At 48.8% G+C, this 115,343-nt stretch carries 100 protein-coding genes, 4 tRNA genes, 1 rRNA gene and 2 pseudogenes (1 of these 107 running past the window's edge); 59 read left to right on the forward strand and 48 right to left on the reverse strand.

What is annotated here, in order from left to right; all coding sequences use genetic code 11:
- Positions 1–145 precede the first annotated feature (145 nt).
- Together rrf and G5S52_RS17020 are read left to right on the forward strand one after the other, a co-directional pair.
- Positions 146–261 (forward strand): 5S ribosomal RNA (rrf, locus tag G5S52_RS17015).
- A gap of 15 nt (positions 262–276) precedes the next feature.
- Positions 277–353: transfer RNA gene (locus G5S52_RS17020), tRNA-Asp, on the forward strand.
- A gap of 254 nt (positions 354–607) precedes the next feature.
- Here the strand turns inward: G5S52_RS17020 and G5S52_RS17025 are convergent.
- Both G5S52_RS17025 and ilvY read right to left on the reverse strand, forming a co-directional pair.
- On the reverse strand, positions 608–901 hold the full coding sequence (locus G5S52_RS17025; protein WP_165016409.1) for a SemiSWEET transporter: 294 nt from the start codon (positions 899–901) through the stop codon (positions 608–610).
- Between the two features lie 94 nt (positions 902–995).
- On the reverse strand, positions 996–1,880 hold the full coding sequence (ilvY, locus tag G5S52_RS17030; protein ID WP_165016412.1) for an HTH-type transcriptional activator IlvY: 885 nt from the start codon (positions 1,878–1,880) through the stop codon (positions 996–998).
- A gap of 154 nt (positions 1,881–2,034) precedes the next feature.
- Between ilvY and ilvC the strand changes: the two genes are divergently transcribed.
- On the forward strand, positions 2,035–3,519 hold the full coding sequence (gene ilvC, locus G5S52_RS17035; protein ID WP_165016415.1) for a ketol-acid reductoisomerase: 1,485 nt from the start codon (positions 2,035–2,037) through the stop codon (positions 3,517–3,519).
- A gap of 67 nt (positions 3,520–3,586) precedes the next feature.
- Here the strand turns inward: ilvC and ubiK are convergent, their stop codons facing one another.
- The 4 genes from ubiK to G5S52_RS17055 all read right to left on the reverse strand — a co-directional run bounded on the left by ubiK (position 3,587) and on the right by G5S52_RS17055 (position 8,775).
- Positions 3,587–3,847, reverse strand: coding sequence for a ubiquinone biosynthesis accessory factor UbiK (gene ubiK, locus G5S52_RS17040; protein WP_165016436.1), 261 nt, complete (start codon positions 3,845–3,847; stop codon positions 3,587–3,589).
- Between the two features lie 141 nt (positions 3,848–3,988).
- Positions 3,989–7,075, reverse strand: coding sequence for a multidrug efflux RND transporter permease subunit (locus G5S52_RS17045; RefSeq protein WP_165016439.1), 3,087 nt, complete (start codon positions 7,073–7,075; stop codon positions 3,989–3,991).
- A gap of 9 nt (positions 7,076–7,084) precedes the next feature.
- A complete protein-coding gene (locus G5S52_RS17050; protein WP_165016442.1) occupies positions 7,085–8,191 on the reverse strand; it encodes an efflux RND transporter periplasmic adaptor subunit in 1,107 nt (368 codons plus the stop codon).
- Between the two features lie 14 nt (positions 8,192–8,205).
- Positions 8,206–8,775: a TetR/AcrR family transcriptional regulator gene (locus G5S52_RS17055; RefSeq protein ID WP_165016446.1), complete on the reverse strand. Its 570-nt coding sequence runs from the start codon at positions 8,773–8,775 to the stop codon at positions 8,206–8,208.
- A gap of 417 nt (positions 8,776–9,192) precedes the next feature.
- Here G5S52_RS17055 and rep point away from each other — a divergent pair, with 417 nt between their 5' ends.
- Entirely contained in the window at positions 9,193–11,211 is a 2,019-nt protein-coding gene (rep, locus tag G5S52_RS17060; protein WP_046307215.1) for a DNA helicase Rep, read from the forward strand.
- Positions 11,212–11,240: 29 nt separating this feature from the next.
- Here rep and G5S52_RS17065 read toward each other — a convergent pair whose 3' ends face one another.
- Positions 11,241–11,819, reverse strand: a complete 579-nt coding sequence (locus tag G5S52_RS17065) for a sugar O-acetyltransferase (RefSeq protein WP_165016449.1) — start codon at positions 11,817–11,819, stop codon at positions 11,241–11,243.
- 138 nt (positions 11,820–11,957) lie between these two features.
- The gene (locus tag G5S52_RS17070) at positions 11,958–12,377 is read right to left on the reverse strand and encodes a c-type cytochrome (protein WP_002535491.1); all 420 of its coding nucleotides are present in this window, start codon (positions 12,375–12,377) and stop codon (positions 11,958–11,960) included.
- Between the two features lie 340 nt (positions 12,378–12,717).
- Between G5S52_RS17070 and G5S52_RS17075 the strand changes: the two genes are divergently transcribed.
- The 9 genes from G5S52_RS17075 to G5S52_RS17115 all read left to right on the forward strand — a co-directional run bounded on the left by G5S52_RS17075 (position 12,718) and on the right by G5S52_RS17115 (position 20,856).
- Positions 12,718–12,794 (forward strand) — tRNA-Arg (locus G5S52_RS17075).
- A gap of 35 nt (positions 12,795–12,829) precedes the next feature.
- A tRNA-His gene (locus G5S52_RS17080) sits at positions 12,830–12,905 on the forward strand.
- Positions 12,906–12,907: 2 nt separating this feature from the next.
- Positions 12,908–12,984, forward strand: a tRNA-Pro gene (locus tag G5S52_RS17085).
- Between the two features lie 584 nt (positions 12,985–13,568).
- The gene (locus G5S52_RS17090; RefSeq protein ID WP_165016452.1) at positions 13,569–15,275 is read left to right on the forward strand and encodes a dipeptide ABC transporter ATP-binding protein; all 1,707 of its coding nucleotides are present in this window, start codon (positions 13,569–13,571) and stop codon (positions 15,273–15,275) included.
- Between the two features lie 108 nt (positions 15,276–15,383).
- Positions 15,384–16,937 carry an ABC transporter substrate-binding protein gene (locus G5S52_RS17095; RefSeq protein WP_165016455.1) on the forward strand — a complete coding sequence of 518 codons (1,554 nt, stop codon included), beginning with the start codon at positions 15,384–15,386 and terminating at the stop codon, positions 16,935–16,937.
- A 172-nt stretch (positions 16,938–17,109) separates the two neighbouring features.
- Positions 17,110–18,087, forward strand: a complete 978-nt coding sequence (locus G5S52_RS17100; protein WP_046303420.1) for an ABC transporter permease — start codon at positions 17,110–17,112, stop codon at positions 18,085–18,087.
- A gap of 2 nt (positions 18,088–18,089) precedes the next feature.
- Entirely contained in the window at positions 18,090–19,031 is a 942-nt protein-coding gene (locus tag G5S52_RS17105) for an ABC transporter permease (RefSeq protein WP_165016458.1), read from the forward strand.
- Positions 19,032–19,146: 115 nt separating this feature from the next.
- Entirely contained in the window at positions 19,147–19,944 is a 798-nt protein-coding gene (locus tag G5S52_RS17110) for an SPOR domain-containing protein (RefSeq protein ID WP_165016461.1), read from the forward strand.
- Positions 19,945–20,088: 144 nt separating this feature from the next.
- Positions 20,089–20,856, forward strand: coding sequence for an SPOR domain-containing protein (locus G5S52_RS17115; RefSeq protein ID WP_165016464.1), 768 nt, complete (start codon positions 20,089–20,091; stop codon positions 20,854–20,856).
- 48 nt (positions 20,857–20,904) lie between these two features.
- Here the strand turns inward: G5S52_RS17115 and G5S52_RS17120 are convergent, their stop codons facing one another.
- The 3 genes from G5S52_RS17120 to G5S52_RS17130 form a co-directional block, all read right to left on the reverse strand.
- Positions 20,905–22,686: a hypothetical protein gene (locus G5S52_RS17120; protein WP_165016467.1), complete on the reverse strand. Its 1,782-nt coding sequence runs from the start codon at positions 22,684–22,686 to the stop codon at positions 20,905–20,907.
- 326 nt (positions 22,687–23,012) lie between these two features.
- Positions 23,013–24,368, reverse strand: a complete 1,356-nt coding sequence (gene gorA, locus G5S52_RS17125) for a glutathione-disulfide reductase (protein WP_165016470.1) — start codon at positions 24,366–24,368, stop codon at positions 23,013–23,015.
- Positions 24,369–24,457: 89 nt separating this feature from the next.
- Positions 24,458–25,297 carry a 23S rRNA (adenine(2030)-N(6))-methyltransferase RlmJ gene (locus G5S52_RS17130; protein WP_165016473.1) on the reverse strand — a complete coding sequence of 280 codons (840 nt, stop codon included), beginning with the start codon at positions 25,295–25,297 and terminating at the stop codon, positions 24,458–24,460.
- A 131-nt stretch (positions 25,298–25,428) separates the two neighbouring features.
- Here G5S52_RS17130 and prlC point away from each other — a divergent pair, with 131 nt between their 5' ends.
- Positions 25,429–27,471: an oligopeptidase A gene (gene prlC / locus G5S52_RS17135; protein WP_165016477.1), complete on the forward strand. Its 2,043-nt coding sequence runs from the start codon at positions 25,429–25,431 to the stop codon at positions 27,469–27,471.
- Positions 27,472–27,538: 67 nt separating this feature from the next.
- Here prlC and gppA read toward each other — a convergent pair whose 3' ends face one another.
- The gene (gene gppA, locus G5S52_RS17140) at positions 27,539–29,020 is read right to left on the reverse strand and encodes a guanosine-5'-triphosphate,3'-diphosphate diphosphatase (protein ID WP_165016480.1); all 1,482 of its coding nucleotides are present in this window, start codon (positions 29,018–29,020) and stop codon (positions 27,539–27,541) included.
- Positions 29,021–29,044: 24 nt separating this feature from the next.
- A complete protein-coding gene (gene rhlB / locus G5S52_RS17145; RefSeq protein ID WP_156168172.1) occupies positions 29,045–30,343 on the reverse strand; it encodes an ATP-dependent RNA helicase RhlB in 1,299 nt (432 codons plus the stop codon).
- A gap of 113 nt (positions 30,344–30,456) precedes the next feature.
- Between rhlB and trxA the strand changes: the two genes are divergently transcribed.
- The 7 genes and pseudogenes from trxA (at position 30,457) to fre (ending at position 36,368) form a co-directional block, all read left to right on the forward strand.
- Positions 30,457–30,783 (forward strand): thioredoxin TrxA, encoded by a 327-nt coding sequence (gene trxA, locus G5S52_RS17150; protein ID WP_002535469.1) that lies wholly within the window; start codon positions 30,457–30,459, stop codon positions 30,781–30,783.
- Positions 30,784–30,971: 188 nt separating this feature from the next.
- Positions 30,972–32,237, forward strand: coding sequence for a transcription termination factor Rho (gene rho, locus G5S52_RS17155; protein WP_002535468.1), 1,266 nt, complete (start codon positions 30,972–30,974; stop codon positions 32,235–32,237).
- A gap of 175 nt (positions 32,238–32,412) precedes the next feature.
- Complete coding sequence (locus G5S52_RS17160) at positions 32,413–33,411, forward strand: hypothetical protein (protein WP_165016483.1); 999 nt, start codon at positions 32,413–32,415, stop codon at positions 33,409–33,411.
- Positions 33,412–33,496: 85 nt separating this feature from the next.
- Positions 33,497–34,880, forward strand: a pseudogene (ubiD, locus tag G5S52_RS17165) (4-hydroxy-3-polyprenylbenzoate decarboxylase); the annotation flags it as partial.
- Between the two features lie 41 nt (positions 34,881–34,921).
- Positions 34,922–35,377 (forward strand): UbiD family decarboxylase, encoded by a 456-nt coding sequence (locus G5S52_RS24470; RefSeq protein ID WP_438590727.1) that lies wholly within the window; start codon positions 34,922–34,924, stop codon positions 35,375–35,377.
- Positions 35,378–35,380: 3 nt separating this feature from the next.
- Positions 35,381–35,659, forward strand: coding sequence for a 2Fe-2S iron-sulfur cluster-binding protein (locus tag G5S52_RS17170; protein ID WP_165016489.1), 279 nt, complete (start codon positions 35,381–35,383; stop codon positions 35,657–35,659).
- Entirely contained in the window at positions 35,649–36,368 is a 720-nt protein-coding gene (fre, locus tag G5S52_RS17175; RefSeq protein ID WP_165016492.1) for an NAD(P)H-flavin reductase, read from the forward strand. The genes G5S52_RS17170 and fre overlap by 11 nt, the downstream gene beginning before the upstream one ends.
- Positions 36,369–36,445: 77 nt before the next feature.
- Here fre and G5S52_RS17180 read toward each other — a convergent pair whose 3' ends face one another.
- Positions 36,446–37,315, reverse strand: coding sequence for a carboxylate/amino acid/amine transporter (locus G5S52_RS17180; RefSeq protein WP_165016495.1), 870 nt, complete (start codon positions 37,313–37,315; stop codon positions 36,446–36,448).
- A 93-nt stretch (positions 37,316–37,408) separates the two neighbouring features.
- Entirely contained in the window at positions 37,409–37,834 is a 426-nt protein-coding gene (locus tag G5S52_RS17185; protein ID WP_002535461.1) for a universal stress protein, read from the reverse strand.
- 375 nt (positions 37,835–38,209) lie between these two features.
- On the opposite strand from G5S52_RS17185, the gene G5S52_RS17190 reads away from it, so the two are divergent.
- From G5S52_RS17190 to G5S52_RS17245, 12 genes are all read left to right on the forward strand, one after another.
- Entirely contained in the window at positions 38,210–38,419 is a 210-nt protein-coding gene (locus G5S52_RS17190) for a hypothetical protein (protein ID WP_156168171.1), read from the forward strand.
- A 3-nt stretch (positions 38,420–38,422) separates the two neighbouring features.
- Positions 38,423–38,761 carry a universal stress protein UspB gene (gene uspB, locus G5S52_RS17195; RefSeq protein ID WP_002535458.1) on the forward strand — a complete coding sequence of 113 codons (339 nt, stop codon included), beginning with the start codon at positions 38,423–38,425 and terminating at the stop codon, positions 38,759–38,761.
- 108 nt (positions 38,762–38,869) lie between these two features.
- Positions 38,870–39,994 (forward strand): mechanosensitive ion channel family protein, encoded by a 1,125-nt coding sequence (locus tag G5S52_RS17200; protein WP_165016498.1) that lies wholly within the window; start codon positions 38,870–38,872, stop codon positions 39,992–39,994.
- A gap of 62 nt (positions 39,995–40,056) precedes the next feature.
- Complete coding sequence (locus G5S52_RS17205; RefSeq protein WP_165016501.1) at positions 40,057–41,241, forward strand: BaiN/RdsA family NAD(P)/FAD-dependent oxidoreductase; 1,185 nt, start codon at positions 40,057–40,059, stop codon at positions 41,239–41,241.
- A gap of 248 nt (positions 41,242–41,489) precedes the next feature.
- The gene (locus G5S52_RS17210; RefSeq protein WP_235956354.1) at positions 41,490–42,146 is read left to right on the forward strand and encodes a TnsA endonuclease N-terminal domain-containing protein; all 657 of its coding nucleotides are present in this window, start codon (positions 41,490–41,492) and stop codon (positions 42,144–42,146) included.
- Positions 42,147–42,288: 142 nt separating this feature from the next.
- Positions 42,289–44,268, forward strand: a complete 1,980-nt coding sequence (locus tag G5S52_RS17215) for a TnsB C-terminal domain-containing protein (protein ID WP_235956356.1) — start codon at positions 42,289–42,291, stop codon at positions 44,266–44,268.
- Entirely contained in the window at positions 44,268–45,686 is a 1,419-nt protein-coding gene (locus tag G5S52_RS17220; RefSeq protein ID WP_165016507.1) for an ATP-binding protein, read from the forward strand. Before G5S52_RS17215 ends, G5S52_RS17220 begins: the two co-directional genes overlap by 1 nt.
- 39 nt (positions 45,687–45,725) lie before the next feature.
- Complete coding sequence (locus G5S52_RS24365) at positions 45,726–46,268, forward strand: TniQ family protein (protein ID WP_368737482.1); 543 nt, start codon at positions 45,726–45,728, stop codon at positions 46,266–46,268.
- Positions 46,265–47,272, forward strand: coding sequence for a TnsD family Tn7-like transposition protein (locus G5S52_RS17230; RefSeq protein ID WP_165016512.1), 1,008 nt, complete (start codon positions 46,265–46,267; stop codon positions 47,270–47,272). Before G5S52_RS24365 ends, G5S52_RS17230 begins: the two co-directional genes overlap by 4 nt.
- Positions 47,273–47,458: 186 nt before the next feature.
- Entirely contained in the window at positions 47,459–49,069 is a 1,611-nt protein-coding gene (locus tag G5S52_RS17235; protein ID WP_165016515.1) for a type I restriction-modification system subunit M, read from the forward strand.
- Positions 49,066–50,223, forward strand: coding sequence for a restriction endonuclease subunit S (locus G5S52_RS17240; protein ID WP_165016518.1), 1,158 nt, complete (start codon positions 49,066–49,068; stop codon positions 50,221–50,223). Before G5S52_RS17235 ends, G5S52_RS17240 begins: the two co-directional genes overlap by 4 nt.
- Positions 50,224–50,262: 39 nt before the next feature.
- Positions 50,263–53,895, forward strand: a complete 3,633-nt coding sequence (locus G5S52_RS17245) for a DEAD/DEAH box helicase family protein (protein WP_165016521.1) — start codon at positions 50,263–50,265, stop codon at positions 53,893–53,895.
- Between the two features lie 1,189 nt (positions 53,896–55,084).
- On the opposite strand, the gene G5S52_RS17250 is transcribed toward G5S52_RS17245, so the two are convergent.
- On the reverse strand, positions 55,085–55,498 hold the full coding sequence (locus tag G5S52_RS17250; protein ID WP_165016524.1) for an antitoxin Xre/MbcA/ParS toxin-binding domain-containing protein: 414 nt from the start codon (positions 55,496–55,498) through the stop codon (positions 55,085–55,087).
- Between the two features lie 38 nt (positions 55,499–55,536).
- On the opposite strand from G5S52_RS17250, the gene G5S52_RS17255 reads away from it, so the two are divergent.
- Complete coding sequence (locus G5S52_RS17255) at positions 55,537–57,606, forward strand: SEL1-like repeat protein (RefSeq protein WP_165016527.1); 2,070 nt, start codon at positions 55,537–55,539, stop codon at positions 57,604–57,606.
- 323 nt (positions 57,607–57,929) lie between these two features.
- Positions 57,930–58,706: an SDR family NAD(P)-dependent oxidoreductase gene (locus tag G5S52_RS17260; RefSeq protein ID WP_165016530.1), complete on the forward strand. Its 777-nt coding sequence runs from the start codon at positions 57,930–57,932 to the stop codon at positions 58,704–58,706.
- Between the two features lie 2 nt (positions 58,707–58,708).
- Here G5S52_RS17260 and G5S52_RS17265 read toward each other — a convergent pair whose 3' ends face one another.
- From G5S52_RS17265 to G5S52_RS17285, 5 genes are all read right to left on the reverse strand, one after another.
- Positions 58,709–59,092: a MerR family transcriptional regulator gene (locus G5S52_RS17265; RefSeq protein WP_165016572.1), complete on the reverse strand. Its 384-nt coding sequence runs from the start codon at positions 59,090–59,092 to the stop codon at positions 58,709–58,711.
- A 204-nt stretch (positions 59,093–59,296) separates the two neighbouring features.
- A complete protein-coding gene (locus G5S52_RS17270) occupies positions 59,297–60,376 on the reverse strand; it encodes a serine hydrolase domain-containing protein (RefSeq protein ID WP_165016575.1) in 1,080 nt (359 codons plus the stop codon).
- A 117-nt stretch (positions 60,377–60,493) separates the two neighbouring features.
- Positions 60,494–61,936: a coniferyl aldehyde dehydrogenase gene (locus G5S52_RS17275; RefSeq protein WP_165016578.1), complete on the reverse strand. Its 1,443-nt coding sequence runs from the start codon at positions 61,934–61,936 to the stop codon at positions 60,494–60,496.
- A gap of 70 nt (positions 61,937–62,006) precedes the next feature.
- Positions 62,007–62,639, reverse strand: coding sequence for a tRNA-uridine aminocarboxypropyltransferase (locus G5S52_RS17280; protein ID WP_235956358.1), 633 nt, complete (start codon positions 62,637–62,639; stop codon positions 62,007–62,009).
- Positions 62,640–64,181 (reverse strand): COG3650 family protein, encoded by a 1,542-nt coding sequence (locus tag G5S52_RS17285; protein WP_165016581.1) that lies wholly within the window; start codon positions 64,179–64,181, stop codon positions 62,640–62,642.
- Between the two features lie 74 nt (positions 64,182–64,255).
- Here G5S52_RS17285 and G5S52_RS17290 point away from each other — a divergent pair, with 74 nt between their 5' ends.
- Positions 64,256–64,723, forward strand: coding sequence for an EVE domain-containing protein (locus G5S52_RS17290; protein WP_165016584.1), 468 nt, complete (start codon positions 64,256–64,258; stop codon positions 64,721–64,723).
- A 58-nt stretch (positions 64,724–64,781) separates the two neighbouring features.
- On the opposite strand, the gene G5S52_RS17295 is transcribed toward G5S52_RS17290, so the two are convergent.
- The 3 genes from G5S52_RS17295 to G5S52_RS17305 all read right to left on the reverse strand — a co-directional run bounded on the left by G5S52_RS17295 (position 64,782) and on the right by G5S52_RS17305 (position 68,502).
- Complete coding sequence (locus tag G5S52_RS17295; RefSeq protein WP_165016587.1) at positions 64,782–65,582, reverse strand: Cof-type HAD-IIB family hydrolase; 801 nt, start codon at positions 65,580–65,582, stop codon at positions 64,782–64,784.
- A 133-nt stretch (positions 65,583–65,715) separates the two neighbouring features.
- On the reverse strand, positions 65,716–66,726 hold the full coding sequence (locus G5S52_RS17300; RefSeq protein ID WP_165016589.1) for an alpha/beta fold hydrolase: 1,011 nt from the start codon (positions 66,724–66,726) through the stop codon (positions 65,716–65,718).
- Positions 66,727–66,900: 174 nt separating this feature from the next.
- Complete coding sequence (locus tag G5S52_RS17305; RefSeq protein WP_046303400.1) at positions 66,901–68,502, reverse strand: AbgT family transporter; 1,602 nt, start codon at positions 68,500–68,502, stop codon at positions 66,901–66,903.
- 224 nt (positions 68,503–68,726) lie between these two features.
- On the opposite strand from G5S52_RS17305, the gene G5S52_RS17310 reads away from it, so the two are divergent.
- Positions 68,727–69,740 (forward strand): acyltransferase, encoded by a 1,014-nt coding sequence (locus G5S52_RS17310; protein WP_165016702.1) that lies wholly within the window; start codon positions 68,727–68,729, stop codon positions 69,738–69,740.
- Between the two features lie 10 nt (positions 69,741–69,750).
- On the opposite strand, the gene G5S52_RS17315 is transcribed toward G5S52_RS17310, so the two are convergent.
- On the reverse strand, positions 69,751–70,086 hold the full coding sequence (locus G5S52_RS17315; protein ID WP_002535433.1) for a DUF2500 domain-containing protein: 336 nt from the start codon (positions 70,084–70,086) through the stop codon (positions 69,751–69,753).
- Between the two features lie 213 nt (positions 70,087–70,299).
- Here G5S52_RS17315 and G5S52_RS17320 point away from each other — a divergent pair, with 213 nt between their 5' ends.
- The 4 genes from G5S52_RS17320 (at position 70,300) to G5S52_RS17335 (ending at position 72,147) form a co-directional block, all read left to right on the forward strand.
- A complete protein-coding gene (locus G5S52_RS17320; RefSeq protein WP_062666829.1) occupies positions 70,300–70,662 on the forward strand; it encodes a hypothetical protein in 363 nt (120 codons plus the stop codon).
- Positions 70,663–70,859: 197 nt separating this feature from the next.
- Positions 70,860–71,483 (forward strand): lysoplasmalogenase, encoded by a 624-nt coding sequence (locus G5S52_RS17325; RefSeq protein WP_165016705.1) that lies wholly within the window; start codon positions 70,860–70,862, stop codon positions 71,481–71,483.
- Positions 71,484–71,492: 9 nt separating this feature from the next.
- Positions 71,493–71,804, forward strand: a complete 312-nt coding sequence (locus G5S52_RS17330; protein ID WP_165016707.1) for a putative signal transducing protein — start codon at positions 71,493–71,495, stop codon at positions 71,802–71,804.
- 166 nt (positions 71,805–71,970) lie between these two features.
- Positions 71,971–72,147: a DUF2492 family protein gene (locus G5S52_RS17335; protein WP_235956372.1), complete on the forward strand. Its 177-nt coding sequence runs from the start codon at positions 71,971–71,973 to the stop codon at positions 72,145–72,147.
- Between the two features lie 39 nt (positions 72,148–72,186).
- Here the strand turns inward: G5S52_RS17335 and G5S52_RS17340 are convergent, their stop codons facing one another.
- Both G5S52_RS17340 and rsmD read right to left on the reverse strand, forming a co-directional pair.
- Positions 72,187–72,471: a DUF1145 domain-containing protein gene (locus tag G5S52_RS17340; RefSeq protein WP_002535427.1), complete on the reverse strand. Its 285-nt coding sequence runs from the start codon at positions 72,469–72,471 to the stop codon at positions 72,187–72,189.
- A complete protein-coding gene (gene rsmD, locus G5S52_RS17345) occupies positions 72,468–73,103 on the reverse strand; it encodes a 16S rRNA (guanine(966)-N(2))-methyltransferase RsmD (RefSeq protein WP_165016710.1) in 636 nt (211 codons plus the stop codon). The genes G5S52_RS17340 and rsmD overlap by 4 nt, the downstream gene beginning before the upstream one ends.
- A 245-nt stretch (positions 73,104–73,348) precedes the next feature.
- Here rsmD and G5S52_RS17350 point away from each other — a divergent pair, with 245 nt between their 5' ends.
- Together G5S52_RS17350 and G5S52_RS24370 are read left to right on the forward strand one after the other, a co-directional pair.
- Complete coding sequence (locus G5S52_RS17350; protein ID WP_235956360.1) at positions 73,349–73,576, forward strand: hypothetical protein; 228 nt, start codon at positions 73,349–73,351, stop codon at positions 73,574–73,576.
- Positions 73,573–75,954, forward strand: a complete 2,382-nt coding sequence (locus G5S52_RS24370; RefSeq protein ID WP_165016712.1) for a type I secretion C-terminal target domain-containing protein — start codon at positions 73,573–73,575, stop codon at positions 75,952–75,954. Before G5S52_RS17350 ends, G5S52_RS24370 begins: the two co-directional genes overlap by 4 nt.
- Positions 75,955–75,971: 17 nt before the next feature.
- Here the strand turns inward: G5S52_RS24370 and G5S52_RS17360 are convergent, their stop codons facing one another.
- Complete coding sequence (locus tag G5S52_RS17360; protein ID WP_165016715.1) at positions 75,972–77,342, reverse strand: permease; 1,371 nt, start codon at positions 77,340–77,342, stop codon at positions 75,972–75,974.
- Between the two features lie 208 nt (positions 77,343–77,550).
- Between G5S52_RS17360 and G5S52_RS17365 the strand changes: the two genes are divergently transcribed.
- Positions 77,551–77,844 carry a winged helix-turn-helix domain-containing protein gene (locus G5S52_RS17365; protein ID WP_165016718.1) on the forward strand — a complete coding sequence of 98 codons (294 nt, stop codon included), beginning with the start codon at positions 77,551–77,553 and terminating at the stop codon, positions 77,842–77,844.
- A gap of 63 nt (positions 77,845–77,907) precedes the next feature.
- Here the strand turns inward: G5S52_RS17365 and fabV are convergent, their stop codons facing one another.
- The 3 genes from fabV to mobB all read right to left on the reverse strand — a co-directional run bounded on the left by fabV (position 77,908) and on the right by mobB (position 80,374).
- Entirely contained in the window at positions 77,908–79,104 is a 1,197-nt protein-coding gene (gene fabV, locus G5S52_RS17370) for an enoyl-ACP reductase FabV (protein WP_165016721.1), read from the reverse strand.
- 10 nt (positions 79,105–79,114) lie between these two features.
- Positions 79,115–79,570 (reverse strand): methylglyoxal synthase, encoded by a 456-nt coding sequence (locus G5S52_RS17375; RefSeq protein ID WP_165016724.1) that lies wholly within the window; start codon positions 79,568–79,570, stop codon positions 79,115–79,117.
- Between the two features lie 222 nt (positions 79,571–79,792).
- Positions 79,793–80,374 (reverse strand): molybdopterin-guanine dinucleotide biosynthesis protein B, encoded by a 582-nt coding sequence (mobB, locus tag G5S52_RS17380; protein WP_165016727.1) that lies wholly within the window; start codon positions 80,372–80,374, stop codon positions 79,793–79,795.
- 377 nt (positions 80,375–80,751) lie between these two features.
- Here mobB and G5S52_RS17385 point away from each other — a divergent pair, with 377 nt between their 5' ends.
- The 6 genes from G5S52_RS17385 (at position 80,752) to G5S52_RS17410 (ending at position 87,400) form a co-directional block, all read left to right on the forward strand.
- Complete coding sequence (locus G5S52_RS17385; protein ID WP_002539075.1) at positions 80,752–81,255, forward strand: hypothetical protein; 504 nt, start codon at positions 80,752–80,754, stop codon at positions 81,253–81,255.
- Positions 81,256–81,301: 46 nt separating this feature from the next.
- Positions 81,302–82,432, forward strand: a complete 1,131-nt coding sequence (locus G5S52_RS17390; protein ID WP_165016730.1) for an endonuclease/exonuclease/phosphatase family protein — start codon at positions 81,302–81,304, stop codon at positions 82,430–82,432.
- 190 nt (positions 82,433–82,622) lie between these two features.
- Positions 82,623–83,621 (forward strand): BMP family lipoprotein, encoded by a 999-nt coding sequence (locus G5S52_RS17395; RefSeq protein WP_002539073.1) that lies wholly within the window; start codon positions 82,623–82,625, stop codon positions 83,619–83,621.
- Positions 83,622–83,764: 143 nt separating this feature from the next.
- Positions 83,765–85,309 carry an ABC transporter ATP-binding protein gene (locus G5S52_RS17400; RefSeq protein WP_165016733.1) on the forward strand — a complete coding sequence of 515 codons (1,545 nt, stop codon included), beginning with the start codon at positions 83,765–83,767 and terminating at the stop codon, positions 85,307–85,309.
- Entirely contained in the window at positions 85,306–86,424 is a 1,119-nt protein-coding gene (locus tag G5S52_RS17405) for an ABC transporter permease (protein WP_002539070.1), read from the forward strand. The genes G5S52_RS17400 and G5S52_RS17405 overlap by 4 nt, the downstream gene beginning before the upstream one ends.
- Before the next feature lies 1 nt (position 86,425).
- Positions 86,426–87,400, forward strand: coding sequence for an ABC transporter permease (locus tag G5S52_RS17410; RefSeq protein WP_165016736.1), 975 nt, complete (start codon positions 86,426–86,428; stop codon positions 87,398–87,400).
- Positions 87,401–87,468: 68 nt separating this feature from the next.
- Here the strand turns inward: G5S52_RS17410 and speG are convergent, their stop codons facing one another.
- Positions 87,469–87,993 (reverse strand): spermidine N1-acetyltransferase, encoded by a 525-nt coding sequence (gene speG, locus G5S52_RS17415; protein WP_165016739.1) that lies wholly within the window; start codon positions 87,991–87,993, stop codon positions 87,469–87,471.
- Positions 87,994–88,152: 159 nt separating this feature from the next.
- Positions 88,153–89,355 carry a sugar transporter gene (locus G5S52_RS17420; protein WP_165016742.1) on the reverse strand — a complete coding sequence of 401 codons (1,203 nt, stop codon included), beginning with the start codon at positions 89,353–89,355 and terminating at the stop codon, positions 88,153–88,155.
- 264 nt (positions 89,356–89,619) lie between these two features.
- Here G5S52_RS17420 and G5S52_RS17425 point away from each other — a divergent pair, with 264 nt between their 5' ends.
- From G5S52_RS17425 to G5S52_RS17470, 8 genes are all read left to right on the forward strand, one after another.
- Positions 89,620–90,744 carry a M14 family metallopeptidase gene (locus tag G5S52_RS17425; RefSeq protein WP_165016745.1) on the forward strand — a complete coding sequence of 375 codons (1,125 nt, stop codon included), beginning with the start codon at positions 89,620–89,622 and terminating at the stop codon, positions 90,742–90,744.
- 394 nt (positions 90,745–91,138) lie between these two features.
- A complete protein-coding gene (locus G5S52_RS17430; RefSeq protein ID WP_165016747.1) occupies positions 91,139–91,309 on the forward strand; it encodes a hypothetical protein in 171 nt (56 codons plus the stop codon).
- A gap of 189 nt (positions 91,310–91,498) precedes the next feature.
- On the forward strand, positions 91,499–91,864 hold the full coding sequence (locus G5S52_RS17435) for a hypothetical protein (RefSeq protein WP_165016750.1): 366 nt from the start codon (positions 91,499–91,501) through the stop codon (positions 91,862–91,864).
- 437 nt (positions 91,865–92,301) lie between these two features.
- The gene (locus G5S52_RS17440) at positions 92,302–92,661 is read left to right on the forward strand and encodes a hypothetical protein (RefSeq protein WP_165016753.1); all 360 of its coding nucleotides are present in this window, start codon (positions 92,302–92,304) and stop codon (positions 92,659–92,661) included.
- Positions 92,662–92,796: 135 nt separating this feature from the next.
- Complete coding sequence (locus G5S52_RS17445; protein ID WP_165016406.1) at positions 92,797–93,201, forward strand: hypothetical protein; 405 nt, start codon at positions 92,797–92,799, stop codon at positions 93,199–93,201.
- A 146-nt stretch (positions 93,202–93,347) separates the two neighbouring features.
- Entirely contained in the window at positions 93,348–94,160 is an 813-nt protein-coding gene (locus tag G5S52_RS17455; protein WP_165016756.1) for a DUF2971 domain-containing protein, read from the forward strand.
- Between the two features lie 303 nt (positions 94,161–94,463).
- Entirely contained in the window at positions 94,464–95,102 is a 639-nt protein-coding gene (locus tag G5S52_RS17465; RefSeq protein ID WP_165016759.1) for an HNH endonuclease, read from the forward strand.
- A gap of 473 nt (positions 95,103–95,575) precedes the next feature.
- A complete protein-coding gene (locus G5S52_RS17470; protein WP_165016762.1) occupies positions 95,576–97,180 on the forward strand; it encodes an ABC-F family ATPase in 1,605 nt (534 codons plus the stop codon).
- 85 nt (positions 97,181–97,265) lie between these two features.
- Here the strand turns inward: G5S52_RS17470 and G5S52_RS17475 are convergent, their stop codons facing one another.
- The 9 genes and pseudogenes from G5S52_RS17475 to G5S52_RS17515 all read right to left on the reverse strand — a co-directional run bounded on the left by G5S52_RS17475 (position 97,266) and on the right by G5S52_RS17515 (position 110,133).
- Positions 97,266–98,282, reverse strand: coding sequence for a CNNM domain-containing protein (locus G5S52_RS17475; RefSeq protein ID WP_165016918.1), 1,017 nt, complete (start codon positions 98,280–98,282; stop codon positions 97,266–97,268).
- Entirely contained in the window at positions 98,282–99,658 is a 1,377-nt protein-coding gene (locus G5S52_RS17480; RefSeq protein WP_165016767.1) for a hemolysin family protein, read from the reverse strand. Before G5S52_RS17480 ends, G5S52_RS17475 begins: the two co-directional genes overlap by 1 nt.
- A gap of 307 nt (positions 99,659–99,965) precedes the next feature.
- Positions 99,966–100,223 carry a hypothetical protein gene (locus tag G5S52_RS17485; protein ID WP_165016770.1) on the reverse strand — a complete coding sequence of 86 codons (258 nt, stop codon included), beginning with the start codon at positions 100,221–100,223 and terminating at the stop codon, positions 99,966–99,968.
- A 49-nt stretch (positions 100,224–100,272) separates the two neighbouring features.
- Complete coding sequence (locus G5S52_RS17490; RefSeq protein WP_165016773.1) at positions 100,273–100,524, reverse strand: hypothetical protein; 252 nt, start codon at positions 100,522–100,524, stop codon at positions 100,273–100,275.
- Positions 100,525–100,647: 123 nt separating this feature from the next.
- A complete protein-coding gene (locus G5S52_RS17495; RefSeq protein ID WP_165016776.1) occupies positions 100,648–102,477 on the reverse strand; it encodes an ABC transporter ATP-binding protein in 1,830 nt (609 codons plus the stop codon).
- Between the two features lie 538 nt (positions 102,478–103,015).
- Positions 103,016–106,183, reverse strand: a complete 3,168-nt coding sequence (locus G5S52_RS17500; RefSeq protein ID WP_165016779.1) for a chitinase C-terminal domain-containing protein — start codon at positions 106,181–106,183, stop codon at positions 103,016–103,018.
- A gap of 512 nt (positions 106,184–106,695) precedes the next feature.
- Entirely contained in the window at positions 106,696–107,358 is a 663-nt protein-coding gene (locus tag G5S52_RS17505) for a YccT family protein (RefSeq protein ID WP_165016782.1), read from the reverse strand.
- 63 nt (positions 107,359–107,421) lie between these two features.
- Positions 107,422–108,608: pseudogene (locus G5S52_RS17510) on the reverse strand (class I SAM-dependent methyltransferase).
- Between the two features lie 139 nt (positions 108,609–108,747).
- Positions 108,748–110,133 (reverse strand): methyl-accepting chemotaxis protein, encoded by a 1,386-nt coding sequence (locus G5S52_RS17515; RefSeq protein WP_165016784.1) that lies wholly within the window; start codon positions 110,131–110,133, stop codon positions 108,748–108,750.
- Positions 110,134–110,231: 98 nt separating this feature from the next.
- Here G5S52_RS17515 and yccX point away from each other — a divergent pair, with 98 nt between their 5' ends.
- Complete coding sequence (yccX, locus tag G5S52_RS17520; RefSeq protein WP_165016787.1) at positions 110,232–110,504, forward strand: acylphosphatase; 273 nt, start codon at positions 110,232–110,234, stop codon at positions 110,502–110,504.
- Between the two features lie 33 nt (positions 110,505–110,537).
- Here yccX and G5S52_RS17525 read toward each other — a convergent pair whose 3' ends face one another.
- The 6 genes from G5S52_RS17525 to G5S52_RS17550 form a co-directional block, all read right to left on the reverse strand.
- Positions 110,538–110,867, reverse strand: coding sequence for a TusE/DsrC/DsvC family sulfur relay protein (locus tag G5S52_RS17525; protein WP_062661065.1), 330 nt, complete (start codon positions 110,865–110,867; stop codon positions 110,538–110,540).
- A 108-nt stretch (positions 110,868–110,975) separates the two neighbouring features.
- A complete protein-coding gene (locus tag G5S52_RS17530) occupies positions 110,976–111,641 on the reverse strand; it encodes a Bax inhibitor-1/YccA family protein (protein WP_165016790.1) in 666 nt (221 codons plus the stop codon).
- A gap of 213 nt (positions 111,642–111,854) precedes the next feature.
- Positions 111,855–112,604, reverse strand: coding sequence for an amino acid ABC transporter ATP-binding protein (locus tag G5S52_RS17535; RefSeq protein ID WP_002539046.1), 750 nt, complete (start codon positions 112,602–112,604; stop codon positions 111,855–111,857).
- Positions 112,605–112,622: 18 nt separating this feature from the next.
- Complete coding sequence (locus tag G5S52_RS17540) at positions 112,623–113,723, reverse strand: amino acid ABC transporter permease (protein ID WP_165016793.1); 1,101 nt, start codon at positions 113,721–113,723, stop codon at positions 112,623–112,625.
- 3 nt (positions 113,724–113,726) lie between these two features.
- Positions 113,727–114,902 carry an amino acid ABC transporter permease gene (locus G5S52_RS17545; protein WP_165016921.1) on the reverse strand — a complete coding sequence of 392 codons (1,176 nt, stop codon included), beginning with the start codon at positions 114,900–114,902 and terminating at the stop codon, positions 113,727–113,729.
- Positions 114,903–115,017: 115 nt separating this feature from the next.
- Positions 115,018–115,343 carry the 3' end of an amino acid ABC transporter substrate-binding protein gene (locus G5S52_RS17550; RefSeq protein ID WP_165016796.1) on the reverse strand. It continues 820 nt past the right edge of the window, so 326 of the gene's 1,146 nt are visible here — the last part of the coding sequence; its start codon lies beyond the right edge, outside the window — the gene reads right to left on this strand; its stop codon occupies positions 115,018–115,020.

The raw sequence follows: 115,343 nt of genomic DNA on the forward strand, positions 1-115,343 counted from the left end.
CTGCGAGGCGTTGAGCTAACTGATACTAATTGCCCGTGAGGCTTAACCATACAACACCCAAGGGGTTTTGACGGACTCGAAGAGAACATTGAATGTGTAAGAACGAGAACAAACAAAGTCACTTTCCAAGATTTTAACGAATTTGCTTGGCGACCATAGCGTTATGGACCCACCTGACTCCATGCCGAACTCAGTAGTGAAACGTAACAGCGCCGATGGTAGTGTGGGGTCTCCCCATGTGAGAGTAGGACATCGCCAGGCTTCCAATTTAAGTGTGGAGCGGTAGTTCAGTTGGTTAGAATACCGGCCTGTCACGCCGGGGGTCGCGGGTTCGAGTCCCGTCCGCTCCGCCACTTCTTAGAGAAACCTCAGCAGAAATGCTGGGGTTTTTTGCTATCTGCGACCTGGAAAAGTGCTTTGCACTTTAGGTCACGTCCGGGAGTTCGGCCTCACTTGCCGTGCTCAGCTAGGCATCCCTATTGAGTCCTATCTGCTCCGCCACTTACTAAGAAGCCTTAGGCTGTATGCTCCGGTCGAATGACAGAGGTTTTTCTGTCAACATCATATGTGCCAACGCCTAATAAGCATCTGTATTAAAGGCTTCTGGTTAGAAGGTGATGCCTACCCGTGCAATAATTCCTGCGACCATAGCGAGATACATCAGAAACCCTAAGCCGTTACCCACCCATATTGTTGGGTTTTTATGGTAAAGCCCATAAATGGTCCAAAGCATGGCAATAAAAGAATAGAGCACCCAGGTTGTCAGGGATAACCCTGCGGCGTGCTCACTGTGTGAGAAGTAGAGCTTATAGATTTGAGGTAACGTTGCTAAAGGACTGACCAAGCCCATCACGAGCATCAAAGGTTCCAGTGCTTTCCCTATCTTTTCAACTACGCTCATTGCTCACCTCACTTGTGTTAATTCTTAGTGAGGATAGTCAGGAGATATGGCTGTTGCTGCTCTTCGCGATACCGATGCTGAGACAGTATCGCAACTAGATCGTTTTCCCTTCTGCTACGTCCCATAGCGCTTTAATAAGCGGGTTATCTATTTGCGATCGTAGACAGCACACTCCCAGCTCGAATGGCTTTATGGGGGCTAGCTTGAGCTTTTCAATTTTATCCCTGACAGGACTGTTATTGATCACTATATCCGGTGCGATGCCCACACCACACCCGAGCGCTACCATACTGACAATGGCTTCATGGCCGGAAACCTGCGCGTAGATGTTCGGTTTGATCTTCATCTTCTTAAACCAGGTGTTCGCGCGCTCTCTGGCGGTTCCTGCTTCCGGCACGATAAAGGGAATACAAGACCAATCAGGATGCTCACTTTGCAGGGTATCGGCGAAACTGCTGACACCTGCGGGTGCGATTACAGATAGCGGGATATCGCTGATAGGCTCGAATGAAACCTTCGAAGGAAGTTGTTCAGGCAAAGCGGATATTGCAATGTCTGCATCATCAGAGAGCACTTTATCTATCGCTTGTGCCGGGTCGCCGGTAGATACCTTAAGCTCAATAAGTGGGTGTCTTAAGCGAAACTCTGATAACAGCTCTGGTAGATGGCTGTAACTTGCGGTGACTGAACAGAACAGCCTTATCTCACCCACTAGTTCATTACCCGAGGTATTAAACTGACTTTGGTATTGTTGCCATTCAGACAGAATTCTCATCGCGACAGGTAATAGCTTTTTCCCTGCCAGTGTCAGCTCTACGCTTCGGTTATCCCTCAGAAAAAGCTGTTGTTCAGCTTCTTGCTCAAGCTTCTGTATTTGGCGGCTCAGCGCTGAGGGACTGATGTGCATTGCAGCGGCTGTTTTGGAGAAACTTTTACTGTCACATAGGTGTATGAACAGCTGAAGATGTTTGATGTTCATCGCTTAACTTCCATGTTGCAAAAAATGCAATTACATGTTGTGAATATATCACTTTAAGCAACTAATTACCTGATCTATGATGGGGGCAATTCGATGCAACAGATTGTCATGTTCGCATCGCCAAAGGACAAAATTTCTTCACGGAGTATTCGACATGTCTAACTATTTCAATACCTTGAACTTGCGTGAGCAATTAGCTCAGCTGGGTGTTTGCCGTTTTATGGATAAAGCGGAATTCGCAAATGAAGCGGATTACCTGAAAGGCAAGAAGGTTGTTATCGTGGGTTGTGGTGCACAGGGCCTGAACCAAGGTCTTAACATGCGCGACTCGGGTCTGGACGTGTCTTACGCTCTGCGTCAGGCAGCGATTGACGAGCAACGCCAATCTTACAAAAACGCGAAAGAAAACGGCTTCAACGTAGATAACTACGAAAACCTGATCCCTCAGGCTGATCTGGTCGTTAACCTGACCCCAGACAAACAACACACTGCAGTTGTTAACGCTGTGATGCCTCTGATGAAAGAAGGCGCTGCACTGGGCTACTCTCACGGTTTCAATATCGTTGAAGAAGGCATGCAAATCCGTAGCGATATTACCGTTGTGATGGTCGCACCTAAGTGTCCAGGTACTGAAGTACGTGAAGAGTACAAGCGTGGCTTCGGTGTTCCAACACTGATAGCAGTTCACCCAGAGAACGATCCAAAAGGCGAAGGTCATGAGATCGCAAAAGCATGGGCAGCTGCAACTGGCGGTCACCGTGCAGGCGTTTTGGAGTCTTCTTTCGTTGCGGAAGTAAAATCTGACCTGATGGGTGAGCAAACTATCCTGTGTGGCATGCTGCAGGCTGGCTCTATCGTTTGTTACGAGAAGATGATTGCTGACGGTATCGATGCGGGTTACGCGGGTAAACTGCTGCAGTTTGGTTGGGAAACCATCACTGAAGCACTGAAATTTGGCGGTATCACTCACATGATGGATCGCCTGTCTAACCCAGCTAAAGTAAAAGCTTTCGAGCTTTCTGAAGATCTGAAAGACCTGATGCGCCCACTGTACAACAAGCACATGGATGACATCATCTCTGGTCACTTCTCATCAACCATGATGGCTGACTGGGCGAATGATGACGTGAACCTGCTGGGCTGGCGTGCAGAAACTGCGGAAACAGCATTTGAAAACTACCCAGAAACTGACGTTAAGATTGCTGAGCAAGAGTACTTCGACAACGGCATCCTGATGGTTGCGATGGTTCGTGCGGGTGTTGAGCTGGCGTTTGAAGCTATGACTGCATCAGGCATCATCGAAGAGTCTGCATACTACGAGTCACTGCACGAGCTGCCACTGATCGCAAACACCATCGCACGTAAGCGTCTGTACGAGATGAACGTGGTTATCTCTGACACTGCAGAGTACGGTAACTACCTGTTCGCTAACGTTGCAACGCCATTGCTGCGTGAGAAGTTCATGCCGCTGGTTGGTACTGACGTGATTGGTAAAGGGCTGGGTGAAACTGGCAACCACGTTGACAACCAAACGCTGATCGACGTGAACGAAGCACTGCGCAACCACCCAGTAGAGTGGATTGGTCAGGAGCTGCGTGGCTACATGACTGACATGAAGCGCATTGCAGTTGGTGACTAATCACCGCAATAGATAAATACGAAAAACCCGGCAGTAGCCGGGTTTTTTTATGTCTTTCGTTTTGCGCTTAAGCGTCAGGCTTCTCGTTAAGCTTTTGCTCAAACTCAGCCAGTTTCTGTTCCATTTCAGTCAGCTTTTGGCGGGTGCGAAGCAATACCTGCGTCTGGACATCAAACTCTTCGCGACTGACAACATCCAGTTTAGCCAGCTGCGATTGGATCACCTCACGAACCTTCTGCTCAACATCATTACCCAGATCTTTTACCGGCTTCGGCATAGACTCATGGATTTGCTTGGCAATTTGCTCCAACTTTTTTGGGTCGAACATGCGTTACTCCTTATTTTGATGCCGTTATTCTAAGCAACACCTGACCTTTTGTCGAAAGTGTCGTATCGCAAAAGGCTACTACTCATTACGCTGAAAAAGAAAAGGGTCTCAATCGAGACCCTTTATCGTATTGGAAGAATATCAGTCCGCGGGTTTTTCCTGCGCTGAAACATTCAAATCTTCTTCAAACTCTGGCAGCGGTTCGTGCTTGCTCGCCAGATAGGTGTAGATCACCGGCAGTACAAACAGAGTGAACAGGGTACCAATCGCTAGGCCGGCAACGATAACGATACCGATACTGAAACGCTGCGCGGCACCTGCACCTGTGGCGTACATCAGCGGGATAAGACCTGCGATCATCGCTGCTGTGGTCATCAGGATTGGACGCAGACGTACTTTCGCGGCTTCCATCACGGCTTCCATCTTGTTCATACCACGATGAAGCTGCTCTTCTTTTGCCACCTCACAGATAAGAATACCGTGCTTGGTGATAAGGCCGATCAGCGTGATGAGACCTACCTGAGAGTAGATGTTCATTGATGCTGCGCCCCAAGCGAGGGCAATCAACGCGCCACAGATAGCCAGTGGTACAGAGACCAGAATCACCAGTGGATCACGCAGCGATTCGAACTGAATAGCCAAAACCAGGAAGATCACCGCCAGTGCCAGCATAAAGGTACCCACAAGCGCGCTACCTTCCGTCACGAACTGACGGGCTTCGCCAAGGTAATCGTGCTGATAACCGCGAGGAAGCTTCTCAGCTGCGATATTCTCAAACCAGTTGATGGCATCGCCCATCGCAACGCCTGGCGCTGCAACTGCACCTATGGTCGCAGAGTTCAGCTGGTTGAAGTGAGGCAGGGCGCGAGGCTCGGCTACCACATCAATGGTGATCAGTGAGCCCAGTGGCACAGCTTCACCGTTCGCCGAACGCACGTAGTAACCCTTTATAGATTCTGGGTTTAGGCGGTACTTACGCTCAACCTGCGGGATAACCTCATAGGATCGTCCATCTAAGTCGATACGGTTCACATAACCGTCAGCCATCATGGTGCCTAAGGTGATACCGATGTCCTGCATGGTCACGCCGTATGCGCCAGCTTTGTCTTTGTCGATGTTGATTTTCATCGTCGCCGAGTCGAAGTTCAAATCCATGTCTGAGTAGACAAACATAGAGTTGCTCTTTACTTCAGACAGTACGTCTGACGCTACCTGGAACAGGCTCTCGAAGTTGCTTGGTGTGGTGATAACGAACTGGATAGGCAGACCGGAAGACGCACCTGGAAGTTCTGGCATCTGGAAGGCAGTCACCGCCATACCCGGGATGTCTTTCACTTCCTCAGTCATACGCTTCACGATGTCTGCCTGACTGGCTTCACGCTCACTCCAAGGCACCAAAGAGGCGATACCAAATGCCTGATTGGATTTAGGCACACCAGAGAATACCTGTGAGAAGGCCACTTCTGGCTGGTCAGCCAGTTTCTGGTTAACTTCCGCCATGGTGTTCTGGATGTAATCTAAGTTTGCCGTTGATGGCGCTGTACCCATCATCACCAGCACGCCTTTATCTTCCGCTGGTGCAAGTTCACTCGGAATGAACTTGAACAGCAGTGGCAAGCTGACAAACACGATCACCGCGAAGGTGATGATGACAGGACGAACCTTCATCACGCCGCCCAGCATGCGGGCATAGCCCTCGGTCATACGATCAAGGAAGTGGTGTACTTTTGCTTCGAATTTGCTTGGTTGCGCATTGGCTTTCAGCATCTTCGAACACATCATCGGCGACAGGGTCAGCGCGATAATACCGGAAACAAATACCGCACCTGCCAGCGTTAAGGCGAACTCTTTAAATAGCGAGCCTGTGATACCCCCCATTAGTGCGATAGGTGCGTACACCGCTGCCAGCGTCAGTGTCATTGAAATGACGGGCACAGCAATTTCGCGGGTACCGATGATGGCGGCGCGGAATGGGGATTCCCCGAGCTTGATGTGTCGGTCGACGTTCTCCAGAACAACGATGGCGTCATCCACCACCAGACCGATAGCCAGTACCATTGCCAGCAGCGTCATCAGGTTCAGTGAGAACCCGAACAGCTCCATCATCATGGCCACACCGATCAGCGATAGCGGGATGGTGATGATCGGGATGAGTACTGCACGGAATGAGCCCAGGAATAGAGTGATCACCACCAGTACGATAAGCGCTGCTTCGATGATGGTTTTCACCACCTCATGAATCGATTCGTTGATGGCCACGGTCGAGTCATAAAGCACGTTCATCTTGATGGTGCTTGGCATGTTGCGCTCAAGCTCTGGGAGCTTCTCAAGCACATCTGCTGCGATGTTTATCGGGTTGGCGGTTGGTGCGGCGTTAATGGCTGCAACAACAGCTTCTGAACCGTTTGCTGTCGCACGGTAAACGTCATGGCTCTTCTCAAGCGACACTTTTGCGATGTCGCCAAGACGAATGACCTGACCTTTCTGGGTGGCAACAACCAGGCGTTTCAGCTCTTCGGTGTCAGAAACCTGAGTGTTTGCAGAACCGTTGTATACCATGTAGGTACCGATGGACTGACCGGTCGCAGACTGGAAGTTGTTGGCGTTCAGTACACCCATCACGTCTGTCGCTGTCAGGTTAAACGCAGCCATTTTTGCAGGATCCAGCCATACACGCAGCGCGTACTTGAGGCCACCATATAGGTCGATACTTGCAACACCATTTACGGTAAACAGCTGAGGCTTGGTCACACGTTCCAGATAGTCAGTGATCTGGCTGGAATCAAGCTCTTCCGACGTAAAGCCGATGTACATTACCGCTGTGGTAGAACCGGTCGACATCGACACTGACGGGTCTTCTGACTCACCTGGCAACTGTGCACGTACTGAGTTCACCTTTGCCAGAATGTCAGCAAGCGCAGCATTTGGATCGGTATTGAGCTTCATGTATGCCGTGATGGTTGAGCTACCCAGCACCGACTCCGAGGTCATGAAATCAATGTTGTCCGCCTGTGCAACGGCCTGCTCAAGTGGCGTAGTAATAAAGCCCTGAATAAGGTCAGCACTCGCACCATAGTAACTGGTGGAGATGGTGACCACGGTATTGGTCATGTCCGGATATTCCCGCACCTGCATCTTGAACATCGACTGCAGGCCAAGCAGTGCGATCAGAAAACTGATCGACACCGCCAGTACCGGACGCTTGATGAAAATATCAGTGAATTTCATAGCGGCCTCTTACAGTTGTGGCAGCTCTGCCGGTGGGTTGAGAGCATCACTTTCCACAACACGTACTTTCGCACCGTTGCTCAGACGCACCTGACCGGAAGTCACGACTTTGTCTCCTGGCTCCAGACCTTCCAGCACGTGTGCGATGTGATCTTTACGCTCACCGACTTTCACAACCTGCTGATAGGCTCGGGTTGCGCCATCTTCCTCCCGGAGTACATACACGTTCTCACCGTAGAGGGTAAAGTTGATGGCAGTCTGATCGACAACGATTTGATCTTCAAACGTCGGCAGAATGATGTTTGCACGGGCAAACATGCCTGAACGCAGTTGACCGTGGTTGTTTGGAATGTCTGCTTGTACCTGGATTAGACCGCTCTGGAAGTTAACTGCAGGCTCGATTGCGCTGATCTTGCCGGTAAATGGTGTGTCAGGGTAGGCATCTACCGAGATATCAATCTGTTGACCCAGCTTGATTTTCGCAATGTCGGTCTGTGGAACCGTGAAGCGAAGACGCATGATTGACGTGTCTTCCAGACGCACGATTTCTGTGCCTGGTTGTAAGTATTCACCCAAAAAGACGTTACGCAGACCGACGATGCCATCAAAGGGTGCATCAATGGTACGACGCTCAATCGACGCATTTAGACTTTCAACATCAGCTTGCAGTGAACGGAAATTCGCTTCGGCTTCATCCAGGGCTTCTTTAGAAATTGAGCCTTTACGGAACAGACCTTGGTAGCGCTTGAACTTCGCTTCAGCAGCAGGCAGGCGAGCTTGGGTACTCTTGAGGTTCGCGACTTCTACTTTTGAGTCTAATGCCAGCAAGACATCACCTTGTTTGACGGCCTGACCGGATTCAAAGTTGATGTTTTCAATGACGCCGCTGACTTCTGTGGTCAGAGTAACGCCCTGGTTTGGTTCGATAAAACCAATTGCCTCAATGGTAGGGATCCAATCGACTGAAACCATTTCTACCGCTGTGACCGGGAATTCCGGCTCAGGCATGTTTGCCATGTATTCGGCAATTTTCTGTTGCTTGAACATGTTAAAGCCAATCACGGTGCCGAATAGCAAAACCGCCACGACTAACATGACTACAAACCATTTCTTCATTTAGATTGCTCCGATTATCTATGAAGGCAGATAGCATCCCAGCAAGCGTTGATCGTATCCTCGATTGCTGATTCATCTAGTTCTATGACCCCTTGTACCTGTTTGCGTGCAAGGCAAACAGCTGGCTCGATACCAATGCCGGAAAGCACTGAAGTGGAGAGGGGTTTAAACGTTCCGTCTGCAATTCCTGATTCGAAAAACTGGTGGATGGGACTAAAAGCTTTTAAATCCATCAGGCGTTGCTCACCGTTTCTCTGATAGGGCAGACTGTCAAATTGTTCCCGATTGATTGCGTTATCGTCTCGGCGAATGGTTAAGTGCCATGTATTTAGCCACAGCGTGACGAATTGTTGCTTTAACGGCTTATCTGCGTCATGGCCTTCCAACATCTTGGTGGCACACTGCTGAACCACATGATTTCGAAGTTGACTCAGTAAGTCGTTTTTATCTGAAAAGTAACGGTAAATGGTGCCTGCTGCGACCCCGGCTTCCTTTGCTACCATCTGCATCGAGAGGCGATCAAAGCCATGCTGGGCCAACAAGCGTTCCGTTGCTTCCAAGATCTGTGTTTTCTTGTCAGACATAACACAGCGCTCCAATGAATGAACGTTCATTCATTGTATGGATTTTGTTACAGGCTGCCAACTCTTTCCTTTAAATCGACGAAAGATGAAGTGCGCCGTTATTCCGTCTATACCCAAACGACCTGAAGATGCAGGCTTCAGCGAGGTTGACTGGCGTTGTGATCGCGGCGCTCCTTTGCAGGTGTAGTCAACTCCATCAAAAAGGAGCAACAAAGAGCACGGCGTCAGTCAAATCGCCCGAAGGGAGGCCCTCAATGCGCCCACTTCTTTGTTAAATTCCACGGAAATAGAACGACTATTCCTCATGAAATTTGCCTCGAATTGAACGCATTGATGACCTCTGAATGCGAGCATCTTCAGGTTGTTTGGGTATACAATGCACCTGCTAAATATCGCGGGATTGAACAGAGGAACCACATGAAACTTAATCCAGCTCAGAATGACGCTGTCCACCATGTCTCCGGGCCCTGCCTGGTGTTAGCTGGTGCGGGTTCCGGTAAAACACGTGTGATCACCAATAAAATTGCTTATCTGGTCCAACAGTGTGGTTACAAGGCGCGTCACATTGCGGCGGTAACTTTTACCAATAAAGCGGCGCGGGAAATGAAAGAGCGCGTCGGCCAGACGCTGAACCGCCAGGAAGCGCGGGGGCTGATGGTATCTACCTTCCACACCCTCGGCCTGAATATCATTCGCCGCGAATATAAAAGCTTGGGCCTGAAAGCGGGTTTCTCGTTGTTTGATGATCAAGACCAGATGGCACTGTTAAAAGAGCTGACTGAAGATGAACTCGATGGCGACAAGGATTTGCTGAACCAGCTGCTGCATACCATCTCCAACTGGAAGAATGACATGCTGACGCCTCAGCAGGCGGAATCTGCGGCGATGGGCGAACGCGACCAGTTATTTGCCCATTGCTATGCCATGTACCAAAAGCAGATGAAGGCTTACAACGCGCTGGATTTTGATGATTTGATCCTGATGCCAGTGATCCTGCTGAAAACCAATCAGGAAGTGCGTGAGCGCTGGCAAAGCAAAATCCGTTATCTGCTGGTGGATGAATATCAGGATACCAACACCAGCCAGTACCAGTTGGTGAAGCTGCTGGTGGGGGAACGAGCCCGTTTCACTGTGGTGGGTGATGATGACCAGTCTATTTACAGCTGGCGTGGTGCGCAGCCAAAGAACCTTTTGATGCTGAATCAGGACTTTCCAAGTCTCAAAGTCATCAAGTTGGAGCAAAACTACCGCTCAACCAGCCGTATCCTGCGTGCGGCGAATATTCTTATTGCCAACAACCCGCATGTGTTTGAGAAAACCCTGTTCTCTGCGTTGCCAGACGGCGAAATGCTCAAAGTGCTGAAAGCCAACAACGAAGAGCATGAAGCAGAGCGTGTGGTCGGTGAGATCATTGCGCACAAATTTATGAACCGCACAGACTACAAAGATTACGCGATTTTGTACCGCGGTAATCACCAGTCGCGCCTGTTCGAAAAAGCGCTGATGCAGAACCGTATTCCTTACAAAATCTCCGGCGGGACCTCATTCTTTGCGCGGGCAGAAATTAAAGACATCATGGCGTACCTTCGTCTGCTGACCAATCAGGATGACGACAATGCGTTTTTGCGCATTGTGAATACGCCACGTCGCGAAATTGGCCCAGTGACACTCGAAAAGCTGGGAACGTACGCGAACATGCGTGGAAAAAGCTTGTTTGCGGCGAGTTTTGAATTGGGGCTTCAGGAGCACCTAAACGGTCGTGGTCTGGAATCCCTGCAACGCTTTACCCGCTGGATTGTTGAGCTTTCCGATCAGTTTGAGCGTGGCGATGCGGTTGATGCAGTGCGCTCGTTAGTGCGGGATTCACACTACGAAGACTGGTTATACGAAACCTCAGCCAGCCCCAAGGCAGCAGAGATGCGGATGAAGAACGTCTCCGATCTCTACAGCTGGATTGTGGCTGACTTGGAAGGAGACAACTACGACAACGAAGTGAAGACGCTTCGTGAAGTGGTTCAGCGACTGACATTGCGTGACATGATGGAACGTGGCGAGGACGATGACGATGCTGACCAGGTGCAGTTGATGACGCTGCATGCCTCCAAAGGTCTTGAGTTCCCGTATGTGTATCTGGTGGGGATGGAAGAAGGCTTTTTGCCGCATCAATCGAGCATTGACGAAGACAATGTTGAGGAAGAGCGCCGTCTTGCCTACGTGGGGATCACCCGTGCGCAACGTGAGATGACCTTTACGCTTTGTAAGGAGCGCCGTCAGTACGGTGAGTTGATAAAGCCTCTGCCGAGCCGTTTCCTTGAAGAGCTGCCTTACGATGATGTGGAATGGGAAGAGAAGAAAAAGCCCCAGACGCAGGAAGAGCGAATGGCAAAAGGGCAGGCAGCGATTGCCAACCTTCGCGCTATGCTCAAGAAGGACTGACAAAAATAAGCCGGGAATCCCCGGCTGTTTTAGGCTTCTAAAGCTTCTTCTGGAGTTTCGTTTTCGTGAAGCTTACGAATCACCTTAGCGGGTGTCCCACCAACCAGACAATCTTCCGGCATGTCTTTGGTGACCACTGAATTGGCTGCGATCACTGAGCGAGCGCCAATGGACACACCCTGGCAAATCACTGTATTGCCGCCCACCCAGACATCATCACCCACCACGATCGGCTTGCAGAAGGTTTCCCATTTGCGTCGGCTGCGGTAATCCATAGAGTGGCCGGCTGTGTAGAACTGGCAGTTAGGGCCAATGAGCACATTGCTGCCAATGGTAATTGGTGCACCATCCAACATCATCGCACCCATATTGATAAAGGTACTGGGACCGATATTGATGGTTTTACCAAACTCACAATGAAAAGGCGGCATTACCATTGAGTCATCCCCAATGCTGCCAAACAGCTCTGATGCAATATCAATGGATTGGTCAACCGGTAGAGTGTTGTAGCGTTGAAGGAGTTGGAAGGCTTTCGAGCGAATGGAATCAATCGTTTCATCGCACCCATTAAAGGCGAGGCCTTGGGTCATTTTTTCAAATTCGGTCATCTTAGGAACAGGAAAGAAGAAAACACGCGCGAATGATGGGCAATATAGCGGAGGAATTCAGTGTCCTTGCTTCCAGACTGATAAACAGGCATCAAAAAAGCGGCTTGAAAGCCGCTTTTTCACACAATCTTGGATGCCTTACAGAGACAGCATGTGGTCGATAGCAGCCACGATCTCGTCATCAGAGCAATCCATACAGGTTCCGCGTGCTGGCATGCCGTTGAAGCCCTCGATGGCGTGCTTGTTCAGCGTGTCACGACCTTGTGCAAGACGTGGTTCCCAAGCTGCAGGGTCGCTAACTTTTGGTGCGCCCGCGGCACCTGTCGCGTGACATGCCATACAGTAGGTGTTGTAAACGGAATCGCCGGTACGTGGGCCTGATGGTGCAGCCGCAGTCTCAACAGGTGCTTCGCCGTCCAAGTAAACGGAACCGACTGGTGCGATGCGTTCTGCAATGGCTTCTTCTGACATGTCAGCAGCGTGCGCTGTACCCATCAGAAACAAAGCGGTGACAGCAGATACTGCTAAACGACGTAAAAAAATTCCCTTTGCGCTCACTGTTTCACTCCCAATATCTTTTTGGTTCCGAATTATCGGACGTTTTTTATGCGGTTAGATATTTTTATCACAATTGTAGAGGTGGATCGGCTAACTGGGTCGACCTTTCAGCAATTGTGACGATCTTAATTACGAAGTATGGACGAAATAAGGTTAACTCCGTGTAAAGATTAAGTGATTATAGCGCTTTAGATTGTTGCGTGAAACCGTTATGATATCGCCTGCCTGCACTGTTTTTAGCCCGATCGGATAAAAATAAACCGTTCGAAAAAAAAATTAAAAAAAGTGCTAGACGGCAGGAGGCGATATCCGTAATATGCGACTCCGCCGACAGGGGCAAGCGCCCGTAGCTCAGCTGGATAGAGCGTTGGCCTCCGGAGCCAAAGGTCGCAGGTTCGAATCCTGTCGGGTGCGCCAGTCCGGAAAAGAAAATTTGGCGAAATAAAACAGTGGTGGCTGTAGCTCAGTTGGTAGAGTCCCGGATTGTGATTCCGGTTGTCGCGGGTTCAAGTCCCGTCAGCCACCCCACTCGGTGAATAGCGCAGTTTGGTAGCGCATCTGGTTTGGGACCAGAGGGTCGGGGGTTCGAATCCCTCTTCACCGACCACATTCAGAAAAGCCCGCTCAATCGAGCGGGCTTTTTCGTATCTGCTTTCTATTACGCTTTTAACTTCTTGGTTTGCTTAGTGTGGCGATCTGCTGGAGGTTAGTTAGCACTGCTTACTACCGCGCCTTCCCTGCAATCAGGACAATAAGCCGTCTTATTCTTGTCGACTGACGTTAAATACTGGCTCGGTGCCCTATTCTTTTTTGGGTTTTCTTCACACTCTTGATTTAAAAGTGAACGCTATTCATCATAGAAACGCGTGAAATGTTACATTTTCTTAGTTATCAGATGCATAGCTAACCATATTGAACACTTTGATTGCTGCCTCACATTTACCTGTTTTCCTTATCGGCAATTGCCCTTAAAACAAGGGTTAATACTCATACGGTTGTTTATCTGTTAATGCCTTTCTGCTGAATACTTATTCGATAAATCGCGCTTCTTATGGCTGATAGTTTCATTATGTTGATTTCTCGTGAAACATTTGCTAGATTGTAATGCGCTTATTTAGCCTGTTTTGTTGATGTTAAACAGGGATTGTTTTCCGGCAGGCACGGAATTGTGCAGTACCAAGGGTCTGGTCAATGGCATTATTGGAAGTTAAAAACCTCCGTATCGAGTACCCCTCTCGTCACGGCGTATTTGCAGCAGTGAAAGATCTCTCCTTTTCTATTGAAAGAGGAGAGATAGTTGGTGTGGTTGGTGAGTCTGGTGCAGGGAAATCGACGGTGGGTAATGCCGTTATCGATTTATTGAGCCCTCCGGGTCGAGTAGCCAGTGGGGATGTGTTCCTTGATGGTGAGAAAATCTCTGGTCTTGCACCTGACCAAATCCGTCGTTACCGCGGGGCGAGAATTGGATTTATCTTCCAGGATCCAATGACGTCTCTCAACCCACTGTTCACTGTTGAGCAGCAGCTGGTTGAAACCATCACGGTTAACCTGAATGTTGGTGAAGAGGAAGCCAAAAAGCGCGCATTGGCGCTAATGGAACAGGTGGGTATTCCCGAAGCACATAACCGCATTAAACAGTTCCCGCATCAATTCTCCGGCGGCATGCGCCAGCGTGTGGTGATTGCTATTGCACTGGCTGGCGAACCCGACCTTATTATTGCAGATGAACCGACAACCGCATTGGATGTGTCGATTCAGGATCAGATCCTTAACCTTATCCGCACGCTATGTGTCGAAAAGAATGTAGGCTGTATGCTGGTAACCCACGACATGGGTGTGGTTTCCAATGTCACAGACAAAATTGCGGTGATGTACCGTGGTGATTTGGTGGAGTTTGGTGAAACCGCCAAAGTGCTCAATAACCCAGAGCATCCCTATAGCCGCAGCCTGATTTCCGCTGTACCGCGTTCAGATATCAAACTCGATCGCTTTCCGCTCGTGAGTTACATCGAAGAAGCGGTGGAGATGAAGCCGCTGGATGTGAAAACCCACTGGCTGGGTCAAAGTCAGGACGAACGTGAATACACAGGCTCTTTGTTGAGAGTGGAAAACGTAAACCTGCGTTTTGTCACCAAAGACTCCTTCTTTGAAAGTCGCCGTGAATACGTGCAGGCGTCGAATAATGTCAGTTTTGAAGTCCATGAGGGTGAAACCTTTGGCCTTGTTGGGGAATCTGGCTCTGGTAAATCAACCATTGCCCGTGTGATTGCAGGTCTTTATCCGCCGAACTCGGGGAAGGTATGGTTTGAAGGTATCGATCTGACGTCGTTGAAAAGTGAAGCACAGCGCCGCCCGATGCGCCGCCAAATGCAGATGGTATTTCAGAATCCTTATTCATCAATGAACCCGCGCATGAAAGTGCAGGACATCATCGCTGAACCTATTCGTTTCCATAAGCTGGCAGATGAAAATCAGATCCGCCAAATCGTCGGCGATCTACTCGATCACGTCGGGCTGGGCCGTGGAAGCGGTATCAAGTATCCCCATGAATTTTCAGGTGGTCAGCGACAGCGTATTTCTATCGCACGTGCATTGGCAACCCGTCCACGCCTTCTCATTTGTGATGAACCAACCTCAGCATTGGATGTGTCGGTACAGGCGCAAATTCTGAACCTTTTAAAAGATCTGCAGCAAGAGTTGAACCTGACCATGCTGTTCATCAGTCACGACTTGCCTGTTATCAGACAAATGTGTGACCGCATTGGTGTGATGCAAAAAGGCACCCTGCTCGAAGTGGCGCACACCGAAGCGCTGTTTAAGTCACCGCAGCATGAATACAGCAAGCAGTTGATTTCTTTGATGCCTGAGTTCAAAGGCATGAGTGCAGTCGCAGGATAAAAACGAATCCCACCATCGGCGAGAGGATGATGTTGTGCTCGCTGGTGGTTTCAATTTGCAATACACAACATAACGGGAGCTAAGGCTCCCAGCATAAGGAGTCATGCAATGAAAACCTTCAAGAGCAAAATCGCGCTCGCGATGATGGCGGCGGGCCTGAGCTTCGCTGCGTCTGCAGCAGATATTACCGTTGCTTACGATGCCGACCCAGTGTCACTGGACCCGCATGAGCAGCTCTCTGGCGGTACTCTCCAGTTGTCCCACATGGTCTTCGACCCATTGGTGCGCTTTAACCAGTCAATGGAATTTGAACCACGTTTGGCGGAATCTTGGGAGCGTGTGGACAACGAAACCATGCGCTTTAACCTGCGCAAAGGCGTGAAATTCCACTCTGGCAACGATATGACCGCTGATGATGTGGTTTGGACCTTTAACCGCCTGAAATCATCACCGGACTTTAAAGGTATTTTTGAACCATTGGTTTCCCTGACCAAGGTTGATGACCACACAGTAGAAATCAAAACTGACGGCACATACCCGCTGATCGAAAACGTGGCGACCTACATTTTCCCGATGGACAGCAAGTTCTACACGGGCACCACTGCTGATGGTAAAGACAAAGCGGAAGTGGTGAAGCACGGTAACTCTTTCGCGTCGACTAACCTTTCCGGTACGGGTCCATTTGTCGTGAAATCACGCGAGCAAGGTGTAAAAGTTGAGTTCGAACGCTTTGCAGATTACTGGGACAAAGATTCCGGCGGTAACGTTGAGAACCTGACTTTGGTACCAATCAAAGAAGATGCAACCCGCGTAGCAGCAATGCTGTCTGGCGATGTTGATATGATTGCGCCGGTTTCACCGAACGATTACAAGCGTATCGAGAACGCGAAAGGTGTGGATCTCTACACCATGCCAGGTACCCGTATCATCACCTTCCAAATGAACCAAAATAGCAACCCAGCGCTGAAAGATGAGCGTGTGCGTCAGGCTATCGTTTACGCAGTAAACAACGAAGGTATCGCGAAGAAAGTCATGAAAGGTGCAGCGACAGCGTCAGCACAGCAAAGCCCTCCAGGCTATGCCGGTTACAACGAGAACCTGAAGCCGCGTTACGACCTGAAAAAAGCAAAGCAATTGATGGAAGAGGCGGGCTATGGTGATGGCTTCAAGCTGACCATGATGGCGCCAAACAACCGTTACGTGAACGATGACAAGATTGCGCAGGCAACCGCAGCAATGCTGTCAAAAATCGGTATCGATGTTGATCTGAAAACCATGCCAAAAGCGCAATACTGGCCTGAGTTCGACAAATGTGCAGCTGACATGCTGATGATCGGTTGGCACCCGGATACTGAAGATTCTGCGAACTTCACTGAATTCCTGGCGATGACCCGCAATGCTGACACTGGTAAAGGCCAGTACAACTGTGGTCACTACAGCAACTCTGAAGTGGATAAGCTGGTTAACGAAGCGAACAAAGAAACTGACCTGACCAAGCGTAATGCGATGCTGAAGAAAGTAGAGGAAATCCTCTACAACGAAGCGGCGTTCGTTCCTCTGCACTGGCAAGATCCTTCCTGGGCAGCGAAAGAGAACGTAGAAATTGGTCCAATCGTGAACGGGATGAACTTCCCTTACTTCGGTGACCTGGTCGTTAAGTAACGAGCGACCGCTTTTCCGCCGGAGAGCCCTCATTTCCGGCGGAGATAATGCAATGTAAAACGGAAACGGCCGTCATGACCACCCGTGGAGTGTCCGGCCGTTTCTTTCAGTAGGAAATCTCTACTGAAAGACTCAAAAGCAAAAATCTTCAAGGAAAGTGAAGGGGCTAGGAATGTTTACCTTTCTCGTCAAGCGCCTAATTCAGGCGGTGATAGTGATGTTTGTGATCAGTCTGGTGGCGTTCGCCATTCAGGACAACCTTGGCGATCCGTTGCGTGAGATGGTTGGTCAGTCTGTATCAGAGTCAGAAAGACAAGCCCTGCGTGATGAGCTTGGATTGAACGACCCTTTCATCGAAAAGTACTCACGCTTTGTCGGCAATGCGCTGCAAGGTGATTTGGGTACCTCTTATTTCTTCAAACGTCCGGCAGTTGATGTCATTCTCGACAAACTCGTCGCCACCTTAGAACTGGTGATCGGGGCGACCATTATTATTGTTGTCTTCTCTATTCCTCTCGGGGTGTACTCTGCCATCCACCCAAATAGCGTCTTCACCAAAATTATCATGGCAGGGAGTAGTATCGGTATTTCGATTCCTGTGTTCCTGACTGCCATTATGTTGATGTATATCTTCTCCATTGAGCTTGGCTGGCTTCCTTCATTTGGCCGTGGTGATACGGTCAATGTGTTTGGCTGGGAGACAGGTTTCCTCTCACTGGATGGTCTTTCACACCTGATCCTGCCAAGTATCGCGCTGTCATCTATTATGCTGCCGCTGTTTATCCGTCTGGTTCGCTCTGAAATGCTGGAAGCGTTAAGCACCGAATACGTGAAATTTGCCCGTGCCAAAGGCTTGCCAGAGAGAACGGTGCAGTACAAACATGCTCTGAAAAACACCATGCTGCCCGTCGTGACGGTCGGTGGTGTACAGATAGGTACCATGGTGGCTTACACCATTTTAACGGAAAAAGTCTTCCAGTGGCCCGGTACCGGCTTTTTGTTCCTCGAAGCCATCAACCGTGTGGACACGCCACTTATCACAGCATATGTCATTTTTGTCGGTTTGCTGTTTGTGGTCACCAATACTCTGGTGGACTTGTTGTACGGCCTGATTAACCCAACGGTTAACCTGACAGGTAAGGGGGCATAATCATGACCAATGTGAATACCAAAACGCCTTCTCGTTGGCAGCAGTTTCTGGACTCGGACTTTTTCTATTTCTTCAAACGCGACAAAGTGGCGATGTTCAGTTTCGCCGTGTTCCTGTCGTTTGTGCTGGCCGCAATTTTTGCGCCGCTGATTTCGCCAAGTAACCCTTACGACTTAGCGTCTATCGATATCATGGACTCCGAACTTCCTCCGACCTGGATGGAGTGGGGTGACGAGCGCTTCTTGCTGGGTACTGATAACCAAGGGCGCGATATTCTTTCCACCATTCTTTACGGTCTGCGCATTTCATTGATGATTGGTCTTGGTGCAGTGGCACTTCAGCTGCTATTGGGCATCGTGATCGGTTTGAGTGCGGGATACTTTGGCGGTCGTATCGACAGCTTCCTGATGCGTATCGCTGACGTTCAGCTTTCTTTCTCCACCATGATGGTGGCGATCATCGTGTCGGCAATTTTCAAAGCCAGCTTTGGCAGCGACTTCTACAGTGAGTACGCGATTTTAATGCTGGTGGTGATTATCGGTATTGCCGAGTGGCCGCAGTATGCCCGAACAGTGCGCGCCTCGGTATTGGCGGAAAAGAAAAAAGAGTATGTGGAAGCCGCGCAGGTGATGGGCTTCAAAGCGCCTCGTATCATGTTCAGACATATTCTGCCCAACTGTCTGTCGCCAATCCTGGTGATTTGTACCGTGCAGGTAGCCAACGCCATCATGTCAGAAGCAGCGCTTTCCTTCCTTGGGTTGGGGATGCCAGTTGATAAGCCTTCGCTTGGCTCACTGATCAGTATCGGCTTCACTTATATCTTCTCTGGTGCATGGTGGATCACTGCTTTCCCTGGCATTGTGCTCGTCACCTTAGTGCTGGTGATCAACCTTCTGGGTGACTGGCTGCGCGATGTCTTCAACCCCAAAATTTACAAAGGTTAATGAATAAAGACAGGGCAGCATCACGCTGCCCTTTCTGTTATTCACTCGTTATTTCGTCGATTTCGCGCTAGGCTAACTGTCTGAACAATAAAACTTCGTGACGGTATCGAGTTCAATGCTCTCAAGACTTTTCAGCATTCTAGCTATCTCATTACTTTGCGTATTTTCCTTCGCTTCGGCACAGGCTGCTGAAGCTTGCGAGTCCGCAGAAAAAGATGGATGGCAAGTCGTGCAGCAAAGCTGCAAAGTGGGTGCTGGGCTCTGGTCAAAGCGCCCGATCAAAAACGAAGGTCGGTTCTGGGTGCAATGTGGTGTGGTCAGCCAGTTACCTAAGCCTTGGTTTAAGAAAGAGATTGAAGCTGTGCTTATGCAGGACAAATTGGTATTCCGTCAGGAAGGCAATCAATACCGCTGTCTGGTTGGGCCGTTTGAACGCTATTCGGAAGCTGAAATCGTCAAGGATGTCATGAAGCAGCGCAAAGTGTTCGCTTCAGCCTTTATCCGCGATATATCTCAGCCCGAGAAGGCAACACAGCTCAGCCAGTCCGCCAAGCCTAAGAAAACGGCGGTCGTAAAGGCTTCGAAGCCAGCGAAGACAGAACGTCGATACATTGATGTCGGGTCGTTGAAAAGCCCGATGCCAGAACTTAATGAACCGCGCTACAGTGCCAAACAAAACGTCTGGTGGCGTGCCACGTTGAGGGAAGCCAATCAGGCTTGTCGGCAAGATGGTATGAAGTTGGTCTCTGAATCGACATTGAAAACCCTGTCATCCATGCCGGACTGGAAAAATACCTATCCAAGCAGACTGCCTTACTGGGTGGCAGAAATGCGCGCCTTCGACGTCGTGATGGGGCTTTCCATGCCACTTTCACTTGAATCAGCGTTACTGGTGCTTTGTGAGCCTCAGTAAGGCAATTGTACTGAGCTTCGGTCAGAGTTGTGAATTCTGCTGTAGAAACAAGCGTTAAATCCCTCCTCGCCGTCTGCCGCTTTTAAAATAGCTCCGAAGAAGGCACGCGTTTTTCGTTGTACGGCAGTAAAAGGCAAATCATTCATGCACTCCCGCAGTCTCCCTGTTTTGAAGCTAGTTCTCTCGAGTTTCCTCCTTATATTCAGTACTTCTGTGTTTGCTTCTGAGGATCTTGATGCTCGCTGCAAAGGTGAAAAATCGTCTGAGGGTTACTCTGTCGTGGGTGAAAGCTGTCCTATCGGTGAAGGGCTATGGGGGAGAAAGCCTGCTAAGAGCGGCGCGTTTTGGGTGCAGTGTGGTATTTATGCGGAGCTGCCCGAGCAGAATGAAGCCATCAATGGTGCGCTCTATCGAAAGGAAGGCCGTCAGTATCGATGTTTAGCGGGGCCTTTTGATTCTTTTGGCGAAGCGATTGAAACGCGAAACGACTTGCGAGCCCAAGCAGAAACCGCTGATGCCTTTATCCGTCAGGTGGGTTATCAGCCAGGCGTGGAAAAAACAGTATTGAAGACAAAGCCGGCTTCCGCAAAGAAGGGGCTGATCAGGCACCAGGAGCAGGTTTTAGGGTTTTGGGCACCCAAGCCAAAGGGTATGGATACACGATACACCATCAACCGCCGTGACTGGTGGCGGGCTACGTATCAGGAAGCCAACAATGCCTGCCTCAATAACGGAAAAAAACTGGTGTCAGAAAGGAGCCTGAGAAACGCGATATCAACATCGCGTGGTGTAGAAGCACTGCCAGATCTTTACCCTTACTGGCTTAGTAACGGGCAGGTTTACGACATCAAACTGGATATGTCGTTTGTGGCAATATCAGACACGCTGACATTGAATGTGTTGTGTGAGTGATAGGCAGAAAAAGCGGCCGGATGGCCGCTTTTTTTGCGTAAATTGACCTTAATTAGCAATTTTGCGCAATGTCTCTGTCGCAATTTTGTTTCCGTTATCATCAAGTGTGAAACGGTAGAATAGGCCTTGGTCCCAGTTTTTACCTGCAGGGATGTAGCTGAAGCGGTTGATCTTGAAGTTGTCTTCCACGTCATCTGCTTCGCGATCGTTCCAGCGAATCGTCGAGTTAAGCTGGTCTAGTGTTGCTTTCGACGCACCAGCTTCATTCGTACCAAACCACCAGTAGTCGATACTCGCCAATTCTGCGTATGAGTAAACGTCTTCTTCATACTGACTGATGTAGCAGCCATCTTGGTTGGTGTTCAGTTCCTCTCCGGACATGCTCAAACCTACCTCCGTGAAGGTAAAGGTTGCTTTTGCGACCATCTCTGGACAAACAGGGTTAAGCGCGGTTGCTTCCCAGGTACCAATAAAGTCGACGTAGCGGTCTACTCCCGGCTTTTCAACTGGATAAGTGAAACTGATGCTTTCAACAGCTCGACCTAAGTGGTTTCCGTTCAGGTATTCTTTTGTACGCGTTTCGGTGTAAACATCAGTGATAGGGTCATAAGAGCCGACAAGGGTTTCCTTCTGCAGTGCAGAACCATCCTGTGCGTCAGAATCATCACGTGTAAGCTCTTGATAACGGGTCAGTGCTTTTTCACTGCAATTGGCGTTCGCCATACATTCGTACATGTTACCCATTTCAGCAACGCCATCCCAAGAGTGGGCAATGTCTTCAGTAAGAGTGCTTTCTGGATCCACTAGTTCATAATCATAGTGGTGGAGAACATCGTCCCACTCAGGCTTTGGATAGTTTGTGTCACCATCACATGCTGGGAGTTCATTTCCGTTTTCTTCTACCCAACCAAACTCGCCATCGTTAGCAATACAGTTCAAATAAGTTAGGGCGTAGTCACTGCTGATGGAGCCGTCATTAGAGCCAGCGCGCTCAATGAATTTTTCGCTCTGAAGAGTGAAGATAGAGGATTTTGGCGCGTTCGTTTTTTCGAATACGTTGTTACCAAACGAACGGTCAGCGTGAATAACCAGTTGGTTATCGTATGCGTTTGTATTTGGCTGAACTATGCGTTGCGTCGCGCTGCGTTGTACAAAAGTCCAGTTAGAGCCTTTTGCCCAGTGTGTCAAAATGGTGTCGGAGCCACGCTCCAAGCCAGCTAGTGAATTCTTCAGGTGTTCTTTCGCGATCTCTTCGGTAACCAGTTCGTTAATCGTCATTTGCAGAGCGATTAGCAATGGTTCGACTGTCTCCTCTAAGCGATCCAGTTCAATAGCCATCAGTGCTTCAATGAGGTTTGAATCTTCGGCAGCATTTTGAATTTCAGCAGGGATGCGGATCAGTGTGTCATCAACATTTTCGTTGATAGTAAGCAGTAGACGAACCAAAGATATGACGCGGTCTTGCGTACCCAATACCTCGTAAGGTGTGCTGATATCACGACCTGAAACGCTACCCAGAATCAGGCCACCATGTTGGTTACCCAGCACAAATTTTATACGAGGGCTGCCTTCAAGAATATCGTAAGCTCCAGTCTCGTCTGTCAGGTGACCTTCGTCATTCGCTAAGTCGCCCTGAACGTAGTACAAGCCCTCTACTTGGGCATCGATGAATCGACCGTTTTCAGGAACTGCGATAGTTGGCTTTTTTTCTAGTTCCGTGGAAGTTCCGCCTGTTGAACCGCCGCCAGTAATTGGTGCTGAATCATCACTACCACAGCCCGCAAGAATTAACGCAACTGATGCTGCCAACACAGAAGTTTTAAAGTTCATCTCTCACCCAGAATGAATAAATATTTGAATAGACACTTAGATAAATCGACCAGTTGCGCTCAGCACTCTGGAATGAAGGTCTAATTATTTGAAAGAGACAGAAAGCTCAATAGACCTTCTTTTTGTGAGAGTTTTATCTGAGGTTTTTTAACAAACGAGATATTGTATTGTGATCTGGCGCACGATGGGTTTGGGGTCAGGCAAATTAACTGTCAGTTTCATGATGAGAAAGTTGGTGGGGTGTCAGGGAGTGCTTTGACTATTTATCTGATTTAGAAGCATAAAAAAGCCCCGCGGGTGCGAGGCTCTTATTAATCGCTTTGCGATCAGCGCATGGTAACGAATTCCTCGGAACCCGTTGGGTGGATCGCGACGACGCTGTCAAAATCCGCTTTGGTTGCACCCATCTTCATTGCGACGCCAAAGCCCTGAATCATCTCATCCACGGTGTAGCCAATGCCGTGCAGACCTACGACTTTCTCGTCATCACCCGCACAGACCAGCTTCATCTTGCATGGCTGACGGTGCTGGGTAACGGCGGTGTACATCGCGGTGAAGCTGGAGGTATAAACCTTCACATTCTCTTCGCCGTACTGCGCTTTCGCTTCGCCTTCGGTCAGGCCGATAGTGCCGATGGGTGGGTGGCTGAACACCACGGTTGGGATCAGCTCGTAGTCCATCTTGGCGTCTGCTTTACCATTGAACAGGCGCTCTGACAGTTGACGACCTGCTTTAACCGCAACTGGCGTTAGCTCAACACCACCTTCCATGATGTCACCCACGCAGTAGATACCAGAAACATTGGTGTTCTGGAACTCATCCACTTTGATGTAGCCACGGTCATTGGTTTCCACACCTGCTGCAGCCAGATTAATCTTATCTGTGCTTGGGTGGCGACCGATTGCCCAAATCAGCAGATCGGTGTTGTGGGTCTCACCGCTTTCAAAATGCAAGGTCAATGAACCGTCAGACTCTTTCACCACTTCTTTTGGAATCGAGTGGGTGTGAAGCGCTGGGCCTTCTTTTTCCATCACTTCAACCAGTGTGTCGATAATCATTGGGTCGAAGCTGCGGAGTGGAGACTCTTTACGCACAAACAGGTGAGTTTCAGTGCCTAGTGCATTCAATACACCGGCGATTTCTACTGCGATGTAACCTGCACCAACCACTGCAACGCGTTTAGGCTGCTCGTTCAGCTCAAAGAAGCCGTTTGAGTCGATACCATGTTCCGCGCCTGGAATGTTTGGAATGGTTGGGGCACCACCGACAGCAATCAGGATGTTGTCAGCAGTGTAGTGCTCGCCGTTCACCTCAACCGTTTTGGCATCAACAAACTTGCCGAAGCCTTCAATCACTTCGATGTTGTTCTTGCCCAGCACGTTTTCATAAGAGGTATGGATGCGGCCAATGTAGGCTTCACGGTTTTCTACCAGCTTGTCCCAGCTGAACTTGTTCAGTGTGGTGTCAAAGCCGTAGTCAGGGCCGTACATTTTGATGGCTTCTGCGATTTGCGCACCGTGCCACATCACCTTTTTCGGTACACAACCTACATTTACGCAGGTGCCGCCGAGGTGTTGCGCTTCAATCAACGCGACTTTTGCACCGTACATCGCGGCACGGTTTGCAGAAGCGATACCGCCACTGCCGCCGCCGATACAAATATAATCAAAATGCTTGGCCATGAGTTTCTCCGTTTGGTTATTCTTAAATCCCGTTGAGCGGGGAAGCATTAGCATCCCCTGATAATATCAGACCTTTCAAGATCCGTATGTTATTCAGGCACTACCCATTGTACAAATTGGTGGCCTGTCTCGGGTGCAATTTTACTTTGCAGCCAAGGTAGAATTTCTTTCATCTGTGCTTCCAGCGTCCATGGCGGATTAATCACAATCATGCCGGACGCTGTCATGCCGCGCTCTTCACTGTCTTCCGCCACACCCAGTTCGATTTGCAGTATTTTGCGGATGCCGAGCTTTTCCAGACCTTTGGTAATGAGATCGATATTTTTGCGGTAAACCACCGGATACCAAATCGCATAGGTGCCGGTTGCCCAGCGCTTCACGCTCTCATCAATTGCATCTACCACGTCCTGATATTCGTGCTTGAGCTCGTAAGGTGGGTCAATCAACACCACTCCGCGTCGCTCTTTGGGTGGCAGGCTGGCTTTAAGACGTGCGTAACCGTCTTCTTTGTACATTTTTACCTGACGGTCACCGCGAAACTCCTGAAGCAGGAGAGGGAAATCGCTAGGGTGAAGCTCTGTGAAAATAGCGCGATCCTGTTCACGCAGCAGGCTGAGGCCGACTTTCGGTGAGCCAGGGTAGTAACGCAGCTTGTTGCTCTGATTCAGTGCGCGAATAGTATCAAGATAAGGCTTGATAGCTTCAGGCGCGTCATCGCTTTCCCAAATCAGGCCGATACCTTCTTTGTATTCACCGGTTTTCTCAGCGCGCTCGTCAGATAAATCGTAGCGACCCGCACCGCTATGGGTGTCATGGTAGACAAAGGCTTTGTCTTTTTGCTTAAGCGATTCAATGATAAGGCTTTGAACGATATGTTTGAGCACATCCGCATGGTTGCCAGCATGGAAGCTGTGGCGGTAACTGAGCATGTTTGTATCCGGTGAATATTAGAAATAGAAGACTATTATCTCCTATTGGGAGGTTCGATGCAGCCTCAGCATTGAAAACGCGGTTGATTGACGCCATAAATACAGAGTCTGAGAAATGAAAGGAACTGACAATGTCCAACCCGCTGCTAACGTTTACTGATTTGCCTCCCTTTTCTGAAATCAAACCGGAGCACGTACAACCTGCGGTAGAGCAGGCAATTGCAGACTGCCGCGCTGCGATTGAAGCGGTACTGGAAAACAACACGGATCCAAGTTGGGACACCATCTGTGAGCCATTGGCAGAGAGCGACGACAGGCTAAGCCGTATTTGGTCACCGATAGGCCATATGAATGCGGTGGTGAATAGCCAGGCGCTGCGTGAAGCCTATGAGGCTTGTTTGCCAATGTTGTCTGACTACTCGACGTGGGTAGGTCAGCACAAACCGCTATATGATGCGTACAAGGCGATCAAAGCGCGTGATGATTTTGATTCACTGACACCGGCACAACAGAAGACCATTACCGACTCTCTGCGCGATTTCGAGCTTTCCGGTATTGCGCTTCCACCGGCAGAACAGCACCGCTTCGGTGAAATCAGCAAGCGACTGTCTGAGCTGTCGTCGACTTTCTCAAACAATGTGCTCGACGCCACCATGGGCTGGTCCAAGCATGTGACCGACGAAAACGCGCTGGCGGGCATGCCTGAATCCGCGCTTGCTGCAGCTAAAGCGCAGGCAGAAAGCAAAGAGCTTGAAGGCTATGTGCTGACGTTGGACATTCCGTCTTACCTGCCTGTCATGACGCACTGTGACAACCGTGAGCTTCGCGCAGAAATGTACGAGGCGTACACCACCCGAGCGTCTGACCGTGGTCCAAATGCAGGTAAGTGGGACAACACCGACCTCATCAATGAAACCCTGCTGCTGAAAAGTGAGATTTCCCGTCTGCTGGGCTTTGCCACTTACAGTGAACTGTCGCTGGCAACCAAAATGGCAGCGTCTACTGATCAGGTACTGACCTTCCTGAACGAGCTGGTGGAAAAAGCGCGCCCACAGGGCTTGAAAGAATTCGATACCCTCAAGCAATTCGCCAAAGACAACTTCGGTGTGGAAACGCTTGAGCCTTGGGATGTGGGTTACTACGCCGAGAAGCTTAAGCAGCATCAATACAGTATTTCTGATGAAGATCTGCGCCCTTACTTCCCAGAAGACAAAGTGGTTGCCGGTCTTTTTGAAGTGCTGAAACGTGTGTTCGGCATGGACGTTAAACGTCGTGACGGCGTGGACGTGTGGCATGAGTCCGTGTCTTTCTATGATATCTTCGATGCGAAAGGCGAACTGCGCGGCAGCTTCTATCTCGACCTCTACGCCCGTGAACACAAACGTGGCGGTGCATGGATGGACGAGTGCCGCGTGCGTCGAGTGACTGAATCTGGCGATCTGCAAAGCCCGGTGGCTTACTTAACCTGTAACTTCAACAAGCCAATCGGTGGTAAACCAGCGCTGTTTACCCATGATGAAGTGGTGACGCTGTTCCATGAATTTGGCCATGGTATCCACCACATGCTGACCAAAGTTGATGTGTCGTCGGTATCTGGTATCAACGGTGTGCCATGGGATGCGGTTGAGTTGCCAAGCCAGTTCCTCGAAAACTGGTGCTGGGAAGAAGACGCGCTGGCGTTTATCTCCGGCCACTATGAGACCGGCGAGCCACTGCCAAAAGAGATGCTGGATAAAATGCTGGCAGCGAAGAACTACAACTCTGCCATGGGCATGTTGCGCCAGCTAGAGTTTGGCTTGTTCGACTTCACCCTGTTCACCCGCTTTGATGCAGAAGAAGGCGCGAAAGTGCTGGAAACGCTGGCAGAAGTGAAGAGTCAGGTCGCGGTTGTGCCGTCTCCAGACTGGAACCGATTCCCTCACTCATTCAGCCACATCTTTGCGGGTGGTTACAGTGCGGGTTACTACAGCTATCTGTGGGCGGAAGTGCTGTCTTCAGACGCGTTCAGCCGCTTTGAGGAAGAAGGTATCTTCAATACCGAAACGGGCCATTCGTTCCTTGAGAACATTCTTGAGCGCGGCGGCAGTGAAGAGCCAATGGAGCTTTTCAAACGCTTCCGTGGCCGCGAGCCATCACCGGATGCGCTGCTGCGCCATAGCGGGATTGGCGTTTAACTCGCCATTATCAACCCAAAAAGAAAAAGCACGGTTTCGACCGTGCTTTTTTGTGCCTTTGACTGACTTACTCGATGGTCAGTGGCCAGTGGTTATCGCTCTGGCGCTCTGCTTCAAGCGTCAACTCAGTCGCCATCAGCACATTTGCGTTCAGCCAGTTATCAGGCATCGTCAGTTCGAGCGAGTCGCTGTTTGCTTTCAGCGTAACAGTAGGGATTGCTTTACTGTCTCGGCGGTGACAGAGCAGCACCGCTATGCGCAGAAGACGCAGTAGACGGTTAGCGCTGTTGGGTGAAATCGCACTTTGCGGCGCAATCGGAACCAGTTGCTCGCGGTAGTGGCGCAGCATTTCAGCCAGCAGTTTTTTCTGCGCGCGGGTAAAGCCGGGTAGGTCGAGGCTATCGAGCAGGTAAGCGGCATGCTCACCGTCCTTTTTAAAGCCTATGCTCATACCGATTTCATGCAGCTTCGCAGCAGCATCAAGCATCACAGGCGCGACAGGCTCTGCAATCCAGCCTTCACCGCATTGTTGCAGCAGGCTTTGCGCTGTCTTCGCGACGTTGTCTGCGTGGATGTCGTCCAGCTGGTAGCGAGACTGTATGCTCTGAATGGTACGCTTGCGGATGTCCTGCTCGGACATTGTATCCATCATGCCATACACTAAGCCTTCACGCAGTGCGCCGCCAGCCAGCGTCATTGACTCGATACCTAAATCCTCAAATATCGCAATCAGGATAGAGAGGCCGCTTGGGAACACTAAAGCTCGCTCTAACGTCAGACCGTCGATATCGAGCTCTTCGACCTGTCCAAAGCCAATTGCCTGTTTGCGAAGGCGGTGGAGCTTCGCCAGGGTGATGGTTTCATCCATACCTTGCGCCACCATGATCTCCTGCAAGGCCTGCACGGTGCCGCTGGCACCTACACAGACATCCCAACCGAGTTCGCGATAGCGTTTGACGATAGGGGAAAGCACCGCTTTTGCGCCTTCAATGGCGGAGTCGAAACTCTTTTCGGTGAGTGAGCGATCTTTGAAGTGCTTTTCCAGCCAAGTCACGCAACCCATATCGAGACTGGTCAATGCCGCAGCATCAAAGCCTTCGCCGATAATCACTTCGGTACTGGCGCCACCGATATCCACCACCAGACGTTTGCCTTTACCACCCGAGGTGTGTGCTACGCCCTGATAGATGGTGCAGGCTTCTTCTTCACCTGTGATCACATTGATGGAGTGGCCAAGAATTTGATTGGCACGCTTGATAAACACATCGGCGTTTTTGGCGCTGCGAAGGGCGGCGGTAGCGACGATGCGGATATTGTCTGAAGGAATGTCCTGAAGGCGCTCAGCGAACAATGAAAGGCAATCCCAGCCGCGCTGCATGGCTTCGTCACTGAGATTCAAATTGCTGTCGAGGCCGGAGGCCAGGCGTACTTTACGTTTGATTTTTGCCAACGTTTGTACGCTGCCTTGAACTTCACGAACAACCAGCATGTGGAAGCTGTTTGAACCGAGATCAATGGCAGCGTACAGGGGCGAACGCGCGTTTTCCATGCTCTGTGGTTACCCCTGATAGATTTACGCTTTGTTGGTCGACGGGCGACGACGGCCGCGGCCACGTGATTGTGAGCCGGATTTGCCGGAGGTGTTACGGCGGCTGTTTACCTGACGTGGGCGATGTACCTTGATAGGTGCAGGCAGGTCAGTCAGCAGGGCATCTTCATTGTATTCAGATACCGGAATGGCGTGATCGATGTATTCTTCGATCGCTGGCAGGTTCACGGCATATTCTTCACACGCAAAGCTGATAGACGCACCACTTGCACCAGCACGACCGGTACGGCCGATACGGTGAACGTAATCTTCACAGTCATCTGGCAGGTCGTAGTTGAATACGTGGGTTACCTGAGGAATGTGCAGACCACGTGCAGCAACATCGGTTGCAACCAGAATGTCTACATTGCCTTTGGTGAACTCTTCCAGAATCTTAACGCGTTTCTTCTGAGGAACATCGCCAGTCAGCAGGCCTGCACGCAGGTCGTCGGCTGCCAGGTGACCCCAGATGTCTTCACAGCGATGCTTGGTGTTTGCAAACACGATCGCACGCTCCGGCCACTCTTCCTCAATCAAGGTTTGCAGCAGGCGCATCTTGTCGGTGTTCGATGGGTAGAACAGCTCTTCCTTGATACGGTGACCGGTCTTTTGCTCTGGCTCAACCACAACATGTTCCGGGTTGGTCATGTGCTCAAACGCCAGTTCCTGCACGCGGTAAGAAAGGGTCGCGGAGAACAGCATGTTCAGACGGTCTGCCGGAGCCGGCATACGGCGGAACAGGAAGCGGATATCTTTGATAAAGCCCAGATCGAACATACGGTCGGCTTCATCAAGCACAACAGCTTGAATACCGCTCAGGTCAATCACGCGCTGTTTGTAGAAATCGATAATACGGCCACAGGTACCGATCAGGATATCAACGCCGCCTTCCAGTACTTCTTTTTGCTTCTCATACGCTTCGCCACCGTAGGCAAGACCCGCAGTCAGAGAGGTTGAAGCCAGCAGCGGAGCAGCATCGTTATAGATCTGGATCGCAAGTTCGCGCGTTGGTGCCATGATGATAGCGCGCGGACAGTTTTTCTTGCGGTCGGCAGGTGCCTCCGTTGTCAGCAAATGGTGGAAAGTCGCAGTCAGGAATGCCATCGTCTTACCTGTGCCCGTCTGGGCCTGTCCTGCAATGTCTTGGCCGGTGAGCAGGACCGGCAATGCCAGAGCCTGGATAGGGGTACAATTATGAAACCCTTTTTCTTCCAAACCCTTGATAACATCGGCGTGAAGACCGAAGTCGGCAAATTTCTGCTCTGTGAGATGCGTCATTTTCATCCGCATAGAATATCAGCTTAGGCTTGCAATACGATAGTGAATACATTCAAATAGTGCGATGATTTACTGGTTGGTATATCACCAGTGACAAAAAATAATCATTGGAGTGAAAGATGAGCGACAAGATTTTGCAGCTGACCGACGACAGCTTCGACGCAGATGTTATCAATGCTGCAGGCCCTGTACTGGTTGATTTCTGGGCAGAGTGGTGTGGTCCTTGTAAGATGATCGCCCCGATTCTTGACGAGATCGCTGAAGAATACGAAGGGAAAGTCACTATTGGTAAACTGAATATCGACCAGAACGCAGGTACACCACCTAAGTTCGGTATCCGTGGTATTCCAACGCTGCTGCTGTTCAAAGACGGTGGAGTGGCGGCAACTAAGGTTGGCGCACTGTCTAAAACTCAACTGAAAGAGTTCTTGGACGCAAACCTGTAATGTGACAGAAAAGCCGTGACCATCCCCGGGCACGGCTTAATTCTTTCCGTCAGCTAGACAGCTTTCCAATCTGGTGCTAACTTATTGCACGTAAATTGTACATTTCTGTTCATTCCTCGATCACACCCTTGATCGCTAAACCCTAACTAACTCAGACCTCAAATTTGACTGACAAGACACCTACCACTATGAATCTTACCGAACTGAAGAATCAGGCCGTTTCTGAGCTTGTAGCCTTGGGCGAAAGCATGGGCCTTGAGAACCTTGCCCGCCTCCGTAAACAAGACATCATCTTTGCCATCCTTAAGCAGCACGCGAAAAGCGGCGAAGATATCTTTGGTAACGGTGTGCTGGAAATTCTTCAGGACGGTTTCGGCTTCCTGCGCAGCGCAGACAGTTCTTACCTGGCAGGCCCGGATGACATCTACGTGTCGCCAAGCCAGATTCGCCGTTTCAACCTGCGTACCGGTGACACCATTTCAGGCAAAATTCGTCCACCGAAAGACGGTGAGCGTTACTTCGCACTGTTGAAAGTGAACGAAGTTAACCACGACAAGCCTGACAATGCGCGTAACAAGATCCTGTTTGAAAACCTGACCCCACTGCACGCCAACGAGCGTATGGTGATGGAGCGTGGTAACGGTTCAACCGAAGACATCACAGCACGTGTGCTGGACTTGGCATCGCCAATCGGTAAAGGTCAGCGTGGTCTGATTGTGGCACCGCCAAAAGCGGGTAAAACCATGCTGCTGCAAAATATTGCGCAGAGCATTGCCTACAATCACCCAGAGTGTGAGCTGATGGTGCTTCTTATCGACGAACGTCCGGAAGAAGTGACCGAGATGCAGCGTTTGGTTAAAGGTGAAGTGGTTGCCTCAACCTTCGACGAGCCAGCAAGCCGTCACGTTCAGGTTGCTGAAATGGTGATCGAGAAGGCCAAGCGTCTGGTTGAGCACAAGAAAGACGTGGTTATCCTGCTGGATTCCATCACCCGTCTGGCTCGCGCATACAACACCGTGGTACCAAGCTCAGGCAAAGTACTGACCGGTGGTGTGGATGCCAACGCACTGCACCGTCCGAAGCGTTTCTTCGGTGCGGCACGTAACGTAGAAGAAGGCGGCAGCCTGACTATCATCGCGACAGCACTGGTTGATACCGGTTCTAAGATGGATGAAGTTATCTACGAAGAATTTAAAGGTACAGGTAACATGGAACTGCACCTGTCCCGTAAGATTGCGGAGAAGCGTGTCTTCCCAGCTATCGACTTCACCCGCTCAGGCACCCGTCGCGAAGAGTTGCTGACCAAGCCTGACGAACTTCAGAAGATGTGGATCCTGCGTAAGATTGTTCACCCAATGGGCGAAATCGAAGGCATGGAGTTCCTGATCGACAAGTTGGCAATGACCAAAACCAACGACGAGTTCTTCGAAGCCATGCGTCGTCAGAAGTCGTAAGCGTTTCAAATTGATAAAAAAGCACCGCCAATGCGGTGCTTTTTTATTAGGCTGACAAACGGATTGTTCTCTAATTACAATCTTATTAGTTGCCAAAACTGATACAGATCATCAGAATTGAGGCAAATCGCCAACCAGTCAGCGTAAATGGATAGGCTGACGTAGGATTTCCGGGATGAAACGATTACTGATTTTATTCGCTGTTATGTTGCCAACCCTGTTGCTTGGGGTGTCACGTGCTGTGACGCTTTCTCCCAACGACGTGGCAGCACACATGGCCGATCCTGCCTCCGTCTCCAAAATCCTGCGTGCCACGAAATTGTTCGATGACAACGACATCGATGCGCTTAACACGTACCTGGACTCCCTGCCAGAACTGCAAAAAGAAGAAGCCTTGACCGTTCTGGCTCGCAGGGCGCTCGATTTCTCGACCATGACACCAGAGCGCGAAAAGTTTCTGGTAACCATCAGCAGACAACAACCTAAATACCTGGTGAAAAGTCAGGGAGATGGCTTTTGGGTCACCATGCCGGCGTTTAACTACGCAGGTGAAGCGAAATGGGTACTCAACCGCTGGCAAATCAAGTTGATGCAGGATGAGGCGATGCGCCTTCTCAACTACAACCAGCTTAACCTGTCGAAGTGGCTCTCTTTTTCCTCGAATGACTACGCGTTGCGCCGTGAAGCGATAGTCACTCTCGTACCCACACTCAATCAAACTCAGCTGGATAAGTTGGTCACTTTGTACCTTGATGACAAAAACATGGTATGGAGCCCAGACAATGCACTGCTTGCAGCGCTTGCTGAAAAAAGCGGCAAGCCCAAAGTGTACGATTTGTTGTGGCTTCGCCGCACAGACAGTTATAGTTTGGCTGCCCTCCAGAAACTCGAAATGCCGCCTATTTCCAACAAGCATATCGAGCTGATGATCGCCGCCACCGTCAACCCCGTACTGGCGGAAACGGCTGTGCGACAGCTTGCGGGATTGCACCCTTTGCCTCAAAACGTTAAAGATTTCCTGCAAAAGCAAATCGCCGATCGTCAGCGGGGTAAAAACGTTGTTGAGCTGATCGCCCGCAAAGGCCATACAGAATGGCTGCGTGAGCTCGAACAAACGACCTCTGGCGTGACCCGCAGAAACATCCGCAATGGACTGGAACAGGTAGAAGGCTAATTGCCTTAAGAATTCTTACATATCCGCCTGTTCAGGTTTTATCGGCTCGTTATAATCGAACCAACACACCTCAACCGGGAAGGTTATGAAATTTACTGACTTACGCGCATTTATCGACCACCTGGAATCTGTGGGCGAGCTTAAACGCATCTCTCACCCTGTCAGCCCCGATCAGGAAATGACCGAAATTGCCGATCGCGTCCTGCGTGCCGGTGGGCCTGCACTCTTATTCGAAAACCCTGTCGGCTATGACATGCCTGTATTGGCCAACCTGTTTGGTACACCGAAGCGCGTGGCAATGGGGATGGGGCGCACAGAAGTGAAAGAACTGCGCGAAGTCGGCAAATTGCTGGCCTACCTGAAAGAGCCTGAACCACCAAAAGGCTTCAAAGACGCGATTGAAAAGCTGCCTGTATTCCGTCAGGTACTGAACATGCCTGCGAAACGGCTTCGCAAAGCGCCATGTCAGGAAGTGGTGTGGCAGGGCGATGAGGTCGATCTCGATAAAATTCCTGTGATGAGCTGCTGGCCGGGCGATGTCGCACCTTTGCTGACCTGGGGTCTCACCATCACCCGTGGCCCCAATAAAAAACGCCAGAATCTAGGAATTTACCGCCAACAGAAAATCGGTAAGAACAAAGTCATCATGCGATGGCTGGCTCACCGTGGCGGCGCACTTGATCTGCGTGAGTGGATGGAAACCCACCCAGGTAAACCTTTTCCGGTTTCAGTCGCTTATGGTGCAGACCCGGCAACCATTCTTGGCGCGGTGACCCCAGTGCCTGACACCTTGTCTGAATACGCGTTTGCTGGCCTATTGCGTGGCAGTAAAACCGAAGTGGTGAAAAGCCTCAGTAACGATTTGGACGTGCCCGCGAGCGCGGAAATTGTGATGGAAGGCTATATCGACCCAAATGAGTTTGCTGACGAAGGCCCTTATGGTGACCACACCGGTTACTACAATGAGGTTGAGCGCCACCACGTGTTTACCGTGACTCACGTGACCATGCGCCAGAAGCCGATTTACCACAGCACGTACACAGGGCGTCCGCCGGATGAACCTGCGGTGCTGGGAGTGGCACTCAACGAAGTGTTTGTGCCTATCTTGCAAAAGCAGTTCCCGGAGATTGTCGATTTCTACCTGCCACCGGAAGGCTGCTCTTACCGCGCAGCAGTGGTGACCATGAAGAAGCAGTATCCAGGTCATGCCAAGCGCGTGATGATGGGCGTGTGGTCCTTCCTTCGCCAGTTTATGTACACCAAGTACGTGATTGTTTGTGATGAAGACGTGGACGCGCGTGACTGGAACAGTGTGGCTCATGCGATGACGACCCGCATGGATCCGGTGCGAGATACTCTGATGATTGAACACACACCGATTGATTCCCTGGATTTTGCATCCCCTGTTGTCGGCTTGGGCTCAAAAATGGGCTTGGATGTCACCAAGAAGTGGGAAGCTGAGCTTTCAGGTTACGCCAATGACGACGCACGTGTTGCGGACAGCGAAGAGATGGAATCCCGCGTTGCTGCTCTTAAAGCAGCACACAGCGAACTGACAGATATTTACCTGCCACCGGAAGCGCATGCCAACGGCATGGTGATGGCGACCATCAAGAAACAGGCACTCGGCGATGGCCCGCGAATCATCGAGGCGATTTGGAATTCGCTTGGGGAAGTGGCGGACGTTAAGTTCGTGATGTTGTTTGATGAGGAAGACGTCAACATCCGCGACTGGAACGATGTAATTTGGGCAATAACCACCCGAATGGATCCGGCTCGTGATACCCTGTTGCGCGCAAACGCGCAGGATGATGAGTCTCAGGCTCTGCGTCCGGGGTCTAAAATGGGATTAGATGCGACCAACAAATGGCCGGGTGAGTCGGTTCGTGAGTGGGGAACGCCGATCAGCAAAGACCCGCTAACTGTCGCGAATGTTGATGAAATGTGGGATAAACTGGGTCTCTAGAACATGTATGCGGTACACCTGATGCCTGCCGGAACGCAATTTTCCGTATCCGGACACCAGACATTATTACAAGGCGCGCTCGACGCAGGGGTACCTTTTCCTAACCGTTGCCAGATTGGGGCTTGTGCAAGCTGCCTGTGTCGGCTGGTTGAAGGCGAGGTGAGATATCATCTCGACCCCATGCTGACTGAACAGGAAAAACAACAAGGCTGGATCTTTGCCTGTCAGGCCATTCCATGCAGTGATCTGGTGGTTAGTTTTGAGGAAAGCGATGACTATTAAATGTGAAGTTACGTCAGTGTCGTCACTGACCAATAACACTTATCGAATTTTATTGAAGCCTGAACAGCCAGTGAGCTACAAGGCAGGTCAATACCTGTTGGCGGTGATGGGTGAGAAAGACAAGCGTCCATTCTCGATTGCCAGCAGCCCATGTCGCCAGAACGGCCATGAGCTGGAACTGCACATCGGCGCGGCAGAAGAAAATGCCTACGCGATGGACGTGGTGAAAGCGGCTAAAGCGACATTGGAAAAAGGCGACAACTCATTTGTGATTGAAGCGCCACATGGTGATGCCTGGTTGCGTGAAGAGCGCCAACGTCCGCTGGTCTTGATTGCGGGCGGTACGGGATTCTCTTACGTGCGCAGCATGGTCGACCATTGTTTGAGCCAGAACTTTGCCCAGCCAATCTTCCTTTACTGGGGTGGTCGTGACGCTAGCCAGCTCTACGCCAATGACGAAATGGAAGCACTGGCACTGAAAAACAGCCACCTGACCTACATTCCGGTGGTTGAAAATGCGCCTGAAGCTTGGAATGGCAAAGTGGGCAATGTGCTGGAAGCCGTGATGGAAGATTTCGTATCACTGTCGGCTTATGATGTTTACATTGCTGGCCGATTTGAAATGGCAGGCGCTGCCCGCGAGATGTTCTGTAACGAACGTGGCGCAGAACGAGACCACCTGTTCGCGGACGCTTACGCTTTCCTGTAAGCGCTAAGCCAAGCGCGAAGGTCGAATAGCAAAACACCGCCAGATGGCGGTGTTTTTTGTTTATAGGCTTGGAAGAATTAGGCGGTCGCTTCGATTTTCTTTTTCACCCAGGTTTCATTGAGCCAGAGTGACGCCAGAATCACCACCCCGCCAAACGCCAATGTCATCAGGTCAGCATCGCGGTTCCAAATCAGCACATTCACGATAATACCTGCTGGCACCAATACATTATTCATCACGGCCAGCGCGCCGGCATTCACAAGGGTTGCGCCCTTGTTCCACAGGAAATAGCCCAAACCGGAAGCGATAGTGCCAAGGTAAATCAGAATACCCCACTGCAGATTGGTGGTGGGCAATTTATCGGTGCTGCCAAGCAGCAGGAACGCAGGCAGGGCAATGCAAAGAGCGCCAAGGTAGAAAAGACCAAACACAGTACGCTGAGGCACTTCAATCTCGGCACGCTCCATCACCACCTTGTAGCCGACCTGACCGATTGCAAAACAGAGGTTTGCACCCTGAACAATCAGAAAGCCCAGCATAAAATTCGGGTTTACGGAGGCAAACTTGATCACCACCGCACCTAATACCGCCAATGCCGCTGTCATCAAATACCAAGGCGAGAAACGACGGTTCAGCAGATCGTAGGTGAGGGTGACATAAACCGGAGTGAAAACCGTGAACAGCAGGACTTCCGGTACAGAAAGGTAGAGGAAAGACTGGTAGTAAAAGCAGTACATCAAGCCCAGCTGAATGCCACCAATAGCCATCAGTTTCAGCATCAGTGGTTTGGGCACACCTTTAAGGCGCAGGAACGGCAGGAAAACCAGTGCCGCTAGTGCCACACGGGTGACAACGGAAAACCAAGCGTCGACCTGTCCGGCGAGATACACGCCAATCAAGCTAAATGAAAACGCCCACAGCAGGGTGACAAAAGATAAATACCCCATTTTCTTTCCCTAAAATCATTAAAATTGCCGCCAATTCTAATGAACTTGGCGGCAATGTGTAGCGATCTTATGCTGGACGGAGGAGCGTCGCTATCAGCTTGGCAGTGGCACCATCAGCATGTCGACCGGCGTTTTGTTGATAAGCTGTTTGGCAGAAGAGATGAGGGTGCTCCAGAAGTCCTGATGATGACCACAAAGCACCAAATCAAACTCGTAGTGGCTGATGGATTCGGTGATTTCATCCGCCAGATCGCCACTGGCAACCAGCGTATGCGCGACAGGATAATCGGCATGTCTTGCCAGTGCATTTAACTGGGACTGCGCTTCATCAATGATGCGGTTGCGGGTTTCTACCAAATTCACATCAATAAGGCCGGTATAGAGCTGCGCATAGTTCACATCAATGTGAATGAGCGAGAGTTTTGCGCCCAAAGGAGCTGCCAGAGCCGCACCTTTTTGCACCAACACCTCACTGTCAGATGACAAATCCACTGCCACCAAAATGTGTTTATAGCCCATAGCCTGACTCCCCATTAAGCCAATGATTATAGGTGAAAATTACCACTGTCCCTGTGCGAAGACTGTTGCCTGGATCCCACTGCCGATGCGCATTGCGTGACTCGACTACCAGTGCATGATTTTTCTGGGAAAAACAGCTTTCCCTCTATAGATAGAATAGCTATCAGATTGATAAAAAAGAAAAACAATCGCTTATCTGGAATCCAGCTCAAAGCACAAAGAATATGCACTTTGAGTTGGCGTTTTCTGCATCAAATCTATACTTAAATAAAACACGGAGCCGAAAACTAAATCACTAAGGGTGACGTGTGATGGCAAAACGCAGGTCTCAAACCATGGAGACAGCGGCGTGGATAACACCTCATTACGGAGAGGTTGAGCCATCTGATACCAGATTGTCGTATCTATCCATTCAGTCTGGTCTATCGGTTTGCATTTTCGCTAAGCGAGCGCAAAACGGATTTGGGGGAAGACGGAAAGACCCTGTTCTTCATTGAGTTTTATCTGACAGGCGCAGTATTTCGTGAACTGCCTCTGTGGTGGGCAATCCTAATAGGGCTGCACATCAGTAATACTGGGAGATGAACCATGAGCGGAGACGCCCTGATTATTGCGATTTTTTTCGTCACACTGGTTAACATCATGCGCTATCTGAGCTCGTTGCGAACCTTGTTGGTCATGTTGCGGGATGCCAATCCTCTGCTGTATCAACAAGTGGCTCGCGGCAATAACTTCTTTGCGCCGCAAGGCGATATCAGCCGCCAGAAGCGTCTGTTTCATTACATTCGCAGCCAGGAATATTTGCATCACCACGACGATGCGTTTATTGCCAAGTGCAACAAAGTCCGCCACCTTTTCATTCTTTCGACAGCGCTGGTGCTTGCACTGGTTATGTCCCTCTTTTTTGTGGCATTTGCAGGACTTTAAAGCGAGAAAAACTATCGCAAACTCAAATCTCGGAAAACGCTGGCAGATGCCAGCGTTTTTTTTGTTAACCTTCTGAACCAGAACAAACTCATAACGTCGGAGCAGGTTTTGGACAGATTTCTTGCGTGGTGGCAGCAAAGTGCTGAGGGATTCAATTTTGATTGGCTGGAACATATCGGTCTGATGCTGGGCGCGGCAGCCATTGCCTGGTTGGCGTGGAGACTGGTGTTTAGCAAGCTGGTGGAGGTGTCTAAGAAAACCCGAACCCAATGGGACACCATCGTACTGCAAGCCTTGAGCACACCAATCAGCGTGTTTATCTGGTTGTGGCCGTCGACGTTTGCCATTGGCAGCTTGATGGATGCGAGCGCGAAAGTCGGTACAGACTGGCTGAGCGTTTCCCGGCGCGTTCTGCTCATCGTTTTGATGCTCTGGGTCATGCTGCGTTTGGTGAATGCTATCGAGGCGTACCTGTCCCAGTCGGATAAACGCGATCAGACCACAGTGTCCGCCATTGGTCATGTGATGCGCCTGTTACTTGCTTTCATCGGTGTGCTGACGCTGCTGCAAGAGTTTGGTATCAGCCTGACAGGTCTTCTCACCTTTGGTGGTGTCGGTGGCCTGATTGTCGGTCTGGCGGCGAAAGATTTGCTGTCGAACTTCTTCGGTGGCCTGATGATTTACTTCGACCGACCTTTTAGTGTTGGCGACTGGATTAACTCACCAGACCGAAACATAGAAGGTACGGTTGAGCGCATTGGCATGCGAATGACCATGATCCGCACGTTTGAAAGCCGCCCGCTTTATGTGCCGAATTCGGTGTTCAGTAATATCGTGGTTCAGAACCCGTCGCGGATGCGCAATCGCCGCATCAAAGAAACCATCGGTATCCGCTACAAAGATGCCGACAAAATGGGGGTAATCGTTGCCGATGTGAAAAAGATGCTGGAGACCCATCCGGACATCGAGCAGAACGCTACCCTGATGGTGAATTTTGATGCGTTTGCAGGTTCATCACTGAACTTTTTTATCTACACCTTCACCAAAACCATCAACTGGGCGAGATACCATGAAGTGAAGCAGGACGTGATGCTGAAAATTGTCGAGATTGTTCATGCACATGGTGCCGACTTTGCCTTCCCGACCCGCACCATCGCCTTTGACCGTGATGATGGCAGGGAAGCGCAGATCCCGCTCAATCCCGAATTGGCGCCAGCGCCGGACAAAAACTAGACTGGCTCCAAGGTGCTCGGGCGGCTACAATGCCGCCCGATTTCGTGTAATGGGCAATAAAGATGAAGCAGTATGATGTAGTGATCATTGGCGCAGGCGCAGCAGGCCTGATGTGTGCCGCGCAGGCAGGTAAGCGTGGTCGCAATGTGCTGGTGGTCGATAACGGCAAAAAACCGGGTCGGAAAATCCTGATCTCCGGCGGTGGCCGTTGCAACTTCACCAATTATGATGTCTCAGCTGCTAACTTCGTCTGCCGTAACAAGCACTTTCCGAAATCTGCACTGGCGCAATACAGCCAGTGGGATTTCTTCTCCATGGTCAACGAATACGGCATTGCGTGGGAAGAGCGCGAGCATGGCCAGCTGTTCTGTATCGATTCTGCCAAAGACATCGTTGAAATGCTGCTGAAAGAGTGCGACCTGCCGACCGTTGAACAGCGTTACCGCTGCGATGTGCATGATATCGAAAAGACAGAAGACGGCTTCACCCTGAAGCTGGATACGGACACGGTAAGCTGCCAGTCACTGGTGGTGGCAACCGGTGGTCTTTCCATGCCGAAGCTCGGTGCCACCCCGTTTGGCTACCAAATCGCCGAGCAGTTCGGGCTGGCACGTATACCGACGACTGCTGGTCTGGTGCCGTTTACCCTGCATGACAAAGACAAAGCGGCGTTTGCTGATTTGTCCGGTATCGCGATTCCAGTGACCATCACCACCGAAAGCGGCGTGCTGTTTAAAGAAAACCTTCTGTTTACACACCGCGGTTTGTCTGGCCCTGTGGTCCTTCAGGTGAGCTCTTACTGGACGCCGGGCGAGAAAGTGGAGGTTAACCTGCTGCCGGACTTAGACGTGGTGGAAACCATCAACGCAATGCGTGACAAGCATCCGGCACAGAGCCTGAAAAACAGTTTGGCGCGACTACTGCCAAAGCGTCTGGTGGAAGCCATGATCGAACGTGGTGACATTCAGGATAAGCCTCTTAAGCAGCTAAACCCGAAAGACATTACCGCGCTTGGCGATTACCTGCACCAGTGGCACATCGCGCCGAATGGTACCGAAGGCTACCGCACAGCAGAAGTGACGCTGGGCGGCGTGGATACTGATGAGCTTTCGTCGAAAACTATGGAAACCAAGAAAGTCCCAGGACTCTATTTTGTCGGTGAAGTGATGGATGTGTCCGGCTGGCTCGGTGGCTACAACTTCCAATGGGCCTGGAGCTCAGGTTGGGTAGCAGGGCAGCATGTTTAAGCTGTGTAGTGACAATAAAGTTTGCCCGTAAGAATTAAGCTAATTAGCTTAATGTATTGAATTTCATTGGGTTCAGTGTGGGACACGGTAGAAAACTTAAGTCGCTAGAAGATTACCAGCGAGCTCTAAAGGGCAAATATGGTATTGGAGAAGGTTCCTCATATAAGCCCTGGTTGAGGATTCAAGACGTCAAGTCTAAAGGTAAACGTTCGTTAATCTATGGTAGGAAATCTCGAAGAGACCACCATATGATGTCTTCAATAGAAAGTGAATATTTTTATCTCGCTGAATTTTCAAATAATGTTCTTGATATCCGGGAACAATTCCCCCTCTTACCTCTCAATTTCACGCAGAAAATTGCGAAAAACTTAGGTGTAGAGCACCCAAAGCACCCTGAAACGAAAGAGCCGATCATCATGACAACGGACCAGTTGCTCACGATTGACTCTCCTCAAGGAAAGACATATCACGCAGTTTCTGTAAAGCCTGAAAAAGACTCAGACAATAGACGAGTGCTAGAAAAAATAGATATCGAGCGAGTATGTTGGGAGTTACTTGGCGTTAAGTTCAGATACTTTACAGGTAATGAACTAACCCGGATTCAAAGTAGCAACCTTCGCTGGGCGACATCCCCATTTCGTGAAAGCGCAATGAGTTTTTCTTGCGAACAGATTGATCATGCTCTTTGTGAAACTGCTGTTGGACAGTTTTTTATTGAAGACCTATGTAATCGACTAATTTCCTTGGAGATAGCTTCTAACGAAGATGCCTTACTATTAATTCGCTATCTCATTGCAGAGAAGCTAATCGATGTAGATTTGTCGGTGAATATCCCTGAGTCTGGTCTGATTGACATTAAGTTTGTAACTCAAAGTTCGAGGGAGAATTTGTATGGAGCTTCCTAAGAATGGCGTTTGGACTATCAAAGATTCCGACTTGGTTGAGGATGGTTAGTATCGTGTATTAGACATTCTGAAGGATGTTGAGTGCGTCATTCTCTACCCTCTTATGAATACTTCAATAACGGTAAGGCCTCTTGCGGTTTCATTGGATGGTTTTCTTGAACTCGTTTTGAACCGCAAAGCCAAAAAATCAGAATATGTGTTACCAGCTCACCTTCTGGCTGATGAAGAGAGCATTCCTGAGGAACACATTGTTCGTCGAGATAAAAACTACAACCTTGTCAAAGGTATAGTTTCAGATAGAAGCTTCATTTTTGATTATGCTACCCAAAAACGATCACTTCAGCTCGCCAAATACGCCAAAAAAGTCGGTGTGGAACGTAAGTCTTTAGCTCGATTGCTGACCAAATACTGGCGATATGGACAAAACAAAACGGCCCTGCTACCGGCGTTTTCAAAAAGTGGAGGACCAGGCAAAGAGAGGACCCCAAACTTTAAGCCATTAGGAGCACCAAAGCAGCGAAGGACTATATCTGTAGAGAGATCTGCCAAGTTTATAGTGAGAGAAAAAGACAAACGTCATTTCAAAAAAGCTATTCAAAAGTACCACCTGAAAGAGTCAGGACTCTCGTTGGCAAAAACCTATGAAAATTTGCTGAAGGATAGCTATTCCAAGGAAGTGGTTTTTGCTATCGCATGCGAACGAGCACCCTTGGTACCCACTCTTAGGCAGTTCAGATATTGGTGTGAAAAACTGTTTAGCCGGGAGCAAATTATTAAAGAACGAACGTCGGAGAATGGCTATTTAAGAAACAAACGGGGAGTATTGGGGAGTATTACCGATAGAAGCTACCTACCAGGTACTCACTTTGAAATTGATGCGACAGTTGCCGATGTACATATCGTCTCTGAGTTAGGCGCCCAGTATGTGTTGGGGCGACCAACAATTTATATTGTGGCGGACAGAGCGAGTCGAATGATCGTTGGTATGCATGTATCCCTCTATCATGCTTCGTGGCGCGCGGCACGGCAGGCGCTGGTAAATTGCTTCTTACCAAAGTCGGCTTATTGCAAGAGTTTTGGTATAGATATTAAAGACTCAGAGTGGCCCTGTGCACATATCCCAGCAGAGTTAGTTTGTGATAATGGAGAGATGATTGGTGTAAAGCCAAATGAAGCGCTGACACCGATGACCGAACTGTCGTTTACGCCACCATATAGACCTGACTGTAAGGGAGTTGTAGAGAAGCGATTCGACATTCTCAACAAAGAAGTGATTCATGAGCTGTCTGGTACAACAAGAGGTGGGCAGGTCATTAGAGGGAGTCGAGACCCAAGAAAAGACGCAATTTATACCCTCAAAGAAGTGACAGCCGAGATCATCAAAGCGGTACGAGAACACAACAGCTCGATTCTTGATAATTTAGCTTTTTCTAGCCCATTTTTAATAGAAAATGATTTGACGCCTACCCCACTTAACTACTGGAAAATCCACATTTCCAAGCACAAACATGAGCTTCAATCAGCAAATAGCGATGAAGTGATCGCTAGATTACTCCCCTCAGCAGAAGTCAGTATGACACGAAGCGGAATCTACTTTAACGGGATGTACTACTCTTGCGCTGAAGTTGAAGAGCTCAATTTAGCCTCTGTTGCTAGGTCATCGGGACAGTGGAGACTAGAGGCCCGAATTGATGAAAATACCACTAACTATATCTATGTTCGGTTAGACAAAAATAAAGGCTTTACGCGATGCCACCTTTTGCCTCGGAGTCGAATGCTGGCTAACAAATCTATGTTTGAGTCGGCTTTCATCAAAGATTGGCTAGACACCAAAAAAGAGCTAACACCAATCACTACGACCTCAATTGAAGATCACAAGCATCGGCAGGAGGTAACTCGTAACGCCAAGCGCAGAAATACGGACGCTGAGAAAGTAACGTTTAAGGATAAAACCAGCAATATCCGTCAGCGCAGGAAAGAAGAACTCTCAGCGACCACTAATGCGCTTGCATCATCGCTGGGAGACTCAACGAGGGACGAAACGCTAAAGCCCACCTTCAATGATGACAAAGTTATCTCACTACCCAAAGGTAGGAAAAGAAGAACGGGGCGAGGTGAGTAATGAGAGTGGAACAAGCCGTTTATCGGGATGCTATATTGCCAGAACATCAAGGCAACCCGCTTATTGAAGCACTTCCTCCAAAGCTTCCTTGGGAAGAGGTGATGGAAGTATTTAGTCATTACCCTGAATATTCAGAAGAAATAGCCGATCATCCTGACCCTTTAGTTCGTGACGAATACCTAAATCGCATTGAGGAAATCAGGCAGCCGCTGACTGATTATCAAATGTGTTTTAGGGCTGTAGAAAGAGCGATAAAAAAAGGTTATTCAACGAAGAACCCTCTTACCCCAACAACTGCTCAGTACCTACATTACTTGGTAGATGAAAGGCCTGATATTGAACCCAGAACAGGGTTCTTTGAGCCAAAGGGAGATGGGCTCACGCTCATTGGGGATAGTGGTGTTGGCAAAACATCAATGGTTGAGCAAGTGCTGGGATATTTTCCCAATGTTATAGAACACAGCGCCTATCAAGGTAAATCACTAGTACTTACAAAACAGGTCGTTTGGATAAAAGTAGATTGCCCTAGCAATTCTAGTGTCAGGGATTTGTGTGAAGAAATACTGTCGACGTTAGACCTCACTCTTGATAGAGAAAAAACAAAACCCGCAGGAACGATTGGTGCCCTGGTTCGGCAATTGGAGCAATGCATAAAAGTTAGTTTTCTTGGCATGCTAGTGATTGATGAAATGCAAAACCTTCAATTCAAGCGAACCGGTGGAGAAAACAACTTGCTCCGTTTTTTACATCGTTTAGTCAATAAGCTTGGTGTCCCTCTTTTCTTTGTCGCCAATCCCCCCTTTGATGTGTCGCTAGTGAAAGAACTAAAAGCTGCCCGTCGCGCTGAAAGTGGTTATCACCACACCATGTCTGTGTTGGGTCGGAAAAGTGTTTCCTGGAATGCGTTTGTTGAACAGCTTTGGAACTACCAATGGACCAAGGTTTACACTGAATTGTCTGATGAGCTCAATGATGCCCTCCATAGGCTTTCTGTCGGTAATATAGATATGGCGAGCCGCACATATCGAGAGGCGCAACGATTAATTATTGGTTCGTATGATGAGCGCATTACCGTTGCGACTTTAGAATCCGGAAATCAAGTGGCTTGTGGGCTATCAAGACAAACCAATGAAGTTAAAGAGCTTCGAGATGAACTGGTTTTGCCTAAAGGGAAGCAGCGTAAGGTGAGAAAAGCTGAAAAAACGGCAGTAACTAAAGTCGATAAAACAGGCGATATTACGAAGCCACAACATCCCGAATTTGCCTCACAACTTATAGAGCTTTTAGGTGCAGTAGATTTACATAGTCGGATTAAAGACCCAGATCTTTTCCAACAAGCGGCTGATGCTGAAAATCCACTACAGTATTTGCGAACAAAAGGCGTGCTACAGGACGATCCGTTCTCAGAATTGTCCTAAAATTATCGTCATCACTTCAGCAAGAGTGGGGCAAACGCAGTGCTCCCAGCAAGGTTGCCTGGTGAATCGCTTTTTAGTCGGATCTCACGAGGGCATGCGATATCGGGGTTAACCAAAAGCCAATACCTAGAAACGGTACTCGGCAACGGACGCTTGCGCGTCCACCCCTTCCTCGCTGCAAACATTGGCGTCATTACTTCACTTACCACTGAAAGTAAGAAAGACCTTATTCGACATCAAACGTTGTCTCCTCTTTTTGCTTACTTCTTACCGCAACACCATGACTTGCTGTATTCATCTCAATCTTCACTGCAGCAGGTTACTAGGGCCTGTCAGTTTTCCGCTTGGAGAGGAAACGAAGCGCTGTCAGTTAAAAGTTGCCCGTTATGCCTGTGTGAAGATATCCGTGAACACGGTGTCAGTTATTGGCATGTTGTTCATCAAATCCCGGGAGTAGAGGCTTGTTACAAGCATGGTGTATGGCTTTGTTATCACCCCCTTTCTGGACGTTCCCACCTGAATGAAGCCCCCTTTCTTTTGCAAAAAGTGAAGGTGTTACGCCATGCAGCCAAACAGCAATGAACTTTGCCAAGTTTGCAAAGAGAAGGTTTAACGACATAAAAAAGTACCCGTCTGAAAGTACGGGGGACTATCTTGAGTGCCTTGAGAAAAGTGGTTTTGTAACCAGCGCTAGATCTATCAGGACAAAAGAACTGGTAAGCCAACTTACAGATATTTGCGTCGATATTTTGCCCATCGATAGTCCTTACATGCCGCCGTTGTCTCGTGAAAATCAATACTGGTCGTCGGTGCTTCATGGAAAATATAGCCAGCCTCCCTTTAAGCACCTCGTATTGGAATTTTTGTTAAATCGAGACAAAGGTACACACGCTTCGCCGCCCACAATCATGCCAGCTACTCAAACCGACAACATAGAAACACATTGCCTAGCTCTGCTTGAACAGGGACTATCACTTTCAGAGGTGGGGCGACAGATACTAAAAAGTCGATGCTATGTGAAAGGCGTTGCGATGAAATTTGGTATCAACCACCACCTCAAACCCAAAAAAATCACCCAAGCTATCCAAGAAAAAATTAAAGCGTTGGCTTATAAAGGATTCCACCGAAAGGCAATTGCAGAAGCACTCGGTTTTTCTACGGGGAGTGTTGAGATGATTATTTCAGCAACCGAAGGGCTGGTTGATTGGCGCAAGCAATGTCGATTTGAATCTAAAAAGCGTCGCTACAAATGCCAAATTCTGAGATTTACACAAAGTCATCCAAATGCGATTAGGCAGGACATAAAGAAGCATTGCGAGGCAGCCTTCTTCTGGCTATATCAGCACAGACGAGAATGGTTAAACGCCAACCTACCAGCTGCTAATAAAACGGTGCATATCGATAGAGTAGATTGGGCAGTAAGAGATGCAGACCTTTCTCTCCGAGTGAGCGCCTTGTTGCTCAAGTATGAAATAGCCAGCCGCACCGAATTAGACCGCATACTGGGTTCACATGGCTGGCTTATTGCCAAAAAAGACAGACTGCCTAAAACGATGAATATTTTGAAGCAATTCAAGCTTATTTGACCTTCCGCCTCTCTGTTTCCCCCCTTAATTGGCCAGCGTTCGTGTCTCATTGTGGATGAAAGTTTGTTCAAACTGCGTACAGCCTTTGAATTCAGTCGTAGTGAGAGAGTCATCAATGCAGTAAAATTAGGTACAACTTTTCATGCATTCAGACATGACCTCTCGACCAATTCAAAGAGAAACCAAATGCTAACAGGCAAAATTCGTAATCAAATCGACCAAGTATGGGAAATGTTTTGGACAGGCGGTGTCGCTAACCCCATTTCAGTGATTGAGCAAATCTCCTACCTACTGTTTATCCGTCGCTTAGATGACCTACAAAAGACCGCCGAGCGCCGCAGCCAAGCAACAGGTTTACCGTTGAAGAACCCAACCTTTTTGGCCGATGAGCAAGATCTTCGCTGGAGTAATTTCAAAGATAAAGACCCAGACGTGATGATGGAAATCGTCCGTGATCGCGTATTCCCTCTTATAAAAACGCTGCAAAATGAGGGGAGCTTTGCCGAGCACATGAAAGATGCGATTTTCATGATCCCATCTGCCAAGCTTTTAGATCAGGTGGTGCAGTTACTGAGCGCCATCGACATGAACGACAAAGACACCAAAGGCGACCTTTACGAATACCTGTTGAGTAAGCTTCAACAGTCAGGTGTGAACGGTCAGTTCCGTACCCCGCGTAACATCATCCAAATGATGGTCGAGCTAATGCAGCCAAAAGTGGGTGATACCATTTGCGACCCATCATCAGGTACCTGTGGCTTCTTGATGGCCGCTGTGGAGTATGTTGAAGAGCATCATGCCAAAGAAGTGAACAAGCCTGAAAACCGTAAGCATTTTAACAATGAGATGTTTACTGGCTTCGACTTTGATAAGCACATGCTACGCATTGGTGCCATGAACATGCTTTTGCACGGGATTGAAAACCCAAGTGTGCATTACCGTGATAGCCTGCAGGATCAAGGCAATGAAAATATCTCAGAAGCTTACAACCTGATTCTTGCTAACCCTCCGTTTAAAGGCTCGGTTGATTTTGACATCGTAGCGCCTGACTTACTGCGTGCGCTGGGCAAAAACCCAATTGCCAAGAAAGCAGCGCCTAAGTTCAAAACTGAAATTGATGAAGACGGTAACGAAATTCAGGTTGAGGTGAAAAAGAAAAAGCCGACTGAAAAATCAGAGCTGCTTTTCCTTGCCCTTATCCTTCGTATGCTGAAAGTCGGTGGCCGCGCCGCGGTTATCGTGCCGGATGGTGTTCTCTTTGGTTCCACAAAATCTCACAAGAGCGTTCGTGAGAAAATCGTCAATGAGCAGAAGCTGGAAGCAGTAATCTCATTACCTTCAGGTGTATTTAAGCCTTACGCAGGGGTAAGTACCGCCATTCTTATCTTCACCAAAACCAACAGTGGCGGCACAGATAACGTCTGGTTCTATGACATGAAAGCGGATGGTTACTCACTGGATGATAAACGCACTAAATTGTTCAAAGAGGGTGATGAGCCAACCCATGAACAAAGCAATATTGCAGATATCATTGCTCGCTTTAAAACGCTAACTAATGAAGACAGCACGCCAAACAGCGATAGCCCAGAATACAAGCGTAAGAAAACTGAACAGAGCTTTATGGTTCCGGTGGCTGACATCACCAATAACGACTTTGACCTGAGCATTAGCCGTTACAAAGAAGAGGTGTATGAAGAAGTTCAATATGATGCGCCGCAAGACATTCTACAGCGAATCAAAACGTTGCAAGAGAAGATGGCCAAAGGTGTATCTGAATTAGAGGGGTTGCTGAAATGAGTTGGCCTTCGGTTGAACTAGGCTCAATAGCTAGCTTTATCAATGGGTTCGCATTTAAGCCAGAGCATTGGGAAAAGGAAGGAAAACCAATTATTCGTATCCAGAACCTAACGGATACTTCCAAAGCGTTTAATTACACCTCAATGTCGGTTCCTGATAAGTATCATGTAGAAGGTGGTGATCTGCTTGTTTCGTGGTCTGCAACGCTAGACGTTTTTGAGTGGAAACGAGAGAGTGCTCTCTTAAATCAGCATATTTTTAAAGTCGTTCCTGATCATGACAAAGTGAACAAGGATTACCTTCGTTTTGCTTTAAAAAATGCCATCTTATCAATGCTTAAGTTTACTCGTGGTTCAACAATGAAGCATGTGAATCGAGGCGACTTTTTAGGGACTACAATCCCACTCCCCCCATTAGAAACCCAAAAGAAAATCGCTTCGGTACTGGAAAAAGCTGACCAACTGCGTAAAGACTGCCAGCAAATGGAGCAAGAGCTAAACAGCCTAGCACAGTCGGTGTTTATCGATATGTTTGGTGATCCTGTGACGAATCCGAAGGGTTGGGATTTTAGCGAGTTAAAAAGTTTCATCGTCAACCTCAGAAATGGAGTGTCGCCATCAAAAGACGGTGAAGTCGAGTCCAAAGTTTTGACTTTAAGTGCAATAACCCAGGGCAATTTCAATGAAACTCATTGTAAAGTTGGCTTATTTAATTCACCTCCTGATGAATCAAAAAAAATCAAAAAAAATGACTTTCTGATATGTCGAGGGAACGGAAACAAAAATCTAGTTGGGAGAGGTGTATACCCCACGGATAGTCGCGATGATTTGGTGTTTCCCGATACTGTTATTGGTGTGACTCTCGATTTGAAGCGTCTAGATATCAGGTATATGAATACGCTTTGGTCTAACACTTTTTTACGCGACCACATAGAAAGTGGCGCAAGAACAACAAACGGCACTTACAAAATTAATCAGAAGGTTATCAGTAGTGCTCCCATCATGTGCCCTCCAGTCGAATTACAGAGACATTTTGGGGACACGATAGAAAGCGTAAACAAACTCATTGCACAAAATCAAAATCAGTTGCGCGAATTTGACGACAACTTCAATGTCCTGATGCAAAAAGCCTTTAAAGGCGAGCTAAGCCTCTAACTAATTCCAACAAGAATGATTATGTAAAAAGGAAATTCAATGTCAGATACGGCTAATTCTTCACCTCGCGCTGAAGGCACTAATTTTGGGTTTATGGACGTTGCCCTTCATGGTGGCAGTGATGTGTATTCCATGCGTTGTGCTGAGATTCAAACTCGTGCAATAAGTGCTGAAAGCCATATCAAAACTGATCCGCGTATTGCGGGCTTTTATGCCCGTAATGCCTTGGAGCTAATGGTTGAAACCGTATTTGACATTGATAAGTGGATCTCACGCCCTCGGCATGATGCGACCTTAATGTCGCTGATTCATGACAAGGGCTTTAAGCAAAACCTGACGACAAACCTTTTCCCTAAGCTCAAATTGGTTATCCAAGTTGGTAATGAGGCAGTTCACAGTAAGACGACACTGCCGCAGCGTGATGCATTACAAGCAGTCAAAGAACTGCATCATGTCCTGTATTGGTTTATCCGCACCTACACCCCTGATTTTGGCAATAGAGAGTTCGATCGCAGTAACTTCGTCGTTCAGCCCTTTGATGAAGCACTGATCCCTCAGCATGTAGTGATAAGTGCTGAAGTGGCGACAAAAGCACTCAGCAGTATTAAAAGGGTCAAAGAGCTTGAAAAGCAGCTGGAAGAGAGTGACAAAGCTGACCGTGATATCTACCTGCAACAGCTGAAAGATAATGAAGCGCTGAGAGCTGAGAATCAGGCTTTGCTGGAGAAAATCGAGCAGGCCAAACAAAACGCTGAGAGTGTCGACGATACCCACGATTACAACGAAGAAGAAACGCGCACCTATCTGATTGATGTCTTGCTGGATGAGGCCGGTTGGAAACTTGAGCATAAACGTGACCGGGAGTATCCCGTATCGGGTATGCCAATCTCACAGGCGAATCCAAACGGTAACGGCTTTGTTGATTACGTATTGTGGGGCGATGACGGTACAGCATTGGCGGTTGTAGAAGCCAAGCGTGCTCACCGCCGCGCTGAAGATGGCCAGCAACAAGCAAAACTCTATGCAGACTGTTTAGAAAAGCAATGTGGTGTACGCCCTGTAATCTTCTACAGCAACGGCTATGAAACCTACCTTTGGGACGACTATTTTTACCCTCCTCGTCAAGTTCAGGGCTTCTACAACAAAGACGAACTGGAACTGATGATCAGGCGCCGCAAAGAACGTAAACCTTTCTTTGAAAACGGCAATCCAGGAAGCAACCTTGTCATTAATAACAACATTACCAACCGCCATTACCAGAAATCGGCAATCACCAAGCTACTTCAAGATTTTGAATTAGAGCATGAGCGTAAAGGACTGTTTGTAATGGCAACGGGTACTGGTAAAACCCGTACCGTTATAAGCCTTGTCGATTTGTTAGTGAAAAATGACTGGGTGAAGAATGTACTATTCCTTGCCGACCGTAATGCGCTGCTGACTCAGGCAAAAAAGAACTTCGTTAAAGAGCTTCCACGAGTCAGTTGTTCAATTCTCGACTCAAGTCAAAGCAAAGACAGCATTAATAGCCGTTTATACTTTTCGACGTATCCAACCATGAAGAACTTACTGGACCGTGCAGCTCATGAACGTCCGTTTGGTGTTGGTCATTTTGACTTAATCGTGGTGGATGAAGCGCACCGTTCGGTGTACTCAAAGTATCGCCAGATATTTGAATACTTCGACGGTTTCTTGGTTGGTCTTACGGCTACACCCAAAGATGAGGTTGAAAAAGATACTTACGGCATTTTTGACCTGCAGAAGGGAATGCCAACCTACGCCTATGAAGACGAAAGTGCTTATTCTGAAGGTTATCTTGTTCCGCCGACCAAAATCTCTGTCGCCACTAAATTCCTCCGTGAGGGTGTGAAGTACAAAGACCTTTCAGAGGAAGAGCAGGAAGAGTGGGAAAACAAGGCGGAATTAGAAGATCGTGATGAAGTCTTGCCGTCAGAGGTAAACAAGTTTCTGTTCAATGAGGATACCGCTGAAAAGATGTTTGCTCAGTTAATGAGTAAAGATGAAAACGGAGGTATCCATGTTGAAGGTGGTGATGTGATTGGTAAAACCATCATCTTCGCTGCGAATAATGACCATGCCGTTTTCCTCGAGAAGATGTTTAACAAGAACTATCCGAAGTGGGCAGGCAAGCTCGCACGCGTCATTACCTTCAAAGAAACGTATGCCCAGAGCCTGATTGATGAGTTCTCTGGTGATGAAAATGAACGTAAGGACTTTGACCCTAAAAACCCGACCTGTCGAATCGCCATTTCAGTAGATATGCTCGATACGGGGATTGATGTACCTGAAGTGGTTAACCTGGTGTTCTTCAAAGTCGTCCGCTCCAAAGTGAAGTTCACGCAGATGATTGGCCGTGGTACCCGTTTGTGTGAAAAGCTGTTTGGACCTGACGACGACAAAGAGACCTTCAAGGTATTCGACTACTGTCAGAACTTTGAATATTTCGATGCCAACCCTGAAGGCTTACCTACCAGTGTGGTGAAACCTGTCACTCAGCAAGTGTTTGAGAAACGTGTGTTACTCAGCACAGTGATCAAGAGTAAGTTGAGTGATGAAGTATTTCGCGAGCGAAACCCGGAAGACTGCGAGCGTTATGCCGAATTAAACCGTTACCAGCTTGATATGTTGCACCACCTTGTTGCTGGCATGAATCTCGACAACTTTATCGTCAGACCCAAGCGAAAGGCGGTAGAGCCTTTCTTAGAGCGAGAGTACTGGGACGATATCGACGACGCGAAGTTTACTGAGTTAGAGAGCCATATATCCGCACTACCAAGTGAAGCTGAAGCGTTTAACGCTGATGAACAGCTCAACCACATGTCTTATCGCTTTGATAACTTGGTGCTCTCCATGCAGTTAGCATTGTTAGAGAAAGGCATGCTGCCAGAATCCAGCCGTACAAGAGTGATAGAGTTTGCCGAGCAGCTAGAAGCGAAATCGACCATTCCTGCGGTGCAGGCTCAGCTTCAACTCATTCAAGATATACAGACGCAAGAGTTTTGGCAGGACATTCATCTGGTTACGCTCGAAGACATGCGCCGCCGGTTGCGGAACTTAATGTTTGCTCTGGATAAGGAGCAGAAAGAAAAGGTTTACACCAATTTCAAAGATGAAGTTCAGGGTATACACGATGTTACGCCGGTTTACAGTAATCCAAGTGTTGATTTAACCCAGTACCGTAAGAAGGTCGAGTTATATATTCAAGATCACCAAGACCAGCTAACCATCCAAAAGTTAAAGCGTAATAAGCCCATCACACAAGCTGATTTAGACGTTCTAGAAGGCTTGCTGTTAGATGCGAGTGGTATGGTTGACGTAAAGGCCTACCGTGAAAAAATCTTGCGAGAAAAGCCGCTAGGAACATTCATTCGTGAGCTGGTTGGTTTGGATTTGAATGCCGCGAAGGAGGCATTCAGCAGCTTCCTTGATAAAGAGTCTTACAGCGCTGAGCAAATTCAGTTTGTTAACCAAGTCATCGACTACCTAGTCAACAACGGCATCTTAGATATGTCGCAACTATTCGAACCTCCTTTCACCGACAACCACGGCGAGAGTGCCTATGGCTTCTTTGATGAAGGCACCGTTGTAGAGCTGTTTGGTGTTATCCGCAAAGTAAATGCAAATGCGGTGGTTGAAGAAAGTCAGAGTGCTTAGGTTCTGATCGCCCACTAGTCAGTTACGAAGAGTTGTGTCATTTGGTTATTTTTCTTGAACTGCAAAGTTGAGACTATTTTGTTCTTAAAAATCATTATGGTATGCGCATGTTAGAATAATGAATTAGTTGAAAAAATAGAGCTGGACTACCTCCAAGATGAGTCACTCCATAGCTGGATATTCCGCTATCTTCTAGTAGTAGGCGTGTCTGACTTCTCTTCTTTGATCGCAAATGACGGTAGCTGGGTTTCGATTCCTAGCTTCACTGAGAAATTCTCTATACCCAAAACTCGGTTCGATGATGGCGATTTGTTGAGATTCCTAAGGCGCTCGGGAGTTGGATTAAAAACAGCTGACTGGTTTGATAACCCAATGGTCTTTTTGGAGTTAGTTGACTTTGTTTTTTCTGGAAGCCTCCGTTTTAGTCGCAATAAGGGAAAATACCCTATCCGTTTTTGCGAACAATGCATCCAAGAATCGATAAAAACGCATGGATTTGGTTATTTCAAATCGAGTTGGCTATTTCACTTTGAGTGTGGTCTACACCGAAAACCACTTTTGGCGCTGCAGCCAACAGGTAAGAAAGAGGCAGCTAGATTGGCCATATCTGCTATCTCGGGGAAATTTCCGCGTCTTAGTGGTGTGTACTCAGATATCAATGAACCTAAGACACCTGAAACGTTAGCAGAAGCATTTCATGTGATGCCATGTTTGTTGTTCGACTTTTATATGTGGGCGTCAAAATGGCGAGGAGATAACTATCTAGGTAAGGGGTACCTGGATTTTTACTACAAAGATGGGCGAAGAAAGCCGATCTCAGATAGGTATCTTCACTCCGAGTATCATAGGTACAAAACCGAGTATCCCATGCAATTTGGTGAGTTTCTGAAACAGAGGGCAGAGATAAAAGCGCATTGGTTTCGCATAAGCAGGGGGCAGGCTCAAAAAGAGATGCTATTGAAGAGTAATCAGTATAATTGCTCTAAATGTACACGATGGATGATCATAGATTCCTGTCCAGCCAAACCCATAATATCCCGCCGATTAGAGCCTAGTCATTTATCATCTAAACCCCTGAATTTTTGCGACGAACTCTTAAAGAATCGTTTGATTTACTTAGATAGATAGTTTTGAGCAAAGCTCTCGCTATTTACCTTTAAAGCAAGATTTTAGTGCATTGATTGAGTATCTAACAGAACTCTCCATGCTCTACCTTTTTCAGTAATTCCCGAATCATTTCAATGCCTACAAAAGTATCTAGCCAAGTGATTGGCTGAGTATTATCCAGTGCCGGGATGACCTCTTTGAGCCAGTATCGGGCTAGCTGATCATTTCCAAATACTTCTTGGCAATAGGCATATAGATCCACGATCGCTAGGAGATGCTCAGTTTCTCGAGGAGTCAATTTAACGGGAGTCACAATAGCTTTGAACTCCCCGTACTGTAAGTCAAGCAAGGTCGCGAGCTCTTCGAAAGCAATACCAGTTATATCGGATGACTTGTAAAGATAAGCTCTTTCGATCCCGTCTCTAATTACAGTCAACTCTTGAACAACCGACAGGCTCTCTTCAAAGCCTAACTTGTGAAGCGCTGAATGATACATTTGACTTTTACCTCAGTTGTCTAGAACTTGAGCAGGTGATGTTTCGTTATTCACTTAACAATAAAAACAATGAGCGCCGTTTGCTAGGGGATAAAACGATGAGTTCAAGTGACGAACCGCAAATGGTTACGAATCAAGAGAACATATTCGAGAAGCTAAAACGCAGAGTGGGTAGCCATCCCATTGGGGCTGCTGTTTTATTTGTATTTGCGTTGGTTGTTGGCGGTCAGCAGTTTCTAGATGCAATAAATGGGTTGGTTAGCGGTCTATGGCCTGATGTTCCTGTCGTAAACTTTGCCGAAGAGACTAATTACTTGGATGGGTATAAAAACGACTTTATACAATCAAACTATGAGGCTGCATACAATTCTTATTTAAAGTCGGCAAACATGGGTAACCCCTACGCTGGGGCTGCATTGGCACGCCTAATTTCGCAGAGCAAGACCGGGGTTGGTTTATTGACTAAAGCTAGTTATTGGGGAGAAAAATCGTTCAACACACTCTCCTCATTGTTGGAAAAAGATAATACTGAACCATTAGCTATGTACTGGGCTGCATATCTTCTAGGTGACGGTATTGGTGTTCCACAAGATCAGCTGAGAGCTTTCAAGTTAACTGAAAAGGCAGCCTTTATGGGATTAGGCCTTGCCGAAAATCAACTGGGTTTTATGTACGACAATGGTATTGGAGTTCAGATAAACCGTACGGAAGCTAAAAAATGGTATTTGCAAGCTGCGTCAAAAGGGCTACCACTTGCTCAATATAACTTGGGGATAGTATACGATCTTGGTGAAGTGGTCCCTGAAGACAACCTAACGGCTATGGCTTGGTACTTAAAAGCCGCAAAACAAGGCTACCCCCCCGCGATGACTGACCTTGGAGTCATGTATGAAGTTGGCGAAGTTACTGATGTGGACTATGAAGAAGCGTTTCGTTGGTATCGCGAAGCAGCCTCCAAAGGTGATGAGTCTGGGCAGTATCACTTAGGCACTATGTATGAAAATGGATTTTGGACAGATGCTGATGTTCAGAAAGCTATAGAGTGGTACAAGAAAGCGGCTGAAAAAGGACACATAGATGCTTTTACTGCACTGGGGAATATATATTACTTCGGAAAAGGGGTAGATAAAAACGACTCTTTTGCGGTCGCCTACTTCCGTAAGGCTGCTCAAAAGGGAGATCGAATATCTCAATATTATCTTGGTTTGATTTATAGACATGGGCAGGGAGTTGAAAAGAGTGAAGACCTTGCTCTGTCTTGGTATTTAAAGGCTGCTGAAAATGGACTTCCAGAAGCTCAACTTAGTGTTGGTGTCTTTTACGACAATGGTATTGGAGTGAGGAAAGACGTTGAAACTGCAGCCTCATGGTACAGACAAGCCGCGGAACAAGGCAACTCTGAAGCACAGGCTTTCTTGGGCAACATGTACGATTTTGGCGAAGGAGTTGAAGAAGATAATAGGGAGGCTCTGCGACTATACGAATTAGCTGCTTCTGCTGGGGAGACATATGCTTTATTGATGCTAGGACGAATGTATCTGGCTGGGGATGGTGTTGAAGTGGATCTGGAGCGTGCTGAAGAACTTCTCACACAAGCAGCCGATGATGGTTTTCATGCGGGAAATTTTTATCTTTCAACACTTTATTTTGATGAGAGTACCAATAAATATGATCCTGTTAAGGGAGAGGCGAAACTTCGTAAAGCAGCAAACCATAAAAATCCTTGTGCCTTAAACAACTTAGGTGTGTTCATGAGAAAGCAGGGAAAGGTGACAGAGAGTATTCATCCTACTTACCTCGCCGCAATGACAGGGTCTGATTCGGCGCTCAAAAACATTGAGTACCTAGATGGCTTGGGCTTAGTCGATTCAGATAAAAGTCAAAAGTTAGTAGAAGCTCTGCAGGAGTTGGCTTCAAAAGGAGACTGGCAAGCTAATGTGACCTTGGGCCAATGGTTTGCAAAAGGTGTTTTTGTAGAACCAAGTGCATTGAAGTCTGCAACCTATTTCGCAGAAGCAGGCAAGTTGGGGGATAAGGATAAGGTGCAAAACTTGATGGCGAGTAATTTCTCGTTGGTAGCCCCAAGCCTTAAGGTCTGTTCGCCATAGTGAGTCCTGTGGGCAAACTTTATTGTCTCATTCTATCCTTACGGGCAAACTTTATTGTCACTACACAAAGCTTTATTGATGAGTTCATAAAAAAAACGCTCCTTCATATTCGGCGCGTTTTTTCGTTCTGCCTTGACTGCCATCTAGAAGTTATTTGTGCACATGTAAGAGGCAATTTGACCCGACGCCTGCCACATAGAGAAAACCAGTAGCTTGGTGGTGGACGATAGGGGAAAATTTATTTTAATCAATGTGTTTGACTCTCCCCTATAGGGTAGACCTTATCGTAAAACCTCAATCATCAAAGCAAAGAGGTTTACGACGTGAAAACAGCATTTATTAGTGGTGCAACATCGGGTATTGGTCTGGCTTTCGCCAAGCAACTTTCAGCTCAGGGCTACTCGCTCATTCTGCATGGACGAAACGAAGCTGTTCTTGCCACGCTAAAGGAAGACCTGCCAAACGTTGTGCTGACTCTTCAGGCGGATTTGAGTTACCCCGAAGAATTGCGGGGGCTTATCCAACAGCTATGCGACTACCCTGCCAATATCGATGTTGCAATAAACAATGCCGGATTTGGTCTCTATGGTGAGCATTTGTCTCTAAATGACGCAGACATTGAAGCCATGCTCCACCTTAATGTCACCGCCATGACAAACCTGACGCAGTATTTTGCGGGCAGAATGGTTCGGCAAGAATCCGGACATATCTTAAACGTTGCGTCCACCGCCGCTTATCAACCCCAGCCATTTCTTGCCGCTTATGCTGCCAGTAAAGCGTATGTTGCGAGTTTTTCCGAAGCGTTGGCGATGGAACTCAAACCCAAGAATGTTCAGGTCACTTGCCTGTCTCCCGGCCGCACAGATACGCGTTTCTTTAATTTTGAAGGTAGTGAAGACAAAGCCTCAGAGGCGGGCGTGTTTTCGAAGAAATTCAGAGCAAGCCCTGATGGTGTGGCTACATTGGCGTTAAAGGCATTATTTGCCGGGAAAGTTCGCGAAATTCCTTTTCTAGGCAATAAAATTTACGTGTTTCTCAATCGGATCTTGCCAAGAAACAAGGTACTTAATATGTATTATCAAGCCATGAGAAATGCGTAAACCTAGCTTTCATCGACCAGTGATTCGAGCAAACAGGCGTTGTAATGGGCAACGCTTTGCTCCAGTTCGATCAGGCCTGCCAGCTTCTGCGCAATGGTTTCCTGCTGTTGGAGCAATAGCTGTCGCTTCTCGGTGATTTTCTGCGTCAGTAAATCCATCGGCACCAGCCCCTTTTCGGTTTTTGCCTGAGCAATATTTTTTAGTTCACTGAGTGTAAACCCAAGCCGTTTAGCCAACTGGATCATCGTAAGCACATCAAGGTAAGAGTTATCGTAAATCCGGTATTTCTCTTTTCGCTGGGGCGATTTGATAAGACCAATTTCTTCATAATGGCGGATGGCTTTAATGCTGACGCCAGTTTTTTTTGATAGTTCACCAATGTACATATAGAGCCTTTTGAGTTTCCAGTCGTCAATACTGCTGTAGCTTTAAACCTATGCATTCTTTGTAGTTCATATGTAAAGCTCCGTCTTGGATGTACCGTTTAAATCTAATGGGTCGATGGCGATCCTTAAACCCGATGGAATCATTAAAAATAAGCAGACTTTCAGAGCCATCACCGTATCTAACACTAAATGCACCTCCGCTTTCTACCAGTGTGATGGTGCAGAAGAAATCAAGGCTGTCCTCAGGAAGATACTTGAGTAGCTCTTTTCTATCTTCCTCTGATAATGGTATTCACCCGTTGCTAGTTGAAGGCTAAATGTTGCCTTATCGCATTTGAATTGGGCAGACAGAGGCTTCCCAGATAACAGGCACGTGGCAAGCTTGTCGACTTGCCCTGTGTCGTATTGAGAGATAGCAGCAGCGGCTTGCGTGAAATCTGATGTGAAAATAAGGGAGGCTTCTATGCCTGGTACGTTGCCATCTATAAAGTATGTCCCCTTTTCCTCGTCGTTATCAACGTGAGCGCTGAGTGAGCTTGATTTCAGTAGGCGGGTTAGCATCGGTAGCGGAAAGAAAACGTCTTTTCGCAACGCCTTGACAAATCTCAATAGGTCCGACGCCGAGCAGCAGATAGCCCCCGCGCTGAAAGCGATATTGAGGAGAAGCTCCGTTTGTTCGACATATCCTTCTTCGCCATATTCATGACCACAGGCCTCGGTCGTAAAGCGGGCGGTTTTCATCACCGCCGGGTCGAAAATAAAGGTTTGAGTAAAGGCTTCCCACGGCATTTCAGCGACGCGCTCGATAAGTAACCCGAGAAGAAAATAGCAAGAGTTTGAGTACACAGGCTTTTCGAGCACTTCCACTCCGGTTTTCAGTTGAATATGGGTTTCAATATCTTTCTTCGTTAGCATTGATAGGTTTTTGCCTGCGTCATAGCTCTCTTTGACGTAGTCCCCGAATGAAACCCGGTGAGATAAAACATCTAATATCGTCGCGTCTGGGGGGAGCGGGTAGCGGTCATCATCTTCAAAATAGGCGCAGACAGGATTGGTTAACACCAGCTTTTTTTGATGAGACAGAATCAATATACCGACAAGGGTAAAGAGCTTAGTGATAGAACCGATGGGTAAGGATCTTGGTGAGGGGGATTCTTTCAACGACAGTATTGATGAGTCTGCTGAAAAGGTAGCGGCATCTCCTAAAAACGCATCACGATGCTGAAAGATTGCAGCAAACTCGGCGGTAGTGGAATCCAGTTTATTTCTTCCGTCAGGAGTCATTCCGGCTGTGCCCTTGTATCGCTGTAATACTCAGCTAATAAGGTAGTGTAAAGGAATGCTCGCACAATGGTGATGTGTTTCCCGTTCGAAGCACATCACCAACGGTACGGTATTTCGCTAGCGCAGAAAGAACTTAAACATCACTTTCTGCCACCACTTACCATACGGCGGTGCCATCAGCTTTCCAGGATTCAGCTTGCCACGCTGGAACACGGTTTTGGCGTGACTGAAAGTGCGGAAGCCTTCAATGCCGTGATAATGCCCCATACCTGAGGCGCCAATGCCGCCGAACGGTGTGTCATCCACCGCAACCTGCATAATGGTGTCATTCACAGCGATAGAGCCTGAATGGGTATGCCTAATGGTGTGCTGGATGAAGTTCTGATCGAGCGTCATCAGGTACAGCGCTAATGGACGAGGTTGGTGGCGAAGTGCATTAAGCACATCATGCACATCTTGATAGGTAATGATTGGTAGTAGTGGACCGAAAATTTCCTGCTGCATGATGGCGCTGTCTTTCGGTGGGTTGATCACCAGATGAAGCGCCATTTTCCGCGTTTCAGGCAAGATCGCCGGGTCAGCCAGTGGGATGGTGGTAATGCCGCGCTTGTCGGTGTCTTCCATCAAACTTGTCAGACGTGAGAACTGACGCTCAGTCACGATGGCGGTGCGGTCATCACTTTGAATGCCTTTGGGATAGGCTTCATTCCACTTCACACGCAGCGCTTCGACAAACTCTTCCAGATTGTCTTCGTGCACAAACACATGATCCGGCGCGACGCAGATTTGCCCGGCATTGAGGTTCTTACCAAACAGCATACGCTCGGCTGCGAGCATGGGGTCGATGTCCGGCCCGACAATCACCGGAGATTTGCCGCCAAGTTCCAATGTCACAGGCGTCAGGTTTTCAGATGCCGCTTTCATCACTTTCTTGCCGACTTCGGTCGAGCCGGTGAACATCAGGTGATCAAACGGAAGCCTGGTGAAGGCTTCTGCCACTGAGACATCGCCTTCCACGACGCAGACTTTATCGTCATCAAATACTTCGGCCAGCATGGCTTTAACGGCCTGTGCAGTCAGAGGCGTGAACTCACTCATCTTGAGCATCACTCGGTTTCCCGCGGCAATTGCTGTCATCAGTGGAATGAGGCTCAGAGTGATGGGGAAGTTCCACGGTACGATAATGCCGACCACGCCAAGCGGCTGATAGTGCACTTCAACTTTGGCAGGCGTCAGGAGCAATCCCGCGGAGCGGCGCGATGGTCTCATCCAGCGTTTCAGCTTGCGCTTGGTGTAATGCAGCATTTGGAAGCAGGGAAGGATGTCTGCCATCAGTGAATCAGTGCGGCTACGATGCCCGTAATCCTGAGACAGGGCATCGACGATGGTGTCAGCGTGCTTTTTCAAAGCCTTTTGAAGATGCTTCAAATCCCGAATGCGCTCTGCGTAAGCGGGATCGGGATCTTGGGTGGTCTTAGCGACCAGTTTGGCAAATTGCGATTCCAGTTCGCTGATCTGCTGCTCAGCAGGGATACCAGTTGTCATCGAAACCACAGTCATCAGAGCATCCTTAATATCAAATTACTTACTTAACATTAAGGTCTGACCAGGTTCTGCGCAAGTTTCTCTATCACAGCTTTTGTAACGATTGATGTTGTCTATCCGCTTCAAATACTTGCATAAATCTATCGAAGTATTGGCCTACTGCCACCGCGTTCTCGGTTTCTCCCATGGCCTCCATCAACACCATCCCGACCTCGCAGGTACAAAGGGAACCTTCGGGCTGATTGCGGCGCAGGGCGTAGCGGGTACTGAGCCCTTCAGGCAGTGTCACCATAGGCACATCTTCAAGCCATGGGCTTTGGCGCAGCATCTTCCGCGCCTGCTGCCAGGTCGCATCGATAATGATGAAGTGAATCGGCTTGGCTTCCGGTTTGGACGTCGGTCGGCTGACTGCTTTTTCGAGCGCAACAGCCCCTTCACCGGGAAATACCAGATACGGCTGCGCAGCCGGGTCGGCAAGCAGTGTGAGTAATTCCAGTGGCGGCGTTTTGCGTTGCCAGACGTGGCGCCTGCAATACGGCAGCGCATTTTCCAGCAGCTGACCTGTGTTAGTAGCGCGTCCGGTTTCTGTTTCGTGCATCAATAGCTCGATACGCACTTGGCTATCGAGCTTTGGCACGGCCTCGCACAGGCAGTTGTAGTGAAAGCCGCAAGATGGGCAGGACGTTGGCTTTTCTGCCATTCGGGATACCTTTTCCATTTATTTCAGCTCAACACCTTCTTGCTGAGGATAAATGCCGTCAGCGAAAAGGTAAGGATCGGCGCTGTCTGGCAACAGTACTTCCGGCGCCACTGAAGGGTTGCCCGGATAGCGTTTGCCATTAAATTCCAGCACGCGGGAAGAGGCTTTTGCCCCGCCACCGCCAACCGGCATGATGAGATCGTGCCAGCCGTTGCTGGTGGATTGGCTCATTTGAAACGGCAGGTGAACCAGCGTGATGCGGCTGTTGAAGCGCCAGACATTGCTGTCATTGTTAAACACCAAAAGGGTACAGCCGCCTGTGCCACACCAGTCGGTGAATATCATCAGCTCATCCTGCAGGTCACCGTTGAGATCCTGTGTCAGCCAGCGATAGCGGGTGCCCGCCGCCTGCTTAACACCTTCCTCGCCAAGATATGCCTTAAAAGCCGCGTCAACTTTCTCGTTGAAGTTGGCAGAGCCTTCCACACCAACGGAAATGACTGGCTGCTGGTTGCCGACCATCAAAGAGAGCGCGAGTCCCTCCGGTCCCAGGCTGTATTCGCGGCCGTTGATGATTTCCTTTTCGGCTTTCAGGGTAAAGCCGCTGCGGGTGAAAAGGCGCTCACTGAGCAGATATTGTCCCTGATGGCGGGTCATCATCACCTGAACCTTGCTATCGCTGACCTGTTGCCAGATACCGGTTTCCACAACCGCATCTTCGCCTGCCTGCTCATAGCGGGTTGTGGCCGTGTGGTCGGGATTGAGCACTAAGGTGGTGGTGAGTGACTGGCCGCCGAGGTTGGTCATGCCCTGATAATCGCCGACCCATCCGAGCGTCGGGTCGTCCGCCGAGAGTGTCGCGCAGCCCGTCAGGGTTTTGTTGCCTTTGGTGAAGGTTGAACGCCAGCCGTAAATGCTGTCGCTCATGGTGTCATTGCAAAGTTCTGGACGAAGCGTGAGGGTCGCGCCATTGGCCTGATAGATTCGGGCTGCGGGAGAAATATCTCGGCCGGTTAGGGTGAATGTCTCCGCTTCAAAACCGAGTTGTTGGTAATTGAGCGTATTACCTTCTAAAGACACTGACCAGAATGGCTCATTGCCGGACGCCATGGTGCGGTTTCGCGCTTGGTTGCAGCCATCGATTTCTGCCGACATCAGGTTCAGTTGAGTCACCTTGAACGTTGCCGGATAGTCTGCTGCAAAGCCATCCATCGCGGGTTTTACGAATTCGCCAATCACTTCGCCATACACACTTTGGTAAGGCTCCATGGTCAGCGCCTGACCTTCTTTATTGAGCAAGTCCGGCAGTTGCAGCCAGTATTGAGTGTTGCTGCCACAAGGTGTGATGGCGCGGACCTCATGGCCGAGGGTGACTTCACCACGCAGCATAAAGCGCTGGGGTTGAATTCCTGCCACTTTGGCAATCTCCTGCTGCGGGTTTAAATCGTCAGAGTTACCGAGTTCGACCGGGCCTGATGGTGTTTGGCTGCAGGCAGAAAGCAAGGCGGCAGCGGAGAGCAGACCCAGCACGTGGGAAAGGCGGCGTTTTTGGATAATCAACGGAGATTCCTCTTCTCATTCAAAGCCCAACGGGGTACAACTTTGGAAAAACCAAAAGCTGAAACGGGGAAATTATGGCGTATTGGCTGATGAAAACCGAGCCCGATACCTTTTCTATAGACACCTTAAAACAACAAAAGGTCTCTTGCTGGGAAGGTGTGCGAAATTATCAGGCACGAAACATGATGCGTGATGGGATGAAGCTTGGCGATAAAGTGTTTATCTACCACTCGTCTTGCAAGGATGTGGGTGTGGTGGGTATCGCCGAAGTGGTGAAAGAAGCTTATCCGGATCATTTCCAGTTTGACCCGGAAAGCGCCTATTTTGATCCCAAGAGCTCACCGGACAATCCCCGTTGGATCATGGTGGATGTGGAATACCGCCAACATCTGAAATATGTCTCTTTGGCTCGCATCAAAGCGAATCCGGCACTGGAAGAATTGCCACTGGCAAAAAAGGGAAGCCGCCTGAGTATCATGCCGGTGACTGAAGCGCAGTGGGATGAAATTATCGCGATGTCGGAAGGCGGGTTTAAGCGTTAGATAAGAAAACGGCAGCGAGGGGGAGCGCTGCCGTTTGGCTATCTACTTAGCGGCGTTGTTAGCCCAGTAGATGAGTTTCCAGATAACGGGCAACCGCTTCTTCGGCGTTGCTGCCAATCACTTCATTGTCCGGCAAGGTCGCTTTCACGCGCGGGTGTGCCGTTTCCATGATGAGGCCTTTCTTCGCAGCACTCAGCATTTCCACGTCATTCATACCATCACCAAACGCGATGCACTCGTTCAGGCTGAAACCTTTGATTTCTGCTACTGCTTTCAGTGCTTCACCTTTCGACACGCCAGATGCCATCACTTCCAGACAGAATGGGGTTGAAAACGCCACGCTGACTTTGTCACCGAAGGTTTCGATGAATTTTTGTTCGTAACCCATCAGGTAATCGTGGTCGTGGCGGATGAAGAAGATTTTTGCCACGTCATCAACTGGCGGATTTTCCACATCGAACTCTTTGAAGCTGAAACCTGAATCTTTGTGGTATTTCGCCAGATCTTCATCAACGCGGTTCAGCAACCAGTCATTTTCGCGGTAGATGTGAATCGTCACGGTTTCGTCGTCTTTCACCATTTCTATCAGTTGAGCAACCAGTGCTGGATCGACGTTACGACTGAAGATCAGTTGATCGTTTTCGTCATGCACGCGGGCACCGTTAGAGGTGATCATGCAGGCTGGAATACCCACACCTTTGCGAATGTGTGCCACATCGATGTGGTGACGGCCAGTGGCGAACACAAAGTGTTCACCTTTTGCGTGAAGGCGCTGAAGTACATCGCGGGTAAAAGGAGCGATGGTATGTTCAGGAGTAAGCAGGGTGCCGTCGAGATCAGATGCAACGATTTTGTACATGGATACCTCAATAGGAGAGAAGATGTTTTTAAACACCTCTCCAGTGTATCCAGAAAAAGGGGAAATAAAAGGGATCAAAATGCCGGTCAATTTTTCCGCTTTAGGAAAAAGCTGACCGGAAATTTAGATAGGCTTATGCGGTTTGTTCTAGCTCGGTTTCTTCACTGAGTGAGTCGAAAAATGTCAGAGCCAATGTCAGTGATTTATCGCGGATAGCATCACGTTCGAACAGGAGTTCATGGCGGGAGTCGGCCAGAATTTCGAACTGAATCGGCAGACCGGCTGCCTGACGCTCACGGTGGAATTGGAACATCACGCCATTGCAGACAATCTCATCACGTGCGGCTTGCATCAGCAGGATGGGCATATCGATGTCGGTGGCGGTCTTCACTGCGCGCTCGCAGGCATCCATGCTTTGCCATATCCACTGTGCGCTCGGGCCGCCCACTTTAAGTGTCTCGTCACTTTCATACAGTTCACGGAACCACTGATAGCGCGCTTCAGATTGCGTCAGCAGGTTGTGCTTGAAAGGCTTTGCCCAATACGGCACCTGACCCGGAGCAAAGCCCGTAGGATGCTGGAGTTTAGACAGCACTTTACACAGCGGCTTGGCAGCCATTTGCAGAGGGCGCGACAGATTAATACCGAGCATGGGTGCGCTGAGCGCAATCGCATCAATGGCATTGGGTTTACGCGCAGCATAAAGCACAGAAATAGCGCCACCCATGGAGTGGGCGAGGATCATGCGCTGGCTGTGGGTTTTGGTGGTGACGACTTCATTGATAAAGGTATCGAGGTCGTCGACGTAATGGTCGAAGTCCACCACATGACCAATATCTGAACCTGTCACCAGACGCTGGCTGTAACCCTGACCGCGATGGTCATAGCTGTAGACATCAAACCCTTGGTTAAAAAGGTCGAAGAAAATTTCCTGATACTTCGCCACACCTTCAATACGGCCATTGACCACCACAATCGCGCGGGTGTGCTCGGGCTTGGTAAAGGCGCACCAGTTCAAACGCAGGCCATCGTGGCCGACGAATTCACCGTGCTGACGGTTCGCCCAGAACGGGGCAATCACCTTTTCCATGGTCTCGGTTAGCGCATCCTCGCGGGAAAATAAAAAAGGGTGTTCAATTGGCATGTGGAATCCGGCGTTGTTTTCTTATTAGCATATCACTTAATGGCAAACAGACCCGAGTTTATGGCGTTTTCACTCAGGTTATTAAAGGATTCTATCAGGGGGTGAAACGTCACGCATAACGTAAAAGAAAAACAGCCGGTCAAGACCGGCTGTTTAGGGAGGAGAGTTTCACACTTACTGTTGGAAGTTGAAATAGGTCTCAGCGCCTGGACCGACTGGGAAGCCTGCCACAAATACCCACAGGTAGAAGAACACGCTCCAGCCCGCAAGGAACACCAGTGTGTATGGCAGCATGGTGGCAATCAGGGTGCCGATACCCAGGTCGCGCTTATATCGCGCTGCGACTGCCAGAATCAGACCGAAGTAACTCATCATTGGAGTGATAAGGTTGGTCACTGAATCACCGATACGGTAAGCCGCCTGAATGGTCTCCGGCGCGTAGCCAACCAGCATCAGCATAGGGACGAAGATTGGCGCGGTAACTGCCCATTGCGCTGACGCTGAACCCAGGGTCAGGTTGATGATGCCGCACATAATGATGAAGGCGAAGAACAGCATTGGGCCTGTCAGACCGATGCTTTGCAAGAAGTCTGCACCACCGACCGCAATCACCTGACCGAAGTTAGTCCACTTGAACAGAGCAACGAATTGCGCCGCAAAGAACACCAGTACGATGTACAGACCCATGGCGCTGATGGATTTCGCCATCGCATCAATCACGTCACGGTCGTTCTTCATGGTACCGACAGTCTTACCGTAAACAAAACCAGGAATCGCAAAGAACACCAGAATGAAGGCCACGATACCTTTCAGGAACGGAGAACCTGCCACTTCACCGGTTTCCGGGTGACGCAGGATGCCCCACTCAGGCACGATGGTCAGCGCCAGCACGGCTGATACTGCGAGTGCAGCGATACCTGCGTTACGCATACCGCGCTTCTCAATCGCAGTCACTTTGCCCGCTTCTTTGGCTTCGAAATCTTCCGCTGCCATCGATTGGTCGTATTTGCCCAGCTTCGGCTCAACGATTTTCTCTGTCACCAAGGCACCCAGAATGGTGATGAGGAAGGTGGAGGCAAACATGAAGTACCAGTTTGCTTCAGGGCCAACCGTGTAAGTTGGGTCAATCATCTGCGCCGAGGTTTCAGTGATGCCTGACAGCAGTGGGTCAACCGTACCCAGCAGCAGGTTCGCTGAATAGCCGCCGGATACGCCCGCAAATGCTGCAGCCAGACCCGCCAGTGGGTGACGACCCAGTGAGTGGAAGATCATCGCTGCCAGTGGGATCAGTACCACATAGCCCAGCTCAGAAGCGGTGTTAGAGATGATACCTGCGAATACCACGGTCAGGGTGACCATACGGCGTGATGCGCCCATCACCATAGAACGCATGGTGGCAGACAGCAGGCCTGAGTGCTCAGCAACCGCCACACCCATCATGGCAACCAGCACGGTACCCAGTGGCGCAAAGCCGGTGAAGTTTTTCACCAGGTTGGTGACGATAAGTTGCACGCCTTCAGCGTTCAGCAGGCTGTTGACGTAAATCATGCCATCGGCAGCTCTGCCTGCTGCACCTTCCGGACGAGGGTCAGCGACGGAAAGGCCAAAATAGCCGGCGATACCCGATGCAAAGAAAATGATCACACACAGAATGGCAAACAGGGTTACCGGGTGAGGAAGAAGGTTACCGAGGAATTCGACGGTATCGAGAAAACGGGAAAAAAACGACTTGTTCGGCTTCCCGCCAGATTGTTGTTGCGAAGCTGATGACTGCATCAGATCCTCCATGTCATACAACGGTCCATTTAATTGAAAAAGCATCCTAGGTCATAAAAATGTCATTTTGCAATACTTGATGCTATCAATAATGACTTTTGCAGGCATAAAAATTAACAATAAATTAATAAATGGTGGTTAATATTGTTTGTTTTATATTCGGATTGATGGAAATGTCACCGACGGTTAGTGTGGAAATGGAACATGAAGAGAGAACATAAAGTTTGAGCTGCCAAACCCAGAAAAAAGTCTTTTATATTGAGCTGTTGCGGGTGGTCGCCGCGGTGGCGGTGATCGCCATTCATGTGTTGGGGCCTTATCGCTACCTGATGGGCGAAATCCCGCAAGGTGACTGGGTTTCAGCGATAGCTATTAATGGCGCAAGTCGCTGGGCTGTCCCGGTTTTTATTATGATCACTGGTGCATTATTACTTTCAGACACCCGTCCATTTTCGCCGGGATACTTTGTCCGTCGACGGGTTATGAAAGTGTTCGTGCCGTTTGTTGCATGGTCGGTTTTTTACGCGGTATTGGCCGGGATTTCGTTACAAAATGTAAATTGGACGGAAACTGTACAGCGGTTAGCCTCCTTTCCAACCGAAGAAACTTACTATCACTTGGGTTTTTTCTATTACTTTATTCCGCTTTACCTCTTAGTGCCGATATTGCGTCCTGTTGCCCAACGGGATGATCCCGGGCTCTTTTATGCGTTGTTGGGGGCTTGGTTCGTCCTGAGTGCAGCGCGGCTTGCCGGTATATTGCTGGGGCTGGTGGAAGACTTGGTGCTTTATGGAGGCTATTTGATGCTGGGTTATGTGTTGCACCAAAGCAAACTGCCGTTGAAGTGGCTGCTGTTTATCGGTATCTCGGCGCTGGTAGCAACCGAGTACACTGCCATTTCTGAAAGTGTCTCAAATGGCCGATACACAAGTGCGGGATGGTTTTCCTATAAAACCCTGAACACGGTATTGATTGCTGCGATGGTATTCGGGTTGTGCCAACATTGGGCGGAGCGGGTATCTGAGCCTATGCAGCGAAAAGTCACGGCGGTTAGCCGTCATTCGCTGGGGATTTATCTGGTGCATCCCATCTTTCTCTGGCCTGTGAGGGAGTTGGCGTTCACGCCGGGAATGACATGGCTGACCATCCCCTTGGTGACACTGGCCGTGTTCGTGTTGTCTTACGTGGCCAGTGTGGGATTGTCGAAGTCGCGTTTTACGTCATGGCTGGTGCCATAAGACGAAGGCTTTAGTGGCGCTGTAGCTTGGCAAAGTGGATAAATTCAGCGCCGCGATAGGTCAGGGTGCCACAATCACCGGGTTGTAGGGCATGGTAGTAGTGAATACCCACCTGAAATTCCCGTTTTGGTCCGCCTTCCATCGGTTCGACATAGATCCAGTACTCTTCTGGATCTTCATGCTGCTGCGGGTCGGGAATGGCGACAGATTGCTTGTCGAGAATACGGATATCAATAGAACGCTCTTCCGCCCCTTGGCCCAGCATGTGCTTTTGCATGGTCAGTACGAAGTAAACACCAGCGATCACCGCGAGGGCGCCTACGAGCAATATCACAGAAATCGGCACGGTGTTCTCCTTTATCCGGCCATTATCGGTCGGCAATGAGTCTACTTCACAGACCCTTTTAGCAAACCTGATGAGCAGAAATTTCGTGATCCACTCCACTTATCCTGCTCAGCATTGGCGCTAATGTAAACAAAGTTAAAGTGCATTCTCACTTTTAGTGTTATGACGTAAGCTAATGATATGAGGTGCACTACATAAAAGAAGGAGGCCTGCATGGATGAAATTGCCATTGTCGTGAGACAGAGTCGGCGTCTGGAACGGCTCCTCAAAGAACACTACCACGCAGAAGGTCGTGGATTGCATGAATTGGTGAGCAGCTGTCAGGAACGGCTTCCACATGATGTGATTGCCAAGCTTCGCTTCATTGCCACCATCCGCAACAAAGCCGTACATGAAGATGGCTATGAAGTGGATGACATGCGCGGATTCATGAGTGCATGTAAGCAGTGCGAGAAAGAATTGCTGCCACGCAGCAGCCGCACCATCTGGCGAATTGCCCTGTTCCTGATCTTCGCCGTGACGGCGGGAGCGGTCTGGTTTTATATCGAAAACTGGCGACATATCGTCGGGCAGTAACGGCAGCATGATTGACTAAGGCACGGTTTTCCGTGCCTTTTTCTTTTAATCGAGACTGAAAGTTATATGTAAACACTTACCCTTGTTGCGGGTATAAAAGTGCTTTTGATGCCTTGTTCGCTTTCTGAGACGTGTGCGGTGGACAATAAATCCTGCATCTCTAGACTTGGTTGGCTCGCAATTTAAGGGAATAAATCATGTTGAGTTGGGTTGCCGTCTGCTTTTCAGGCCTACTACACATCAATGCAGCGTATAAAGGGCCTCAATGGCAGTTTTATCTGTTCAAGCCCCTGACGATCGCCTTGATGATGTTGATTGGCATGATGGGCGGTGAGGCGAACAGCTATACCTACCTGATCCTTGCCGGGCTGGCCTTCTCGCTGGTCGGCGATATTTTCCTGATGTTGCCGAAAGATCGGTTTATTCCGGGCTTATTGAGTTTTCTGGTGGCGCACATTCTCTACAGCGTCGCTTTCTGGCAGCAGTTTGAAGGCCCAATGGTCTGGTGGCTGCCTTCTTTGATTGGCGCCGCGAGCGTCATCGTCTTCCTGCTTCTTCTTCCCAATCTTGGCCCTTTGCTCATTCCTGTTGGGGTATACATAGCGGTGATTGCCCAAATGGCCTGGGGCGCTGGCGAATTCTGGATGAATGCCCAAACGCAGGTCGCGGCACATGCTTTCGGTGGTGCATTGCTGTTTATGGTGTCTGACACTGTATTGGCGTTTGACCGTTTCAAAGGCCCTTTCAAAACCTCAGTGCTGCTCATCATGAGCACTTACTTTTGCGCGCAAGGGCTGATCACGCTCTCCATATTGTCGTAGGAGGTAAAAATGTCTTGGGTTCAGGTGTATAGTGCGAGCAATTCACTTGAGGCGCACAGCCTTAAAGGCATGCTGGAAAGCATAGGCATTGAGGTGGTGTTGAAAGGAGAATCCCTTTCCAGTGCGACCGGTGAGCTCCCTTCTGATGCTATTGCAGTGACGCTTTGGGTGGATGACATGCGCGAGCAACAAGCACGCCAGGCCCTCAATGACTACGAAGCGCAGGCCGAGCAAGTCTGGTTTTGTCACGCCTGTGGCGAGGAAAATGTCGGCAGCTTTGAGATTTGCTGGCAGTGCAGCACACCACGCAGTGAGCGCTGAGTACTGATTGAAAGCTGATTAAGCTTTGCTCTATATCAAGAATTGCCGCCTGAGGCTGTGTTTCTATATGCGCAACTTCTAATAGCGTGGAACCAACATGCCTGCATCAATTCATGTTCATGAGATCCTGAATCATCTCAAGCAACAGCCAATGTCCGAACAGGCGCTGACTCATTGGGTCGATGGTCAATGGGGCGCGAGTGCGCGTTTTCATACCTGCAGCCAACAAGGGCTTTCATTCAGCGAAGTGCTGGAGTTTCTGCGCCGTCGCAAAAAATCTTTGAAGACATGGGTGCGATTTCGGTCAACGAAGCGCGGATCTGTAATCACTGATATGTGGTGAACTGACGTGAAAAAGGCCTCATCTGAGGCCTTTTTCATCTTATTCTTTCACGTTGTCGCCAACCATGTACTTACGGCGGATATCGAGCAGGGCAAAGATCCCGAAAAATAGGATCGACCACTTCTCCCATTTCGTCATGTTGATCTTGTCGCCGAAGGCACCGATGAAGATCAGCATTTGCAGGCCGTGCATACAGAACAGGAAAGCGGTCATGATGTATAGCGCCATCGCTGCCACACCCGGAAACGGATGTACGATATTGGCGAACAGAACAAACCAGACAAAGCCGATGGCCGCTTTTGCTAACAGGATGAGTGCTTTCATTTTTCCTCTCTTTGATACAGCCGGAAACTGACTTGTCCGGCATGTTTTTCCTTAATCATGTCCCAATGAGTCGGCACAACCGGTTGTCCCAGTTCTTTTTCCGCCTCAATGTAAATCAGCGCGTTGTGGCTTAACCACCCGTTCTGCTCAAGTTTGCTGATAACGTCACTCAGCAGGTCTTTACGAAACGGCGGGTCAATGAAAACCACATCAAATGGCTGCCCTTTATTGGAGAGATACGACAATGCATCAGTATTGTGTACCGTCGCGTTATCCGCTCTCAGCGTATTGAGATTCTGACTGATTTGGGTCGCTGCGCCTTTGTCCAGCTCCAGCAGTGTCACTTGCTCTGCTTGACGGGACAAGGCTTCCAGCCCCAAACCGCCACTGCCGGCGAACACATCCAGACAGCGCGCTTCGTACAGATCCGCGGCCAGCCAGTTAAAGACTGTTTCTTTCACGCGATCTGTCGTGGGGCGCAGGCCTTCCACGTTTTTTACTGGCAATTTGCGACCACGCCACTTGCCGGCGATGATGCGGACAAATCCCGATCCGCCTCCTGCATTTGCTGCTGAAGCATTACCGCGACCGGTGTTTCGGTTCGCAGGGTTTTTAGGGTTACGTCGTACCATAGATTTTTTGACCGCTAAGAAGGTGTTAGACTATACGCGTTCGGTAATGGCTCTGCATTTTCCCCAATCTTATTCAGTTAGCGACGTAAGGGCTTTGGCCACTTTCGCCGGGGTTGCTGCGTCGAGAAAAGGTATGCATTTACCCGCCGTTACCACACTGCATTGACTTAGGCGCAGTGTTCACAGTTTTAGATCAGCTCGCTGTTATCGCGCCGATTGTACCAATCAAGCTTTAGGATTTGCCAATGGCAGAAAAAAAGAAACGCGGATTTATGTCCTGGCTGGGTTTCGGCCGAAAAAATGACGAACAAGATGCTCAGCAAAAAGCCGCAGAAGAAGCGCGCTTAGCGGCGGATGCAGAAGCGAAGGCGCAAGCGGAAGAAGAAGCCCGTTTAGCGGCAGAAGCTGAAGCGAAAGCGCAGGCGGAAGAACAAGCCCGTTTGGCGGCAGAAGCTGAAGCGAAGGTGCAGTGACGTATAGCTTGAGTGATAGTCATGGTGGAGCATTTAGCATCAATTCATCTACGGGTCAGGTTTATGTGGCAAACCACAACCTGCTCAATGCTTCGACTGAGCCTGAAGTGACTATTGAAGTGACTGCAACGTCTGCAGATGGCACTTCAGTTTCCCAGCAATACACGATTGATGTGACCGCTGAAACAGATGGTTCTGGTATCGGCGCTGTCACCGATAACAATGGAAGCTCCAATACTGTCAGCGAAAGTGCTGCGAACGGCACATCAGTTGGGTTAACAGCCTATGCCGATCCCGAAGGTATAGGTTCCTGGATCGATAACACGGAAGTCAGATGGCATGGGCATGGTGGCAGCCATGTGACGGGGATTCATGCGAACGGGATTCCTGCTGGCGCAACCGTGGATTTCTATCTTGGTGGCACCCTGATCTCCTCTGTGGTTGCATCGGGGGGAACGGTATATGCCCACCATTCCAACTACAACCAGACTATCTCAAACAATACTGACGTTTGGGCGACAGTTACCTATGAGGGACAAACTTCCAATGTGGCGAGCGGTCTTCATTATGAAAGTAGCTGGAATAATTATGTGATTTCCAAATCTACAAGTCAGGATTCGGTCTCTTACTCGCTCACTGACGACTACAACGGAGCTTTTCAAATCAACGCCAGCACGGGGCAGGTGACAATTCGTGATAACACCAAGTTAGATTATGAAACCGATCCAAATCCGACAGTGACAGTTCGCGCTGTTGATTCTCAAGGCAATGTTTCTCTCAAAACTTTCGGTATTACGCTGACAGATGATTACGTAGAAGTAGCTGATAGCTACACCATCACCGAAGAAAATATCCTGACGGTCGATGCGTCATCTGGGCTGCTGTCGAATGACACTGGCGACACTAATCAGTCGATACAGGTTGCTACAGACGGTTCAGGTTCAAATGCCGCTACAGTAAGCGGCGCGACAGTATTCATGACCACCCTTGGCGGGAAAGTGACAGTCAATGCAGATGGCTCATTTACCTACGAAGCGCCATTACTTGACCATACCAGCACCGAAACTATTCAAGACAGTTTCTACTATCGCTTGGGCGATGGAGGTACCTGGACGGAAGTGACACTCAATGTTACTGATCAGAACGTTACCGCCAACGACGACACTGACAGTGTTGGGGCTCAGGGAGAGATTTACGGCAATGTTATCAGTGACTCCGGCGGCACAGATACGGCGAGCTCTGATGCGATGGTGACATCCGTACTCTATGATGGCGCGACTTACTTCGTTTCAGGGCCCACGACAATTACAGCATCTTTGGGTACCTTGACCATCAACCCTGATGGCAGCTATTCATTTCAGTCATCCGCAACAGGAAGCGGCCCCTTTGCCGCTGAGCTTTTCACTTACACCTTGGGTGATGACGATGGTGACACAGATACTGCCGTGCTCACCATTAACCACGATACCTCAATGACTGCGGTGGCGGATGTCGTATCAGTCAATGAGTCGAGTCTGGTTTATGGCTCTGAATATAGCGCGGATCTGCACTATCGAGTGGGGAATGTGCTCGACAATGATCTGGGTGTAACGGGTGATGCACAGATTGATTCTGTGGTTTGGAACGCTACGACATACACGGCAGACGGAAACGGTATCATCACGATTAACACGGATCACGGTGACTTCACCATGTATACCGAAGACTATGGCGTTCACCGGGCAGGCGAATACCAATTCCAATTGATATCAGCCAGTGACAGTAACAATGAATCAGAAGTGTTTACTTACAACCTGTCGAATGGCTCAGAGTCAGTGAGCTCCACGGTGACCGTCAGCATCATTGACGACCCTATTATTTCCTTTGCTGGACTGGATACTGATGACACCTTTACGGGAACATCTGTAGAAGAAACCATCTTTGGTGGCGGTGGTGATGACATTCTTGATGGCGGTTTGGGCAGCGACTTGATTGTTGGTGGTTCTGGGACCGACAGGCTAACTGGGGGGGACGGTTCAGATACCTTCAAATTCCTTCAGTCGGACGTGGAAGGTACGATCACTGTCAATGTCGACAGTATCACCGATTTTGATATGGGCAGTGACATATTGGATTTGTCCGACTTACTGCAAAACGAAAGCGAGGCGACGCTCGAAGATTACCTTTCTTTTATCGACAACGGCTCTGGTAATGCGGTGCTTAGTATATCCAGTGAAGGTGACGGCAATGTTGATCAGCAAATTGTGTTTGAAAACCTGAGCGTCTCAGACATGACTGCCGCCTACTCGCTTGATACATCAGGGAAAACTGATGGCGAAATCAGTAAAATGTTGCTGGATACCATGGTGTTGCAATCTCAGCTCCATATCGATGGTTAGTATCAGAAACACCTTCCCTACATGCTCATTCCCATGCCCGCATTGGCTTTCTTCCCAACCTGATAGAACCAGATAGATAGCGGAATAAAGATCAGGTTCATCACAGTGGTGAAGTTCATACCGAAGCCATCTTGAATCAAAGGTCGCAGCGTTTCGCTGGAAACAGAAACACCAAACAAGGTAAACAGGGCATCGATACTCAGTCCTGTAAAGACGATTCCCACAAAGAGCAAGCCGACAATCCATTTGGTTGGTTCAGTGGCGTAATATTTTTGGTATACCCGCATCATGGGAATGGTCAGCACATCCGCCAGAATAAAGCCAATGACGCCACCAAAGGAAATGCCGCCATGCCATAGTGCTGCGGCCAGCAACAGGTTACCCACCGAGCACACATAGGCAATCATGGCCACGAACACGCCGATCACCACGTCGATAAGAGAATGCAGAAACGCAGGAATATTGGCGTCATTGCTAATAAACAGGGTGCGCCAGCCGTCAATCGGTACCACTGCAATCAGCAGGGAAGAAACGACCACCCCAATTAAGATTTCTTTGCCAATCATGGCGAGATCCATGTGGAAGAAACCAGCTGCTTTTCGGATTTTTACCATGGAGGAACTATCATCTTTCGGCGTCATGTCCATCTGCATATGGTCGTGACTACCACCATGATTCATGGCAGACATATCCATGCCGCAGTCATCGTCTTTGTCTTTTTCCATTTCCATATGATGGTGAGCGTGCTCGCTGTGGTTCATGGCTGACATGTCCATGCCACAGTCATCGTCTTTGTCTTTTGCTATCTCCATATGATGGTGTTCATGTTCGCTGTGGTTCATGGTCGACATGTCCATACCGCAATCATCATCGCCTTTTTGCATCGCTGACATATCCATACCACAGTCACTCATCCCAGATGCTTCTGGCTTTGATTCCGCATCAAGTCTGGCGTGAAGCTGAGCTTCCACTTCTTTTGGATAGAAACGTTCAAACAGGAAAGCCACCGCCATGATCAGAATAAGCCCACCGATAATCTCTCCCCAGAAGAAGGTCCAACCAAGTAGTGCGACCAACACGATAAACATTTCCACAATCAGGTTGGTACTCGAAACCAGAAAGGCCATGGCATTGGCAAGCGTCGCTTTCTTGGTTAGCAGCGTGTGGGAAAGAGAAGCCGCAGCGTAAGAACAAGATGAAGACATTACGCCCAACAAGGTAGTGAACGTCAGGCTTTTCACATTGGTTTGCCCAAGGTGTTTAACCACAGTCTCCATGGGTAATAAGTGGCGGATAAAGGAAGACAGCATTAAGCCAAAAGCGAGAGGCCAGTAAATCTGCCATACCATATTAAAAAACACATCGAACAGATGAAGGATGATGTCCATACCCGCATTACCCTGACATTGAGCATCTTTGGGAATAAAGCCTAGATTCGTCAACGCCGTGGCAGTGTATCGAATCTGGGTAAAGTGCAATTCACAGAGAAGACGTGAGTTGCTGCACTAAAAAGGGCGGATAACATTTTTCTGCCATGCTTTGGCGTTACACTCAAAGTCAGTCTAAATCAGGCTAATAATCTGAAAGGGAAAGCATTTGAGTAAACCGAGCAAAACCAAAACCAGTTTCTATCGTCGCTTGTTGGTAGCGCATCTTATCGACAACGGCGTGAATACCGTCCCTGCCATTATGAGCGAAACTGGCATGCCGAGACGCACGGCTCAGGACACGATTGAAGCGCTTGGCGAGTTGGACATTGAAACCGAATTTGTCGGTGCTAATAAAAACGGTGGGTATGAGATTAAAGACTGGGGCGCGATAAACCGCACCTGGGTGAAAAAGCATCTTGATGAGATCAAAGCTCTTCTGGAATATCCGACGTCTGGCTAAGCGATAAAAAATGGCAGGTTGATCCTGCCATTTTCAGTTTAGTAGATTCTGAGTGCGTTCCATCTAGGGGTGAAGTGCCTTTAAGGCATCAATGTCGACATCTTGGTTGTAGTCGACAGAAGGGAATGCAAAGCCGTTGAGTTGAAGGAATTCACCCAGCACGCCTTGATAGTCTCCGATGTTCTCGAAGTTTTCTGGGGTCATTTCAGCGAGTAGTGCGTTCACTTCAAGCTGAATATCATCGCGTAATTCCCAATCATCAATACGGATAAGACCTTCTGTATCTCTGTCGGCTGCATCATGCCATTTACCGTAGAACAAGCGGTTCATCTGTTCGATACAGCCTTCATGCAGACCTTTGTCCTTCATAACGCGATACAGGGCCAGGAGGTAAGGCGTCAGGCCGGGAATAAATACGCTGGCTTTGGTGACCAGCGCCTTACATACCGCTATATTGGCGCGACCTTCGATGCTTTCAAGCAGCGTATTGATGCCATTGCGGGTGTGGTGAAGGTGGGTTTTCGCCAACCCCAATGTACCTTTGTGGTAAATAGCGTGGGTGTGCTCGGGGCCAATGTATGAATAGGCCACGGTTTCACAACCTCTTGCCAGCAGGTTTCTCTCGTTGAGGAATTGCATCCAGCTTAGCCAGTCTTCTCCGCCCATCACTTTGATGGTTTCATCGATTTCCTGCTCGGTGGCAGGTGGCAGTGAAATCTTATCCAGGCTGTTTTTCTCGAAGTTAACGGAGTAGCCTTCAACGGTTTCACCCACTGGACGAATTGCAGAGCGCCAGAACTCGCCCGTTTCAGGGTTCGGGCGTATGCCTGTTGCCAGTGAATAGACGACCAAATCAACCTGACCACCCAAATCCTGTTCAATGGCTTTGGCCACTTGCTCACGTGTTTCAGAAGAAAAGGCATCACCGACGATGTTAGTGGAGACCAACCCTTCCTGCTCTGCAGCCTGATGGAAGAAGATATTGTTGTACCAGCCAGCGCTGCCAATGCCTTTGTCTGAAACACCACGTTCGAAAGACACGCCAATGGTGTCCGCCTTTGCAGGGCCAAATGCCAGTGCAATGCGGGACGCCAATCCGAAACCGGACGATGCACCGAGGATCAATACCCGTTTAGGTAAGGCGTCGGACGATGATTGTTGGGTACGTGATTTTGCGATTTGCTCAGAGACGGCGGCCTGGCAACCGAAAGGGTGGCAGCTACGCGCTACCACACCTTGAATTTGGGGCTGGATAATCATGAGGTCAGGTTTATAGCCTTTCAGAAAGATATTTGTCGTAGTCAGGAACTTCGATATCAATTTCGTGCGTCATCATCGGGGACGTGATGAGGTAATTTGCAGAAGCACGGTTAATCGCGACCGGAATGTTCCAAACCGCCGCAATACGCAGCAGGGCTTTGACATCCGGGTCATGAGGCACGGCACTGAGTGGATCCCAGAAGAAGACCAGCACATCGATTTTCTTCTCACAGATCATTGCGCCAAGCTGTTGGTCACCGCCCATCGGACCACTCATCAAAGCGGTGATGGATAAGCCCGTTTCGCGGCTAAGAATGTTGCCCGTTGTCCCTGTTGCGTAAAGGGTATGATGTGACAATGCGTCTTTATTTTCCTTCACCCAGCGTAACAGTTCGGATTTGCGGTGGTCGTGAGCAACCAAAGCCACTTGTTTGCATGGAGTGACAGTGCGGGTCGTTGAGTTCATATCTAACTTCTTATGCATTATAGGAAAGACTCATTTTGATGTTTTTAATCGAAACGGGCGACACAAGAATGGGAAAAGCCGGACATAGATCGTCTATTCGCCCACTATGCGTCTCGTGGGCTGCTGTAAAAATATACAGCAAGCGCCAAGAGCACCTACAAAATGATTGTGGCAGTCAAGCTGAGGTTATTCACGTCAATAAGCTTATTGAACAGGGTGTTTTTACAGTTCCGGCTCATAGGCGAGATATTTCTCATTATCGGACGCCGTTTTCAGCCAATGTTTAATGAAATCAGCCACGTCTTTAGGAGCATTGATATCAAGGCGAGGATGGGGCGAAGCTCCAAAACCCTCCGGTATCACATCACACGCAACGGCGATAATATTCTGATCATGAAGATATAGTGCGGGCTTGCCATAACTCGGTCTGTGCACTTCTATTTTGGTCAAGATTTCATCACGAAAGCCTTCCACTAAAACAATGTCCAGACGGGAATGGTCGAGTTGCGCCAAACACTCTCTTAGACCTGGCTCTCTGTCCTCGCTATCGTGGTATTCGAAAAACAACATGTGGCGTTTAGAGGTGGCCAGTAAAAGTTGGTCGCTACCTGCATAACGCAGACGATAACTGTCTTTGGTTGGCTTATCAGGTTCGATGTCGTGGTGGCTGTGCTTTAACAAACCTACCCGCAGCCCTGCTGCCTTCAAATGGGGAATAACAGATTCAAGCAGGGTGGTTTTTCCCGAGCCACTGAAGCCAGCAAAACCGAGTACGGGTGTCAGCGTGTTTGATTGGAATGTCATTTATATCGCCAAAGGCTAATTTTCTAAAAAGTGATAAAACGGCAATGAATATGCCATACGGTTAAAGTTTTTTTGTGCAGAAAAAATGAAACGCACTACATTTAGTTGCGTATGTGGCTGTTGCATATTCGTGGTAGCACAGCCGCTAATAATTCCCAGTCGAAACCGGTTTGATGACAAAGGGATGGGATAAACCTCTCTACTTTGGTCACAACTTCCGCAGGGTTCCGGCCTAGGGTATACAATCAATTCAGAACACAGCAGGCGCCTTAAAGGGCGAAATTGTTAGGCAAAATGGATGTGCCTTTAGCAAAGACCCGCGTGTGACTTGTGCTCTGACGACCTTCACGAACACAACATTATCATGGAGCGATAATATGTGGGTTACCCTCGATTTTGAAGCCTCTGGCCTAACAGAAGCTTCATATCCGATAGAAGTTGGTTACAGCTTGCCCGATGGCACCAGTGTCAGCCTGCTTATCAACCCCGATACCTCCCCTGAAAACTGGCAACACTGGGACGAGTTCGCGGAAACAGAGATCCATGGTTTGAGCCGCTTTGCATTGAAAAAAGATGGCATGTCAGTCGTCGATGTTTGCTCGCACCTCAACAGCACGCTTTGTTATTACGATGATGTGCTTTGCGATAGCCAGTGGGATTTGTTCTGGCTTGGCCGACTTTATAAAGCCGCACACATGCGCCCGACTTTCACATTAACGGAAGTGGGTCATTGGTTGCTAAACCATGAGAGCATCAACCGCGATGATTTTCTCGCCGCGCTTGAATCCTTGGGGCCAGCGCCTCACCGTGCGGAAGCTGATGCCAAATACATTCGTACTGCCTTGTCGATGATTCTTAGCCAAGAACGTTGTTCGCAGTAGATTCAAAAGGTTACCATGCCCAGTTCGAAACGACTGAGTAGCCATCATGGTGCCTGATAGAAAATCATTAAGGTTTGCCACCTTCAATGTGGCGATGTCCGCCGATAACCCGGGGGAGATCTTCGCTGAGTTAAAACTCGCGAGACATCGCCGCTATAGCCATATTGCTGCCATTATCCAACACCTCCAGCCAGATGTATTGTTGCTCTGCGAATTCGACCACGTCGGACATGGCGGTGATGATGGCATGCTGGCGTTCTTCCAAAAGGAATATCTAGAAAAGCCGCAATATGGGCAGGCTGCCATTCACTTCCCCTATAGCTATCTACCTTCCACTAATACCGGTTTACCTGTGGTGGAAAGAGAGGATGTCTCAGCGTCGCCAGAAAGGGCGCACGGATTTGGCAGACATCACGGCCAGTATGGGTTTGTTGTACTGAGCAAATATCCGCTTGATACCGAAAACAGCCGCAGTTGGCAGACATTACCTTGGCAAAACTACCCAGGCAGCCGAATGCCTTTGTCCTATTTCGAACAGAAGGGGTTAGCATCTATTCGCCTTTCCTCGAAAAATCACATTGCATTGCCCGTGATAGTGAATAACCAGAGCATTCATTTGGTGGCGTGCCACCCGACTCCGCCAGTTTTTGATGGGCCGGAAAGGCGTAATCTCAGGCGAAACGCGGATGAGCTTCAACTGCTGCATGACATTGTCAACAACGCTTCCTTTCTGATCGACGATAACGGCGTTAAGGGTGGCATTGATGAGAGTGAGCCATTTGTCATCATGGGCGATCTCAATGCTGATCCGGTGAATGGTGATGGCGACAAAGCCCAGATTCGGGGATTGCTGTCTGATCCTATTCTTCAAGATGTTCAACCCCAAAGCGAAGGTGCAGCCAAGGCGCTTTCCAACTCACGCTCCAGAGGTAAAAGCCGTGCAACCCACGATCGCGGATTGAGGCTCGACTATGTGTTGCCATCCCACCATCTCAAACCCATTGCTTCTGGTGTTTTCTGGCCGAAAGTGGACGATTCATTCGCTTCATTCATCTATAACGAGAAAGGAAAAGCGGTATCAGGGTGTTCTTCCGATCATCGCCTCGTTTATGTGGATGTGATACCGCAGGGGCCATCACAGAAGCCGGCCTGTGAAAACGAGAGTCAGCGCACGTAAAACCGTGCGGTGTGTGAAAGTGTTCAAGATTTCACCGCAAGCAGAACGATATTTGTCCGTGCTTTGTGGATGAAATGTTAATTTGTCCTATGAATACATATATCCGAATCATATGAAGCTCTGAGTCTTCATATGGCTAGCGTATAAATTTCTCAAATAACGGATTTCCTCAATAGATGGAGTATCAAGGATGAAAACGATCACCTCACTGGCTGCAGCAGTTACCCTGGGCCTTATGTCTGCATCGGCTTCAGCAGCTCAGTTCAAGCCTTCTGTCATTTTCGATATGGGTGGTAAGTTCGACAAATCATTCAACCAGGCGGCTTACACTGGCGCAGAAGCGTTTAAGACAGAAACAGGCATCAGCTACGGTGAGTTTGAAATCACCAATGAAGCACAACGTGAGCAAGCAATGCTGCGTATGGCTCAGCGTGGTTTCAGCCCAATCGTTGCAGTAGGTTTCCAACAAGCACCTATCGTAGAGAAAGTGGCGAAGCAATTCCCTAAAACGGAATTCGTTATCATCGATGCAGTCGTCGATCTGCCAAACGTACGCTCTGTAGTGTTTAAAGAGCACGAAGGTTCGTTCCTGGTAGGTGCACTGGCAGTTATGAAGAGTGAAAGCGACAAAGTCGGTTTCGTCGGCGGTATGGACATTCCTCTGATCCGTAAGTTTGCGTGTGGCTATGAGCAAGGCGCAAAGTTTGAAGCAGAAGGCGCGGATGTTATCCAAAACATGACAGGCTCAACCCCTGCAGCATGGAACAACCCAACCAAAGGTGCCGAGCTTGCAAAATCGCAGTTCGATAAAGGCGTAGACGTAGTTTACGCAGCAGCGGGTGGTACCGGTGTAGGTGTTTACCAGGCTGCCGTTGACGGCCAAAAATACGCAATTGGTGTGGATTCAAACCAAAACTACCTGCACCCAGGCGTGATGCTGACTTCTATGGTTAAGCGTGTAGACGTTGCGGTACAAGACGCATTCAATGATGCGAAAAACGGCGAATTCACTCCAGGTCTGCAAGCCTTGGGTCTGAAAGAAGGCGGCGTTGACTGGGCACTGGACGAGTACAACCGTGACCTCGTGACCCCAGAAATGGAAGCGCGTGTGAAGCAAATCCGTGATGACATCATCGCAGGTAAGATCGTGGTTCACGATTACTTCAGCACCGATTCTTGCGAATACTAATTTCGTTTGTCTCGCCCCCAGTCTGGTTTGCGCCACTGGGGGCGAATTGCATCAAAAGATAGCGATTTGCCTTGTTACTTAACGTATTGCTCTCACAAGAATAATCGCTTACGTCGTTCTTAAATTGATGCCAAGGAGCAGGCATGACACAACCCGCCATTCAACTGCGAGGAATCAACAAGCGATTCGGCGCAGTTCATGCAAATAAAGACATCGACCTGACGGTGATGCCGGGAACCATCCACGGTATTGTCGGGGAAAACGGTGCAGGTAAATCGACGCTGATGTCGATTCTCTACGGTTTCTACCAAGCTGATTCCGGCACCATCGAAGTCGATGGGCAAACCGTAAATATCAAAGATTCTCAGGATGCCATTTCCAATGGCATCGGCATGGTTCACCAGCACTTCATGTTGGTGGAAACCTTCTCTGTTCTCGAAAACATCATGCTCGGCGCAGAAGGACACAGCCTGTTGGATGTGGCCTCGAAAAACGTTGGCGGCGCATTGGAAAAAATTGAAGAAGAATACGGATTAACCGTTGATTCCAATGCGATTGTCGGTGAGCTTGCTGTTGGTATTCAGCAGCGCGTGGAAATCCTAAAAGCCTTGTATCGTGGCGCACGTATTCTGATTCTGGATGAACCAACAGGCGTTTTGACGCCGCAGGAAATCGAACAGTTCTTCGAGATCCTCAACACCCTGAAATCACAGGGTGTCACCATCATTCTGATCACTCACAAACTTAAAGAGATCATGGCGATCACCGATTCTGTGTCTGTCATGCGCCAGGGGGCCATGGTCGCACATCGTCAAACTGCTGATACCAATGTAGATGAGCTGGCGGAATTGATGGTGGGGCGCAAGGTTCTACTGCGCGTCGACAAAACCGAAGCAACGCCGGGCGAAGAGCGCCTTAGCGTGAATAACGTTTCCTGGTTCGACAGCCGTGGTGTTAAGCGCTTAAAGAATCTGAATTTCAGCCTTAAAGCGGGTGAAATTCTGGGTGTTGCAGGCGTTTCAGGCAATGGTCAGTCCGAACTGCTTTCTGTGCTTTCAGGTGTCACGGTTCCGCAGGAAGGGGACTTTACCTTAGCTACTTCTAAAGGCAGCCAGAAGTTCGGGAGTAAAGACAGTCGTGATGCCGGCTTAATGCGACGTTTGAGTGTCGGCCATATTCCCGAAGACCGTATCAAGCAAGGCTTGGTAAAAGCGATGCCAGCCTCGGAAAGCGCCATTCTAGGCTTCCAGCATGACATTGCTTACGGTAAAGGCTTGCTCGATCCGGTAGCGATTGAAAAAGCGACTAAAGACATGATGGAGCAGTACGATGTGCGTCCTGCTGATCCACAACTGAAATCCGCTAACTTCTCCGGTGGTAACCAACAGAAACTGATCATTGCCCGTGAAATGCTGCGTGAGCCAGAAGTGCTTCTGGTTGGCCAGCCTACCCGTGGTGTGGATATCGGTGCCATTGAATTTATTCACCGTAATCTGATTGCCGCCCGAGATGCTGGTGCCGCGATTCTACTGGTCTCGACAGAGCTTGAAGAAATCATGTCGCTGTCCGACCGTATCATCGTATTGGTGGATGGCGAAATCACCGGTGATGTGATTGCCAAAGACATGGACGAGCGTCAACTCGGTATCTTGATGGCGAACGCCGCAGAGGAGGAGGGCGCAGCATGAATGTACCTCAACAAAGCGCCCCAATGTGGGTGAAAACCTTTCTGGTTCCTTTTATTCAGCTTTCTGTCGCACTGGTGATTTCCAGCTTGGTGGTATTGCTGGTGGGGGAAAGCCCAACCGCAGCATTCAGCGTGATGATTCAGGGGGCGACCAATCTGGAATTTGGTGGTCTGAATAACACCCTGTATTACGCGACAAACTTCGTCTTCACTGGGCTGGCGGTTGCTGTCGCTTTCCACGCGGGTTTGTTCAATATCGGCGGTGAAGGGCAGGCCTACATCGCGGGTTTAGGCATCGGCATTTTGATGCTGCTGCTTGATGGTGTGCTCAACATGTGGCTAATGGCGCCGTTGGCTATTTTGGTCGCGGCGGCTTTCGGTGCGCTTTGGGGCGCAGTGCCGGGTTACTTGCAGGCAAAACGTGGTTCGCACATTGTGGTTACCACCATCATGTTCAACTTTATTGCGTTTTCCGTGATGGGATACGCGTTGGTTGAGCACATCGCCAAATACGGTGGTAACTCTACCGATTCGCGCTATTTCAACCCTGAAGCCGTGTTCCCGAAACTTTATGAACTCGGTGCAAGCTATGGTCTCGAACTGCCATTCTCTCTGCTTAACCCATCTATTCTGATTGCACTTCTGGTGGCATATCTGGTGTGGGTACTGATGTTCAGAACCCGCCTTGGCTACGCGATTCGCGTTGTAGGGCAGAACGCGACAGCGGCTGAGTATGCAGGTATCGACGCGAAGAAAATTATCATTATCGCAATGACCATTTCTGGCGCACTGGCAGGTTTGATGGCGGTGAATGAAGTTTATGGTGCGCAAAACCGCCTGATTCTGAACTTCACGGGTGGCTTTGGTTTCATCGGTATCGCCGTGGCACTGATGGGGCGTAACCACCCATTTGGGATTGTGGTTGCTGCATTGCTGTTCGGTGCGCTTTATCAAGGTGGTACAGAGCTGCAGTTTGAAATGCCGAGCCTCAACCCAGAGCTGATTATGGTGATTCAAGGTCTGGTGATCTTCTTTACGGGAGCGCTCGACAGATTAATCCGCAAGCCGGTAGAAGGCTTCTTTATGCGCCGTAACACGCAAGCAGAGGGGGCATAACATGGAATGGTTTAACTGGATCCTCTCATCGGCTGATTCCACCATACGTCTCGCAATACCGTTAATTTTCGCTGCCATGGCAGGGATTTTCTCTGAACGTGCTGGCGTGGTCGATATCGGTCTTGAGGGTAAAATGCTCTTCGCCGCGTTTGCTGCGGCTGCGGTTTCCTACGTGACGGGTAACCCTTGGCTGGGGCTTCTGGCTGCGATTGCAGGTTCAATGATGTTGGCACTGGTTCATGGCTATGCCTCTATCACGCAAAAAGGCGATCAGATTATCTCTGGTCTTGCGGTGAACTTCTTTGCCTCGGGGATGACGATTACCCTCGGCCATGCTTGGTTTCAGCGTGGTGGTCAAACGCCAACGCTGCACAATGATCAGCGTTTTCTTCCCGGTGAGTTCTCGGGCGCTGAATGGTTGGGCGATACCATTCCCGTTTTAGGTCCCCTGTATAAAGAAGTGATTTCAGGCCATAACATTCTTGTCTATCTGGCGTTTATCGCGGTGATCATCACTTGGTGGGTGTTGTTCAGAACGCGCTTTGGTTTGCGTCTGCGTGCAGTAGGTGAAGAGCCAAATGCGATTGATACGGCAGGTATCTCTGTCGTTTGGTTACGTTATCGTGCTGTGTTGATTGCCGGTTTATTGTGTGGCTTGGCGGGTGCGTACCTTTCCACTGCGCAGAATGCGGCGTTTGGTAAAGAGATGACAGCAGGTCAGGGCTATATTGCGCTGGCAGCAGTTATCTTCGGTAAATGGCAGCCTCGCAATGCGCTGCTGGCCTGTTTGCTGTTCGGCTTCCTGTCGGCGCTGGAAACGCGTATGCAGGGCGTGTCGATACCGCTGATTGGCGTGTTGCCAACCCAGCTGTTCTCCGCATTGCCTTACGTGTTGACCGTGGTACTGCTGGCGGGCTTTATCGGCAAAGCTGTGGCGCCGAAAGCAATTGGGCGACCTTACGAAAAAGAACGTTAATGGCTTAAATCAGCACAAAACAAAACGAGGGCAAATGCCCTCGTTTTTTGTTCTCTAGCAATCTGCGGTTAAGCGTTTCGCTTTGCCAAGTAGTCATCCTGAAGAATGTACATGCGCTTAATGTCGCAGTACTCACCGTTCACGAAGATTTCCTTCACGAGATGGCCTTCCTCAACGAAGCCACACTTATTGTACAAATGAATCGCCTTTTCGTTGTTCACTGCCACATTCAGGTAAACCTTGTGCAGGTTCAGAATCGTAAAGGCGTAGTTCAGCGCTTTGCTGATAAGTGTCTTCGCGTAGCCGCAACCTTGGAAATCTGGCGCGATAATAATCTGGAACTCAGCATTTCGGTGAATTGAGTTGATTTCCACCAGTTCCACAAGGCCAACTGCCTGCTTCTGCTCGTTTTCTGCGATAAAACGACGTTCGGTGCTGTCATGAATGTGCTTTCTGAACAGATCTTCCAGCTCATAGTAAGATTCATAAGGCTCTTCGAACCAGTACGACATGATAGAGCGGTTGTTGTTTAGCTGGTGGATAAAGCGAAGATCGGTTTGCTCAAGGGCGCGCAATCGAATAGCGTTTTGCATACTATTTCTCGTTCTAAAGTGTCTGTTAGCGCGACTGAATTTTTGTCGGCGACGGAAGATATCACCGGATTTCGAAGTAGGGAAATGAAATGTTTTGGTGTTTTGATTGCCCTTAGATAAAAGCCGCTGATGTCGGTCAGCGGCTTTTCCTTCTGGCTATTAAGATGGAACTTGAACCAACTCCGGCTCCGTATCGTCTGTTCTTTTCTTCCGAACCAGATACCAAAGTGGCAGCAGGCCAAAGCTGATCACGGCAAGGGCAACAAGGCCGTTTTTCGCCGCGCCATAGTGAAGCACAACCTGACTACCCAGCAGTGCGCCGCCGCCAATCCCCACATTGAAAATGCCGGAGTAGATAGCCATGGTGATATCGGTCGCTTTCGAGCCGTATTCAAGCGCGCGTGTTTGCAAGGCGAGGGCGACTGTCATCATCACCGCGCCCCAAAGTGCCACACCCGGGAAAAGCTGGAATATGCCAACGCCGGATCTCGAGAGCATAGAAAGGCAGAGCGCCAGCAAACCAAAGCCCAGAATCAGGAGGGTGTTTGGATGACGAGGTTGAAGGCGACTGAACAACAAGCTGCCAACAATACCCGCTGCGCCGTAAGTCATCAGCGCCCAGGTGGTGACATCCGCACTCAGATTCCAAACCCGCTGAATCAGCGGTTCAAGATAGGTATAAGCCGTAAAATGAGCAGTGACGATAATCGCCGTCAATAGATACAGACTCAGCAGCGGCTTATTACGTGCAATCTCGGGCAGGCTTGATAAGTTACCGGAGTTGGAAACCGGCAGCGTCGGCAGCCAGCGCCAAAGTGCCAACATCAGTACGCCAGAAATCACGCCAATGCCACCGAAAGTCGTGCGCCAGCCGAACCATTCGCCAACAACGCGGCCCAATGGCACGCCCATCACCATGGCGAGCACCGTACCCGTTCCAAGTAGACTGATTGCCACCGCACCTTTGCCTTTCGGGGCCATTCTTACCGCCATCGCGACGCTGATAGACCAGAACACCGAGTGCGCAAACGCGATACCAACACGGGAAACCAGCAGCATGTTGTAACTGGTAGCCATGGCAGAAATGACATGGCTGGCAACAAACAACGCGAATACGCCCAGCATAAGGCGACGACGCTCAAAATTGGCAAGCAGTAACATTACTGGCAAAGAAGCCAGCGCCACAATCCAGGCGTAAATCGTCAGCATTGGGCCAACTTCTGCAGGGCGCATACCGAAGCTTTCGCCAAGGTTGGCTAACATGCCGACAGGGACAAACTCGGTAGTATTAAAAATAAAAGCGCTCAGGGCGATCAGAAACACTCTGAGCCAAGGCAGCAGGTTTTGGTTTTTGGTGTGCATGGTGATGAGAAGCGACAGGCAAAAAATAAACAACAAACGAAAAAGGAACGCGAGTGTAATGCAGGTTCAAAGAAGAGGCAATGGTCAAAAAAGTTGCAATCAAACCTAAGCTTCGTTTAACAGAGAAAGACAAGCGTGAACGACTTTTAGGCAACTGAGCCAACCCACCGAGCTATTCATCATTTCATACAGTTTTGCTCGCTTTCGGTAATCGCGAACTATGCTAATGTGATTCCCAATTTCCGATAAGAAAGACGATCGACAATGAAAATCTTCAGCAACTTTGACAGTGGCAACATTCAGGTGGTTTCCGCTGACTCACCAGCTAATATTCAGCTTTCAATCCCAGCCGACAACAACACAGAAACCGCGCAATGGTTCCACTTCCGTTTGGAAAGTGATTCACAGGAACTGCACCAGTTCACGCTGCTGAACCTTGCTAAATCCGCTTACCCAGAAGGTTGGCAGGATTACGATGTGGTCGCGTCTTACGACCGTAACGAGTGGTTCCGCATTCCTTCAGAGTTTGATGGCGATAACCTGCGTTTCTCGGTGATACCTGAAGCAAGCTCCATGTATTTTGCCTATTTCGCACCTTACTCTTACGAGCGTCATCAGGATTTGCTGCACGAAGCGCAAACCCACTATGCCTGCAAACTGGAAACGCTGGGTGCAACCATTGATGGTAATGACATCAGCCTGCTGACCATTGGCGAACCCGCTGAAGGTAAAAAGAACATTTGGGTCATTGGCCGCCAACACCCGGGCGAAACCATGGCCGAGTGGTTTATCGAAGGCTTACTGATGCGGCTGCTGGATGAAACCGATACCGTCGGCAAAGCGCTGATTGATAATGCGGTTATCCGTGTCGTACCAAACATGAACCCGGACGGCAGCATTCGTGGTCATCTTCGTCACAATGCGGTCGGCGCAAACCTTAACCGCGAATGGCAAACGCCGACGGTAGAGCGCAGCCCAGAGGTTTTCTACGTGCGCCAGCGCATGTTGGAAACAGGCGTAGATATGTTCCTCGATATCCACGGCGACGAAGCCATTCCCTACAACTTTGTGGCAGGCAGTGAGGGCATTCCTTCCTACGATGCAGACTTCGCCGCTTTAGAAGCCCACTTCAAGCAAGCGCTACTGACCATCACGCCAGAGTTTCAGGACGAGCATGGTTACCCGAAAAGTGCGCCAGGCACGGCTAACCTGACTGTGGGTTCTAACTGGGTGGCAGAGCAGTTCAAGTGTCTGTCTTACACCGTTGAAATGCCATTTAAAGACCACAACGATCAGCCAGACGAAATTTACGGCTGGTCACCAGATCGCAGCGCCGCCTTCGGCAGCGATATGCTGGCCGCTATTTGCGCAACATTGCCGAAGCTTTGATGGGTTGATTGAAGAAGTGAAACGCCACCGAGAGGTGGTGTTTTTGGTTGAGGGGAAAAGCGGCTGTCTAGCGTGATTTTGCCCCATTTCCATTTACGAATGTTCTTCATTTATATCGTAGAACACGAACTTTTCATTATTTAAACTAATCTTTTTCCATAGCGAATTTACACGGCGAATATTCGTAATTGCTGGCCGAACACTCAATAACCAATCAGTTTTCCATACGATCGAAATCAAGCATTGCTTTATGCTCTTGATGGTACAATCCCGCCAAAGAATTTAGACAACGATGGCATGTTGCGAAGCGAAGGGCGGTGGCCTACACAGATTTTATCTAGTATCGCTTTCATCAAATGCTTGTTACCCCAAATAAGCTTCGGAAAGAATACCCATGAGGCAACTAAAAGTGAAAAAGGCTATTTTTCTTACTACTATCCTTTCATTTTCGACACTTGCCTATGACGGCGTTGAACTGAATAAAGAAGGTTTGGATAAAGGCAATGTTTCAGGATTGAAGATTGATTACAAATCCTGCACTGTCTACCAAGGAAAAATGAATTAAAAGGCGAAGTTATCTATTGTAACCAAGCTGACAACCTAACAGTGATGTACCCATCCGAAAACTGTAACACCATTTCCAACTATCAATTATTTTCCGGCGAAAGTTATGTCACACAGTTTCGTTTTGCTTGCGAGGCACACATCAGAGCTGGTGTTTCTGCCAGCATCTTGGACAGGATTGATTAGACCCATGAGATTACTTTTTTTCCCATTAATAGTTCTTTCTTTTGGAGTAAGTGCTTCATCGAATCAAATTTACCTCGACTGTGAGGGAGAACGTTATGATAGAGAACTTCAACACTCTTTTGGCATGGTCAAAAATCAACTTTTACTGGATAAAAGCGACAAAACGATTTCACTCGTGATAACAGGTATACCAATAGAAGAAACCCCTGGGTATAAGACACCCTACTTTGAAAGTCCGACTCAGTATCAGACTGAACAAGGGAAAAAACCGATGATTTCAATCAATCGACACACACTTGAGTACGCTATTTCCCTTCCTTTTGGTAATGAAATTTCAGGGAGTTGCACGGTCAAGCAATCAGCAATCTAACTACCAAAAGCCGAGTAGCCAGCGATATGACAGATTGTTGTATGCCAGACTCTGTTTAAATCAGCGCCAGTTTATCTAGCATAACTCGAAATCGCACATGATCGACTCATGCCGAACTGTTCTGGCGCGCCTATGCCCCAAAGTGAGTCAGCGTTCCGACCATCCGAGTGCTCGAATCATCCCACAAAGTCTAAATTTTTCTCATGCATTTCATCTGTATAAATACACAATGCAATGTATATAGCAAAAATGAGCTTGTTTTTAGTACGGGACGCCCGTTTTATCCCATTCAAGTTGCAATCATTGGGCTTAAATAACTGATTTTAATAATTTATATGGTAAGCTGGCACAAGTATAAACGGACTAATCGGGCGCCCCGGATTTGTACTAAACCGGCAAGTTGCCCGCTAATAAGCTGTTATGGCTCCAGTTAAAATATGAAGTTCAGTCGGATTTATAAAGAAACAAGACTTATCTGGAAGAGAAGTATTGATATTTCAGATGGGGAGCTTTTCGAAGATGATAGTGGAATGTTTCCTTCGTTGAGCTCTGCGTGGAACGAAGCAGAAGAACAAACGCAAAACTGGAGCGAATGGCATCAGTTAATGGTTTGGTGTGTGTTTTGCGGTTATCACAAACTCGCTAGGGTGGCTTTTGAAAATGGTAAAACATCCATCTCTTTTGATGATATAGATAAAAACTATGTTCAAAGTCGTTACAAAGAAAACTTGTTTAGTAATGATGCTGGCTATGGCCGACAAATGAGAAGAGCTTACATTAATGACCTCAAGCCATAACAAGGTCATCAACGGGACACCTTGCCAATCTCGAAGCGCTAAGAAAGTAGCGTGAATACATAGGTTTGGTCAGGTTAAGTGCGGGCAAGTGCCCGTTATCACAGCGTTATATGCCATTGTTTGGAGTTTAGTTGAATGCCTACAGAAATAATCTTACTCGTTACATTTGGCGGCGTAGCTGCACTGCTCGTTTCAAAGATTAACGAATATGTTTTAAAAAGATTTTTTACTGACGAAGTAACATTAGAAGATAGAATTGATGCTCTGACTAAAGAACTGAGACATTCTAGTCAACTCATCTCTGATATCGAGGTTGAAGTTTCACAGCGTAAAAAAGTCGTTGAGGAGTTAAAAGAAAGTGCTGAACAATACAAGCATTTAGCCTCTCTTGATATAAAGCAAGTGCAGGCAGTCTCCCAAGCCCTAGAAAAGAGTACAACCAAGGGTAACAAAAAGGCAGCGTGGTTAAATTTCATTCAAAGCACCTTTTTCTTTATTCTCGGCATAGTAGCGACACACGTAATGCAAAATGGCATATAACAAATTGTTCAAGAGTGATTCGGCACGCGTGGCATTTTTACTATGCGTTGGTTTAGTGGTTAAGGTGGTATGCGGAAGCATCGGTATTGCGTGCCTCACACCTTAACAAGGCGTTAGCCATTCTCAGTAAATTAAGGGGAAAAATAGTGAATTCAGTTTTTAAATATACCGACTATAGACCGGAGTTTTTTGATAACTTCTTCTTAAAAGTATCTCGCTTTGGCGAGTTCAATGACCCATTTGAAATGGTTATGGGCAATTATTTGAGCTCCCTTGATAAAGATGAACATGATCATATGATGTCCTTCTCTAGCTCTCTATCAGACCCAGCCTCATACTATGACTATGCATGGGATGCTCAGTGTGGTGTTAGGGCTACTGTCGGTGTGTTGTGCTTTGCATCTGTTGAAGACAACCTTTTGATGTGGGCTCATTATGCTAACAATCATGCGGGCATTTGCATTGAGTTCGATAAAGCCACTGATTTCTTCAATGGTAAGTATAAAAACGCTACGACTTTCCTTGGTGAGCGTATAGATGATCACTACCAAAATATTGGTGAATTACGCGAAGTGAACTATACGATTGAACGCCCAACCTATATTGAACCAAGCGAATTAGAGCGTGATACAGAGTCTTGGTTTGTGAAGTCTCCTGAATGGGAGTATGAGCAAGAGCAAAGACTCTTGCTACCACTTGATCTTGCCGAATATATACCTAATGTTGATTTCCCATTTTTCTCAGTAGATCCAACAATGATTAAGTCAATTATTCTTGGTTGCCAAATGCCAGTAAGTAAGAAAAAAGAAGTCGTAGAACAATGTGCAAAGTTTGGTATTAAAGTTCGTGAGGCGTTTGTGCACTCTCATCAATTTAAATTGGATATAGTGGATTACAATGAATCAAATCAGAGTAAGTATCATAATATGTTCAATTTAAATCGTGTTACGTCATGGTGATAGCGAAAGGCTAACAAGCAATTTAAGAGTGATTCGGCACGCGTGGCATTTTTACTATGCGTCGGTTTTAGTGTTTAAGGTGTTATGCGGAGGCTTAGATATTGCGTGCCTCACACCTTAATTGGGCTAAGTTTCTCGCATGCAACAGAGGTACAGTATGGATAAACATCATGATTTTAAGTTTTGTGCTAGTTATAAGATGTCAGATGGCATCCGAAGCTCTATTTTTGAAAAATTTGCGAGAATCCTCTGGAGTTAGCAAGTGACTTTGAAAATCAAGTAACACGACCAGTTAAGCATACTTTGTTACATGACTTTATACTCGACTACATTGTTGGGTATATCGAATTTGAGCTTAATGATGCGGTCGGTAATGATGATTGCGGTCGAGAAATTATTGAATGGTGCCAAGAATATAGCATTGAACTAATGACTGTAGAGCAATACAACGAAAGTGCGGGTATAGCAGATGATGCTGAAGATGGGCCAGATATGTTCGAGTATAACTTTACGTACCTACGTGAAGTTGCGATACAGGAGCTTGCGCCTCAAATTCAAATTGAAGTCTTCAATCTTCTTTACGCAGATCGTTGTTTTTTAATTGAGTTTAATAAACTCATAGCAAATGACATCAAAGATATGATGAAAGAAGACTATCCTTTCTTGTTAAAAAGAGACGGTGTGGTAAACAGGGCTACATATTGGCCAGCTTGGCTAAAGAGAGCGTTATTTTGTAGAGAAAAAGGGCTATGCGCTATTTGTAAAACTGACCTTAGCTCTCTTCATCATACCACTGGAAAAACCGCCATTGATCATATGGTTCCACTAAACTTAGGTGGTGTTAATGATGCAACAAATTTACAGTTGCTATGTGAACCATGTAACCTGAGCAAATTGGGCGATGAAATAGTTACGACTAACCTTCACCCTACGTTTTGGTAGAAATTTAACAAATAAGCATTTAAGAGTGATTCCCAACGCTTGGCATTCTTCATTCCATCGTTGGGTTTTGTGTTTACGGTGGTATGGTTAAGTTTCGTGGTAGCGTTGCTCATACCTTAATGCGGATACATGGATTCCCCCGGTTGTCAAACATCCGCTAGACTTATGACGATGGGTTTTGGACTGCCGCTCTACATTCGGCCTTTCACTGACAATCAATTCTTTGCCTAATCTCAGCTAATGCGAAACATGCATCTTAAAGCATCGACTCTAACGCGATTCTGTCCATAATCGTGTTAGGCCGATCTGTTCTGGCCCCTTTTTTAGCTAGCGTTTAAATCAATGCATTTTCAGCGCTAGCCTGCTCCCATCTGTTCAATCCCATTTTAGTCTGTATAATTCGCCGCCTGTTTGTTCGTGCCACATAAAGCGGCGCTCAGAACACTTCACATCATTCACCTAGGAATACTTCATTGATTTCAACCGCTAACATCACCATGCAATTTGGCGCGGAGCCGTTGTTTGAAAACATCTCAGCAAAGTTCGGTAACGGTAACCGTTATGGCCTGATTGGCGCGAATGGCTGTGGAAAATCGACCTTTATGAAGATCTTGAGCGGCGCACTGGCACCAAGCTCGGGTAACGTGTCGATCGCACCGGGGTTGAAGTTGGGTGTGTTGAGTCAGGATCAGTTTGCGTTTGAAAACTTCAACGTGATTGATGTGGTCATCATGGGTGACAAGAAACTGTGGGAAGTGAAGCAAGAGCGTGACCGTATTTACTCTTTGCCTGAAATGAGCGAAGAAGACGGCATGAAAGTCGCAGAGCTTGAAGTCGAGTTCGCGGAAATGGACGGCTACACAGCAGAAAGCCGCGCGGGCGATATCCTGATTAAAGCAGGTATCGAAGAACATCTGCACTTTGGCCTGATGCAGCAAGTAGCGCCGGGCTGGAAGCTGCGTGTGCTGCTGGCTCAGGCGCTGTTTGCGAACCCTGATATTCTGTTGCTGGACGAACCGACGAACAACCTGGACATTCACACCATCGGTTGGTTGGCGGAAGAGTTGAGCCAGCGTAAGTGCACCATGATTATCATCTCGCACGACCGTCACTTCCTGAACACCGTCTGTACCCATATGGCAGATATTGATTACGGTGAGCTGCGCATCTATCCGGGTAACTATGATTACTTCTTGGAAGCGTCTGGTTTGCAACGCGAGCAATTACTGGCGAGTAACGCTAAGAAAGCGGCCGAGATTAGCGAGCTGCAAGAGTTCGTGAACCGTTTTGGTGCCAACGCTTCTAAAGCGAAGCTGGCAAGTTCGCGCGCGAAACGCATGGACAAAATCAAACTGGATGAAGTGAAAACCTCTAGCCGTATCAGTCCGTCGATTGATTTTGGTGAAGGCAAGAAACTGCACCGTCAGGCGCTTGAGCTGCAACAAGTGGGTCATGGCTATAACGGCGAGATGTTGTTTGAAAACGGTAATCTGCTGCTGGAAGCAGGCTCGCGCCTTGCGGTTATCGGTGAGAACGGTGTGGGTAAAACCACGTTGCTGCGCTGCTTGGTGAACGAGCTTGAGCAAACCCAAGGTGTGGTGAAGTGGGCGGAGAATGCCTCTGTCGGTTACTGCCCGCAGGATTGTACTGCTGACTTCGACAACGACATGACCATCTTTGAGTGGATTTCTCAGTGGCGCACCGCGAAGCACAACGACCTGATTGTGCGTGCAATTCTGGGGCGTCTGCTGTTTACCGAAGATGACGTGAACAAGAAAGCCAGAAACTGCTCGGGTGGTGAGAAAAACCGTCTGATATTCGGCAAGCTGATGATGCAAGACATTAACGTGCTGGTGATGGATGAGCCAACCAACCACATGGATATGGAAGCCATTGAAGCGCTGAACAGCGCGCTGAAAGTGTATCCGGGTACTTTGATTTTCGTGAGTCACGACCGCGAGTTTGTATCATCTCTGGCGACGGCGGTTATCGAAATCAAAGACAAGAAGCTGGATTACTTCCAAGGTACGTACGAAGAGTACCTTGCCCACCAACAGAAGGTGTTGAGCGCGGCCTAAAGCAGCAGCCATATCTATTCAGATACAAAAGCGCCACCCCGAAGGGTGGCGTGTTTTTTTGGTGCTTCCGCTTAAAAAGAGACCATCAGGCCGGTGATGATGTTGGTAATACACGCTTCAGGATATCTGCTAGCGTCACTACACCAATCATCTTGTCGCCTTTGCTCACCACAGCAAGCTGTACACTTGCTTCGCGCATACGCGCCAGCGCTTCGTATACAGGCGTATTGGCATCAAGTACATGCGCCTTACGTGCGATTTCACGTGCAGGGCGGTCAGTGGGTTCCAGCAGGGTATCGCGCACGTGAACCACTAGCGGTTTCAGGCCACGGTTTCCGAACACTAGAATACGCATGTGTCCTGTTTCCATCGATACCTTGCGCACTTCTGCTACGGTTGCGCGTTTGTCGACATGGGCCATCACCTGACCTTCTGTGACCAGCGTTTCAACCGGAATTGAGCTCAGGTCAATCAGGCCAGAAAGCTGCTTCTGAATACTCGGCTGCAGTGTACCCACTTTACCCGAGTGTTCGACGAGTTGACGGATGGTATCAATGTCTTGTCCACCGACAGCAGCACTTTCTACAGGCTCTACACCTGACGCTTTTACCAGTCGGTTTGCAATGCTGTTAATCCAGTTCAGCAACGGACGCAGTGGCCACACATAAGCGCGTGCCACAAGGCCAATCGCCAGTGCTGATTTTTCTGGATGCGCAATCGACCAGGATTTCGGTGCCATTTCACCGACAACAAGGTGAAGGAAAGTCACCACAAACAGCGCAAAACCGAACGACGCTCCATCTACCGCCCATTCCGGCATGCCCATCGAGGCAAACACGGGTCCAATCCAATGGTCTACCGCGGGCTTGGTAACTGCACCCAACGCAAAGGTACAGAAGGTAATGCCCAGCTGGGCACCGGCTAACATCAACGTCAGGTCATTCATGCCGCGCAGTGCAGCACGTGCAGATGCACTTTCCACTGCCATTTCTTCCAGGCGGTGGCGGCGTGCACCCATCAACGCAAATTCGATGATAACGAAGAAGCCACTCAATACGATGAGGGCAGTGGTCACCAGAGTGACAATCAACGGATCAGTCATCATTCTTCACCCTCCTCAATAGGATTCTCTACAAGCTTGACGCGCACCTCTGTTGGAACGTGTCGCTCAATACGCAACACTTCAACTTCAAGGTGGCGTTTGAACAGCTCGCCGGAAGCAAATTCGGATGGGTCGACAGGCAATTCGATAATAACGGTCTCACCTTCAGCTGGCAGAGCACCACGCTCAGCAATCAACATACCTGCGATGGTTTCTACATCGTCTTTCGGCAGGTCGTAGCCAATCGCACGCTCAACTTCGTCGATATGGACGTCACCTTCCATCAGCCATACGTTGTCGCTTTGCGGAACAACGGCATCAGCCCCGTCGGCGTCGTGTTCGTCGGTGATTTCACCTACGATTTCCATCGCCAAATCTTCAATCGTCAATACGCCGGCAAAGCCGCCATATTCGTCAATGACACAAGCCAGATGGTTGGTAGATTTCTCCAACTGATCCAGTGCGTCTGGCAGACTCATGAGCGTTGGCAGAACAGTAGCTGGACGCATCACCGATTCTACGGTGTCGTCAGCATGGCCAGCATCAATACGTGCCAACACATCAGGAAGATGAACTACACCCACAGGCGCATCGTCATCGTTCACCACAGGGTAACGGGTATGTGCTTGTGCCATGAGAGACACCAGCTCAGTCAATGTCGTTTCCGGCTCAACCCAATCCACCTGTGAACGTGGCACCATGGCGTGCTCAACGTCGCGCTCTGGGAAGTCCAGAATACGGTCCATCATCAGTGATAGTTCGACGGGGATGTCACCCGTTTCACGCGAGTTAGCGATGATATGGTGCAAGTCTTCTTCTGACGCGCTCACGTCAAGATCGTGCACTGGCTCAATGCGAACTGCGCGAAGCAGCAGGTTTGCTGATTTGTCGAAGAAGCTGATGAAAAAGCCAAACACAGACATGTAAATCAGTGTTGAGCGGGACATCATGCGAGCCATTGGCTCTGCGTTCGCGATCGCGAGGTTTTTCGGGTACAGCTCGCCCATGATCATTTGAACGACCATAGCGACACCTAGGGTGATGACGGTACCGAGCGCGATACCCGCTTCTAGCGATAACCCAAAGCCTTGCAGTAATACACCCAGACACTGGCCGACCAGAGGTTCCGCGACAAAGCCCAGAACCAGACCGGTTACCGTAATACCAAGTTGGGCACCGGACAGCATAAAGCTGGTACGTTTGGTGACTTTGAGCGCGCGTTTTGCGGCGGCATCACCAGTCGCAGCAAGGGTTGCGAGTTTTGCTCTGTCCACAGCCATGTACGCGAACTCTTGGGCAACGAAGTAGCCATTTGCTGCGATAATAGCCAAGATAAATAGAATGCCGAACAGAAGGGTAAGGAGGGTCTCAATCATTGCTGTGTCCTCCCTTGATGACAAGAAGCCAGTAAGGTTTGACACAATCGACTAGAGTTGGGGTCCACAAAGTATTCCTACAGTAATAACAGGAAGCGCAGTATATTTCCGCGATGTGGAAATAGTCTAGTGAATAGTTTGATTATCCCCTGCAAACTTACTGAGACACACGGCCAGAGGGGTTTCCATGCTCTCGGAAAGTCGGCCGCAATGGCCGAAAATCGCGATTAATGACGGCGAGTTTGGCCACTTTTGGGCTTACGGGCTGTTACAAAAATCTTTGGTTTATTCAGGCTTGTGGTCGGCTTTAGCTATCCAATTTGCCAGAAGCTTTCTTGCCAACAAAATACCCTACGCAGAAAACCGCAATAAACACGATTGTCGCCAGTATGTAAGCCAATGCTTCCGGCGCACCTAAGCCGAAGGCAAAAGCAAAACTGATTCCCAGAAATGCTTCTCTAAGCCATTCTGTAGCGGGTGAGTTGGTGCTCATACCTAGCATACCGATAAAAAGAAGAAGGGCGAGCAGGCCGACTTTGAGGCCGATAAGAGTGGAACGTTGCATACATGGCTCCCGTTAAAAAACGGGCGCCAGTATACGACAATTTATTCGGTTATAGGCACTGCGCAAGCTGGCCTTTTTTGGTGGAGGCCATCACGCAGCCGCGTTCGCTGTCCGAAGCAGCTTTACACTGGCTCATCAATTCGCCTGCAGAGGGTGCTAAGGCACCAAGAATTTTCTGAGCGTGGCTGACCACTTTGTTGCAGTCACTTTCTGCGACAGGATCGTAATCGGAACAGGCGGCAAGGCCGAAAACTGCAGTGGCTAGTAACGTTGTTTTTATGGTGTTTTTTACGTTGAACATAAATCGCATCCCCTTTTTGCTGACAACTAAAAGGGTAGGAGAGCTTTCCTAACTTTGCGATATTGAAAGGTAACTGAGACAAAAAAGGACGCCGAAGCGTCCTTTTCCCTAACTTTATCAGGTTCAGTCCCCAATAAAACCACCGGTTTGATGCTGCCAGAGTTGAGCATAGATACCACCGCTGGAAATCAGCTCTTGGTGGCTGCCTTGCTCCACGATTTCGCCCTGATCAAGCACAATCAGTCTGTCCATCGCAGCGATGGTGGAAAGTCGGTGAGCAATGGCGATAACAGTTTTACCTTCCATTAATTGATAGAGACTTTCCTGAATTGCCGCTTCCACCTCCGAATCCAGCGCTGAAGTCGCTTCATCAAGAATAAGAATTGGCGCGTCTTTTAGCAGAACACGGGAAATTGCCACACGCTGACGTTGACCGCCAGACAGCTTCACACCACGTTCACCTACCTGCGAATCGTAACCACGGTTTCCATGTGGGTCGCTCAGGGTTTCGATGAAGTCGTGAGCTTGTGCTTTCTTCGCAGCAGCGAGCATGGCGTCTTCGCTGGCATTTGGGTCACCGTAAAGGATGTTCTCACGGATAGAGCGGTGCAGCAGGGATGTGTCTTGCGTCACCATGCCTATGTTGGCGCGCAATGAATCCTGTGTGACGGCAGAAATGTTCTGTCCATCGATGCGAATTTCACCGCCTTCTACATCGTGAAAACGCATCAGCAGATTCACTAAGGTTGATTTACCTGCGCCCGAACGACCAACCAGGCCGACTTTCTCACCTGGCTTGATATTGAGGTTTAGTTTTTCAATCACACCTTTGCCTTCGCCATAGTGGAAGCGCACATCGGTGAAGTTGATGGCACCTTGAGGCACTTCCAGCGCAGGTGCGTTTGGCTTGTCCAATACTTCGACAGGCTTGGAAAGCGTTGCCATGCCGTCGACCACGGTACCAATGTTTTCAAACAGCGAGCCGATTTCCCACATGATCCATTTCGACATGCTGTTGATGCGCAATGCAAGGCTGACCGCAATAGCAATCGCGCCGACGGTGATGGCGGAGTCCAGCCATAGCCAGATTGACATGGCACTGATAGAGAACAACAGGGCGTAGTTGGCGATTTCTACCGAGATGTTAAAGCCAGTTGCCAGGCGCATTTGACGGTAAACCGTATCCATAAACACGCCCATACCTTCTTCGGCATATTGGGTTTCACGATCTGTGTGTGAGAACAGTTTGACCGTGGCGATGTTGGTGTAGCTGTCGACGATGCGGCCTGTCATCAAAGAGCGGGCGTCTGCCTGTTCGGTAGAAACCGCTTTCAGCTTAGGCACAAAGTAAGTTTGAATGCCGATATATGCCATTAGCCAAATAAGCATCGGCAGCATGAGGCGAATGTCTGCTTGTCCGACGATGAATAGCATGGAAATGAAGTAGACAGCGATGTATACCGCGACATCAAGCAGTTTCATCACCGTTTCGCGAATCGATAGGGCAGTCTGCATCACCTTTGTGGCAATACGACCTGCAAAATCGTTTTGGTAGAAGCCGATGCTTTGCTTCAGCAGGTAACGGTGCGCCATCCAGCGAATGGACATCGGGTAGTTACCAAGCAGCGATTGATGCAAAACCAAAGAATGCACTGCGACCAGTATTGGCATGCCGATCAGTATCAGCATCCCGATGGCAATCAGGGTATTACCTTCATCGACGAGAAAACTGGCCTTGTCTTGATTGGTCAGCCAGTCGACCAGTTGTCCCATAAAGCCAAACAGTGACACCTCCGCGATAGCAATCATCGCAGTCAGCACTGCCATGGTGATCAGCGGGCGTTCAAAGCCTTTGGTGTAGTGGCGACAAAAGGCGAGCAGGCCATTTGGTGGCTGTTCCGGCTGTTTAGGTGGAAAAGCCATTGTCATGCGTTCGAACAATTTATAAATCATGAATCCTTCCGGAGTAGGACGGTCGCGTTCAAAAACAGAAATGCAGTATGGAAAGAACTGATAATTAGTTACTTTCCGAAGCTGGTTAACGCGAACCCAAATGAAAGACGGTGAGATTCTATCAGGTTTAAATACCCAAATAACCTGAAGATGCAGGATTCAGCGAGATTGACTGGCGTTGTGATCGCGGCGTTCCTTTGTAGGTGTAGCCTTCTCCATCAAAAAGGAACAACAAAGAGCACGGCGTCAGTCAACTCGCCCGAAGGGAGGCCCTCAATGCGCCCACTTCTTCGTTAAGTTCCACGGAAATAGAACGACTATTCCTCGCGAAATTTGCCTCGAATTGAACGCATTGATGACCTCTGAATGCAAGTATCTTCAGGTTGTTTGGGTATAGATTGAATAATGCCAATGTTTTCTACGGAACTGTTCAATTATTCTGAACAGGCGGGCGTAGAGTATTTTTCAGTGTGATGGCCAACAAAAAGCCGACTCAATTGAGTCGGCTTTGTCTACTTAAATTATATGAGTGAGTGGATTAACCACACACTTTGGTCCAGCTACCATCGCTACCTGGAACAGAGGCAGTCCACCAGTTTGCTTGGTAAACAACGCCGTCTTTCACGACTTTGTCACCGGCTGCTGCGTGGCTTGGGTTGCCTGCCCAGTCAGTCTGAGGGAGATTTGGGTAAACCACGATGCCAGTCGTGTCACAAGTACCTGTGCCACCACCATTGTCGCCGCCACCGTTACCACCGCCTGCAGACAGGTCTGCCAATGGCAGGTCGCTGTACTCAGATGCGAATGCGTAGTCAACACCGTTGATGTTTACTGTGTAGTTCGCAGGGCCAGAGATTGGCAGGTAGTACACAAAGTCCAGTTCATACGTTGCACCAGGAGCCAGAGAGTCCCACGTTGGCAGTGAGAACGCCAGACGGTGCATAGTACCTTCCAGTCCACCAATGTTGTTCGCTTTGGTGTGGCCAGAAGAAATGACATTCACCTTACCGCCATTCTGACTCTTCGCGTTGTCTGGTGCTGAAGTCGGAATGTCAAACTGGAACTCAGTACCGCCAGGCAGTTCTACGCCAGTGTTGTTAGTGAAAGTGATTTTCGGGTTGATCGGGTAGTTTTGGTCACCCACTTTGAAGCCACCTACGCTAACAGCAATATCAACCGCTTCGGTTGGCATTGGTGTGTCAGACAGTGTTGCACCATACGGTGTTGCAGCTGCAAACTTGTCGTAGATTGCCTTCGTCATGGTGTTACCCATGTGGAACTCACCGTTGCCCGTTGCACAAGCATTTTCAGTTGGGTCTACAACGTCAGTACGGTTGCCGTTTGCATCCAGTTGGTAACATGCGTAGTCACCCGCCAGTTCCCAGAACATGATGCCGCCGATACCTTTGTCGATAACGTAATCAGATTTCACTTTGATTGACGCTTCGTCTTCAGTAGACAGGAATACTTGCTTCTCAGCATTCCACAGCCATGGTGCAACAGCGACTGAGTCGTAGTTACGCTGGTAAGTGCCTTTCAACACGTCTTGTGGATCGTTTACTGGGTCAAGTTTGTACGCAGATGCGTAGGTACCGAAGATGCCATGCTCAAGGTTCTTCGCATGCCACATTGGGTTAGAACCTGCACCCATTTCGTTACCTTTCGGATCCGTATCGTGCCACATGTTGTCGATACCAATCGCGCCGTTACCACAGTTGTTCTTCTCACCTTCACCAGTGCCTGGTTGACACTCAGCTTGGTTAGGAAGTGCAGCTTTACCCCACAGACCGTTTTCACCGCCTGTTACGCCTTGCCAACCACGGGTGTAGTAAGGAACACCAATGTTGATACGGCCCGCTGGCATTGAGCCACGGAAGTAGTGATATGCCCAGTCAGTGTTCAGGTAACCGATACCGCCGTACTGGCTAGTACCGTATACGTTCCAAGCTGCCAGCTCAGAGTCTTTACCTGTGTCGAACAGTGCCGCGTTGTGACCAACGTGGTCATTCCAAGCACCGTGCAGGTCGTAAGTCATGATGTTCACGTAGTCGAGGTACTTAGTGACATCAAACGTTTCCATACCACGCAGCAGGTAACCAGAAGATGGTGCTGCGATGGTCAGCATGTAGTGGTGACCGTCTTGCTCAGAAGCGATGTCGACTTTCTCACGAAGGACACGCATCAGCTCTTGGTAAGAAGCCCACAGGTATGGACGACGTGGTTCCATGAAGTTTTTATCGTACGGGTTACCTGCACCTGCCATTGAGGTTGGGTATTCGTAGTCGATATCCAGACCATCGAACTTGTACTTACGCATCATTTCAACGGCAGAATCCGCAAACTTCTGGATACCGGCATGGTTGATTGAACCGTCAGCGTTGGTAGTCATGGTGTAGAAGCCGCCGTCTGCTACGCGGTTACCATCAAGGCCAAAGTGACCGCCGGTTTCCGCCCAACCACCGATAGAGATCAGGGTCTTAACGTCGTGCTTCGCTTTGTAAGTTGCCAGTGCACCGAAGTGGCCTTTAAAGCCGAGTGCAGGATCAATTTCTACGCCTGGCCATTCTTTACCTACCGCGGCGTTGTTTGGATCGTTCACATCACCGATGTTGACTTTGCCGTCAGCACCGATGCTTACGAACGCATAGTTGATGTGGGTAAGTTCTTCCCAAGGGATATCTTTAACAAGGTAAGCGGCTTGCGGGTCATCGCCTGCGCGCCAGCTGGTGAAGTAACCGATGATACGACGTGGGTGGTCGGCACCCATGTCTTCGCGGCCATCTGCATCATAGATAGTACAGTATGGAACGTTAACACCAGGGGTTTGGAACAGACCTTCTGGACGACAGTTAGATACTGTTGGCGTGCCCGCTACGGTAACAGTGACCAGTGCAGAATCAGTTGATGCGCCTTTGTCATCAGTCGCTTTTGCGTAGATAGAAACGTTGCCGGCTTTGCTTGCAGTCCAGTCGAGAGTGAACGGCGCTGCTGTTTTCGAGCCAACTAGCTGGCCAGCGGCATAGAAATCAACTTTTGCGACTGTGCCATCTGAATCTGCTGCATCAGCAGTCAGTGTCACTACCGCGCCTTGATCAACTGCAGTTGCGGATGCCGCTACAGAGACGGTTGGTGGCTCATTAACCGGGTCAATAACGCCTGGCTGAACAGTGATGCTAAGAGCGGCTGTTTCAGTTACAGCGCCCTGGTCGTCAGTTGCTTTCACTGTGATCGTGTGAGGGCCTTCAGCAGCAGTCCAGTTCAGAGAATAAGGAGAAGTCGTATCTGAACCGACTGAAGCGCCATCGATGAAGAACTCTACTTTGCTGACAGTGCCATCTGAGTCCGCAGCTGTTGCACTTAGCGTGACAACGTCACCATCTTTGATGGTATCAGTAGCAAGTGGAGAATCCAGAGAAACGGTTGGTGCTTCGTTTACAGGGTCAACAACACCAGTGTCACATTGGTCTACAAATTTCCACTCTTTGTAATCGCCTGATGAGGTAGAAGGGTTGTTGCCTTTCGTCCACCAGTTAGCGGTGTAAACGTTGCTTTCGTGCTGAACAGTTGAACCGCCGCCATATGCTTTGTCTGCTGACCATTTTTCAATGTTGGTACAGTCAACAGCAGCTTGAGCATTGAAAGAAAACATACACGCTACGGCGATTGCCGAGAGCGCGAATCCTTTGCTCTTACCTGTCACATCCATTGGATATCCCTCGAAAATAAAATGTTATCTATTGATTTGTATGTTGTTAGCGCACTTAAATCGCGCAATAAATAAAGTAGAGGAGTTGCAAGAGTGAGACACCCCGGATTTCGTCAGATTTAGATCTCTAGTCAGTTCCTGAATTGAAAAGCTTTGCGCTCTTGGTAACGACTCACAGTTTCAATGGGTAAATTTTCACAGGCTGCATGAAATTTGTGCGGTGAATATGTGCTCAATAGCAAAGGTTGAATAGCCAATGTCAGACGGTAAATGTCGACAATAAATGTTTATATTTAGTTGCTGAATGCGTCTTAAATATTGTTGCTGTAAATATTGTCAACAGTATCTATTTTTCTGCGACATGTAACGCGGAAGGAATGTCGATAGCTTTGGGATTGAACAGGGAAAGATGCGACTCAGTCTTAAGAGTGGTTGAGGGATATACAGGCTTAGTAATAAGTAGAAAAAAAGAAGGCCGCTTAATCCCACGACCTCTTTAAATTGTTGAGTGTTTAGCGAGCATTCACGAAGGCTTTGAAGCGTGCTTGTGTTTCTGCGTCCGCTTTATCAAACCAGTAGTGAAGCTGGTACTCCACTTCATTCAAAGCATCTTGCCCACCCACAACCACTCTTGCACGTGGGGTAGCAGTTAGTTGCGCGACAGGCTGAGCGACAACTTCTGATGCGCCTAACTGTAATGACGCAGGGGCGTCTGTTTGGTTGAAGCGCTGCATTTCAGAAAGGTAATCACGGCTCAACTGGAAGCCTGATTTCAGCAGTTTGTTCTGTTCAAACGGAATAGCGTTCTGGTTGGCATCCAGAATGTTGAACTCAGGGTTGTCATTGAATTGACGCACCTGGCGTTTGTTTTTGTGCTCAGGGAATTCGAAGAAAATCTCGGTGTCTTGTGCTTCAAATTTAACAACCAACACGTCAGAGCGAAAAAACGTGACGTCTTTTCCTTCTTCAAAGCTTTCAACATAGCGAAAAGCTAGTTGCTGGGTACCATCAGCCAAAACAACAGGTTCTTCTTTGCTGAACATCGAAGATTGGTGAGTCTCGCCGTTGTAGGCAAGCAACTCGATATTGTCGTTAAGGTGAAGTGTCACATCAGCGTGCGCACCAAACGAAAGCAATGCGGTCAACACTGACGCAAAGGCGAATTTTCTTTTCATTGTGTTCCCCAAAAATAGGTAGAGCGCAGCCCGTAAACATATTGGCTTCGGGCTGCTGTTTTATTATTTAACGTGGCACGCGAAACCTTTCAGGTAGAAACCTTCTGGGTAGCCGCTATCAATTGGGTGATCAGCAGCTTGCTCAAAACGCTCGATAAATTGAACGCTGCGGTGGGCATCCAGCGCTGCATCGGCAATGATCTTCTGGAACAGCGCGTTATCCATCAGACCTGAGCAAGAATATGTCAGCAGTGTGCCGCCTGGCTTCAGGATCTGCATAGCTAACATGTTGATGTCTTTGTAGCCACGACATGCACCGGTCAGTTGGGCTTTAGATTCTGCAAACTTAGGTGGGTCCATAATGACCACATCAAATAGTTCCCCGGCATCACGGTATTCGCGCAGTAGCTTAAAGACGTCTGCATTGACGAATTGTGCTTTCGAGAGGTCATAACCGTTCATTTCGGCATTAGACTTTGCGATATCGAGAGCAGGCTGCGAAACATCGACGTTGATGACTTCCGCTGCATTGCCTTTCAGCGAGTACAGGCCAAATCCGCCGGTGTAACAGAAGCAGTTCAAAACACGCTTGCCGTTAACGTATTTGACGGCCGCTTCACGGCTGTCGCGTTGGTCCAGATAGAATCCGGTTTTGTGACCGCCAGTGATATCGACGCTGATTTTTACGCCGTTCTCTTCAATGACTACAGATGCTGGTGGCATTTCACCATGAAGAACGCCTGTACGCTCTTTCAGGCCTTCTTTCTTGCGCACTGATACATCTGAACGCTCGTAAATGCTGCACTCTGGATATTGTGCGTTAAGCGCTTCTACCAGGTTGTCTTTTTGTGCTTCTGCGCCAGCACTTAAAAGCTGACAAACCAAGAAGTTCTCATAGCGATCGATGGTAATGCCAGGTAAACCATCAGACTCCGCGGCAATCAGGCGGTAACCAGTCAGGCCATCACGGGCAGCCAAAACATCACGCAGACCTTGCGCTTCCTGAAGGCGTTTTTAAAGAACTCAACGTTGACTTCTTCTTTTTCGAATGTCCAAACACGGACACGAATTTGGGAATTAGGAGAAAACGCACCGCGGGCCAGCCATTGGCCCTGATGATCATATACATCCACTGTCTGACCGAGGGAAGGTTTACCTTCGACGCGTTGAATACCACGGGAGAACACCCATGGGTGGCGACGGCGCAGTGATTTTTCACGGCCTTTAACCAGATAAACAGACGGATTCATTGGTTTTTCCTAACTTCAATATGGGGATACTGGGAGGGTTGAACCCAGTAACCAGTAAAAGGTGCTGTATTGTCAGAGAAGCTCGCCAATAATGCAAACGGCCGCACAATGGGCGGCCGTTTTTTCATCAAATCGGCGATTATTCTGTACGAAGGCCTTTCACCAGATCAGTAAGACTGGATGATTGTTTTTGCAGATTCGTGACATCTTGAGATGTTTGTTGAATCATTTCGCTCACCTGCCATGCTTGTTGGCGCACGCGTTCAACATCTGAAGAGATGGTGCCTGCCACGCTACCTTGTTGGTTCGCAGCAGTGGCGATTTCGGTGCTGCGGTCGGTGATACGTTGACTGCGCTCAGAAATAGAGCTGATTTCCAGATCGATGTTTTGCATCAAGCTTTCACTCGCTGCTGCGTTATCAACGGTGCCTTGCATCACGCCACGCAGATGTGCGGTGTTGTTCTCAAGATCCTGAATCATGCGTTGGATTTCAACGGTAGTCTGCTGTGTGCGTCCAGCCAGAGAGCGTACTTCATCTGCAACAACAGCAAAGCCACGGCCTTGTTCGCCTGCGCGTGCCGCTTCAATCGCTGCGTTCAGTGCCAGCAGGTTGGTCTGCTCTGAAATCGCACTGATGGTCGCAACCATGCTGCCGATTTCATTCGAATTCTGTTCCAGTGAAGCCACTGCTTGCGAAGCGGCTTCAATTTCAGATGCCAGAGCCTGAATTGCCTGAAGCGTTTGGGTCACCTGAGTACGGCTTTGTTGGGAAGCAACACCTGCCTCAGAAATTTCGTCTGATGTTTGTTCTGCATGAGAGGCAACATCACGGATCGAACCTGCCATTTCTTCCGTCGCACTTGCCAGAGAATCAAGGTAAGTACGTTGCTCCGTTGAGAGGTTCTCACTGTCTGCGCTACGGCGACCCAGATCCGCTGACAGCTCCTCCATCAATTGCGAAGCGCTCTTGATGGCTTTTACCAGACCATGTTCGCGGTCAGCGACATTGTCGACCGTGGTGGCGATAATGCTGAATTCATCGCGAACAGGAAAGAAGTTCATACGGCTGGTGAGGTCGCCGTCAAGCATGCGCTGCAGAGCATGGTTCATGGTATACATGGCACCGCCAATAAAGCTCGACACGTAATGCAACGCCATCAAACCCAGAACAAACAACACAACCATCAATACCCAAGACGTAGCGCTGATTTGTGCCCAAAAACCGATGGTGTCGGCTGGTGCATAGGTTGCTGCAGCACCGTATGCGGAAGTTTGTTTAATACCGTTTTGAGCCAGCAAACTTGCGGCTTCGGTAGCACTGATGTCGTAGTGAGACAACACTGCCGTCAGCGCTGCACTATGTTTTTCTTGTACCTGTGCAACCTGGGCTTCAGAAGCAGAGTAGAAAATTGAACCCGTTGCGACAGCAAGAGCAACAATGAAAACATAAAGTGCGTAGAATTTTTCTTTTAGACTGAGTTTGATCAGAAACTGGTCAACCCAGCGGAATGGAGTTTCTTTCATGGTGTGAGCTCCTCCAATAAATGTGAGCACATGCATATATACCGTATGGCATATTACACCGTTACATATGCATAACACTAATAAAGGGATAGTGATAGATGTCACATATATGCGTCAAAGCTGTCGTTTCTGGCAAAGTTCAAGGAGTTGGGTTCAGGTTTCACACGGCTCATGAAGGCTTAAAGTTATCGCTGAGCGGTTATGCAAGAAATGAGTCTGATGGGACAGTGACCGTTTTAATGTGTGGTGACGAGAAGAATGTGCAGGCACTGCTATCGTGGTTGGATAAAGGGCCACCAACGGCGAACGTCACCGGGCTGATTCATGAACATGTCGATTGGCAGGCTATTGATGGTTTTTCTATTCAGTAGCGAAACGAAAAGAGGAGCCATTAGGCTCCGCTTTTAAATGCACTTCACTGGCTTTGGCAAACCTGCGAGTTTGGTCGCTTGCTTTGCCGGGCCTTTAGGAAACAGCTTATACAGGTAGCGGCTGTTGCCTTTTTCTGGGCCATACTTTTGTTCCATCGACTTTACCAGCAGGCGAATAGCAGGGGAGGTGTTGAACTCTTTGTAAAAGTCCTGCACGAAATAAACGACTTCCCAATGCGCCTCAGTCAATTCGATGTTTTCCTGTTCAGCCAGCATCGGCACCAATTCTTCATGCCAATCGGCAAAATTTTTCAGATAACCCTGAGCATCGGTTTCGATTTGCTTACCGTTTAATTCCAACATGGATAACCTCGTACTTCGAACGCGCAAAGGATAATACCTAAACCGGTACAAAAAAAGGCTGAAACAAAAAAAGCTCCCGAAGGAGCTTTTTATCATCAAGCTGTTCGATTAATCATCGCCACCGAAAATGCCAAGCAGTTGCAGCAGGCTCAGGAACAGGTTGTAGATGGACACATACAGGCTGATGGTCGCTGAGATGTAGTTAGTTTCACCACCGCGAACAATTGACTGAGTAGTCAGCAGAATAACACCTGTTGAGAACAGTACGAAGATACCGCTGATTGCTACTGACAGCATTGGCATTTGCAGGAAGATGTTAGCAATCATACCTACTACCAGTACAACAAAACCGGCCAACAGCATGCCGTTCAGGAACGACAGGTCACGTTTAGTGGTCAGTGCGTACGCTGAACACGCCATAAAGGTCAGCGCGGTACCACCAAGTGCTGGTGCAATCGCCCAACCCATGCCGGCGCCTACGTACATGTTCAGGATAGGGCCAAGGGTGTAACCAGTAAAACCTGTAAACAGGAAGGTAAACACCAAACCCATCGAGTTGTTCTTGTTCTTTTCAGTCAAGAACAGCAGACCGTAGAAACCAACCAAAGTGATGATGATGCCTGGGTACGGCAGGTTCGCAGCCATTGATACGCCAGCTACAACAGCCGCCCATACCAGAGTCAGTGACAACAGAAAGTAGGTGTTACGCAGTACTTTGTTTGTCGCCAATGCACTCTCTTGTGTTTGACTGGCTGAAACAAAACGTTCGTTCATAGGTTTCTCCCAATGGGGTACATACAGTATCTATTACGACATTAATGGCGTCTTCGGCTTAATTTTTCAAGTCACAATTGTCGCACAAGTGATAATAATGCGGCTTAGCCTCTGAAAATACTAATATATCGTGCCACACGGTCGCATTCGAGTTTGTAAATGGATGTTAATAAGCCGCTACACTCAGTAAGTGTAGCGGCTTTTTATTAACAATTAGTGATGCAGGATTTGGCTGAGGAAGAGCTGAGTGCGGTCAGACTGTGGATTGTTGAAGAATTCCTCTGGAACATTTTCTTCAATAATTTCACCGGCATCCATGAAGATAACGCGGTCTGCCACTTCTTTCGCAAAGCCCATTTCGTGTGTCACGCACAGCATGGTCATGCCTTCTTCTGCCAGCTCAACCATAACATCGAGTACCTCACGAACCATTTCTGGGTCGAGTGCCGAGGTGGGCTCGTCAAAAAGCATGACGTTAGGGTTCATGCACAATGAACGGGCAATCGCTACACGCTGCTGCTGACCACCAGACAGTTGACCAGGGTACTTGTCAGCCTGCTCTGGGATTTTTACGCGCTCGAGATACTTCATGGCGATCGCTTCTGCTTCGTCTTTCGGCATCTTCTTCACCCAAATAGGGGCAAGGGTGCAGTTTTCCAGAACAGTAAGGTGCGGAAAGAGGTTGAAGTGTTGGAAACACATTCCGACTTCTTTACGCACTGCTTCGATGTTTTTCAAATCGTCCGTCAATTCGGTGCCTGCAACAACGATCGAGCCTTGTTGATGCTCTTCAAGACGGTTGATGCAGCGAATCATGGTTGATTTGCCTGAACCTGAAGGGCCACAAATAACGATTTTCTCGCCTTTCGCGACCGACAGGTTGATGTTTTTCAGTACATGAAACTGACCGTACCATTTGTTCATATCGGTCAGTTTGATAACAGGGGCGTCTTGTTGACTCATAAATACAATCCTTGTTCTTTATCGCTTGTGACCGGTATGAAGCTTGTTTTCCAGAAAGATACTGTATCGGGACATACCGAAACAGAAGATCCAGAAAACGAGAGCAACGAACACGTAGCTTTCTGTTGCAAAACCGAGCCAGTTCGGGTCGGTATTCGCGGCCTGGCCGATACCTAGTACATCAAACATACCGATAATCAATACCAGACTGGTGTCTTTAAACAGACCGATAAAGGTATTTACGATGGATGGAATCGTGATTTTGAGCGCCTGGGGAAGAATGATGAGATTCATCTTCTTCCAGTATGTGAGTCCCAGGGCATCAGCAGCTTCATACTGGCCTTTTGGAATGGCCTGAAGACCACCACGTACCACCTCTGCCATGTATGCCGAAGCAAACATGACCACACCAATCAGTGCGCGCACCAATTTGTTGGTTTCCGATTCACCCGACATGAACAATGGCAGCATCACTGAAGCCATAAACAGAACGGTGATCAGTGGAACGCCACGCCATACCTCGATGTACACGGTAGAAAGGCTTCGGATGATAGGCATTTCTGAACGTCGGCCCAGTGCCAGCACAATACCGATAGGTAGTGAAATCACGATACCCACGATGGCAATGATCATCGTGATCAATAAGCCACCCCAAAGGTGCGTTTCCACTTTAGGCAGACCAGCCACATCACCAAACAGCAGAAAGACCGCCATGATGGGGAATGCCACCAAGAACAACAGCAGAATCCAACCGCGCTTCGGTGTCTTTTCGTAGACTAGCAGTGCTGTGAAAATAGCCAGAATCGCGTAAAAGAGTTTAGGGCGCCAGAGCTCTTCGCTTGGATAGAATCCAAACATGAATTGCTCAAAGCGAACATTGATGAATACCCAACAAGCACCATCGCTTGTGCAGTCTTCACGTGTTGTTCCCACCCAATTAGAATTTAAAAACGCCCAATCGAACACGGCCCACAAGGTCATCAAGGCGATATAAGCCAACACAATTGTCATGAGCGAGTTGAGTGGAGAAGAGAACAGGTTTTTTCTCAGCCAACCGACCGCACCTACCGTATTCGGTGGTGGTGGCAGATCAGGTTGAAACTCATGTTTTCTTGTCATGGGTTACCTCTCAACCAGTGCCATCTTGGCGTTGTAAATGTTCATCAGCAAGGACGTTAATAAGCTGAGAGTCAAGTAAACCCCCATCGTCATAGCGATAATCTCGATAGCCTGACCCGTTTGGTTCAAGGTCGTACCCGCAAACACTGACACCAGATCCGGATAACCAATAGCCATCGCGAGTGATGAGTTCTTTGTCAGGTTCAGGTATTGGCTGGTCAAAGGTGGAATGATGATACGCATTGCTTGCGGGATAATAACCAATCGCAGTGTTTTACCGCGCGGTAAGCCCAATGCCATCGCAGCTTCTGTTTGTCCATGGCTCACAGCATTAATACCGGAGCGGACGATCTCTGCAATAAAAGAGGCCGTGTAAATAGACAAAGCGAGTGTTAACGCCGCTAATTCGGGGATAATGGAAATCCCTCCGCGGAAGTTAAACCCTTTCAGCTCTGGGTATTCCAGCGATACCGGCATACCTGCAACGAAAAACGCTATCAGCGGTAATCCGATGATGGCTGCCAATGAAATGGTAAATACCGGTGTTTGCTCACCTGTTGTTTCCTGTTTGCGTTTCGCCCATTTGGCCAGCACAAAGCTGAAAACCAGCGCAGCAGCTAACGCAACAAAGATGATGGTGGAACCTTCCTCAAAGACGGGACGGGTAAAGAACATACCGCGCACGTTAAGGAAGAAAGATTCACCAATACTGATACTTTCTCTTGGGGAAGGCAGGGCTTGAAGAACCGCGAAATACCAGAAGAAAATTTGCAGAAGTAGCGGAATATTTCGGAAGATTTCAATATACACCGCAGCAAAACGGCTTAGCAGCCAGTTGTTCGATAGTCTCGCAATACCCATCAGAAACCCGATGATAGTTGCGAAGACGATACCGAGTACGGAGACCAACGCGGTATTTAACAGGCCAACAAAAAAGGTTCGGCCGTAAGAGTACGTTTCATCGTACTCAATCAGCGTCAAACCAATCCCAAATCCCGCTTCCTGTGTTAAAAAGCCAAAACCGGTCGCAATACCACGAGACTCAAGGTTAGTCAGGGCATTGTTAACGATGGTGTAGACAAAAAACACCAGCGCAATAATAGCTACGGCTTGGAAAACAACAGAGCGAAACGTTGGATTGTAATGATGCTTTGCTTCTTCTCTGGACGAGCGACCGATCCAGAGTTCAGCGCATTATCTTTAGATGCCATACATCTGCACCTCTATCCTTATACGTTAATTATGGGGCACAGAAAACTGTGCCCCAGCATACGTTTATAAAACGAACGACTTATTAGCGGATAGGTGGCGCATACAGGATGCCGCCGTCAGTCCATAGCGCATTCACACCACGTGAAATTTGCAGTGGAGAGTCTGAGCCTACAGTGCGTTGGAAGCTCTCGTCGTAGTTACCCACTTGTTTGATAACCTGGTAACCCCAGTCATCATTCAAGCCAAGGCCTTTACCTTTAGGACCGTCTTGACCCAGGATACGGCGGATGTTTGGATCTTTAGAGTTAACCATCTCGTCAACGTTTGCAGAAGTGATGTTGAACTCTTCACCATTGATCATGGTGTTCAGTGTCCACTTAGCAATGTTGAACCAGTTGTCATCGCCTT

Source organism: Grimontia sedimenti (genome assembly GCF_011045095.1).
GTDB lineage: Bacteria > Pseudomonadota > Gammaproteobacteria > Enterobacterales > Vibrionaceae > Enterovibrio > Enterovibrio sedimenti.

Bases quoted from the DNA above. Each gene is read 5' to 3' on its own strand.
- G5S52_RS17350 (WP_235956360.1), top strand. From the start codon at position 73,349: ATGGCAGAAAAAAAGAAACGCGGATTTATGTCCTGGCTGGGTTTCGGC.
- G5S52_RS17105 (WP_165016458.1), top strand. From the start codon at position 18,090: ATGACCAATGTGAATACCAAAACGCCTTCTCGTTGGCAGCAGTTTCTG.
- G5S52_RS24470 (WP_438590727.1), top strand. From the start codon at position 34,922: ATGGAATCCCGCGTTGCTGCTCTTAAAGCAGCACACAGCGAACTGACA.
- G5S52_RS17220 (WP_165016507.1), top strand. From the start codon at position 44,268: ATGAGAGTGGAACAAGCCGTTTATCGGGATGCTATATTGCCAGAACAT.
- G5S52_RS17065 (WP_165016449.1), bottom strand. From the start codon at position 11,819: ATGACCGAATTTGAAAAAATGACCCAAGGCCTCGCCTTTAATGGGTGC.
- G5S52_RS17160 (WP_165016483.1), top strand. From the start codon at position 32,413: ATGAAACGATTACTGATTTTATTCGCTGTTATGTTGCCAACCCTGTTG.
- G5S52_RS17050 (WP_165016442.1), bottom strand. From the start codon at position 8,191: ATGAAGAAATGGTTTGTAGTCATGTTAGTCGTGGCGGTTTTGCTATTC.
- G5S52_RS17400 (WP_165016733.1), top strand. From the start codon at position 83,765: ATGACACAACCCGCCATTCAACTGCGAGGAATCAACAAGCGATTCGGC.
- G5S52_RS17130 (WP_165016473.1), bottom strand. From the start codon at position 25,297: ATGCTCAGTTACCGCCACAGCTTCCATGCTGGCAACCATGCGGATGTG.
- G5S52_RS17395 (WP_002539073.1), top strand. From the start codon at position 82,623: ATGAAAACGATCACCTCACTGGCTGCAGCAGTTACCCTGGGCCTTATG.
- G5S52_RS17505 (WP_165016782.1), bottom strand. From the start codon at position 107,358: ATGAAAAGAAAATTCGCCTTTGCGTCAGTGTTGACCGCATTGCTTTCG.
- G5S52_RS17280 (WP_235956358.1), bottom strand. From the start codon at position 62,639: ATGGAAAAGGTATCCCGAATGGCAGAAAAGCCAACGTCCTGCCCATCT.
- G5S52_RS17100 (WP_046303420.1), top strand. From the start codon at position 17,110: ATGTTTACCTTTCTCGTCAAGCGCCTAATTCAGGCGGTGATAGTGATG.
- speG (WP_165016739.1), bottom strand. From the start codon at position 87,993: ATGCAAAACGCTATTCGATTGCGCGCCCTTGAGCAAACCGATCTTCGC.
- G5S52_RS17515 (WP_165016784.1), bottom strand. From the start codon at position 110,133: ATGAAAGAAACTCCATTCCGCTGGGTTGACCAGTTTCTGATCAAACTC.
- G5S52_RS17235 (WP_165016515.1), top strand. From the start codon at position 47,459: ATGCTAACAGGCAAAATTCGTAATCAAATCGACCAAGTATGGGAAATG.
- yccX (WP_165016787.1), top strand. From the start codon at position 110,232: ATGTCACATATATGCGTCAAAGCTGTCGTTTCTGGCAAAGTTCAAGGA.
- rep (WP_046307215.1), top strand. From the start codon at position 9,193: ATGAAACTTAATCCAGCTCAGAATGACGCTGTCCACCATGTCTCCGGG.
- G5S52_RS17495 (WP_165016776.1), bottom strand. From the start codon at position 102,477: ATGATTTATAAATTGTTCGAACGCATGACAATGGCTTTTCCACCTAAA.
- G5S52_RS17525 (WP_062661065.1), bottom strand. From the start codon at position 110,867: ATGTTGGAATTAAACGGTAAGCAAATCGAAACCGATGCTCAGGGTTAT.
- G5S52_RS17115 (WP_165016464.1), top strand. From the start codon at position 20,089: ATGCACTCCCGCAGTCTCCCTGTTTTGAAGCTAGTTCTCTCGAGTTTC.
- gorA (WP_165016470.1), bottom strand. From the start codon at position 24,368: ATGGCCAAGCATTTTGATTATATTTGTATCGGCGGCGGCAGTGGCGGT.
- G5S52_RS17290 (WP_165016584.1), top strand. From the start codon at position 64,256: ATGGCGTATTGGCTGATGAAAACCGAGCCCGATACCTTTTCTATAGAC.
- G5S52_RS17530 (WP_165016790.1), bottom strand. From the start codon at position 111,641: ATGAACGAACGTTTTGTTTCAGCCAGTCAAACACAAGAGAGTGCATTG.
- G5S52_RS17300 (WP_165016589.1), bottom strand. From the start codon at position 66,726: ATGCCAATTGAACACCCTTTTTTATTTTCCCGCGAGGATGCGCTAACC.
- G5S52_RS17240 (WP_165016518.1), top strand. From the start codon at position 49,066: ATGAGTTGGCCTTCGGTTGAACTAGGCTCAATAGCTAGCTTTATCAAT.
- G5S52_RS17045 (WP_165016439.1), bottom strand. From the start codon at position 7,075: ATGAAATTCACTGATATTTTCATCAAGCGTCCGGTACTGGCGGTGTCG.
- G5S52_RS17090 (WP_165016452.1), top strand. From the start codon at position 13,569: ATGGCATTATTGGAAGTTAAAAACCTCCGTATCGAGTACCCCTCTCGT.
- G5S52_RS17425 (WP_165016745.1), top strand. From the start codon at position 89,620: ATGAAAATCTTCAGCAACTTTGACAGTGGCAACATTCAGGTGGTTTCC.
- G5S52_RS17420 (WP_165016742.1), bottom strand. From the start codon at position 89,355: ATGCACACCAAAAACCAAAACCTGCTGCCTTGGCTCAGAGTGTTTCTG.
- G5S52_RS17375 (WP_165016724.1), bottom strand. From the start codon at position 79,570: ATGAACTCAACGACCCGCACTGTCACTCCATGCAAACAAGTGGCTTTG.
- G5S52_RS17435 (WP_165016750.1), top strand. From the start codon at position 91,499: ATGAGATTACTTTTTTTCCCATTAATAGTTCTTTCTTTTGGAGTAAGT.
- G5S52_RS17210 (WP_235956354.1), top strand. From the start codon at position 41,490: ATGATGTCTTCAATAGAAAGTGAATATTTTTATCTCGCTGAATTTTCA.
- trxA (WP_002535469.1), top strand. From the start codon at position 30,457: ATGAGCGACAAGATTTTGCAGCTGACCGACGACAGCTTCGACGCAGAT.
- G5S52_RS17265 (WP_165016572.1), bottom strand. From the start codon at position 59,092: ATGTACATTGGTGAACTATCAAAAAAAACTGGCGTCAGCATTAAAGCC.
- G5S52_RS17270 (WP_165016575.1), bottom strand. From the start codon at position 60,376: ATGACTCCTGACGGAAGAAATAAACTGGATTCCACTACCGCCGAGTTT.
- G5S52_RS17230 (WP_165016512.1), top strand. From the start codon at position 46,265: ATGAACTTTGCCAAGTTTGCAAAGAGAAGGTTTAACGACATAAAAAAG.
- G5S52_RS17410 (WP_165016736.1), top strand. From the start codon at position 86,426: ATGGAATGGTTTAACTGGATCCTCTCATCGGCTGATTCCACCATACGT.
- G5S52_RS17095 (WP_165016455.1), top strand. From the start codon at position 15,384: ATGAAAACCTTCAAGAGCAAAATCGCGCTCGCGATGATGGCGGCGGGC.
- G5S52_RS17185 (WP_002535461.1), bottom strand. From the start codon at position 37,834: ATGGGCTATAAACACATTTTGGTGGCAGTGGATTTGTCATCTGACAGT.
- G5S52_RS17340 (WP_002535427.1), bottom strand. From the start codon at position 72,471: ATGAAAGCACTCATCCTGTTAGCAAAAGCGGCCATCGGCTTTGTCTGG.
- ubiK (WP_165016436.1), bottom strand. From the start codon at position 3,847: ATGTTCGACCCAAAAAAGTTGGAGCAAATTGCCAAGCAAATCCATGAG.
- G5S52_RS17170 (WP_165016489.1), top strand. From the start codon at position 35,381: ATGTATGCGGTACACCTGATGCCTGCCGGAACGCAATTTTCCGTATCC.
- G5S52_RS17540 (WP_165016793.1), bottom strand. From the start codon at position 113,723: ATGACAAGAAAACATGAGTTTCAACCTGATCTGCCACCACCACCGAAT.
- G5S52_RS17055 (WP_165016446.1), bottom strand. From the start codon at position 8,775: ATGTCTGACAAGAAAACACAGATCTTGGAAGCAACGGAACGCTTGTTG.
- G5S52_RS17180 (WP_165016495.1), bottom strand. From the start codon at position 37,315: ATGGGGTATTTATCTTTTGTCACCCTGCTGTGGGCGTTTTCATTTAGC.
- G5S52_RS17385 (WP_002539075.1), top strand. From the start codon at position 80,752: ATGTGGGTTACCCTCGATTTTGAAGCCTCTGGCCTAACAGAAGCTTCA.
- G5S52_RS17250 (WP_165016524.1), bottom strand. From the start codon at position 55,498: ATGTATCATTCAGCGCTTCACAAGTTAGGCTTTGAAGAGAGCCTGTCG.
- rsmD (WP_165016710.1), bottom strand. From the start codon at position 73,103: ATGGTACGACGTAACCCTAAAAACCCTGCGAACCGAAACACCGGTCGC.
- G5S52_RS17405 (WP_002539070.1), top strand. From the start codon at position 85,306: ATGAATGTACCTCAACAAAGCGCCCCAATGTGGGTGAAAACCTTTCTG.
- G5S52_RS17535 (WP_002539046.1), bottom strand. From the start codon at position 112,604: ATGAGTCAACAAGACGCCCCTGTTATCAAACTGACCGATATGAACAAA.
- G5S52_RS17110 (WP_165016461.1), top strand. From the start codon at position 19,147: ATGCTCTCAAGACTTTTCAGCATTCTAGCTATCTCATTACTTTGCGTA.
- G5S52_RS17330 (WP_165016707.1), top strand. From the start codon at position 71,493: ATGTCTTGGGTTCAGGTGTATAGTGCGAGCAATTCACTTGAGGCGCAC.
- G5S52_RS17205 (WP_165016501.1), top strand. From the start codon at position 40,057: ATGAAGCAGTATGATGTAGTGATCATTGGCGCAGGCGCAGCAGGCCTG.
- G5S52_RS17485 (WP_165016770.1), bottom strand. From the start codon at position 100,223: ATGCAACGTTCCACTCTTATCGGCCTCAAAGTCGGCCTGCTCGCCCTT.
- fre (WP_165016492.1), top strand. From the start codon at position 35,649: ATGACTATTAAATGTGAAGTTACGTCAGTGTCGTCACTGACCAATAAC.
- ilvC (WP_165016415.1), top strand. From the start codon at position 2,035: ATGTCTAACTATTTCAATACCTTGAACTTGCGTGAGCAATTAGCTCAG.
- prlC (WP_165016477.1), top strand. From the start codon at position 25,429: ATGTCCAACCCGCTGCTAACGTTTACTGATTTGCCTCCCTTTTCTGAA.
- G5S52_RS17295 (WP_165016587.1), bottom strand. From the start codon at position 65,582: ATGTACAAAATCGTTGCATCTGATCTCGACGGCACCCTGCTTACTCCT.
- ilvY (WP_165016412.1), bottom strand. From the start codon at position 1,880: ATGAACATCAAACATCTTCAGCTGTTCATACACCTATGTGACAGTAAA.
- G5S52_RS17025 (WP_165016409.1), bottom strand. From the start codon at position 901: ATGAGCGTAGTTGAAAAGATAGGGAAAGCACTGGAACCTTTGATGCTC.
- G5S52_RS17390 (WP_165016730.1), top strand. From the start codon at position 81,302: ATGGTGCCTGATAGAAAATCATTAAGGTTTGCCACCTTCAATGTGGCG.
- G5S52_RS17305 (WP_046303400.1), bottom strand. From the start codon at position 68,502: ATGCAGTCATCAGCTTCGCAACAACAATCTGGCGGGAAGCCGAACAAG.
- uspB (WP_002535458.1), top strand. From the start codon at position 38,423: ATGAGCGGAGACGCCCTGATTATTGCGATTTTTTTCGTCACACTGGTT.
- G5S52_RS17360 (WP_165016715.1), bottom strand. From the start codon at position 77,342: ATGGACATCATCCTTCATCTGTTCGATGTGTTTTTTAATATGGTATGG.
- G5S52_RS17500 (WP_165016779.1), bottom strand. From the start codon at position 106,183: ATGGATGTGACAGGTAAGAGCAAAGGATTCGCGCTCTCGGCAATCGCC.
- G5S52_RS17430 (WP_165016747.1), top strand. From the start codon at position 91,139: ATGAGGCAACTAAAAGTGAAAAAGGCTATTTTTCTTACTACTATCCTT.
- G5S52_RS17255 (WP_165016527.1), top strand. From the start codon at position 55,537: ATGTTTCGTTATTCACTTAACAATAAAAACAATGAGCGCCGTTTGCTA.
- G5S52_RS17490 (WP_165016773.1), bottom strand. From the start codon at position 100,524: ATGTTCAACGTAAAAAACACCATAAAAACAACGTTACTAGCCACTGCA.
- G5S52_RS17275 (WP_165016578.1), bottom strand. From the start codon at position 61,936: ATGACTGTGGTTTCGATGACAACTGGTATCCCTGCTGAGCAGCAGATC.
- mobB (WP_165016727.1), bottom strand. From the start codon at position 80,374: ATGACATTCCAATCAAACACGCTGACACCCGTACTCGGTTTTGCTGGC.
- G5S52_RS17440 (WP_165016753.1), top strand. From the start codon at position 92,302: ATGAAGTTCAGTCGGATTTATAAAGAAACAAGACTTATCTGGAAGAGA.
- gppA (WP_165016480.1), bottom strand. From the start codon at position 29,020: ATGGAAAACGCGCGTTCGCCCCTGTACGCTGCCATTGATCTCGGTTCA.
- G5S52_RS17475 (WP_165016918.1), bottom strand. From the start codon at position 98,282: ATGACTGATCCGTTGATTGTCACTCTGGTGACCACTGCCCTCATCGTA.
- G5S52_RS17120 (WP_165016467.1), bottom strand. From the start codon at position 22,686: ATGAACTTTAAAACTTCTGTGTTGGCAGCATCAGTTGCGTTAATTCTT.
- fabV (WP_165016721.1), bottom strand. From the start codon at position 79,104: ATGATTATCCAGCCCCAAATTCAAGGTGTGGTAGCGCGTAGCTGCCAC.
- rhlB (WP_156168172.1), bottom strand. From the start codon at position 30,343: ATGAAAATGACGCATCTCACAGAGCAGAAATTTGCCGACTTCGGTCTT.
- G5S52_RS17445 (WP_165016406.1), top strand. From the start codon at position 92,797: ATGCCTACAGAAATAATCTTACTCGTTACATTTGGCGGCGTAGCTGCA.
- G5S52_RS17245 (WP_165016521.1), top strand. From the start codon at position 50,263: ATGTCAGATACGGCTAATTCTTCACCTCGCGCTGAAGGCACTAATTTT.
- G5S52_RS17480 (WP_165016767.1), bottom strand. From the start codon at position 99,658: ATGATTGAGACCCTCCTTACCCTTCTGTTCGGCATTCTATTTATCTTG.
- rho (WP_002535468.1), top strand. From the start codon at position 30,972: ATGAATCTTACCGAACTGAAGAATCAGGCCGTTTCTGAGCTTGTAGCC.
- G5S52_RS17325 (WP_165016705.1), top strand. From the start codon at position 70,860: ATGTTGAGTTGGGTTGCCGTCTGCTTTTCAGGCCTACTACACATCAAT.
- G5S52_RS17320 (WP_062666829.1), top strand. From the start codon at position 70,300: ATGGATGAAATTGCCATTGTCGTGAGACAGAGTCGGCGTCTGGAACGG.